This window comes from Pseudomonas reactans, assembly GCF_013385825.1.
In the GTDB taxonomy this organism is placed as follows: Bacteria; Pseudomonadota; Gammaproteobacteria; order Pseudomonadales; family Pseudomonadaceae; genus Aquipseudomonas; species Aquipseudomonas reactans.
The window spans coordinates 557769-672606 of record NZ_JACAPG010000002.1 but is presented as its reverse complement, the minus strand read 5'-3'; the positions used below and the strand labels follow the sequence as shown (position 1 = coordinate 672606).

Annotated in this window: 100 protein-coding genes, 1 tRNA gene and 1 pseudogene (1 of these 102 running past the window's edge); 70 read left to right on the top strand and 32 right to left on the bottom strand. The window is 60.4% G+C overall.

Going from position 1 to position 114838, the window contains the following annotated elements; translation table 11 throughout:
• The first annotated feature begins 289 nt into the window (after positions 1–289).
• Positions 290–2170, top strand: a complete 1881-nt coding sequence (locus HX868_RS03115) for a methyl-accepting chemotaxis protein (protein WP_177001873.1) — start codon at positions 290–292, stop codon at positions 2168–2170.
• Between the two features lie 45 nt (positions 2171–2215).
• Here the strand turns inward: HX868_RS03115 and HX868_RS03110 are convergent, their stop codons facing one another.
• The 5 genes from HX868_RS03110 to HX868_RS03090 form a co-directional block, all read right to left on the bottom strand.
• Positions 2216–2674 (bottom strand): SRPBCC family protein, encoded by a 459-nt coding sequence (locus tag HX868_RS03110; protein ID WP_177001872.1) that lies wholly within the window; start codon positions 2672–2674, stop codon positions 2216–2218.
• A gap of 18 nt (positions 2675–2692) precedes the next feature.
• On the bottom strand, positions 2693–6070 hold the full coding sequence (locus HX868_RS03105; protein WP_177001871.1) for an amino acid adenylation domain-containing protein: 3378 nt from the start codon (positions 6068–6070) through the stop codon (positions 2693–2695).
• A complete protein-coding gene (locus HX868_RS03100) occupies positions 6067–7014 on the bottom strand; it encodes a diiron oxygenase (RefSeq protein ID WP_177001870.1) in 948 nt (315 codons plus the stop codon). Before HX868_RS03100 ends, HX868_RS03105 begins: the two co-directional genes overlap by 4 nt.
• Complete coding sequence (locus tag HX868_RS03095; RefSeq protein WP_177001869.1) at positions 7011–7769, bottom strand: DUF3050 domain-containing protein; 759 nt, start codon at positions 7767–7769, stop codon at positions 7011–7013. Before HX868_RS03095 ends, HX868_RS03100 begins: the two co-directional genes overlap by 4 nt.
• Positions 7770–8094: 325 nt before the next feature.
• Positions 8095–8805 carry a GntR family transcriptional regulator gene (locus HX868_RS03090; protein ID WP_177001890.1) on the bottom strand — a complete coding sequence of 237 codons (711 nt, stop codon included), beginning with the start codon at positions 8803–8805 and terminating at the stop codon, positions 8095–8097.
• 368 nt (positions 8806–9173) lie between these two features.
• Between HX868_RS03090 and HX868_RS03085 the strand changes: the two genes are divergently transcribed.
• From HX868_RS03085 to HX868_RS03030, 12 genes are all read left to right on the top strand, one after another.
• Positions 9174–10067, top strand: a complete 894-nt coding sequence (locus HX868_RS03085) for a TauD/TfdA dioxygenase family protein (protein WP_177001868.1) — start codon at positions 9174–9176, stop codon at positions 10065–10067.
• Positions 10068–10081: 14 nt separating this feature from the next.
• The gene (locus tag HX868_RS03080; protein WP_177001867.1) at positions 10082–11107 is read left to right on the top strand and encodes an ABC transporter substrate-binding protein; all 1026 of its coding nucleotides are present in this window, start codon (positions 10082–10084) and stop codon (positions 11105–11107) included.
• A gap of 1 nt (position 11108) precedes the next feature.
• Positions 11109–11960 (top strand): ABC transporter ATP-binding protein, encoded by an 852-nt coding sequence (locus HX868_RS03075; protein ID WP_016976700.1) that lies wholly within the window; start codon positions 11109–11111, stop codon positions 11958–11960.
• 11 nt (positions 11961–11971) lie between these two features.
• Positions 11972–12820, top strand: a complete 849-nt coding sequence (locus HX868_RS03070) for an ABC transporter permease (protein ID WP_012721565.1) — start codon at positions 11972–11974, stop codon at positions 12818–12820.
• A 99-nt stretch (positions 12821–12919) separates the two neighbouring features.
• A complete protein-coding gene (locus tag HX868_RS03065) occupies positions 12920–13546 on the top strand; it encodes a TonB family protein (RefSeq protein WP_177001866.1) in 627 nt (208 codons plus the stop codon).
• A 52-nt stretch (positions 13547–13598) separates the two neighbouring features.
• On the top strand, positions 13599–14519 hold the full coding sequence (locus HX868_RS03060; protein WP_033900092.1) for a LysR family transcriptional regulator: 921 nt from the start codon (positions 13599–13601) through the stop codon (positions 14517–14519).
• A gap of 102 nt (positions 14520–14621) precedes the next feature.
• On the top strand, positions 14622–16157 hold the full coding sequence (locus tag HX868_RS03055; RefSeq protein WP_177001865.1) for an MFS transporter: 1536 nt from the start codon (positions 14622–14624) through the stop codon (positions 16155–16157).
• A 15-nt stretch (positions 16158–16172) separates the two neighbouring features.
• The gene (locus HX868_RS03050) at positions 16173–17231 is read left to right on the top strand and encodes an HlyD family secretion protein (protein WP_177001864.1); all 1059 of its coding nucleotides are present in this window, start codon (positions 16173–16175) and stop codon (positions 17229–17231) included.
• On the top strand, positions 17228–18673 hold the full coding sequence (locus tag HX868_RS03045) for an efflux transporter outer membrane subunit (protein ID WP_177001863.1): 1446 nt from the start codon (positions 17228–17230) through the stop codon (positions 18671–18673). Before HX868_RS03050 ends, HX868_RS03045 begins: the two co-directional genes overlap by 4 nt.
• Positions 18674–18747: 74 nt before the next feature.
• Positions 18748–19257, top strand: coding sequence for a sigma-70 family RNA polymerase sigma factor (locus HX868_RS03040; RefSeq protein ID WP_177001862.1), 510 nt, complete (start codon positions 18748–18750; stop codon positions 19255–19257).
• Positions 19254–20204, top strand: coding sequence for a FecR domain-containing protein (locus HX868_RS03035; RefSeq protein WP_177001861.1), 951 nt, complete (start codon positions 19254–19256; stop codon positions 20202–20204). Before HX868_RS03040 ends, HX868_RS03035 begins: the two co-directional genes overlap by 4 nt.
• A 92-nt stretch (positions 20205–20296) precedes the next feature.
• A complete protein-coding gene (locus HX868_RS03030; protein ID WP_177001860.1) occupies positions 20297–22750 on the top strand; it encodes a TonB-dependent siderophore receptor in 2454 nt (817 codons plus the stop codon).
• A 129-nt stretch (positions 22751–22879) separates the two neighbouring features.
• On the opposite strand, the gene HX868_RS03025 is transcribed toward HX868_RS03030, so the two are convergent.
• Together HX868_RS03025 and HX868_RS03020 are read right to left on the bottom strand one after the other, a co-directional pair.
• Entirely contained in the window at positions 22880–23584 is a 705-nt protein-coding gene (locus tag HX868_RS03025) for a DUF3142 domain-containing protein (protein WP_177001859.1), read from the bottom strand.
• Positions 23581–25749 carry a PA5441 family protein gene (locus tag HX868_RS03020; RefSeq protein ID WP_177001858.1) on the bottom strand — a complete coding sequence of 723 codons (2169 nt, stop codon included), beginning with the start codon at positions 25747–25749 and terminating at the stop codon, positions 23581–23583. Before HX868_RS03020 ends, HX868_RS03025 begins: the two co-directional genes overlap by 4 nt.
• 168 nt (positions 25750–25917) lie before the next feature.
• Between HX868_RS03020 and HX868_RS03015 the strand changes: the two genes are divergently transcribed.
• From HX868_RS03015 to HX868_RS02870, 30 genes are all read left to right on the top strand, one after another.
• Entirely contained in the window at positions 25918–27522 is a 1605-nt protein-coding gene (locus HX868_RS03015) for a glycosyltransferase family 39 protein (RefSeq protein WP_177001857.1), read from the top strand.
• 33 nt (positions 27523–27555) lie between these two features.
• Positions 27556–27801, top strand: coding sequence for a DUF2789 domain-containing protein (locus HX868_RS03010; protein WP_177001856.1), 246 nt, complete (start codon positions 27556–27558; stop codon positions 27799–27801).
• 101 nt (positions 27802–27902) lie between these two features.
• Positions 27903–29375, top strand: a complete 1473-nt coding sequence (locus tag HX868_RS03005; protein WP_177001855.1) for a Fic family protein — start codon at positions 27903–27905, stop codon at positions 29373–29375.
• A gap of 340 nt (positions 29376–29715) precedes the next feature.
• A complete protein-coding gene (locus HX868_RS03000) occupies positions 29716–30126 on the top strand; it encodes a MarR family winged helix-turn-helix transcriptional regulator (protein ID WP_016976686.1) in 411 nt (136 codons plus the stop codon).
• Positions 30123–32201: an FUSC family protein gene (locus HX868_RS02995; protein WP_177001854.1), complete on the top strand. Its 2079-nt coding sequence runs from the start codon at positions 30123–30125 to the stop codon at positions 32199–32201. Before HX868_RS03000 ends, HX868_RS02995 begins: the two co-directional genes overlap by 4 nt.
• Complete coding sequence (locus HX868_RS02990) at positions 32198–32407, top strand: DUF1656 domain-containing protein (protein WP_010214247.1); 210 nt, start codon at positions 32198–32200, stop codon at positions 32405–32407. The genes HX868_RS02995 and HX868_RS02990 overlap by 4 nt, the downstream gene beginning before the upstream one ends.
• Positions 32404–33294: an efflux RND transporter periplasmic adaptor subunit gene (locus HX868_RS02985; protein WP_038842430.1), complete on the top strand. Its 891-nt coding sequence runs from the start codon at positions 32404–32406 to the stop codon at positions 33292–33294. The genes HX868_RS02990 and HX868_RS02985 overlap by 4 nt, the downstream gene beginning before the upstream one ends.
• Positions 33291–34733, top strand: a complete 1443-nt coding sequence (locus tag HX868_RS02980; protein ID WP_177001853.1) for an efflux transporter outer membrane subunit — start codon at positions 33291–33293, stop codon at positions 34731–34733. Before HX868_RS02985 ends, HX868_RS02980 begins: the two co-directional genes overlap by 4 nt.
• A gap of 81 nt (positions 34734–34814) precedes the next feature.
• The gene (locus HX868_RS02975; RefSeq protein ID WP_064052477.1) at positions 34815–35447 is read left to right on the top strand and encodes a hypothetical protein; all 633 of its coding nucleotides are present in this window, start codon (positions 34815–34817) and stop codon (positions 35445–35447) included.
• A 148-nt stretch (positions 35448–35595) separates the two neighbouring features.
• Positions 35596–37092, top strand: coding sequence for a YdgA family protein (locus tag HX868_RS02970; RefSeq protein ID WP_177001852.1), 1497 nt, complete (start codon positions 35596–35598; stop codon positions 37090–37092).
• A gap of 300 nt (positions 37093–37392) precedes the next feature.
• Complete coding sequence (pgaA, locus tag HX868_RS02965) at positions 37393–39873, top strand: poly-beta-1,6 N-acetyl-D-glucosamine export porin PgaA (RefSeq protein WP_177001851.1); 2481 nt, start codon at positions 37393–37395, stop codon at positions 39871–39873.
• Positions 39874–39885: 12 nt separating this feature from the next.
• Positions 39886–41883, top strand: coding sequence for a poly-beta-1,6-N-acetyl-D-glucosamine N-deacetylase PgaB (gene pgaB, locus HX868_RS02960; protein ID WP_177001850.1), 1998 nt, complete (start codon positions 39886–39888; stop codon positions 41881–41883).
• A gap of 2 nt (positions 41884–41885) precedes the next feature.
• Complete coding sequence (gene pgaC / locus HX868_RS02955) at positions 41886–43226, top strand: poly-beta-1,6-N-acetyl-D-glucosamine synthase (RefSeq protein WP_095014190.1); 1341 nt, start codon at positions 41886–41888, stop codon at positions 43224–43226.
• 2 nt (positions 43227–43228) lie between these two features.
• Entirely contained in the window at positions 43229–43711 is a 483-nt protein-coding gene (pgaD, locus tag HX868_RS02950) for a poly-beta-1,6-N-acetyl-D-glucosamine biosynthesis protein PgaD (protein WP_095014191.1), read from the top strand.
• A 365-nt stretch (positions 43712–44076) separates the two neighbouring features.
• Entirely contained in the window at positions 44077–45801 is a 1725-nt protein-coding gene (locus HX868_RS02945; protein WP_246355469.1) for a ShlB/FhaC/HecB family hemolysin secretion/activation protein, read from the top strand.
• Between the two features lie 30 nt (positions 45802–45831).
• The gene (locus tag HX868_RS02940) at positions 45832–54162 is read left to right on the top strand and encodes a two-partner secretion domain-containing protein (protein ID WP_177001849.1); all 8331 of its coding nucleotides are present in this window, start codon (positions 45832–45834) and stop codon (positions 54160–54162) included.
• Between the two features lie 19 nt (positions 54163–54181).
• On the top strand, positions 54182–54652 hold the full coding sequence (locus HX868_RS02935; protein ID WP_177001848.1) for a DUF4265 domain-containing protein: 471 nt from the start codon (positions 54182–54184) through the stop codon (positions 54650–54652).
• Positions 54653–54944: 292 nt separating this feature from the next.
• Complete coding sequence (locus tag HX868_RS02930; protein WP_177001847.1) at positions 54945–55547, top strand: hypothetical protein; 603 nt, start codon at positions 54945–54947, stop codon at positions 55545–55547.
• Positions 55548–56064: 517 nt separating this feature from the next.
• Complete coding sequence (gene lepB / locus HX868_RS02925) at positions 56065–56850, top strand: signal peptidase I (RefSeq protein ID WP_177001846.1); 786 nt, start codon at positions 56065–56067, stop codon at positions 56848–56850.
• The gene (locus tag HX868_RS02920) at positions 56847–57257 is read left to right on the top strand and encodes a hypothetical protein (protein WP_218168473.1); all 411 of its coding nucleotides are present in this window, start codon (positions 56847–56849) and stop codon (positions 57255–57257) included. Before lepB ends, HX868_RS02920 begins: the two co-directional genes overlap by 4 nt.
• Positions 57258–57326: 69 nt before the next feature.
• Positions 57327–57635 carry a hypothetical protein gene (locus HX868_RS02915; RefSeq protein ID WP_177001845.1) on the top strand — a complete coding sequence of 103 codons (309 nt, stop codon included), beginning with the start codon at positions 57327–57329 and terminating at the stop codon, positions 57633–57635.
• 17 nt (positions 57636–57652) lie between these two features.
• Positions 57653–57805 (top strand): hypothetical protein, encoded by a 153-nt coding sequence (locus HX868_RS02910; RefSeq protein ID WP_177001844.1) that lies wholly within the window; start codon positions 57653–57655, stop codon positions 57803–57805.
• 7 nt (positions 57806–57812) lie between these two features.
• Positions 57813–58247: an RDD family protein gene (locus HX868_RS02905; RefSeq protein WP_177001843.1), complete on the top strand. Its 435-nt coding sequence runs from the start codon at positions 57813–57815 to the stop codon at positions 58245–58247.
• 260 nt (positions 58248–58507) lie between these two features.
• The gene (locus HX868_RS02900; RefSeq protein ID WP_177001842.1) at positions 58508–59089 is read left to right on the top strand and encodes a hypothetical protein; all 582 of its coding nucleotides are present in this window, start codon (positions 58508–58510) and stop codon (positions 59087–59089) included.
• 40 nt (positions 59090–59129) lie between these two features.
• Complete coding sequence (locus tag HX868_RS02895) at positions 59130–59810, top strand: CsgG/HfaB family protein (RefSeq protein ID WP_010214228.1); 681 nt, start codon at positions 59130–59132, stop codon at positions 59808–59810.
• A 29-nt stretch (positions 59811–59839) separates the two neighbouring features.
• Positions 59840–60202 carry a DUF4810 domain-containing protein gene (locus HX868_RS02890; protein WP_016976662.1) on the top strand — a complete coding sequence of 121 codons (363 nt, stop codon included), beginning with the start codon at positions 59840–59842 and terminating at the stop codon, positions 60200–60202.
• Positions 60199–60849 (top strand): DUF799 domain-containing protein, encoded by a 651-nt coding sequence (locus HX868_RS02885; RefSeq protein WP_016976661.1) that lies wholly within the window; start codon positions 60199–60201, stop codon positions 60847–60849. Before HX868_RS02890 ends, HX868_RS02885 begins: the two co-directional genes overlap by 4 nt.
• Positions 60850–60961: 112 nt before the next feature.
• A complete protein-coding gene (locus HX868_RS02880) occupies positions 60962–62620 on the top strand; it encodes a vWA domain-containing protein (RefSeq protein WP_177001841.1) in 1659 nt (552 codons plus the stop codon).
• Positions 62621–62696: 76 nt separating this feature from the next.
• On the top strand, positions 62697–63269 hold the full coding sequence (locus tag HX868_RS02875; RefSeq protein WP_177001840.1) for an RNA polymerase sigma factor: 573 nt from the start codon (positions 62697–62699) through the stop codon (positions 63267–63269).
• The gene (locus tag HX868_RS02870) at positions 63266–63856 is read left to right on the top strand and encodes a hypothetical protein (RefSeq protein ID WP_177001839.1); all 591 of its coding nucleotides are present in this window, start codon (positions 63266–63268) and stop codon (positions 63854–63856) included. The genes HX868_RS02875 and HX868_RS02870 overlap by 4 nt, the downstream gene beginning before the upstream one ends.
• 130 nt (positions 63857–63986) lie before the next feature.
• Here the strand turns inward: HX868_RS02870 and HX868_RS02865 are convergent, their stop codons facing one another.
• Together HX868_RS02865 and HX868_RS02860 are read right to left on the bottom strand one after the other, a co-directional pair.
• Positions 63987–64994 (bottom strand): Abi family protein, encoded by a 1008-nt coding sequence (locus tag HX868_RS02865; protein ID WP_177001838.1) that lies wholly within the window; start codon positions 64992–64994, stop codon positions 63987–63989.
• A gap of 225 nt (positions 64995–65219) precedes the next feature.
• Positions 65220–65296: transfer RNA gene (locus HX868_RS02860), tRNA-Arg, on the bottom strand.
• Between the two features lie 370 nt (positions 65297–65666).
• Between HX868_RS02860 and gabD the strand changes: the two genes are divergently transcribed.
• The 3 genes from gabD to HX868_RS02845 all read left to right on the top strand — a co-directional run bounded on the left by gabD (position 65667) and on the right by HX868_RS02845 (position 69916).
• Positions 65667–67109: an NADP-dependent succinate-semialdehyde dehydrogenase gene (gene gabD, locus HX868_RS02855; RefSeq protein ID WP_016976657.1), complete on the top strand. Its 1443-nt coding sequence runs from the start codon at positions 65667–65669 to the stop codon at positions 67107–67109.
• A gap of 181 nt (positions 67110–67290) precedes the next feature.
• The gene (gene gabT, locus HX868_RS02850) at positions 67291–68568 is read left to right on the top strand and encodes a 4-aminobutyrate--2-oxoglutarate transaminase (protein WP_028615250.1); all 1278 of its coding nucleotides are present in this window, start codon (positions 67291–67293) and stop codon (positions 68566–68568) included.
• A 139-nt stretch (positions 68569–68707) separates the two neighbouring features.
• The gene (locus HX868_RS02845) at positions 68708–69916 is read left to right on the top strand and encodes an HDOD domain-containing protein (protein ID WP_177001837.1); all 1209 of its coding nucleotides are present in this window, start codon (positions 68708–68710) and stop codon (positions 69914–69916) included.
• A gap of 101 nt (positions 69917–70017) precedes the next feature.
• Here the strand turns inward: HX868_RS02845 and HX868_RS02840 are convergent, their stop codons facing one another.
• On the bottom strand, positions 70018–71019 hold the full coding sequence (locus tag HX868_RS02840; protein WP_177001836.1) for a sensor domain-containing diguanylate cyclase: 1002 nt from the start codon (positions 71017–71019) through the stop codon (positions 70018–70020).
• Between the two features lie 188 nt (positions 71020–71207).
• The gene (gene desA, locus HX868_RS02835) at positions 71208–72392 is read right to left on the bottom strand and encodes a delta-9 fatty acid desaturase DesA (protein ID WP_177001835.1); all 1185 of its coding nucleotides are present in this window, start codon (positions 72390–72392) and stop codon (positions 71208–71210) included.
• Positions 72393–72558: 166 nt separating this feature from the next.
• Here desA and dibA point away from each other — a divergent pair, with 166 nt between their 5' ends.
• From dibA to HX868_RS02805, 6 genes are all read left to right on the top strand, one after another.
• Positions 72559–74469, top strand: coding sequence for a phosphodiesterase DibA (gene dibA / locus HX868_RS02830; RefSeq protein WP_177001834.1), 1911 nt, complete (start codon positions 72559–72561; stop codon positions 74467–74469).
• Positions 74470–74760: 291 nt separating this feature from the next.
• Complete coding sequence (gene oscA, locus HX868_RS02825; RefSeq protein ID WP_007941032.1) at positions 74761–74943, top strand: sulfur starvation response protein OscA; 183 nt, start codon at positions 74761–74763, stop codon at positions 74941–74943.
• A 67-nt stretch (positions 74944–75010) separates the two neighbouring features.
• On the top strand, positions 75011–76021 hold the full coding sequence (locus HX868_RS02820; protein ID WP_028615255.1) for a sulfate ABC transporter substrate-binding protein: 1011 nt from the start codon (positions 75011–75013) through the stop codon (positions 76019–76021).
• 178 nt (positions 76022–76199) lie between these two features.
• The gene (cysT, locus tag HX868_RS02815; RefSeq protein ID WP_016975029.1) at positions 76200–77018 is read left to right on the top strand and encodes a sulfate ABC transporter permease subunit CysT; all 819 of its coding nucleotides are present in this window, start codon (positions 76200–76202) and stop codon (positions 77016–77018) included.
• Positions 77019–77031: 13 nt separating this feature from the next.
• Positions 77032–77904, top strand: coding sequence for a sulfate ABC transporter permease subunit CysW (gene cysW, locus HX868_RS02810; RefSeq protein ID WP_010214166.1), 873 nt, complete (start codon positions 77032–77034; stop codon positions 77902–77904).
• Between the two features lie 3 nt (positions 77905–77907).
• On the top strand, positions 77908–78888 hold the full coding sequence (locus HX868_RS02805) for a sulfate/molybdate ABC transporter ATP-binding protein (RefSeq protein ID WP_122730257.1): 981 nt from the start codon (positions 77908–77910) through the stop codon (positions 78886–78888).
• A gap of 86 nt (positions 78889–78974) precedes the next feature.
• On the opposite strand, the gene HX868_RS02800 is transcribed toward HX868_RS02805, so the two are convergent.
• Positions 78975–79499, bottom strand: coding sequence for an Mpo1 family 2-hydroxy fatty acid dioxygenase (locus tag HX868_RS02800; RefSeq protein ID WP_177001833.1), 525 nt, complete (start codon positions 79497–79499; stop codon positions 78975–78977).
• Between the two features lie 83 nt (positions 79500–79582).
• Between HX868_RS02800 and HX868_RS02795 the strand changes: the two genes are divergently transcribed.
• Entirely contained in the window at positions 79583–80275 is a 693-nt protein-coding gene (locus tag HX868_RS02795; protein WP_177001832.1) for a Crp/Fnr family transcriptional regulator, read from the top strand.
• 1 nt (position 80276) lies between these two features.
• Here HX868_RS02795 and uraH read toward each other — a convergent pair whose 3' ends face one another.
• Both uraH and HX868_RS02785 read right to left on the bottom strand, forming a co-directional pair.
• The gene (gene uraH, locus HX868_RS02790; protein ID WP_095014240.1) at positions 80277–80687 is read right to left on the bottom strand and encodes a hydroxyisourate hydrolase; all 411 of its coding nucleotides are present in this window, start codon (positions 80685–80687) and stop codon (positions 80277–80279) included.
• Between the two features lie 23 nt (positions 80688–80710).
• Positions 80711–81184: a GlcG/HbpS family heme-binding protein gene (locus HX868_RS02785; protein WP_177001831.1), complete on the bottom strand. Its 474-nt coding sequence runs from the start codon at positions 81182–81184 to the stop codon at positions 80711–80713.
• Positions 81185–81282: 98 nt separating this feature from the next.
• Here HX868_RS02785 and HX868_RS02780 point away from each other — a divergent pair, with 98 nt between their 5' ends.
• Together HX868_RS02780 and HX868_RS02775 are read left to right on the top strand one after the other, a co-directional pair.
• Entirely contained in the window at positions 81283–81648 is a 366-nt protein-coding gene (locus HX868_RS02780) for a response regulator (RefSeq protein WP_095014241.1), read from the top strand.
• Between the two features lie 101 nt (positions 81649–81749).
• Complete coding sequence (locus HX868_RS02775) at positions 81750–82067, top strand: hypothetical protein (RefSeq protein WP_177001830.1); 318 nt, start codon at positions 81750–81752, stop codon at positions 82065–82067.
• A gap of 47 nt (positions 82068–82114) precedes the next feature.
• Here the strand turns inward: HX868_RS02775 and HX868_RS02770 are convergent, their stop codons facing one another.
• Entirely contained in the window at positions 82115–83119 is a 1005-nt protein-coding gene (locus HX868_RS02770; protein WP_177001829.1) for an AraC family transcriptional regulator, read from the bottom strand.
• A 101-nt stretch (positions 83120–83220) separates the two neighbouring features.
• Here HX868_RS02770 and HX868_RS02765 point away from each other — a divergent pair, with 101 nt between their 5' ends.
• Entirely contained in the window at positions 83221–84315 is a 1095-nt protein-coding gene (locus HX868_RS02765) for a fatty acid desaturase (protein WP_177001828.1), read from the top strand.
• Here the strand turns inward: HX868_RS02765 and HX868_RS02760 are convergent.
• From HX868_RS02760 to HX868_RS02750, 3 genes are all read right to left on the bottom strand, one after another.
• Complete coding sequence (locus tag HX868_RS02760) at positions 84206–85141, bottom strand: LysR family transcriptional regulator (RefSeq protein ID WP_177001827.1); 936 nt, start codon at positions 85139–85141, stop codon at positions 84206–84208. The two genes, HX868_RS02765 and HX868_RS02760, sit on opposite strands and share 110 nt — an antisense overlap.
• 97 nt (positions 85142–85238) lie before the next feature.
• Positions 85239–86408, bottom strand: coding sequence for a CynX/NimT family MFS transporter (locus HX868_RS02755; RefSeq protein WP_177001826.1), 1170 nt, complete (start codon positions 86406–86408; stop codon positions 85239–85241).
• The gene (locus HX868_RS02750; RefSeq protein ID WP_177001825.1) at positions 86395–86856 is read right to left on the bottom strand and encodes a nucleoside deaminase; all 462 of its coding nucleotides are present in this window, start codon (positions 86854–86856) and stop codon (positions 86395–86397) included. The genes HX868_RS02755 and HX868_RS02750 overlap by 14 nt, the downstream gene beginning before the upstream one ends.
• 108 nt (positions 86857–86964) lie before the next feature.
• Between HX868_RS02750 and HX868_RS02745 the strand changes: the two genes are divergently transcribed.
• From HX868_RS02745 to HX868_RS02695, 11 genes are all read left to right on the top strand, one after another.
• Positions 86965–87816, top strand: coding sequence for a LysR family transcriptional regulator (locus HX868_RS02745; RefSeq protein WP_177001824.1), 852 nt, complete (start codon positions 86965–86967; stop codon positions 87814–87816).
• Between the two features lie 240 nt (positions 87817–88056).
• On the top strand, positions 88057–88869 hold the full coding sequence (locus HX868_RS02740) for an energy transducer TonB (RefSeq protein ID WP_177001823.1): 813 nt from the start codon (positions 88057–88059) through the stop codon (positions 88867–88869).
• 51 nt (positions 88870–88920) lie between these two features.
• Positions 88921–89643, top strand: coding sequence for a MotA/TolQ/ExbB proton channel family protein (locus HX868_RS02735; protein ID WP_177001887.1), 723 nt, complete (start codon positions 88921–88923; stop codon positions 89641–89643).
• 1 nt (position 89644) lies between these two features.
• Entirely contained in the window at positions 89645–90046 is a 402-nt protein-coding gene (locus HX868_RS02730; protein ID WP_177001822.1) for an ExbD/TolR family protein, read from the top strand.
• Between the two features lie 173 nt (positions 90047–90219).
• Complete coding sequence (locus HX868_RS02725) at positions 90220–90801, top strand: alpha/beta hydrolase (RefSeq protein ID WP_177001821.1); 582 nt, start codon at positions 90220–90222, stop codon at positions 90799–90801.
• A gap of 157 nt (positions 90802–90958) precedes the next feature.
• Positions 90959–91885 (top strand): sigma 54-interacting transcriptional regulator, encoded by a 927-nt coding sequence (locus tag HX868_RS02720; protein ID WP_095014249.1) that lies wholly within the window; start codon positions 90959–90961, stop codon positions 91883–91885.
• 127 nt (positions 91886–92012) lie between these two features.
• A complete protein-coding gene (locus HX868_RS02715; protein ID WP_095014250.1) occupies positions 92013–92795 on the top strand; it encodes a MetQ/NlpA family ABC transporter substrate-binding protein in 783 nt (260 codons plus the stop codon).
• A 355-nt stretch (positions 92796–93150) separates the two neighbouring features.
• Positions 93151–93816, top strand: coding sequence for an amino acid ABC transporter permease (locus HX868_RS02710; protein WP_177001820.1), 666 nt, complete (start codon positions 93151–93153; stop codon positions 93814–93816).
• Positions 93797–94456, top strand: a complete 660-nt coding sequence (locus HX868_RS02705) for an amino acid ABC transporter permease (protein WP_177001819.1) — start codon at positions 93797–93799, stop codon at positions 94454–94456. Before HX868_RS02710 ends, HX868_RS02705 begins: the two co-directional genes overlap by 20 nt.
• Positions 94453–95229 carry an amino acid ABC transporter ATP-binding protein gene (locus HX868_RS02700; RefSeq protein ID WP_177001818.1) on the top strand — a complete coding sequence of 259 codons (777 nt, stop codon included), beginning with the start codon at positions 94453–94455 and terminating at the stop codon, positions 95227–95229. The genes HX868_RS02705 and HX868_RS02700 overlap by 4 nt, the downstream gene beginning before the upstream one ends.
• Positions 95226–96074, top strand: coding sequence for a transporter substrate-binding domain-containing protein (locus HX868_RS02695; protein ID WP_177001817.1), 849 nt, complete (start codon positions 95226–95228; stop codon positions 96072–96074). Before HX868_RS02700 ends, HX868_RS02695 begins: the two co-directional genes overlap by 4 nt.
• 90 nt (positions 96075–96164) lie before the next feature.
• On the opposite strand, the gene HX868_RS02690 is transcribed toward HX868_RS02695, so the two are convergent.
• Complete coding sequence (locus tag HX868_RS02690; RefSeq protein ID WP_177001816.1) at positions 96165–97325, bottom strand: AAA family ATPase; 1161 nt, start codon at positions 97323–97325, stop codon at positions 96165–96167.
• A 121-nt stretch (positions 97326–97446) separates the two neighbouring features.
• On the opposite strand from HX868_RS02690, the gene HX868_RS02685 reads away from it, so the two are divergent.
• Genes HX868_RS02685 through HX868_RS02675 form a run of 3 tightly spaced genes read left to right on the top strand, consistent with a single transcriptional unit; the run spans position 97447 to position 102646 of the window.
• Complete coding sequence (locus HX868_RS02685) at positions 97447–98529, top strand: efflux RND transporter periplasmic adaptor subunit (protein WP_016975000.1); 1083 nt, start codon at positions 97447–97449, stop codon at positions 98527–98529.
• Positions 98526–99596: an efflux RND transporter periplasmic adaptor subunit gene (locus tag HX868_RS02680; protein ID WP_177001815.1), complete on the top strand. Its 1071-nt coding sequence runs from the start codon at positions 98526–98528 to the stop codon at positions 99594–99596. The genes HX868_RS02685 and HX868_RS02680 overlap by 4 nt, the downstream gene beginning before the upstream one ends.
• Positions 99593–102646: an efflux RND transporter permease subunit gene (locus HX868_RS02675; protein ID WP_177001814.1), complete on the top strand. Its 3054-nt coding sequence runs from the start codon at positions 99593–99595 to the stop codon at positions 102644–102646. The genes HX868_RS02680 and HX868_RS02675 overlap by 4 nt, the downstream gene beginning before the upstream one ends.
• A gap of 131 nt (positions 102647–102777) precedes the next feature.
• On the opposite strand, the gene HX868_RS02670 is transcribed toward HX868_RS02675, so the two are convergent.
• The 13 genes and pseudogenes from HX868_RS02670 to tcyJ form a co-directional block, all read right to left on the bottom strand.
• Positions 102778–103404 (bottom strand): class I SAM-dependent methyltransferase, encoded by a 627-nt coding sequence (locus HX868_RS02670; RefSeq protein ID WP_177001813.1) that lies wholly within the window; start codon positions 103402–103404, stop codon positions 102778–102780.
• Between the two features lie 336 nt (positions 103405–103740).
• Positions 103741–105006, bottom strand: a complete 1266-nt coding sequence (locus tag HX868_RS02665) for a hypothetical protein (RefSeq protein WP_177001812.1) — start codon at positions 105004–105006, stop codon at positions 103741–103743.
• Positions 105007–105494: 488 nt separating this feature from the next.
• The gene (locus HX868_RS02660; RefSeq protein WP_016974994.1) at positions 105495–106139 is read right to left on the bottom strand and encodes a methionine ABC transporter permease; all 645 of its coding nucleotides are present in this window, start codon (positions 106137–106139) and stop codon (positions 105495–105497) included.
• Positions 106129–107244 carry a methionine ABC transporter ATP-binding protein gene (locus HX868_RS02655; protein WP_177001811.1) on the bottom strand — a complete coding sequence of 372 codons (1116 nt, stop codon included), beginning with the start codon at positions 107242–107244 and terminating at the stop codon, positions 106129–106131. The genes HX868_RS02660 and HX868_RS02655 overlap by 11 nt, the downstream gene beginning before the upstream one ends.
• The gene (locus HX868_RS02650) at positions 107241–108056 is read right to left on the bottom strand and encodes a MetQ/NlpA family ABC transporter substrate-binding protein (RefSeq protein WP_016974992.1); all 816 of its coding nucleotides are present in this window, start codon (positions 108054–108056) and stop codon (positions 107241–107243) included. The genes HX868_RS02655 and HX868_RS02650 overlap by 4 nt, the downstream gene beginning before the upstream one ends.
• 11 nt (positions 108057–108067) lie before the next feature.
• Positions 108068–108157 (bottom strand): annotated as a pseudogene (locus HX868_RS30630) (outer membrane lipoprotein carrier protein LolA); the annotation flags it as partial.
• Positions 108158–108174: 17 nt separating this feature from the next.
• A complete protein-coding gene (locus HX868_RS02645) occupies positions 108175–109527 on the bottom strand; it encodes an LLM class flavin-dependent oxidoreductase (RefSeq protein ID WP_177001810.1) in 1353 nt (450 codons plus the stop codon).
• Positions 109527–110720, bottom strand: a complete 1194-nt coding sequence (locus HX868_RS02640) for an SfnB family sulfur acquisition oxidoreductase (protein WP_177001809.1) — start codon at positions 110718–110720, stop codon at positions 109527–109529. Before HX868_RS02640 ends, HX868_RS02645 begins: the two co-directional genes overlap by 1 nt.
• Before the next feature lie 24 nt (positions 110721–110744).
• On the bottom strand, positions 110745–111986 hold the full coding sequence (locus HX868_RS02635) for an SfnB family sulfur acquisition oxidoreductase (RefSeq protein ID WP_095014262.1): 1242 nt from the start codon (positions 111984–111986) through the stop codon (positions 110745–110747).
• Positions 111987–112173: 187 nt separating this feature from the next.
• On the bottom strand, positions 112174–112938 hold the full coding sequence (locus HX868_RS02630) for a hypothetical protein (protein ID WP_177001808.1): 765 nt from the start codon (positions 112936–112938) through the stop codon (positions 112174–112176).
• A gap of 372 nt (positions 112939–113310) precedes the next feature.
• The gene (gene tcyN / locus HX868_RS02625) at positions 113311–114057 is read right to left on the bottom strand and encodes an L-cystine ABC transporter ATP-binding protein TcyN (RefSeq protein ID WP_016974987.1); all 747 of its coding nucleotides are present in this window, start codon (positions 114055–114057) and stop codon (positions 113311–113313) included.
• Between the two features lie 3 nt (positions 114058–114060).
• A complete protein-coding gene (tcyL, locus tag HX868_RS02620; RefSeq protein ID WP_010214112.1) occupies positions 114061–114726 on the bottom strand; it encodes a cystine ABC transporter permease in 666 nt (221 codons plus the stop codon).
• Positions 114726–114838, bottom strand: the 3' end of a protein-coding gene (gene tcyJ, locus HX868_RS02615; RefSeq protein WP_177001807.1) for a cystine ABC transporter substrate-binding protein. It continues 682 nt past the right edge of the window; only the last 113 of its 795 coding nucleotides appear in the window; the start codon falls outside the window, past its right edge — the gene reads right to left on this strand; its stop codon occupies positions 114726–114728. Before tcyJ ends, tcyL begins: the two co-directional genes overlap by 1 nt.

Genomic DNA, 114838 nt, shown 5'->3' with positions numbered 1-114838 from the left:
AGAGTAGGTCATCGTCAAGATTGAATTCCGAAACCCCTGTCTGCTAACGCAGACAGGGGTTTTGTCGTTTTAAGGGGTAAAAGGCGCAACGCAGGGCGTACCGCTGGTCGGTTTCCTACGTAAAAAGAGGAAACACCTCACAAAACCCTAAGATTTGCCAAGCCTTGGCCGAAAGCCTGACGAGCCATGCGTGCACCGAAATAGAGCGGCCCGAGAGTCCGCCTATACCGCTACATGGAATGTTCCACTCGGCACGCTCACCCCCCTTTGGCAAAAAGAAGTCGATGAAATGAATCTCAAGTTCAGTCATAAAATTCTGCTGGCCGCGTCAGGCGTCGTGGTTCTGGCCTTCGCGTTATTCACCCTCTATAACGACTATCTGCAACGCAGCACTATCAAGCAGAACCTGGAGTCGTCCATCCAGCAATCCGGTGAGCTCACCGCCAGCAGTGTGCAGAACTGGCTCAGTGGGCGAATACTGGTACTCGAAAGCCTCACACAAAACGTTGCCCACCAAGGCAGTGGCGCCGACCTCCCAGGTCTGGTCGATCAACCGGCATTCACCTCTAACTTCCAGTTCACCTATGTTGGCCAAACCAACGGTGTGTTCACCCAGCGTCCAGACGCAAAAATGCCCGATGGTTATGACCCTCGTCAGCGCCCCTGGTACAAACAGGCAGTAGCGGCAGATAAGCCCATGCTTACCCCGCCCTACATGGCCGCCGTAGGCGGTCAGATCGTGACCATCGCCATGCCGGTGAAGAAGAATGGTGAATTGCTCGGTGTAGTCGGTGGCGACCTGAGCCTGCAGACTCTGGTGAAGATCATCAACTCGGTAGACTTCGGTGGGATCGGCCATGCGTTCCTGGTCAGCGGCGATGGCCAAGTCATCGTCAGTCCTGATCAGGACCAGGTGATGAAGAACCTCAAGGACATTTACCCTGGTACTCAGTTACGCATCGAGAAGGTCAACCAGGATGTCGTCCTCAATGGTCAGGATCGCATTCTGTCGTTTACCCCCATAAGTGGATTGCCCGGCGCAGATTGGTACATCGGTCTGTCGATTGATAAAGACAAAGCCTACGCACCGTTGGGCAAGTTCCGTACTTCCGCGCTGATTGCCATGTTGATCGCTGTGGTCGCGATTGCCGTGCTCCTGAGTTTGCTGATTCAAGTCTTGTTGCGCCCCCTCACCACCATGGGCGTAGCGATGCAAGACATTGCCCAAGGGGAGGGTGACCTCACCCGCCGTCTCGCTGTGACCAGCAAGGACGAGTTCGGCGAAGTGGGTAGTGCCTTTAATCAGTTCGTAGAACGCATTCACGCTTCGATTTCGGAGGTGTCTTCCGCAACCCGGCAAGTGCACGATTTGTCCCAGCGTGTGATGGCCTCGTCCAATGCCTCGATCATCGGTTCCGACGAGCAGAGCGCGCGTACCAACAGCGTGGCAGCAGCGATCAACGAACTGGGCGCTGCCACCCAGGAAATCGCACGTAACGCCGCCGACGCTTCACAGCACGCCAGCGGCGCCAGTGAGCAAGCCGACGATGGGCGCAAAGTGGTGGAGCAAACCATCCTTGCAATGTCGGAGCTGTCGCAGAAGATCAGCCTGTCCTGCACTCAGATCGAGACCCTCAACGCCAGCACCGACAACATCGGCCACATTCTTGATGTGATCAAAGGCATCTCACAGCAAACCAATCTACTGGCACTCAACGCCGCCATCGAAGCGGCCCGTGCGGGAGAGGCTGGCCGAGGCTTTGCAGTGGTCGCCGATGAGGTGCGCAACCTGGCTCACCGCACTCAGGAGTCGGCCGAAGAGATCCACAAAATGATCACTTCGCTGCAAGTGGGCTCGCGTGAAGCGGTCACCACCATGAACGCCAGCCAAACCTCCAGCGAAGAAAGCGTTGAGGTCGCGAACCAAGCCGGTGAGCGCCTGGTCAGCGTAACGCAGCGGATTGTCGAGATCGACGGCATGAACCAGTCTGTCGCGGCGGCGACTGAAGAACAGACGGCCGTGGTGGAAACGCTCAACGTCGACATTAATCAGATCAACCTGCTGAACCAGCAGGGCGTGGCCAATCTCAACGAAACCCTGAAAGATTGCGATGCGTTGTCGCAGCAGGCTAATCGACTGAAGCAATTGGTCGACAGTTTCAAGATCTGACCCGCTGACTGATCAGGCAGGAGCTGGCCATCTCGCTCCTGCCGCTTATCCCAGTATCCCCCGGACATTCTCCAGGGCGCTATCGGCGAAACCCTGCACAAACTGTTCAAACCCTGTGTCTGCCCTGTCGATGGGCTCGGCAATTATTGTCCATGTCACCTTGGAGCGCCGCGTACCTAGGGCCTCCACACAGATCGCCGCCCATAGCCTGGCCACACCGAGGGTGTTGTAGATTGTGGTCCAGGTCATCTGCATGGCCTGCTCGTCCCGGCTATTGAGTTGCTCCACCACACAGTTGCCATCGCGGAAAAACTTTGTCCGCAAGGCACCCACGCCTGTACCCATCATTTCGATATGCGTCAGCGCAGGAATGAACACATTGAAGCCGGCAAATTGTCCCACCACGTCCCATAGCTGGGGGGCAGGGCAGTCGACCTCGGTAGCGGCCACTATCGGCAGGCCGATCGGGTTGCGAATTAACGTATCGGGTTGCAGTGTTTTCATAAGGTCGTCCTGAGGCGTTCATAGAAAGCCGATGGCCTCCAGGTAGTTGCAGCCCTTACTCAAGAGGGCCGGGTCTTTTTCGGGATAGCGGGCTCCCATCTGCTGGACACCCTGGCGCGCGTTGTCGTGGCGAATCATTGAGGTGTCGCTGATGTCTTCGTCGAGGCGGTCGAGATAAAAACCAAGTACGCCAAACAGTGCGTTGTCCTGGCTGACCGTTCGTAGCGATTGTTGCCATTGCGCCACACTTACCCGCTTGAAACAGTGTCCCGCGTGGCTAAAGGCATCCAGGTAGTGCGCCCAACTCAATGGCTGGGGGTTGTGCAGGTTGAACACATTCCTGTCGGCTTGAAAACGGTTGCAATGGAATGCGATGAAGCGTGCCAGGAAGTCCACCGGCATCAGGTCGAAGTTCAGCGACAGCTTCGGTAGCAGGCCCAATTGCAGTGATCCCTTGAGCATCAACATCAGGCGATTTTTCTGAGGCTGGCAGACGCCCGTGAGACTGTTGAAACTGATGTTGCCGGGACGATGGATGTTCACCCAGGCTCCGCGCTCCACGGCACGTCCCAATTGCCGCTCGGCGACCCATTTGGACAGGTTGTAGCCATTCCTGATGTACAGAGGCAGTGCGGTCGCGGCGGGCGCTTCGAGGACATAGCCTTGGGTGTCGATACTGCTCGAAGCCGACAGCGTCGAGATGAAGTTGAAGGTTTTCTTGCAGTGCGTCTCGCACAGGCGCAGGCATTCGAGGATGGGGACAACGTTATCCCGGCTCAGCGACGCGTAGTCCATCACGTGGTTGACCTGTGCCGCGTTGTGTACCAACACCCCAAAATCTTTGGCGAGTGCCTCATAGGTATCGTTGGCCAAACCCAATCGAGGCAGGCTGACATCAGCGGCAAGTACCTGCACTCTACTCAGGTCCAGGTGTTCCAGGTGATATTCGCGCAACGCTTGGATGAATCGCGCCATTGCCGACTCTCCAGATTTTTCGCGTACCACGCACGCTACTTTGGTTGCTCCAGTTGCAAGCAATGCTTCGACGATGTGGACACCCACAAAACTGTTGGCCCCCGTAACGATCATTTTGTAAGGATCGCCCGCGCAAGTTTCGGGCAGCGTGTTGAGCGACCCCTCTTGTTGAGCGTCGCGAATCGCCTGGCCGGCGTGTGTTTCGGGTCGTTCGCCATTCTCCACCCATGCTGCAAGCGTACGAATTGTCGGTGCCTCGATGAAGTGGCTTAATGAAAAGCTACGGCCGAATTCTTCGCGAAAACGCAGCAAGAGCGTCGACAGCAAAATCGAATGGCCGCCGAGGTCGAAGAAGCTTTCATCGATAGACAATTCATCCATGGGCAACGCCAGCAGCTCGACCCACAAGCGGGTCAGTTGAATCTGAAGTGGGGTTCGTGCAGTGCTGCGGGCTGTCGGCAAAGTGGGTTGGAGCGGGAGTGCCAGCAACGCCTCACGGTCGATTTTGCCGTTACTGGAACACGGTATGCGTGGCAGCTCATCCCAGGCGCCGGGCTGCATGTAGTCCGGCAGCCACTGCCGTGCATGCTGTTGCAGCGCCTTCATGCTGGCTCCTGGTTCAGGTTGCGCGGCAAAGCCACGGATCCTGCGGTCACGGTCGATCACCACTGCTACTTGTCGATACAGTCGACTGCTGCGCAGACACTGCTCAATCTCCAGCGGTTCTACCCGAAAACCACGGATCTTCACCTGATCATCTCGCCGTCCTCCCAGCACGATCCCGTCGGCGGTCCACTGCGCCAGATCGCCACTGCGATAGGCCCGCAGCGGCAGGCCGCCTGGCACGGCCAGCTCCACAAAAGGATTGGCAGCCTGTGACGAGGCGTTCACATACCCCAGGCTAACTCCGGGGCCGACGATATACACCTCACCCATCACCTCCTCATCCACCGGTTGCAGGTGTTCATCGAGGATCAGCACCTGGCTGTTGGCGATGGGGTGGCCGACGTTGCGATTGCTGTCACTGGGGCGCAACGTCCGATGGGTGATCAGCACTGTGGCCTCCGTAGGCCCATAGAGGTTATGGAACTGGCACTGCGCTGAAAGGCGTTCGATCACATGGGGTTCGCACACATCTCCACCCGTCAGCAGGTGCTTCAGGTGCAGCGGTCGATCGGGCGGCAGGATGCTCAGCAGCGCAGGCGGAAGAAAGGCGTGGGTGACGCGCTGCCGGTGCAGCAGGTCCAGAAGCTGTTGAGGGTCTTGTCGTTGCTCTGCACTGGGGACAATCAACGTGGCGCCCGCTATCCAGGCGGGGAAAACATCGATCAGCGATGAGTCGAAGCCCAACGACGAGAACTGCAAGACGCGGCTCTGTTCATCCAGACTCACACAGGACCTGAACCAGGCCGTGAAATGTGCCAGGTTCGCTTGGCTGAGTAACACGCCTTTGGGTTGCCCGGTGGTGCCCGATGTAAAGAGAACCAAGCAGGGCGCATCGGCATGACCGTGTAGGCTCGCCAACGACCGTGTGAGGTCGACGTCGTGTAGATCATGGCTGCTGACATCCAATGAGATGAAACGCGCTCTTAATGGATGCTGACCGGCGTCCAGCAATACCTGGGCGCCTGCGCTTTCAAGCATGGCCTGATGGCGTTGAGTAGGGTGGTCGGGATCCAACGGCAGGTACGCCGCTCCACAGCCCAGCACGGCAAGAATGCTGGCGTACGCTCCGATGGTTTTTTCCAGGCAGACACCAACGACTGCGGGTGTTTGTCCCGTCACCAACAAGGGCTGCAAGCGCTGCTGAATTGCCAGTGCGTGAGCATGTAACTGACGATAGGTCACTTCACTGGCACCGATCTTCAATGCGGGCCGGTCGGCAAAAGTATGAAGGCTCGCCTGCAACCGATTGATCAGTGGCACTCGGGCAACCTCTATCACAGTAGGATCTGCGGTGTGATTGAACCGATGGGTGAATGCCAGCGCCTCCAGCGTTTCCAGGCTTTGTTCGGGCCAGCCATTGGCGAGCGCATTCAATTCGAAATAACCAGGGTCTCGCGAGAAGCCACTGATGTGCAGCGTGGCCCATTCCACTAATTCGCGGGTGACGCGCCGGCGTAGCCTTTGACCGTTGCCACTGGGTTCATCGGCTATATCCAGTACTGCCAATAACGTTCGGTCTGGCCCATAGGCGCGCAGTTGCAGCGCGGGCAGCCCGCAGTCGGTTACCGGGCCGACGGCCACACGCAGGCTTAATCTTGGGGTCGGGCTTGTGTTGTCCTGTACCGACTGACCTCCGTCATCGATGCACAGGTCGACGCCCTTGTTGCCCGTGATATGCCCATACTGTTCCAGCGCTTGTCTGACGGCCTCCAAGGCGTCGCTGGCGCCGGTAAATCCAATGCTCAGCCGCCTCATGCCACCCTCCCCGACTCTGGCAGGTAATCGCTCAACGCCTGCGCCACGCTCGGCGTTTGCAGCAAACCGCTGTGTTGCAGGAAGCCAAGGATATTGCCCATCAATGGGTGCTGGCGGGTGATAGGAAAGGCCTGTGCCGCAACTTCAGCGCGTAACGCGTCGCGTAGGCTGACGCTGATGTCGAGGTGTCCGATCAAGTACAGGTCGAAGTTTTTTTGCAGGTCGTTCGTCAGGTACTGGGCCAGGAAAATCGGCAGTACCTTGGCGATGTTATTGCGGTCCTCATCGCTCGCGGTTTGCCAATACAGGCGTACGAGCCGTACCCAGAATTGAGCGTGGCGGCCCTCATCAAACAGGTGGTCGGCCATCAAACCGCGGATGGAGGCTTTCACGCTGGTGTCCTTGGCGAATGCCGCCACATCGTGGGTCACGGTGTTTTCAGCGATTGCCACGCCAATCAGCGCGACAGCATCGCGCAGATGAGCAGGTGCCAACGCCTGTGCCGTGGGCAGCGCGCGGCTCAACTCTATTTCTGTGGGCAGTTCCAACGGTTGTACGCCGGTCATGGCCACGGTTTGCTGCAGGAAATCCAGCGCAACCAGTGCGTGATAATCCTCGTCCACGACGACGGTCATCGCATCCACGCGGCAGGCCAGCGGGAAGGGCACCGCGAAGCGATTCTTGGCGATGCTGCGTGCAGTCTTGTCGACGATCTCGGTCTCGAATATCACCACGTCGTTGATGAATTTGTAAAAGCTCTGCACCAGTACAAAATCGCGCCACTGGGGGCAGTGCTCAAGGAAGGTCGAACAGAGCACCAGGGGCTGACGGCACAGCGGGTAGATCAGTTTGTCATCGCTCTCCAGCAAGCGTCGAGGCCGTGTGCGGATGGTTGCGCGGCGCTCCCAGTCATCGGCGATGGCTTGGTAATCGCCGGCGTTCATGGGTGCACCTCTTGCAGCGAGGCCTGAAGTTCATCCCAGAGCGCGAGACGGCTTTGCACGGCAGCGAGTGCGGCATCGTTGGCCTGTTGCGGATACGTCGGGTCTGCACTGGTCAGGCGATCGAGCAACTGCTGCGCCGCTGGCCCGTGTTCCTTGGCGTCCAACTCGATGTGGCGCTTGAGGTAAGCGCACAAGGTCGGCGCCTGACGATGAATGAAATCATCAGATTGCAGGATGCGTTCGAACATCCCTGGGATGACATGCTCGCGGCCGTGCAGGAAGGTGGCCGCCACACAATGGGTCGGCGCATTCAACGCAAGGTGCAATGTGTCGTTGACGAAGCGGCTGACGCCGGTAGGAACCTCGACCTGACGCAAGGCTGCCGTGGCCCCCAGGCCTTGACGTTGCAGCGCAACAAAGTGGTTGATGGACGAGGTGTTGGCGCCCACTTCCGCCATGGCTTCCAAGTACAGTTCGAAATGGCTGCAATAGCCTTTCACGGGATGTTCGTCTGACTCCTCACCCAGCACGATCTCATTGATCAGCCGCGCTGCTTGCGGGTCCGCAGGTGGTAGCCAGGGCAGGCGAGTGCAGGTCAGGTCCTGTTGCAGGCGTTTTGCGAGGGTCATGAAATCCCAGACGGCAAATACATGACTTTCCATAAAAAGTTGTAACTTGCGCAGGGAAGTTATTTCTGAAAATAACGAATGGTTATATAACTGCATTTTTGCTGTTTCAAGTGAAGGATGATGCATGGTTGATGCCTATAAGTTGTTGCGTCTGCTGTGGATAAACAGCGATGAGTTTGCAGCAGTCGGGCGTGCGCAGGTATAAGCCAACTACCGGCGCGCAGGGCGCAAAACGATAGACGCCGTGACGCCAAACGGAGTGGTTAAGTAATGAGAAATAATAAGCGTGTTAAAGAGAGGGGCGAACTACAAATATATTAGAAGTTTTTCTAAATAATATAGGTTGTAAGTTGGCTGCTTAGATCGCAGTGGGAAGTTTCTTCGCAGGGGGCACTAACCTCAGTGAGTGCCCCTGCAATATTGGAAGGTCCGGACAGGCGCGCTCATTACCTTATTGCGTGATTTTCTCGCTGTGGGCATCCAAGCCATTGAGATACGCCGTGATCACCTCCATGCCTCGCATCAAGTGATTGCGCAGCGTCAGGATGCTTTCCTGGGTTTTCTTTTGCGCCACGAGGCTCAGCAGTTCGCGGTGGTCTTCCTGGGACGTCTCGCCCAAACCCATGGCCTCAAGGTTGTACCTCAGGAATCGTTCCTCCTCGTTCAAGCCGTGCTCCACCAATTTGAGCAGCCGCTGGTTTGGGGCCTTGCCATAAAGCGCCATGTGGAAAAGACGATTGAGGCGTCCAATTTCGGCGTAGTCTTTTTCCTGTTCGAGCGCACAAATAAAGGCCTCCGCTTCCACGATATCGGCTTCGGTGAGCAAGGGAATCGACAGGCGCAGAGCTTCAGACTCCAGCAACATCCGCAGTTCATAGGTCTCGGCCGAATTGTCTTCGATCAACGGTGCAACGACGGCGCCCTTGTGGGTCACTACATGCAACAGTGACTGGGATTCCAGCTGGCGTAAGGCTTCGCGTACCGGCATGCGACTGACCCCGAACAGGCTCGCCAACTCTTGTTGGCGCATGGCAGTACCACAAGGTAAACGGCCATCCAGGATGGCGTTGCGCAAGGTTTCTTCAATTACTGAGCGAGCGAGATGGGCGGGAATAGGGCCGCTGATCTTTATGCTGTTCAAAGGGGTCGGCTTCTGCGTCACGGTTACGCTATCCTCCTTATTAAAATGGGTGTGCTTAATTGGATCCAATGCACACTAGAGACTGCCCGTAAGCTTGTCAAACGGGCACAGTTTCGGCTTGTAAGCGTTTCAACATCGCGCTCCCCGCGCCCACAGCCTGCATTTATGCCGCCTTACACAGTCAGGTTCATCAAGCCTGCTTAAGAGCCGTCAATGGCAACAGCAGTTCCTATCTATTGAACACTCTACCTCTGCGGTTTATTCCCCCCGGTTGCCAGCCGATCCGGGATTGGGCGGCACATTCCTGTATATCGATATTCGCTAACGGTATTTAAATTGCCGTTCTTATATCTATAAAGTCACTCTCCTGTCTGACCGGGAGTGACCTCATGTCCGCCACCTCTACTGTTCCAACAGCGACCGCTACCGCCCAAACCTTCGAGATTCGTCCATTGTCTGGCAGTGTCGGCGCCGAGATCATTGGTCTGGACTTGTCGCGACCGGTCAACGACCAGGATTTTGCGCGCATTCATCGCGCGCATCTGGACCATCATGTCGTAGTGTTCCGCGACCAGCGTATCACCCCCGAGCAGCAGATCGCCTTCAGTCGCCGCTTTGGCGTGCTGCAGATCCATGTACTCAAACAGTTCCTGCTGGCCAACCACCCGGAAATCCTGATCGTCTCCAACATCATCGAAAACGGCCAGTCCATCGGCCTGGGAGACGCGGGTAAGTTCTGGCACTCGGACCTGTCCTATAAAGAACTGCCGAGCCTGGGTTCGATGCTGCATGCCCAGGAGTTGCCCTCTGAAGGTGGCGACACCTTATTCGCCGATATGCACAAGGCCTGGGACCAACTGCCCGAGCACCTGCGCAGGGCAATTGAGGGCCGCAGCGCCGCGCACTCCTACACCGCGCGCTACAGCGAAACCAAGTTCGAAGGCAACTGGCGCCCCACATTGACCCCCGAACAGCTCGCCCAAGTCGCCGAAGTGGTGCACCCCATCGTGCGCACCCATCCAGAAAACGGCCGCAAGGCACTGTTCGTCAGCGAAGGTTTCACCACGCGCATCGTCGGCCTGCCGGAAGACGAAAGCCGCGACCTGCTGGCCCAACTCTACGCCCACAGCGTGTTGCCGCAAAACATCTACCGCCACCAATGGCAGCCCCATGACCTGGTGTTCTGGGACAACCGCTCGCTGATCCACCTGGCCGCCGGTTGCCCGAGCCATCTGCGCCGCAAGCTGTTTCGCACCACCATCCAGGGCGACGCGCCTTTCTGATTCGGAGCATGACCATGTCCAGGAACATTCCATTCGCACGACTGGCCGCGACTGTCGGCCTGGGTATCAGCCTGTTGGCCGGTAGCCTGGTTGCACCTTCGGCCGCGCAGGCCGAAGGTGAGATCCGTATCGCCGAACAGTTCGGCATTGTTTACCTGTTGCTCAACGTAGTGCGCGACCAGAACCTGATCGAAAAATACGGCAAGCAGGAAGGCATCGACATCAAGGTCGATTGGACCCAGCTCTCCGGCGGCGCCGCCGTCAATGACGCGCTGCTCTCCGGTTCCATTGACATTGCCGGTGCCGGTGTCGGCCCGCTGCTGACTATCTGGGATCGCACTCACGGCAAGCAGAACGTCAAGGCCGTCGCGTCCCTCGGTAACTTCCCTTACTACCTGGTGAGCAACAATCCCAAGGTCAAGACCATCGCCGACTTCACCGAGAAGGACCGCATTGCCGTGCCGGCGGTGGGCGTGTCGGTGCAGTCGCGCTTCCTGCAATATGCCGCTGCCAAACAGTGGGGCGATAAGGAATTCAACCGCCTCGACAAGTACACCGTCGCCGTTCCTCACCCTGACGCCACCGCAGCATTGATCGCCGGCGGCACCGAGCTGACCGGGCATTTTTCCAACCCACCGTTCCAGGACCAGGCCCTGGCCAATCCGAACGTGCATGTGGTGCTGAACACCTACGACCTGCTCGGCCCGAACTCGCCGACTGTGCTGTTCGCCACTGAGAAATTCCGCAACGACAACCCGAAAACCTACAAGGCGTTCGTGGAAGCGTTGAGCGAAGCCGCGCAGTTCGCCCAGAACGACAAAGGCGCGGCGGCCGATACCTACATCCGTGTGACCAAGGCCAAGATCGACCGCGCCGAGCTGCTGAAAATCATCGACAACCCGCAATTCGAATTCAGCGTCACGCCGAAAAACACCTACCCGCTGGCGGAATTCCTCTACCGCGTCGGCGCCATCAAGCACAAGCCTGAATCGTGGAAGGACTACTTCTTCCAGGACGCCAAGCCCCTGCAAGGAAGTTGAGATGAACGCGCCCTTGCAAGGCCACACGGCTAGCAACCTGCATACCACTGCCCCGTTGCTGGCGGTGGATCACGTCAGCCTGGAATACCGCACCCCGGAGCGCGTGGTGCGGGCCACCCACCAGGTCAGTTTCGAGATCGACCCGGCTGACCGCTACGTGCTGCTCGGCCCGTCGGGCTGCGGCAAATCCACGTTGCTCAAGTCCATCGCCGGGTTTATCAAGCCCTGCGAAGGCGAGATCCGCCTGTTGGGGCAAAAGGTCGAACAACCGGGCCCGGACCGCATCGTGGTGTTCCAGGAATTCGACCAGCTGCCACCGTGGAAAACCGTCAAACAGAACGTGATGTTTCCGCTGCTGGCCTCGAAAACCTTGAAGCGCGCCGAAGCTGAAGAGCGCGCGCTGCACTACCTCGACAAAGTCGGGCTCACCGCCTTTGCCGACGCTTACCCACACACCCTGTCCGGGGGGATGAAAGCCCGTGTCGCCATCGCCCGTGCTTTGGCCATGCAGCCGAAAATCCTGCTGATGGACGAACCCTTCGCCGCCCTCGACGCGCTGACCCGGCGCAAGATGCAGGAAGAATTGCTGCTGCTCTGGGAAGAGGTGCGCTTCACCCTGTTGTTCGTGACCCACTCCATCGAGGAGGCGCTGGTGGTGGGCAATCGCATCCTGTTGCTGTCGCCCCATCCGGGTCGCGTGCGCGCCGAAATCCACAGCCATCAATACGACCTGCACAGCCTCGGCGGCGTGGAATTCCAGGCCTCGGCGCGGCGCATTCATCGCTTGCTGTTCGATGAGGCGCCCGAGGCCGAGCGTGAGTTGGGTTTCGCTGACATCCGCATCGCGTATTAAGGGGAACATCCATGCGCCAGGAATATGAAATTACCCTAGAACCGCTGCTCAGCGTCCCTGTGGAGCGCGAACTGCCCCTACGTCAGCGCCTGTGGCAACAAGGCTGGCTGCGCAAGGGCCTGATCCTGATCGTGCTCGCGATTCTCTGGGAAGCCGTTGCACGCTACCAGAACAACGACCTGTTGTTGCCGAGCTTCCTGCAAACCTTTCACGCGCTGTACGACGGCCTGCTCAGCGGCGAATTGTTGAGCAAGGTCAGCATTTCGCTGGTGGTGCTGATCAAGGGTTACCTGATCGGCATCGTGCTGGCGTTCGCCCTGACCACCTTGGCGGTGTCGACCCAACTGGGCCGCGATCTGCTGAGCACCCTGACGTCGATGTTCAACCCGCTGCCGGCCATTGCGCTACTGCCACTGGCGCTGCTGTGGTTTGGCCTGGGGCAGAACAGCCTGATCTTTGTGCTGGTGCACTCGGTGTTGTGGGCGCTGGCGCTCAACACCTATTCCGGGTTTCTCGGCGTGTCTGAAACCCTGCGCATGGCCGGGCGCAACTATGGCCTCAAGGGCATGCGTTTTGTGCTGTTCATCCTGATCCCGGCGGCACTGCCGTCGATCCTCGCAGGCCTCAAGATCGGCTGGGCATTTGCCTGGCGCACGTTGATCGCCGCCGAGTTGGTGTTTGGGGCCACCAGCGGCAAGGGCGGCCTGGGGTGGTACATCTTCCAGAACCGCAACGAGCTGTACACCGACAAGGTGTTTGCCGGATTGGCGGTGGTGATCCTGATCGGACTGCTCGTGGAAAACCTGGTATTTGACACCTTTGAGCGCCTGACCGTGAAGCGTTGGGGGATGCAGCGCTAAACAGGAATGATTGCTCTTTGCCCGACGTGAGCCCGATAATGCCGACCGAATCTGACGCCACCCTGGCGTCAGGCGTACCCGGTAAAAGGATTTACGACGATGCGGTTTTTTGTCTTGGCAGCAGCCTTGTTATTGTCGACCTCGGTCTTCGCGGAGTTTGTGCCCGAGGTGGTCAGCATGCCCAAGCCGCTTTATCCCAGTCACCTGACCTTCAGCCAAGGGCATGCACGCATCAGCTTGAATATTCACAACGACGGTACGGTCAGCGATGTCAAAGCGCTCAGCGCCACCAAGCCGGCGTTTGGTGAGGCTGCCGTGGCTGCGGCTACACTCTGGCGCTTCAAACCTTGGACGGTCAGTGCCGATCGGCCGGCGGTGCTCGACGCGCAGAACGATATGATTTTCACGCCCGAACCACCGAAGAAAGAAACGACTCAACTGACCTTCACCCAAACCACCTACCAATCCTGCAGTGCACTGACGGAAGAAGTCAGCCAGTTCCGTCGTGAGCATCCCACCCGGCCGTTGATTGCGATGAAGAGCTTTGCCATTACCCGGGTGGCGGTGATGTTCCCGGCGTTGAGCGGCAAAAGCGATTACAACGAAGGCCTGACGCGCGCCGACGAACTGGAAAACTCCCTGCCGGACATCGTGCGCAAATGCCAGGCTCATCCCAAGGCCGCCTACGCGGATTACCTGCCGCGCAATTTGAAGCGTTACCTGTAAAGCCTGCTACGATTGCGCCCAGTTCACTCTCCATGGGTCACGAGTGCTTGGCATGCAACTACCGGACATGAACCTGCTGGTCGCCCTCGACGCGTTGCTCGACGAGGGCAGTGTGGTTGGCGCCGCGCGCCGCATGAACCTCAGCCCGGCGGCCATGAGCCGCACTCTTACGCGTATCCGCGAAGCCGTCGGCGACCCGATCCTGGTGCGCGCCGGTCGCGGACTGGTGCCGACGCCCAAAGCCTTGCAGTTGCAAGGCCAGGTGCGCAACGTGGTGGAACAGGCGGCGCTGCTGTTCCGTTCGGCGGACCAAGTGGATTTGAGTACATTGCGCCGTCGCTTCAGCGTGCGCGCCAATGACTTTTTCATCGGCGTGTACGGCGGTCGCCTGTTCGACACCATGGAGCGCATGGCGCCATTGTGCGAGCTGTGCTTCGTGCCCGAGGGCGACACCGACGACGAAGCCCTGCGTGAAGGCCGGTTGGATTTGCGCGTGAGCAACACAATGCCGGTCACCCCCGAAGTGAAGGTGCAGAACCTGTTCTCCACCACCTTCGTCGGCTTGGCGCGGGAAGATCATCCGTTGTTCGACGAAGAAATCACCGCCGCACGTTTTGCCAGCTATTCCCACATCAGCATCTCGCGGCGCGGCATTGCCCGTGGGCCGATCGACACCGCGTTGAATGCCCAGGGCCTTGAACGCCGCGTGGCGATGATCGCCCCCGGTTTTCACGGCGCGATGTTCATGCTGCCCGATTCCGACCTGCTGCTGCCGGTGCCCAAGGAAGCGCTGTTGAGCGCCAATCGCCTGAAGCTGCCCCTGCGGTCGTTCGCGTTACCGATCTCCCTGCCGACGCTGGTCTTGGCCCAGTCCTGGCACCCGCGATTCGACAAAGACCCTGCCCATAAATGGCTGCGCGAGACCATGCGCGAGAGTTGCCACGCTACGTGGCTCGAAGCGCAGCCCGTCTGATCGTTGCGTCTGATGCACTTATATCCTGCCAACAAGTAACTTTTTGTCATGTGTGTGCCTGATTAAACTGCTCGGGTATTTAACATTCCGAGTTACCTGTTCATGACCTCCCTCGCTGCCCCCACCCTTGCGGCCGCAGCCAAACCCACTGCCATGACCCCACCCGTATTCGGCCCGCGCATCATCATCGGGTTGGTCGGCGTGTTGCTGGCGGTGCTGGTCTCCGGCCTCAATGAGATGGTCACCAAGGTGGCCCTCGCGGATATCCGTGGTGCGCTGTACATTGGCTTTGACGAAGGCACTTGGCTGGTCGCGGCTTACACCGCGACTTCCGTGGCGGCCATGGCGTTTGCGCCCTGGTGTTCGGTGACCTTTTCGCTACGTCGCTTCACGCTGTGCGCCATCGGACTGTTCACTGTGCTCGGCATCCTGTGTCCGTTTGCGCCGAACTACGAAAGCCTGTTGGTGCTGCGCACCGTGCAAGGCCTGGCCGGTGGTGCGCTGCCGCCGATGCTGATGACCGTGGCCCTGCGTTTCCTGCCGGCCAACGTCAAGCTGTACGGCCTGGCCGGCTACGCGCTCACGGCCACCTTCGGCCCGAGCCTAGGCACGCCCCTGGCGGCGCTGTGGACCGAGTATGTCGGCTGGCAGTGGGCGTTCTGGCAGATCGTCGCGCCGTGCCTGCTGGCCATGGTCGCCGTGGCCTACGGGCTGCCGCAGGACCCGCTGCGCCTGGAGCGCTTCAAGCAGTTCAACTGGCGTGGCTTGCTGCTGGGCTTCCCGGCGATCTGCATGCTGGTCATCGGCATCCTGCAAGGCAACCGGCTGGACTGGTTCGAGTCGGGCCTGATCACCTTCCTGCTGTGTGGCGGCAGCCTATTGCTGGTGCTGTTCATGGTGAATGAATGGTCGCAGCCGATCCCGTTCTTCAACCTGCAGATGCTCGGCCTGCGCAACCTGTCGTTCGCGTTGATTGTGCTGGCGGGTGTGCTGATGGTGCTGACCTCGGTGATCATCATCCCGTCGAGCTTCCTCGCCCAGGTCCAGGGTTACCGGCCGCTGCAAACCGCGCCGGTGATGCTGCTGATGGCGATCCCACAGTTGATCGCGCTGCCGCTGGTGGCGGCGCTGTGCAACCTGCGGTGGGTCGATTGCCGCTGGGTGCTGGGGATCGGCCTGGGTATGCTGGTGTTGTGCTGCGTAGGCAGCGCGCACCTGACCTCAGAGTGGATTCGCGACGATTTCTATGGCTTGTACCTGCTGCAGATTTTCGGACAACCGATGGCCGTGTTGCCGCTGCTGATGCTCTCCACCGGCAGCATCCAGCCCATGGACGGCCCATTCGCCTCCGCCTGGTTCAACACCATCAAGGGCCTGGCCGCCGTGATTGCTACCGGCGTGCTCGATACCTTGACCACCCAACGCCTGCACTTCCACTCGACCATGTTGGTGGATCGCCTGGGCAACTCCCCTTTGGTCGACGGCGACGCGCCAGGCCTGGCGCACCGCCTGCACGAGCAGGCCGTGGTGCTGACTTCTTCGGATCTGTATTACGTCATGGCTGCGGTCGCGGTGGCGTTGATCCTGCTGATTTTCTGGATGCCCACGCGGATTTTTCCGCCTCGCGCACCGACCTGATAGAAAGGACTGTTCATGAAACGTAAAGACAAAATAGCCGTCTCCGTCATCGCCGTATTTGCCGTCGGCATGCTGGTGTACCTGATCGCGCCGGGCGTGCTGGGCAGCAAACGCCAGACCACCAACGACGCCTTCGTCGCCGCTGACTTCACCCTGGTAGCGCCGCGTGTGGCGGGCTTTATCAAGGAAGTGCTGGTGGAAGACAACCAGCGCGTCAAGGCCGGGCAACTGCTGGCGCTGATCGACGACCGCGATTTTCGCGCCGCCGCCCAGGCTGCCGACGCCGATACCTTGGTGGCCCAGGCCCAACTGAAAAACGCCACGGCGACCCTGGAGCGGCAAAGTTCGGTCATCGCCCAGGCCCAGGCCACCGTCGCGGCAGATCGCGCCGAAATGGCCTTCGCCGAGCACGAGTTGAACCGCTACAACCACCTCGCCGGAGTCGGCGCCGGCACCGTGCAGAACGCTCAGCAAGCCAAGACCCGTATCGACCAGGCCACCGCGCGCCTGGCGAATGCCACAGCCGTGCTGGCGGCGGAACGCAAGCAAGTGGAAATCCTCACCGCCCAGCGCGATGCCGCCGAGGGTGGGCTCAAACGTGCCCAAGCTGCGTTGGAACTGGCCAGTTTTCAACTGTCGTACACGCGCATCGTCGCGCCGGTGGACGGCATGGTCGGCGAGCGTGCGGTGCGGGTCGGCGCCTATGTGACGCCGGGCAGCAAGATCCTCGCGGTCGTGCCGTTGGAAGAGGCCTACGTGGTGGCCAACTTCCAGGAAACCCAGCTCTCCCATATGCATGCTGGCCAAGCCGTGCAGGTGCGTGTCGACAGCCTCGACGGTGAATTGCTCAACGGTCATCTGGAGAGCCTCGCGCCCGCGACGGGCGTGACGTTTGCCTCGGTCAAGCCGGACAACGCCACCGGCAACTTCACCAAGGTGGTGCAGCGCATTCCGGTGAAGATCGTCCTTGAACCCAATCAGGCGCACATCGAGCGCCTGCGGGTTGGCATGTCGGTGGAAGCCAGCGTCGACACCTCGCCGGCCGCGCAGCAGCATGAGGTGGCCCAGCAATGAAGCGAGTTGCCTGGCTCACCTTGAGTCTCATCAGCCTGAGCGCCTGCACGGTCGGCCCGGACTTTCACACGCCCCAGAGCCCGCAAGTGACCCAATGGAGCGAACCCCAGGGCCGCTTGGCCGCCAGCCGTGCGGTCAGCGACCCATTGCAGGAACGCTGGTGGGATGTGTTCCAGGACGCACAACTCTCGGCGCTTACACGCCGCGCGCTCACCGATAACCTCGACCTGAAACTGGCCAGCAGCCGCCTGCAACAAAGCCGCGCCGTGCGTCAGGTGACCACCGCCGAGCGTTATCCGAACGTCAATGCCAACGGTGATTACCTGCGCCAACGCAACAGCGGCAAAGGTTTGAGCGACCCGTCCGGCAACAATGGCCGTTCGGCGTTCAACCAGTGGGACATGGGCTTCTCGGCCTCCTGGGAGCTGGATTTCTGGGGCCGCGTTAAACGCGAAACCGAAGCCGCCGACGCCACCCTACAAGTGGCCGAAAACGATCGGCGCGCCGTGCTGTTGTCGGTACTCGCCGAGACCGCCCAGGACTATATCCAACTGCGCGGCGTGCAGAACACCCGCGCCGTTACCGAGCAGAACCTCGATGTCGCTCGCCACAGCCTCAAACTGTCGCAGTTGCGCCTGGCTGACGGTGTGGCCACGGACCTGGACGTGGCGGAAGCTGCCGCTCAAGTCGCCGCCATCGAAGCGCGCCTGCCCGATCTGCAACAGCGCCAAGACCAACTCATCAACGCCCTCAGTCTGTTGATGGGCGAGCCGCCGCAAGCCTTGCACGCGCAGTTGTCCAAAGACGCCGCCGTGCCGCAAACCCAGCGTCAAGTCGCGATTGGCCTGCCTTCGGAGCTGGCTAAGCGTCGTCCGGATATCCGCCAGGCCGAGGCGCGTTTGCACGCCGCCACTGCGAGCATCGGTGTGGCCAAGGGCGATTTCTACCCACGCATCACTTTGTCCGGCAGCCTTGGCTCCCAGGCCATGCAGCTCTCGGATTTCGGTTCCTGGGGTTCCCGCGCGTTTGCGTTCGGCCCGCAATTCAGCTTGCCGTTGTTCAACGGCGGACGGTTACAAGGCATGTTGAATCTGCGCGAAGCCCAGCAACAGGAAGCAGCGCTGGCGTACCAGCAAACCGTGCTGCGGGCCTGGCATGAAATCGATGACCAACTGACCCGCTACAACGCCAGCCAGCTGCGTCGTGACAGCCTCGCCGAAGCCGTGCGTCAGAACCAGATTGCCCTGCGCACCGCGCAGCAGCAGTACGTTGAAGGCGTGGTGGATTTCGTCAACGTGCTCACCGTGCAAAGCGCATTGCTGGCTACGCAAGAGCAGTGGGTGGAAAGCTCGACCGGCGTGTCGTTGGCGATGGTTGGCCTGTACAAAGCGTTGGGCGGAGGCTGGGAATCGGTGTACCCGCTGCAAACCGCCGGGCGCTAAGTACAAAGAGTTTTTGTCAGTCGCCAAATAAACTGTAATGATAATTGCTCTCAATAGTGTATCTGAGCTTTTTCATGGACAGCGCGACTGACGGCCAGCAACAGCTTCACCTCCTGTACCGCGACCATCACGGCTGGCTGCAAGGCTGGCTGCGCAAGCGCCTGGGCGACCGTGAGCATGCGGCTGACGTGGCGCAGGACACCTTCCTGCGCCTGCTGGTGTCCGGGCGTTTTCCCGGCGATAAGGAAAGCCGCAGCTACCTGGCGCAGATTGCCCGCAACCTGGTGATCGACCAATGGCGGCGCCTGCGTATCGAGCGCGCCTACCTGGAAAGCATCGCGCATTTGCCCGAGCCGGAATCGCCTTCCCTGGAAACCCGCGCGCTGATCCTAGAAACCCTGATGCAGATCGACGCCATGCTCGACCGCATGCCCGATAACGTACGCCAGGCGTTTTTGCTGTCGCAGTTCGAAGGCCTGAGTTATGGACAGGTCGCGGAGCGCTTGGGCGTTTCCGTCAGCTCGGTGCAGAAGTACATGACCCGCGCCATCGTCGCCTGCTACCAAGTGGCCTACGCCGAATGAGACACGACGCACCCATCGCCCCGGCGATTGTCGAACAGGCCAGCGAATGGCTGATGCTGCAATGGGGCGGCGACCTGCAAGGCGAACAACGCCAGGCGTTTACCCGCTGGCAGGCTGCCGACCCGGAGCATCGCCGTGCCTGGCAGCGTTTGCAGCAGTTGCAGCAAACCCTCGGCAGCGTGCCCGCCGACAGCGCTCGTGCGGTGTTGCGCGACACGCCGGACACACAGCGCCGCGCTGCGCTCAAGCTGCTCGGCGTGCTGTTGGTGGCCGGTGGCAGCGGCTACCTGGTGCAACGCAGCGAACCTTGGCACGCCGCCTTCGCCGAATACCGCACCCGCACCGGCGAGATTCACCACGTTACCCTCAGCGATGGCACGCGCCTGGACCTCAACAGCGACAGCGCGGTCGACCTGCATTTCAGCGCCAGCGAGCGGCGTATCCGCCTGATCCGCGGCGAGATCCTGCTGACCAGCGGCCACGACCCCGTTCGCCCTTTGATCGTCGAAACCCCAGCCGGTGACGTGCAGGCGCTGGGCACCCGTTTTGCGGTGCGTGAACTGGTCGATGGCAGCCGTGTCGACCTGTACGAAGGCCGCGTTCGCGTGACGCCGTTACACGGCGCAGCCGTGCAGATGAACGCCGGTGACAGCCTGTGGTTCAACCAACGCCAAAGCTCGGCGTTGGCAGCGGTGAGCGCCAATACCAGCAGTTGGACCGAACACCGCCTGATCGCCGAGCGCCAGCCGTTGGGCGAGTTCGTGGCGCAACTGAGTCGTTACCGTCCGGGGCTGCTGCGGTGTGATCAGGCGGTGGCGGGGCTGCTGTTGACGGGCGTGTTTCCGCTGAACGATACCGACGCCATCCTCGCCGCGCTGGAGCGCTCGTTGCCGGTACAGGTGCAAGAGGTCACGCGCTACTGGGTGACGGTTAAGGCACGGGCCTGAAAATTTTTTCACCTGCGCTTGTCGGTTTTTGCATCCCGTTCGGGATACCTCTTGAAAGCCAATCAAGAAGCGATCTCACGGGGAGTCCTGCAATGCCGCACCACCCAATCCAACCCTTGGCCCGCGCCCTGCGCCGTGGCGTGTTTGTCAGCCTGCTGGCGACGGTGCCGATGGTGCCGACGCAGGTCCATGCCGAAGAAAGTACCGAGGCGCTGCGCAGCTACAACATCCCGGCCGGCAGCCTCGACCAGGCACTGAACCGCTTTGCCAGCGCGTCGGGCATTTTGCTGTCGGTTGATGCCGCGCTGACCGAAGGCAAGCGCAGTGCGGGCCTGCAAGGGCGCTATGGCGTCGGGTCGGGTCTGGAGCGGCTGCTGGCGGGCAGCGGCCTAATGGCGATGCAATCCCAGGGCGGTTGGTCGTTGCAGGCGGTTTCCAATGGCGGGCCGCTACAACTTGGCGCTACGCAGATCAGCGGCGAGCAAGCCCAGGAAAATGCCTGGGGCCCGGTGGACGGTATTGTCGCCACGCGCAGTGCATCGGGCAGCAAGACCGATTCGGCACTGGTGGAAATTCCCCAGACCATCAACGTGATCACCGCCGCCGAGATCAAGGCACGTGGGGCCCAAAGTGTGACCCAGGCGTTGCTCTACACCCCGGGCATGAGCGCGGGTGGTTTCGCCGATCGGGTGAAGTTGTTCGATGAGCCGACCTCTCGCGGCTTCTCGCCTACGCCCCTGTACCTCGACGGTCTGCACTTGCCTTATGGCGGCGGCAGCACCGGCGGCGCGTTGCAGATCGAGCCGTATTCCCTGGAACGCATCGAAGTGCTCAAGGGCCCGGCCTCCGTGCTGTACGGGCAGAACCAGCCCGGCGGCATCGTCAACATGGTCAGCAAGCGTCCCAGCGAAACACCGATCCACCAAGTGGTGCTGGAAGCGGGCACCTACGAGCACAAAAGCGCGGCCATCGACCTGAGCGGTCCGCTGGACGAGCAAGGGCAATTTCTGTATCGCCTGACCGGCCTGGCCAATGACGGCCAGGACGAAATCAACTACGTCGAAAACAAGCGCCAGTTCATCGCGCCGAGCCTCACCTGGCGGCCGAACGATGACACCAGCGTGACGGTGTTCGCGCAGTACCAGAAAGACAAAGGCGTACCCGAAGCCCAGGGTTTGCCGGCGTCCGGCACGCTGTGGGCCAACCCCAATGGCAAGATCAAGCGCGACCTGTTCATCGGCGAGCCTGGCGTCAACCAGTACAACCGCGAGCAATACGCACTGGGCTACGAGATTTCCCACCGCCTGAATGACACCTGGACCCTCAAGCAGAACGCACGTTATGCCGAGGTCGATGACCGCTACACCGCGCCGTTGCACGGCTACCGTTTCGTCGCCAACCCGGCCACTGGCGTACAGGATCAACGCTACCTGCAACGCTTCGGTGTGGACTGGGCGCAAAACAATAAAGTGTTTGGCGTGGACAGCATCGCCCAGGCGGAATTTGATACCGGTGCGTTCGCTCACACGATGATCTTCGGCTTGGATTACTACCACTCCAACTCACAGTTCCACGGCTTGTACGACCGCAACCCGCCGATCATCGACCTGTTCAAGCCGGTCTACGGCCAGCGCCTGAATTTTGGCCAGCCATACCGCTGGGACCGCACCATCACCCAGACCGGCCTGTACGTGCAGGACCAGATCAAGTGGGATAAATGGGCGTTGGTGCTGGGCGGGCGCTACGACTGGGCCAATGTAGTGAACAAGGAACCCCTGACCGACACCCGCTTTGCCAGCAAAGATCAGGCATTCACGGGGCGTGCGGGCCTGGTGTACCTGTTCGATAACGGCGTGGCGCCGTTTGTCAGCTATACGGAGTCCTTCCTGCCGCTGGCCGGCACCGACGCCAACCAGAAGCCATTCGAGCCGTCCACTGGTAACCAATATGAAGTCGGCGTGAAGTACCAGCCGCCTGGCCAGAAGAGTTTCGTACAGGTCTCGGTCTATCAGCTGGACCAGGAAAATGTACTCACCACCAACCCTGTCGACACCACCTTCAGCACCCAAAGCGGCGCCATGCGCTCACGCGGTGTGGAATTGGAAGCCAAGGCCGTCCTCAGCGATGCTTGGGACATCGTCGCGTCGGCTTCACGCAACGACATCAAATACACCAAGGACAACGACGGTCGCGAAGGTCGGCACCCGGCCGGCATCTCGCCGCTCACCGCGTCGCTGTGGGTCAACTACAGCGTGCTCGGCGACACGCCGCTGGCCGGTCTCGGCGCCGGCCTGGGTGTGCGTTATGCGCGGCAAAGCCTGGGCGACTACTACGAAGGCGCCTTTACCGTGCCTTCCTACAGCGTTTACGACGCCAGCCTGAGCTACGACCTGAGCCGATCACCGTTGAAACTCAAGGGCGTGAAACTGGCGATGAACGTGCAGAACCTCACCAACAAGACCTACGTATCGCAGTGCACCAGTAACCTGGATTGCTATTACGGCGAAGGGCGCACGGTGGTGTCGAGCCTGACCTACGATTGGTAGTTCCCCACCCACTGTAGGAGCGAGCTTGCTCGCGAAAAACGTATTGACGACGCGCGGCTACCTGATAGCGCTGCGTTATCGTTGACGTCTTTCGCGAGCTAGCTCGCTCCTACAGGTCATGGTGAACCCTCATGGGTTTTGCAAGAACACCACGTACCCCCGAAACCACTCGTTCCCCTGCAAATACCTTGGTGCCTCCCACGTTCCACCCTGAATCAAGCCAATCTTGAACGGCAACCCCAACCGGTTCATCCGTGGCAAATACGCCGCGTAATCCGGGATGCTGTGCCGCCCCTGATACGTTTGCACCACCACTTCATCCACCACCCCTTTGAGTTGAGCGATGGCAGCCGGGTCAGCGTTGCTGCTCCAGTCCATCAAGCCGGTGATGCTCAGGCGCAGGTCGGCGGGCAGGCGCTGGCGCAGGTCGCGCAGGAAGTCGGCGTATTCATGCAGGTACTGAGTGCGGGCGTCGAAGTCGATCTGAATGCCGATGACCGGGTTGCCTGCATCGCGCCAGCGTTGCACCTGGCCGAACAGTTGGCGGTAGACCTGCTCGGGCCAGTGCAGGGTGTGGGCGCGGTAGACGATCCAGATGTCGCCTTCGGTAAGGCGCGGCACGCTGATGCCTTGGGCAATCATCTGCACGCCGCGCTGGGGCGTGCGGCGCTTGGCGTTGATCTGGCCCTGGAGGATGTACAGGGTTTTCGCCTGCTTGAGCACCGGCTGTGGTGATACGCCGCTCCACAGCCAGAAGGCGTCATAGTCGCGGGCGTCGACGGCGCCGAAGGCTGGGCTTGCCAGCAATAGCAAGCCGAGCCACAGGTGTTTCACCAGTAGTACTGCAGCGATTTGCCCCACTGGGTATCGGCGTAGCTGGTTTTCAGCTGGCGGAACCAGGCCTTGCGCACCGCAGGCTCCACATCGACGCCGCCGCAACTGTTGTAGCCCGACGGCCCGTAGCAATTGATGGCGCGGAACAGGGCGTAGGCCTTGTCATTCTTGGGGGCCTTGGCGTTGCCGATCACCTGTTTGTAGCCGTCCAGGCGCGAGAAGGTTTCACCCTTGAAGTCCGATGCGCTGCTGCCCAGGCTACCGGCGGCGCGTGCCTGTTCCAACGGCATGCCGTCCAGGCCGTTACGCAGGATGAACTCACCCAGGCAGTTCAGGCCCTGTGGGTGTTTGGCATCGCTCTGCAAGGTCGCGGCGATTTGCGTGATGCTCGGGCAGGCGTAGCCGGACTCGGCTTTGTCGCCGTTCCACTGGAACAATTTCAAGGTCTGGCTGGCGCTGTAGACGTAGCCCAGGCTGGTGCCCAGTTTGTCATCCGGAGCGGAGGCTGGCAGTTGCTTGAGGTCGTCGGCGAAGGTGGCGTACTGACCGCGCAGCAGGTCTTTGTAGAGCAGCACGAATTGTGCGGTCTGGCGTTCCAGCGGATCGCTGGCCTGGGCGATCTGCTGGCGCAGCAACTCGGGACCGGCGACGTTGCGCAGCAGGATGTAACGCACCTGCTTGGCGCTGATCGGCGAATCGGCGGCAAACACCTTGGCCAACTGGCCGCTGCGTTCGTAGTTCATCGCCAGCGCCAATTCCAGCTGGTCGCGTTGCAGCGGCAATTTTGCCAGCGGCAGCAATTGCAGCCAGAGGGATTCGGCGCCTTTCCAGTCTTGCTTGGCTTCCAGCGCCAGCGCGCGCAGGGTCTGCTGGCTGAAGGCAAAGTAATTCAGGCTCGACGGCACGTTCTGGGGCAATAGTTTCAGCGCAGCGTCCGGCTGATGCTCGGTATAGAGCGCAGACACCGCGAGCAAGTAGTCATACAGCTCCGGCGCGCTGGAAAACGCAGCTTTCTGCTTTTCCAGGTCGGTGCGGGAGAGGGCGGGCTGGTTGCCACCGCGCATCACCATCAGGTCGCTGACAAACTGGATCATCGGCGTGCTGACGGTTTCGCTATTGACCATCAACAGCTTGAGGTCGACTTCCTCCACCAGCTCATCCACCGACACATTGCGCTGTGCGTCCGTTGCCTCGGTCATTGCCCAGCCGAAGGCCTCGGCGAGCTTGGTGTTGTCACCGGCCAGCCAATAGACACGGCGCAACAGGCCACGGGCGGAGGCCAGGTAGTCGCCCTGTGGATAAGTTTTCAGGTAACCGAGAAAGCCTTCCTCGGCATGGCTCAGGGCGGACTTATCCACATGCTCAAGCTGCGGTATGCCGTACTCGTCAAAGGCTTCGGCCTGGGCCTGGTTCAAAGACGTGCGCGCAGTCATATACAGCGCGGTTTCCTTCAGCCAAGGCACTTGGCTGGCGTTGGCGGCGGCGAAACCGCGCTCAGCGTCACCAAAGCGACCGCTGTAGAAGTCGGCGGCGGCTTGCAGGTAGGTGCGGAACAGTTGGCCGTCGTTGGACTGGATCTGCTGGGCGTCCACCACCTGGCCTTCCCACGAACAGGCCTTGAGCAGTTGCAAGCGCGCCTTTACCAACAACTCACGCTCGGCTGCCGGCATGTCGGCCTTGATCACCTGGCTGATGAAGGCCGTGGCGCTGTCATCATCGTTGCTGCGGCAACGGCTGCCTTCGCCAGTCAGGAACGCTTCGCCTGCGCTCTCGTACTCGTCGCGCTGGATGCCCAGGGGCTTGAGTAGGGTCTCGAGTTCGGCAGTGCGTGAATTGTCCGGCTTGTTGTCGGGCTCATCGTTTGTCGCGGGGATAGGCGCCAGGCGATAGACCGGGAAGGGCACCAGGCCAAAGCCCTGGGACAGATCATCTTCGCTCAGGGCGTTAGGGGTAAGCGGTTCGGCCTGTTTGTCCGCCAGCAGCAGGCGCAGGTTGACGCGACTGTCATTGCCGGGGCTGAGGAAGGGCAGGTTACTGCAGGAATCGAGGCTGTCACGCGAGACGCGCCAATCGGGGTAACACGAGTCGTCAGAGCTGGCCTGGGCCTGTTGGGTGATGCCGGCAAGCAGTGCCAGTGCCAGGGGTGACAGAAAACCGATGCGCATGACGTGTCCTTGATCCTGAGTCCTTGGAGGAGGGCAATAATAGCGTGTTCCTAAGGTTGCTTCGGAGAAGCCCTGCACAAATTGCTGATTTGTCCGATTCCAGCAGCCAGCCTGGGTCTTTTGTCCTAGAGTGGCGGTGTTTGCGCTTGGGCAATCAGGGGAATCGAGGTGCGTCGGTCTGTGGTAGAGCAAAACGAAAAGGTCGGGACGTTACCCGCACTCAACCGCTTCAGTTGGGAAGGTGCCGGCTGGATCAGCCGTCTCTGGTGGGTGCCGATCCTGGCGCTGGCCATGGCCCTGCGTTTTTATAACCTGACGTCGGCGGCGATTTGGGGCGACGAGGGCTCTAGCCTGCTGCTCAGCGAATACGCCTTGGGCGACCTGTGGTTCCACGCGGCACACGATGTACACCCGCCGTTGTATTTTTTCCTGCTGCGCGGCTGGATCGAACTCTTCGGCGACAGCATCTGGTCGATTCGCGGCATGAGTGCCATTCCCGGCGTGGTCGTCGTGGGCTTGGGCATCTGGCTGACGCGGCAACTGTCCACCCGCCGTGCGGCGGTGCTGGCAGGGATACTGCTGGCGCTGTTGCCGACGGCGGTGCGCTACAGCCAGGAAGTGCGCATGTATTCGCTGCTGGGTGTGTGGCTGCTGGGCGCCACGCTGGCGCTGGTTTACTGGGTACGCCAACCTGAGCGCACGCGGTATCTGGTGGCGTATGTCGTGTTGATGACGGCCGGTTTCTACACCCATTACTTCACCGCGCTGTGTGTGCTGGTGCATTGGGCTTACCTGGGCGTGCTGAGTGGCACGGTGCCGCGCGACCAACGCCTGATCACGCGCCCGGCGTGGTGGGTGGCCAACGCCACGATTGTGCTGCTGTACCTGCCTTGGCTGCCGAACCTGCTGGACTTGGTGCAGCATGTCGAGCAGCTCAAGGTGGGCGGTGATATTGGCTGGGAAGAGCCGGTCAGCCTGTTCTCCCTGCCGTCGATGATGTGGCAGTTTGTGCTTCAAGACGAAGGTGTCGGTTTCTGGTCGCCGCTGTTCTGGCTGTTCCCGTTGCTACTGGTGGCTGTCGTGTTTGCCACCGCTTGGCGTGACCGTGAGCGCTATCGGCCGGCCAGCCTGTTGGCGCTGTTTTTCCTGTTGCCACTGCTGTTGGTCTACGGGGTGTCATTTATTTCCCCGGTGTTTATCGAACGTTACCTGACGGTGTATGCCCTGGGTTTGCCGATCCTGCTGGCGATGGCCATCGATCGTCTGCCATCACGGTTTTCATTACTGGGGGCAGCACTGTTCGTGCTGTTTGTCGGCGTGGAGCTGGTGGGCTTGAAGAACAACTTCACGGTAGATGAACACGACCAATTCAACGTGCCGGTGGAGTTCGTCAACCGCAACTATCAGGAAGACGACCGCATCGTCCTCAGCGACATGATGTGGTACCTCAGTTATGTGTATTACGACCAGACCGACGCCCAGTTGCAGCTCTTCACCCCGCCCAAACCCGACGGCACACCCACCCGGCCGAATGCCTACGGCTTCGGCACCCTGGTGGACCAGGATGGCGGGCGCATCTACCTCGACCACCTGTCGGCACTGCCCGCCGAGACCCGCCGCGTGTGGTTGATCAGCAGCAACGAAGCCCCCGACGATTTCGCCCCGCTGCCCGAAGGCTGGCGCGAACTCAGTCGTCAGGATGGCGGCGGCGCGCGGGCGCGGTTGTTCGTGCTGTGCAACGTTCTGTCGGCACAACCCGAGGGCTGCCGCTAGACTGGGTTGACACTTTTTTATCAGGAGCCCGCCATGGAATCGCCCGTGCATAGCTTGCCGTCATTGTTCAAACAGCTGGGTTTGCCGGATGACCCGGTGAGTATCGAGAAATTTGTGGCGGTGCATTCGCCGCTCAAACCGGAGTTGAAACTGGCGGATGCGTTTTTCTGGACGGACAGCCAGAAGGCGTTTTTACGCGAGGAGATTCTGGAGGATGCGGATTGGGCTGAGGTGGTGGATGAGTTGAATTTGATGTTGCGGGGTGGGCGAGAGGTGTAAAAAAAACTTTGCTGAAACACGATAATGTAAAAAAAAATGGTGAGAGGTAAAAAAAACTGGGTTTTAATCGCTCAAGTGAATTTTTTCTGGGGAAGCTCACCTTGGCGACAGTCGGATATGCTCATCTCTGCGAATCGCTGGATTTAAAGGTCATCCCGCCTCACCGCGTCGCGATGATCAAACCCGTGACCAGAATCACCTTGATCGGCAACTGCCTGGCGGTTCCGCATACCGTCGCACCTGCGCAACATGCCCTGTTTGAGCACGTGCTGTTTGCACTCAAGCATGAGGGTGTGAATCTCGCCATACTTGCCCAGGTTTTTGAACGTCTTGGTCCGGAGCCATTTTTGGCCGGTTTGGCGGAATCCCCCCATGGCGCCTTTATCCGTAAAGCCTGTTATTTGTGGGAAGGATTTACCGGGCGCGCGCTTGATTACGCACTACCTGTTCGGGGGCGTGTTGTTGCCTTGTTTGATCCCGAGCGCTATGTGACTGGCCCAAGCATCCGCAACAGTCGTTGGCGAATTGATTTTAATGGCCTGGGTTCTCTGCATTACTGCGCAACTGTGGAGAGAACGCCTGAGTTAGAGACGTTGTTGGCGCTTGATGTGTTGGGTCGCGCCAGATCTTTCATGGCAACCCTGCCTTCAGAAATGATTGACCGCGCGATCCAGTGGGCCTATCTCCACGAAACCCGCGATTCGTTCGCCATCGAAAAAGAACAACCCAGCGAAGAAAAGTCCCGTCGGTTCGTCCAACTCTTACGCCAGGCTCATGAAGGCCGACTGCTGACAGAGGACTACTTGGTCGAGCTGCAAAACAGCACCGTTTCCAATCCGTTCGACAAAGCCGTCGCATTCCGCCATGAACAAAACCACCTGCACAACGGCTTGCGTGGCGCAGCGGGTGTCAGCTATGTACCGCCTGCTCCGGCACTCTGTCGGGACCTGATGGAAGAGTTGATGGCATTCGCCAACCAGCCTGTGAGAGAGGTTGACCCATTGGTGGCGGCTGCCGTCACGGCTTTCGGCTTTGTGTTCCTGCATCCATTCATGGACGGTAACGGGCGCCTGTCCCGCTTCCTGATCCACCAGACACTCTGCCACTACGGCGCGCTGGAGAACGGGCTGTTGTTGCCTGTTTCCGTTGCGATGAAACACGAAGAGGCGGCCTATCTGGAAGCGCTCAAGGCGTTCTCCCAACCCACTTGGGAGTTCTGGAGCGTCACGTGGCTGGATGGCGATGAAATGGCCTTCGAGTTCATCGGCCACCCCTCGATTTACCGCTACTGGGACGCCACGCGTTGTGTCGAATTCACCCTGCAAATGGCTCGACGCGCCTTGGAAGTGGAACTGCGTGAAGAAACCGAATTCCTCGACCGCTACGACCGCGTGATCAAGGCCGTGAACCAGCGTTATGACGTGCGCGGCAGTGATCTGTCGAAGCTGGTGATGATGTGCCTGGATAACGAGGGCAAGGTTTCGAAGCATCGGCGCAAGCAGTTTCAGTACAGCGTGGCGGAGGAGGTGTTTGAGTTTATCGAGGAAGAGGCCCTGAGGTTAATCGGGGAGTAATAGGGCGCTTGGAAATGTTGGGCGAAATCCAACACCGCCTGGACGCCCAGGCGAACAGCAGTCCTGAAACCTAAATTGATCGAACTGTGGGAGCTGGCTGCTTGCGATTGCGAAGTGCCAGTCGGCCTCTATCTCGACTGGACGACAACCTCGCAGGCATTTTGCAGCGTCAGAAAATCCTGCACCCGCGCCCAAACCCGCTTTACTTACCCAACTGCCCACCACCCATCCGCTAAATTGTTTCAAAACTTGACGCATTTGGATCCATCCACCATATTGATAGTTAGCAAACTAACTGTATGCGAACTATCCAGTGCCTCAATCCCTCGAACAACTCCAGATGAACCTGAGCAGCAGCATGGTGGTGGGCGCCCGTAACTGGCGCAAAATCTGCCAGACCACGCTGGTGAGCTATGGCATCTCCGAAGCCTGCGCCGTGCCGTTGTTGATGATCGGCCGCTTGGGCGATGGTGTGCATCAGGTCAAAGTCGCCCAGGCGTCGGGGATGGAAAGCCCGTCGCTGGTGCGCCTGCTCGATCGCCTGTGCACCGACGGTTATGTGTGCCGCACCGAAGACATCCATGACCGTCGCGCCAAGGCCTTGAGCCTGACCGAGCGTGGCCGCGAGCTGGTGCAAGCGGTGGAAGTGCAGTTGGTGCGTCTGCGCAAGGAAGTGCTGGCCGATATTCCCCACAGCGATATGGAAGCCGCGCTGCGTGTGCTGCGCGCCTTCGAGGCGGCGTCGCTTTGAACGGATTTTTTACCGGTTTCCCGCCTGCCCGTGATTGGTTCTACGGGGTACGTACCTTCGCGGCGTCGATGATCGCGTTGTACATCGCCATGCTCATGCAAATGCCGCGTCCGTACTGGGCGATGGCCACGGTGTATATCGTCTCCAGCCCGTTTGTCGGCCCTACCAGTTCCAAAGCGCTGTACCGCGCCATCGGCACCTTCATGGGCGCTGCGGCGGCGGTGCTGTTTGTGCCGATGTTCGTGCAGTCGCCCTACATGCTGGTGGTGGTGATTGCCTTGTGGACGGGCACGTTGTTGTTTCTGTCCATGCACCTGCGCACCGCCAACAACTACGCGCTGATGCTGGCCGGCTACACCTTGCCGTTGATCGCCTTGCCGGTGGTGGATAACCCGCTGGCGGTGTGGGACGTGGCCGAGGCGCGCACCGAAGAAATCTTCCTGGGTATCGCAGTGGCAGCGGTGGTCGGCGCGATGTTCTGGCCGCGCCGCCTGATGCCGGTGTTCGATGGCTCGGTGGCCAAGTGGTTTGCCGATGCTCAGGTCTACAGCCAACGCTTTCTGACGCGCCAGGTTGAGCCTGAAGAAATCAGCACCCTGCGCGGTGGTATGGTCGCCACCTTCAACACCCTTGAATTGATGATTGGCCAGTTGCCCCACGAAGGCGCGCGGCCGCAGACGGTGCGCAACACCAAGGAACTGCGCGGGCGCATGATTCACCTGTTGCCGGTCATCGATGCACTGGATGATGCCGTGTACGCCATCGAGCATCGCGCACCGGAGTTTCTTGATCAGCTCAAGCCTTTGTTGGACGAAGCCAACGCCTGGCTGGAAGGCACAACCGAGCAAGCGCCCCTGGAACGCTGGCGCGTGCTGCGCGACAAGGTCGACGCCGCTCAACCCCAGGGCGAAGCGCTGGACGACCGGCACACGCTGCTGTTCTCCAACGCGCTCTACCGTCTCGCAGAGTGGATCGACCTGTGGCAAGACTGCCGCAGCCTGCAAGCCGCCATCCAGTGCGAAAGCCAGGACACCTGGCGCGCCGTCTACCGCCATTGGCGCCTGGGTCGGCTCACGCCGTTCCTCGACCGTGGGCTGATGTTCTACTCGGCGTTTTCAACGGTCACCGCGATCATCGTTGCCTCGGTGCTGTGGATCCTGCTCGGTTGGACCGACGGCGGCAGCGCGGTGATCCTGGCCGCCGTTGCCTGCAGCTTTTTTGCCTCGATGGACGACCCGGCGCCGCAGATCTATCGGTTCTTTTTCTGGACTGCGATGTCGGTGCTGTTCGCCAGTCTTTACCTGTTTTTGGTGCTGCCCAACCTGCATGATTTTCCGATGCTGGTGCTGGCGTTCGCCGTGCCGTTTATCTGCATCGGCACCCTCACCGTGCAGCCGCGTTTTTACCTGGGCATGCTGCTGACGTTGGTGAACACCTCGTCGTTCATCAGCATCCAGGGCGCCTATGACGCCGACTTCCTCAACTTCGCCAACGTCAACCTGGCGGGGCCGGTGGGGTTGCTGTTCGCCTTTGTGTGGACGCTGATCGCGCGGCCCTTTGGCGCCGAACTGGCGGCCAAGCGCCTGACGCGTTTCAGCTGGCGCGACATCGTCAGCCTCACCGAGCCCGCGACCCTGGCCGAACACCGGCACATGGCCGCGCAGATGCTCGACCGCCTGATGCAGCACCTGCCGCGCCTGGCCCTGATCAACCAGGACACCGGCACCGCCCTGCGCGATCTGCGCGTGGCGCTGAACCTGCTCGACCTGCTGGCCTACTCGCCGCGCATCCTCGGCGTGCCACGGGTGCTGCTCAACCAAGTGGTGGAAGGTGTGGGCGGTTACTTCAAGGCGTGCCTCAAGGCCGGTGAACGCTTGCCTGCGCCGAGCGGTCTGCTGATGACCCTGGACCGCACGCGCCGCGCCCTCAACGGCCAAGGCCTGCAAGACGAAGACGACACCCGCCTGCATCTTTTGCATGCGCTGGCAGGCTTGCGCCTGTCACTGCTGCCTGGCGTGGAATTTATTGGCGGCACCGAGATGGAAGCGCCGCTGCCTGATGGAGCGCCTTTATGATCGGTGATCTGGATATCAGCGGGGTGTTCCTGCCCACGCTGCTGGTGCTGATGGGCATTACGTACGTGTTGTTCCTGGTGGTGCACGGGTTGTTGACCCGGCTCCACTTCTATCGCCTGGTCTGGCACCGGGCATTGTTCAATGTGGGGCTCTACGCGCTGTTGCTGGGCGCGGTGGACTCACTCAGTCGATACCTGATGACATGAAAAAACCTTTTTTGACCATCGGCCGTGTAGTCCTCACGCTGTTGATCGTGACGTTTGCGGTCGTCGTGGTGTGGCGCATGGTCATGTACTACATGTTTGCCCCCTGGACCCGTGACGGCCACATTCGTGCCGACATCGTGCAGATCGCGCCGGACGTGTCCGGGCTGATCCAGCGTGTGGACGTGCGCGACAACCAGCTGGTGACCAAGGGCCAAGTGCTCTTCGCCGTCGACCAGGACCGCTTTAAGCTGGCCCTGCGCCAAGCCCAGGCCGCCGTGGCCGACCGCCAGGAAACCCTGGCCCAGGCCCAGCGCGAGTACAAGCGTAACCGTGGCCTCGGCAACCTGGTGCCCAGCGAGCAACTGGAAGAAAGCCAGTCCCGCGTGGCTCGTGCCCAGTCGGCCCTGGCCGAAGCCCAGGTAACGGTGGATTCCGCCCAGCTCAACCTCGACCGCTCGGTGATCCGCAGCCCCGTGGACGGTTACGTCAACGACCGTGCGCCGCGCACCCAGGAGTTCGTCACCGCCGGGCGCCCGGTGTTGTCGGTGGTGGACAGCAATTCGTTCCATATCGATGGTTATTTCGAAGAGACCAAGCTCGACGGCATCCACGTCGGCATGGCGGTGGACATCCGTGTGATCGGAGACAACGCCCGCCTGCGCGGCCATGTGCAGAGCATCGTCGCCGGTATCGAAGACCGCGACCGCAGCAGCGGCTCCAACCTGTTGCCCAACGTCAACCCGGCGTTCAGTTGGGTGCGCCTGGCCCAGCGGATTCCGGTGCGTATCGCCTTTGATGATGTGCCGGCGGACTTCCGCATGATCGCCGGGCGTACGGCTACCGTCTCGATCATCGGCGATAAGGTTAAAGACGGAGACCAGCCATGAAGCAGCTGTTGGCCACTGCCGCGCTGGGTTTGCTGCTGTCGGCCTGCCAGGCGGTGGGCCCGGATTACTCGCTGCCGGATAAAGCTGCGGTCAATCGCGGCGACCTGCAAGGGACGATCGCAGGTGAGGGCAGCAACGTGGTGTCGGCGCCGGTGCCGGCGGATTGGTGGCGGTTGTACAAGGACCCGCGCCTGGATGAGCTGGTGCGCCAGGCGATGGCCTCCAACACGGATCTGCGCGTGGCCGCCGCCAACCTGCAACGCTCGCGGTACCAGGTGCAGCAGGCCGAATCTGCGGGCGGCTGGAGTGCCGGTGCCAAGGCTGAGGCCCAGCGTCTGCAGGAGTCCGGTGAAGCCTTTTTGCTCGCGGACAAGGTGCCGGTCGCCAACATCGGCAGTGTGGGTATCAGCACCTCGTATCAGTTCGACCTGTTCGGCACCCTGCAACGCGGCATCGAAAGCGCCCAGGCCAGTGCTGACGCCACGCAAGCTGCGGCGGATATCGCGCGTATTACCCTGGTGGCCGACGTGGTGCGTTCCTACACCCAGGTGTGCGCTGCCAACGAAGAAAAGGCCATCGCCCAGCATTCGCTCGACCTGCAAGCCGAAGGCACGCGCCTGACACAGCGCCTGCGCGACGCCGGCCGTGGCGACGAAACCCAGGTCACCCGTTCGCAAACCCAATTCAAGTCCTTGCGCGCCGATATGCCGCGTTATGACGCCGCGCGCCAGGCTGGGCTTTTTCGCTTGTCGATGTTGCTGGCCAAACCGGTGGATCAATTGCCCGCCGGCACCAGCAGCTGCGCCGAGTTACCGCACATCGCCCAACTGCTGCCGGTGGGCGATGGCGCCGCCTTGCTCAAGCGCCGTCCCGATGTGCGCCAGGCCGAGCGCCAACTGGCTGCCGCCACGGCGCGGATCGGTGTGGCCACCGGCGCGCTGTACCCGGACATCAGCATCGGTGCCACAGTCGGCACGGTGGGTATCCTGGACAACCTTGGCGAGCCCGCCACCAACCGCTGGGGCTTTGGCCCGCTGATCAGTTGGACGGTGCCGACCAACGGCGCCCGGGCCCGTATCCATGAAGCCGAAGCCGCGACCCAAGGCGCCCTGGCGCACTTCGATGGGGTGGTGCTCAACGCCATTCGCGAGACCCAGACCGGGCTGGCGCAGTACACCGCGTTGCTGCAGCGGCGCGATGCGCTGGCCGAAGCCGAAGCCTCGTCGGAAGAAGCCGCCGACCAGACGCACCGCTTCTACCAGGCCGGTCGCGCTTCGTTCCTGGCCGATCTGCAAGCCACCGGCACCCACACCAGCATGCGCGCGCAACTGGCCGCCGCCAACACCCAGGTCGCCATGAGCCAGATCGATCTGTTCCTGGCCCTAGGCGGCGGTTGGGAAAGCGGACGAACGCAACCCGCGTCGGCCAGCAAACCCTGAGCAAATAGCTATGCTTTGACTGGCGGGCTCCCGTGATGGCCCGCCGGTCAACGTTCGCGTTTGCTCATGGGGATTCCAATAATGAAAAACCCTTATGCTCCCGCTTTCTGGTGCGTGTGTTTTGCACTGGTGTTGTTATCGGCCACCTACTTCTACGGCGTCATGCTGGCTCACCAACTCGACAAGGCGATGGTGTTCCTCGACAGCGCCTGCCTGGTGATCGGCACCCTGTCCATCGGCGTCGTGGCCTGGGCGTCCTACCAGAACCAGCGGGTGAAGAAAAAACTCCTCGAACAAGGCAAGACCCGCGTGGCGATCTGGGACACCAAGGTTGCGTTGCGCCGGGTCGAGACCGTGTTCGATCGCTACTTCTGGGGCAGCTACTGGCAACCGGGGCGTACGTTCCAGGAAGTCATGGGCGACCTGACCGGCACGCCCCTGGAAAAAAGCCTCGAAGTCCTGAAGAAGCAGTGCGTGGCGCTCGATCAACAGGTCGCGGACGGTAGGCACTGGCTGAATAACGCGCGGGAACTGTCCGATGTGGCCACGCAAATGGCCCGCGAGCGCTACCAACTGGACTTCTGCGACCCCAAGACCGACACCCCCGGCAATGCCGTGATACACCGCGAGTTTGAGGTGCTGGTGTACACCTGGACGGCCCGCCTGAAGAGTTTCGACCATCAGTTGGATGAAATCGAGCTGGAGTATTCCTGAACTAGTACGGAACTGATCCCTCTGAAAAGCTGGGCCGTTCGCGGCCGCCAGTGCTAATCTTCCCCCGTTTTCGGCGGGCTTGAGCCAATCCCCCCACGGGGTTCAAGGAAGACAGCCCACTTCTCACAGGATTTGATCAGGTCACTTCATGAATAAGCCAGCCGTTGTTCTTTTGGGTTTCGTTGTCGCCGTCGGCGTCGTCAGTGCAGGCGGTGCCTGGTACACCGGTAAGCAACTGGAGCCCGTGCTGCAAACGGCGGTGCAGGACGCCAACAAGGAACTGCAACGTTCCATGGCCGGTGTCGACGGTACCGTTAACCTGGAGCTGGTGTCCTTGGACCGTGGCCTGTTCAGCAGCACCGCGCACTACCGCCTCAAGGGCCAGGGCTCGTTCTTCGGCGAGCAAAATCCGAACCCTGAGCTGCTATTTGTCGACCATATCGAACACGGCCCGTTGCCGTTTTCGCGCCTGGTGTCGCTGAAGTGGCTGCCGGTCATGGCCACCAGTCATTTCGAACTGGAAAAGAACGCCACCACCGAAAAATGGTTCGCCGCTGCCAAAGACGTGTCGCCGCTCAAAGGCGTGGCCAATATCGGCTACAGCCGTTCGGTCACCGGCAACCTCGAATTGCTGCCGCTGGAGTTCAAGGACGTGACGTCCTCGGTGAACTTCTCTGGCTTGAACCTGGACTTTGACAGCACTGCCGAAGGCAAGAAGGTCAAGGTGGATGGCTACATGAACAGCCTCAAACTGGATGTCATTGACGCCAACGGCGCGCCGTTCAGCGCCGAATTCGCCGGCCTGACCGTGGCCAGCAACCTGGAAAAATCCACCTTCGGCTTCTACACCGGGCAGAACACCGTTGAGCTGACCGATACCAAGCTCACCTTCGGCCCGCAGAAAGCGGTGATGACTCTCAAGGGCTTCGAGCAAAAAGACACCAGCGAAATCAAAGACAACAACATGTCCGGTCGCGTCGACTACAAGATCGACGAGATTGGCTATCAGGGTAAACCGGTCGGCTCTGCCGCCATGGCCCTGAGCTTGAAGAACATCGACGTACCGTCGGGCCTGGTGCTGACCAAGCTGTATCAGGACAAGATGCAGCCGGTGCAAGCCGCCGCCGCTGCCGGTCAGCCGGTGCCCGAGCTGCAACTGACCGAAGCCGAGCAGACCCTGGCAGAAGCCAACGTCAACCAATTGCTGGCCGCCAAGCCGCACCTGGCGCTGGAAAACCTGTCGCTGAAAACCACCCACGGTGAAAGCAAGTTCAACCTGGTACTGGACCTGGCCAAGCCGACCTCTATGGAGCTGCCTCCGGTAGAGTTGGGCAAGCAAATGGTCTCGCTGCTGGATGCCAACCTGACCCTGTCCAAGCCAATGATCGCCGACGTTGCCGCCCTGCAAGCGCAGGTCGGTGGTGTGACCGACCCTAAAGCCATCGAGCAGCAATCCCAGATGGCCAGCGAGATGGTCAGCGGCATGGCCGTCGGCACGCAACTGGCAACCCTGGTCGGCAGCGACGTGGTGTCCAAGCTGCATTACGCCAACAATGAAGTGACGTTCAACGGCCAGAAGATGACCGTCGAGCAATTCATCGGCTTTGTGATGTCCAAAGTCGGTGCGGTCGGCGGCGCGCAGTAAAGATTTCGCCATCGCCCAGAAATAATTAATGGGGGAGCGGGGTTGCCCGCGATAAAGGTCAAAAGGTCGACACTTATGTCGGTTAGCCACCCTTTATCGCAGGCAAACCTGCTCCCCCATTGGTTTTTCAGATTTGGCGTTCAATTCTGAACAATTGTTATGAGTTGTCCTTTTTCCTACAGGCTTCGGAGATAGTTCATACAGGAAAGCTAGGTCGGGTCACGAGACGCCGACACCCTGATGCAAATTGCTCAGGACCACCTATCGTTACAGCTTTCCGTGTGTAAGGAAGCTCACGATATGCTGCGAAACCTCCCACTCAGTGCCTCAGGCCGGTTACGGCTGCTCATCGGGGTAACCTTGTGCAGCCAGTTGCTGATGCCCACCTTCGCCATGGCCGACCCGGCTTATGACGCCCTGATCATCCAGGCGCGCAACGGCAACTTCACACCCGCCCTGACTCAACTGCGCCAACTGCCGGCCGAGCGCCAGACGCCAGGCCAGATCAGCGATCACCTGGTGATCGCCGGTTGGGCCGGCCAGGACGCCGAAGTGCTCAAGGTGTACGAGGCACAGGGACAGAATCGCAACTTGACCGCCCAGGCGCTGGCTACAGTCGCGCGGACTTATCGCAATCAGAAGCAGTGGGCGCAGGCCGAGGCGGTCTATCGCAAGGCGCTGCTGCGTGAGCCGAACAATGTCGACCTGCAACTGGGCCTGGCCCTTACCCAGGCCGACGGCGGCAAAGCCAGCGAAGCGGTGCAACGCGCTCGCGCGCTGGTGACCGCCAAACCGGATGATCCCAACCGACGCATGGCACTGGGTTATGCGCTGACCCGCGCGGGCTTGCAGTACGACGCACTGTTTGAATTCGACCAGGCGTTTATCCGTGCAGGTGACAAGCCGGAAGTGGCTCGCGAATACGTTGTTGCCTTGCAAAAAGCACGTCTGCCCGAGCCTGCGTTGCGCCTGTCGGCTCAGCGCCCTGGTCTTGTCGACCCGGTGACCCAGCGTCGCCTCGAAGGTGACCTGGCCGCCGAACGCGTGCGCATGGCCGAGTTCGCCACGCGTACCGAGAAAGAGCGTTATGTCATCGCTGATCGCGCCTTGCAGGGCTACGACCAGCTCCTTGCCCGTTGGACCCCGGACCCTACGGCCAAAGACGACGTGGTGCGTTGGCGCATCGACCGCCTGGGTGCGCTCAAGGCGCGGGCGCGTACTGCCGAGGTGATCCGCGAGTACGAAACCCTCCAGGCCGAAGGTGTGCAGTTGCCCACCTATGCGGTGCGTTGGGTGGCCGCGTCCTACCTCGACCAGCGCCTGCCGGAAAAGGCGGCGCCGTTGTATCGCCAAGCGCTGAGCGCACCCGATGCGGACGTGGGCGACCGCGTTGAAGACAGCACCGCCTTGTTCTACGCCTTGCTCGAAAACGACCAGGTGGACGAAGCGCGGGCGGTCGCCAAGAACTTGGCCGACAGCCAGAAACCGCGGGTTGAACTCAAGGGATTGCCCATCGGCAACCCCAACGACGAGTGGATGGACGCCCAGCAATTGGCCGCTCAGGCCGGCACCTATGGTTCCGACCTGCCGTCCAGCGAAAAGGCCCTGGAAGAACTGGTCGGCAATGCGCCGGGTAGCATCGGCCTGCGCCTGGCGCAAGCCGAGATGTACCGCGCCCGCGACTGGCCACGCCGCGCCGAGCAATCGCTCAAGGAAACCGAAGCGCAAAGCCCGCGTGACATCGGCCTGGAGATGTCCCAAGGCTTCACGGCCCTGGACCTGCAGGAATGGCGTCAACTCGACATTCTCACCGACGACGTGGTCGCCCGTAACCCGGACAACCGCCAGGTACAGCGCCTCAAACGCCTGCGTGATGTGCACGACATGGCCGAGCTGCGGGTCGAAGCCTATACCGGCAAAAGCTTCGGCGGCGGCAACAACGGTGATGCCGGTGCCGTCTCGGGTAGCCGCGACTGGGGCATTGAAAGCCGGATCTACACGCCGCCCATCGACGAAGACTGGCGCGTGTTCGCCGGTGCCGGTTATGCCACTGCCGACTTTGAAGAGGGCACTGGCCATCACCGTTGGCAAGTGGTCGGCGTAGAGCGTCGGACCCGCGACATGACCATTGAAGCCGAGGTCTCCAACCACTCCTACGGCGATGGCTCCAAACAAGGCGCCGCCGTGTCGATTGCCCGTGACATCAACGATAACTGGCAGTACGGCGGTAGCGTCGGCTACCTGCTGTCCACCACCCCATTGCGGGCATTGAATGACGGGATCACGGCCAACGGCGGCAGCGGTTTCATCCGCTGGCGCGCCAACGAAAGCCGCGAGTGGAAACTGACCCTCAGCCCGTCCCATTTCAGCGACGGCAACGACCGCTTCGAAGCCTTGCTCAGCGGCCGCGAAGGCCTCTACAGCTCGCCGAAAGTGCAAGTGGACCTGGGCCTGGAAGTCGGCGCCAGCCGCAACAGCAAGGAAGACACGGTCTACTTCAACCCGAAGTCGGATTTCACCGTGTTGCCCGTCCTCAACATCAATCATGTGCTCTATCACCGCTACGAGACCCAGTGGAGTCAGCAGTTCCAGGTCGGTGCGGGTACGTATAGCCAGCAGGATTATTCCACGGGTGGCATCGGTCTGGTGGGCTACGGCCAACGCTATCGCTGGAACGATGTCCTGGAAGCCGGCGCCAACCTGAGCCTGATCAGCCGACCTTACGACGGCGATCGCGAACGCGATCTGCGTCTGCTCGTCGACCTCACTTACCGTTTCTAGAAGAGCCTGACCATGACCGTCCTCAGCCGTTGCTTGTTGATTCTGGGCGTAATGCTGGCCAGTGCCTGTGCCCAGCAACCCGCGCCTTTCACTCCACCCGCCGAGCGGCCGACACCGGCCAACGAAGCGCCGTGGCCGAAAAACCATTTCCTGGGCATTGCCTACCACGACGTCGAGGATCGCGACCCCGATCAGGCGGTGGTGGCGGTGCGCACCGAGCGTTTGATCGAACAGTTGGCCTGGCTGCGCGAGAACGGCTACAAGGCGGTCAGCGTCGACCAGATCCTGGCGGCGCGCAACGGTGGGCCTGAGTTGCCGCCCAAAGCGATCATGCTCAGTTTCGACGATGGCTATTCGAGCTTCTACACCCGCGTGATGCCGATCCTGCGTGCCTATCGCTGGCCGGCCTTGCTGGCGCCGGTGGGCTATTGGATCGACACGCCGATGAACCAGCCGGTGGACTTCGCCGGCCAGCCACGGCCGCGTGGCGAGTTCCTGACCTGGCAGCAGATCCGCGAAGTATCTCAATCGGGCCTGGTGGAAATCGCTGCGCACACCGACAACAACCACAAAGGCATCCTGGCCAACCCCCAGGGCAACCTGGAGCCGGCGGCGACCTCGCTGCGTTTTGATCCGGCCACCGGGCGCTATGAAAGCCAGGCGCAATTCGATGCGCGGATGCGTGCCGATGTGGTGGCGATCTCCAACAAGATCCAAAGCGTCACCGGCAAGAAACCACGGGTGTGGGTATGGCCTTACGGTGCCGCCAAAGGCACCTCGCTGGCGATCATTGGCGAGCAGGGCTACCAGATGGCCCTGACCCTGGAAGATGGCCTCGACAGCTCCAGCGACTTGATGAACAGCCCGCGCTTCCTGGTCGCCTCCGACCCGGATGGCGAGCATTTCGCCAACAGCATGGTCGCGGTACAAACCAAGGCGCCGATGCGCGTGTTGCATGTGGACCTGGATAACGTCTACGACCCGGACCCGGCTCAACAGGCACGCAATCTCGACCAGTTGGTACAGCGCGTGGTGGATATGGGCGCCGGGACGGTGTTCCTGCAAGCCTTCGCCGATCCCAAGGGTGATGGCCTGGTGCATTCGGTGTACTTCCCCAACCGCCACTTGCCGGTACGCGCCGACCTGTTCAACCGCGTCTCCTGGCAGTTGCACACCCGTGCCCATGCTGCGGTGTACGCCTGGATGCCGGTGCTCAGTTTTGCCCTCGACCCCAAGCTGCCACGCGTAACGCGCTGGGACCCGGAAACCGGCAAGGTCGGCCTCGACCCGGACCAATATAAACGCCTGTCGCCGTTCGACCCGCAGGTGCGCAAGATCATCGGTGAGATCTACGAGGACCTGGCGCGCAACAACGCCATCGACGGTGTGCTGTACCACGACGATGCGGTGTTCAACGATTTCGAAGATGCCAGCCCCGCCGCGCTCAAGGCCTATGCCGCCGCCGGCCTGCCGAACACCATTGAGGCACTGCGTGCCGACCCGGCCGTGATGCAGCGCTGGACCCGCTTCAAGAGCCGCTACCTGATCGACTTCACCAAGGAGCTGACTGCCAAGGTCCGCGCCATCGGTGGGCCGCAAATACTGACCGCGCGCAATATCTTCGCCGAGCCGATGCTCAACCCCGGCAGCGAAGCCTGGTTTGCGCAGAACCTGGATGATTTCCTGCAGACCTACGACTGGACCGCGCCCATGGCCATGCCGCTGATGGAAGGCCAGGAGTACAGCAACTCCAACGCCTGGCTGGAGAAGCTGGTCGCCACGGTCAAGGCGCGTCCCGGCGCCATGGAACGCACGGTGTTCGAACTGCAAGCCAAAGACTGGCGCACCCAGGCCGCGCCGGATATCGACAGCGCGCAGATGGCTGAATGGATGGGTGTACTCAAGCGCCAGGGTGTCACGAGTTTTGGCTACTACCCGGACAACTTCCTGGAAAACTCCCCGGACCTGAAGACAGTGCGTCCGGCCCTTTCCAACCAATGGAACCCTTGACCATGTTCGATAGAATCCTGGCTTTATTCGTGCTGGCATTGGTATTGGGTGTGCCCCTGGGCCTGATCTTCCTGGTCACCGGGCAGTTCCTGATGGACTTTGTGTTTTTCTATCCGCTGTTCATGTCGGCGCTGTGGATCGCGGGCGGGCTGTATTTCTGGCTGCACTGGGAGCGCCATTGGCCCTGGAAAGAGGATACGCCGGCCCCCGAGCTGGCCGGTAACCCGCTGATCTCGATCATCATCCCTTGCTACAACGAAGGGGATAATGCCGCCGACACCATCCATGCGGCACTGGGTCAGCTCTACCCGAACATCGAAGTGATCGCGGTAAACGACGGCTCCAAGGACAACACCGCCGAGGTACTCGACGCCCTGGCGCTGGAGAACCCGCGTCTGCGCGTGCTGCACTTGGCGCAGAACCAAGGCAAGGCAGTGGCCTTGCGGATGGGCGCCGTGGCGGCGCGCAGTGAATTCCTGGTGTGCATCGACGGCGACGCGTTGCTGGATAAAAACGCGGCGGCCTACATGGTGGCGCCGATGCTGGATAACCCGCGCCTGGGAGCGGTGACCGGCAACCCGCGCATCCGTACGCGCTCGACCTTGATCGGCCGCGTGCAGGTCGGTGAGTTCTCTTCGATCATCGGCTTGATCAAGCGCACGCAGCGAGTGTTTGGCCGGATCTTCACGGTATCGGGTGTGGTGGTCGCGTTCCGTAAAAAGGCGCTGGACCGCATCGACTACTGGAGCACCGACATGATCACCGAGGACATCGATGTCAGTTGGAAGCTGCAGCTCGATCACTGGAGCATCTTCTACGAGCCCCGTGCCCTGTGCTGGATCCTGATGCCTGAAACCGTCGGCGGCCTGTGGAAACAGCGCCTGCGCTGGGCCCAGGGTGGGGCGGAAGTGCTGTTCAAGAATATCCGTGGTATCTGGCAATGGCGTCATCGCTACCTGTGGCCGCTGTTGTTCGAATACTGCCTGTCCACCGGCTGGGCGTTTACTTTCCTGCTGTCGGTGATCTTCTACGTGCTCGGCAAGTTCATGGTGTTGCCTCCGGCGATCACGGTGGACTCCCTGGTTCCGCCAGCGTTTACCGGCCTGGTGCTGGCCATGGTGTGCCTGGTGCAGTTCGCCGTGAGCATCATGATCGACCGCCGCTACGAGAAAGATCTGTGGAAGACCCTGTTCTGGACGGTGTGGTATCCGATGGTGTTCTGGCTAGTCAGCCTGTTCACCACCCTGGTCAGTTTTCCCAAGGTGCTGTTCAACCAGCACCAGAAGCGCGCGCGCTGGGTCAGCCCGGATCGCGGCATCAAACCTACTGAAGAGGAGGCGTGACCATGAAACTGGTCAGAACCCGCCAACGGATGGTGATGTGGATCATCGATGTGCTGCTGACCCTGATGGCCTGGGCCGGGTTGATCTGGCTGCTGGCACGGGGGATCAATTCGATGCTGGAGACCCACGGTGGACCGCGTATCGAAGCGCCGATCTTTGCCGCGCTCAATACCTTGCAGGTGTACCTGTGGATTGCATTGTTCAACGCTGTGATCCTGGTCACCTGGGCGCGCTACCAGCAACGCAAAGGGCGCAAGTTTGCCCAGCGTCGCGCCGAGGCCAAGGCGCTCACCGACAAGAATCTGAGCGAGAGCTTCAGCCTGGGCGAAGGTGACCTGGAGCAACTGCGTCGGCCTGGGGTACTGGTGATCCACAACGATGAGGAAGGCGGTGTGGCGCAGGTCAAATCCCATGTTTCCCGCGATGTGGAAAAACCCGGGCTGACCTTGGTGCCTGGCAAAGACCAGAACAAAGACGCCAGCTGAAACAGTGTTGGAAGATCGTTCCCATGCAATGTGGGAGCGATCCGGTTTAATCCCGACAAATGGGATCCAATTCACAAAACTTCCGCGAACTTTTCTGCTTTTCCCTGTACTAACCTATCTCGGCAATAACTTGATGGCCAACTAATGGCTATTTAAACGTTGTCCGACGAATCGCGATCAAGAGTGCTGCCGCTGGTCGGAATAATATTTCCGGTGACAGGCGTGATATCTCTTTGATTATTTTTAGTTGTTATTAATCAATTGCTTGCATGAGTAACTAGTACGAATGTCCAACTAACTCTTATTTTTGAGTTGTCGGAAGTTCGGTGTTAGTTTGCCGGCCCTTGATTTTCGATGGATCGAACATGTCTTTGTTATTGCCACGGACTCGGTATCTGCTGTGCACTTTCCTGCTCGCTTATTTGAGTCTGAACAGCGCCACGGCCGCCCCTACGCCTGGAGACCAGGACCTGATCCGCGACCGCCAGAACCGCCTCCTCGAAGAGCAGCGCCGGCGCCTGGAAGAACTCCAGGACCTGCCCGGCAAAGACACCCAGCCCCAAGCGCCGGCGCTGCCGGCCGATACCCGTTGCTTTCCCATCCAGGACATCGAACTCAAGGGCGCCGACAGCCTGTCCGCAGCCGATCGCGCACGCCTGCTCAAACCCTACATCGGCCAGTGCCTGGGCGTGGCGCAGCTCAATGAATTGCTCAAGGTCATCACCGACTATTACATCGCCAAGGGCCGTGTCACCAGCCGCGCGTACCTGCCGCAACAGGATCTTTCCAGCGGTCATCTGCAAGTACTCGTGGTCGAAGGCAAGCTCGAAGCCTTGAAGGGCGCCGAGGGCAGCAGCGTGACCGACCGCGAACTGGCCATGGCGTTTCCCGGCAAAGTGGGGGAAGCACTCAACCTGCGCGAAGTCGAACAATTGGTGGACCAACTCAGCCGCTTGCCCTCCAAACAGGCACAGATGGAATTGACCCCTGGCAGCCAGATCGGCGGCAGTGAGGTCGTGGTCAAGAACGTGCCGCAAAAGCCCTGGCGCGCCAGCCTGTCGCGTAACAACGATGGTCAGAAAAGTACCGGCGAACAGCAATGGGGCGCGGGCCTGGAATGGGACAGCCCACTGGGACTGGCCGATCAACTGATTCTGCGCGGTGGACACGACGCCATCAGCGACCACCAGAAAACCTCAAAAAGCAGCATGTTCTATTACAACCTGCCGTGGGGCTGGTGGAACTTCAGCTACAGCTACAGCGAGAGTGAATACCGCACCTTCGGCAGGGTCGATGACTTCAAATTCAAGCAAAACGGCGACAGCCAGAACCACCAACTGCGCGCCGAACGCGTGATCCATCGCGACGATGTGAGCAAGACCTCGGTCAACGTCGGCCTGACGCACCTGCGCACCAACAACTACGTGCTCGACGCACGCCTGCCGACCAGCAGCAACCGCCTCAGCGAGTTCCAGGTCGGCCTCACCCACGGGCGGCGAATCGGCAGCGCCTTCGTCAACCTGGATGTGGGCATGCAAAACGGTATCGGCGCGTTTGACGCGCAAAGCAATCGGCAAGAGCGAGACGCCCAGGGCAACCTCACGGCGACGCCGCGCTATCGCAAATACACCGCCACGATGAGCTACCTGCAACCCTTTACGTTGTGGGGTGAGTCGTTGAGTTTTTCCAGCCTTGCCACTGGGCAACGCAGTGAAGACGTCCTGTATTCACCGCAACGCATGAGCCTGGGTGGTTCCTACTCGGTACGCGGTTTCAAGGACCAGCAACTGAACGGCGACAGCGGTGGCTACTGGCGCAACGAAGTGCGCTGGGCGCGACCGGTCACCCTGGACTGGATGCGCCCGGCCTTCGCCGAATACGGCGCCAGTGTCGGTTATGACCAGGGCGTGATTCGCAACGATCGCTACAACGATGACGAGCACGGGCGGGTATCGAGCAATTCCGTCGAGCTGTTCGCCCGCGGCAAATACGTCAGCACCAGCGTGACCTTTGCCCATTCCCTGGAGCGACCAGGCGTGGTGACCGAGCGCGAAGCGCCGATCTATTTCCGCCTGGATTTCTTCCTGTAATTCAACGCCGCTGCCTTGAGATTTAAGAATATGGATGTTCGCCCTGCTGCCGCCCTGAAAAGCCTGACTCAACGTGGACTTGCGCTGGTCCTGGCCAACGCGCTGTTCTGGCAGCCGTTGCTGGCCAATGCCGACGGCATCGTGGCCAGCGGCCCAGCCACCACGCTCGGCCAGGCCGGCAACGGCGTTCCGGTGGTGAACATCGCCACGCCCAATGGCAGCGGCTTGTCGCATAACCAGTTCAAGGACTACAACGTCGGACCCAATGGCGTGATCCTCAACAACGCCAGCGGGCCGCTGCAAAACACACAACTGGGCGGCATCATCGTCGGCAACCCGAACCTCAAGGGCGGCGCGGCGAACGTCATCCTCAACGAAGTCAACGGCGGCAGCCCCAGCCAGTTGCGTGGCTATACCGAAGTGGCGGGGCAGTCGGCCAAGGTCATCGTGGCCAATCCTTATGGCATCAGTTGCAACGGCTGCGGGTTTATCAACACCCCCAACGTCACGCTGACCACCGGCAAACCTGTGATCGATAACGTCGGTCGCCTTGATCATTACCAGGTGGATGGCGGCGCGGTGACCATCGACGGCAAGGGCCTGAACGCCAGCAACGTCGACCGTTTCGAGATCATCACCCGTTCGGCCAAGATCAACGCGCAGATCAATGCGCGCGAACTCACCGTGATCGCCGGGCGCAATGATGTCGATGCGCAAAGCCTGAAAACCACCGTACGCGCCGATGACGGCAGCGCCAAACCGGAACTGGCAATCGACTCGTCGGCGCTCGGCGGCATGTACGCGGGCGCCATCAAGCTGGTGGGCACCGAAGCCGGCGTGGGCGTGAAGCTCGACGGTACGCTGGCAGCCAGTGGCGGCGACATCCAACTGGACGCCAACGGCCACTTGAGCATGGCTCAGGCCGCATCCAGCGGCGCAGTGGATATCAAGGCGGCGAGCCTGGAGACCAAGGGCCCGGTCTACGCCGGCACCACGCTCAAGGCGCAGACCAAGGGTGAGCTGAAAAACCGCAAGACCCTGGCCGCCCGTGACAGCATCACCCTGGCCAGCAACGGCCAGTTGACCAACAGCGGCATCATCGAAGCCGGCGTCAACGCCGATAACACGCGCAATGCCGGTGGCGACGTCACGCTCGACAGCCAGAACATCACCAACACCGGTCGGGTGATCGCCAATCGCACCCTCACCGCCACCGCCGCACAAGCACTGGATAACCAGGGCGCCACGATGAGTGCCAAGCAGGCGCTGAACGTTACCGCCGCCAGCGTTGATAACCGCAACAAAGGCCAACTGCTCAGCGACGGCGCACAAACCCTCAACGTCAGCGGCCTGCTGGACAACAGCCAGGGCGGCATCATCGACAGCACCGGCGCCTTTGCGCTTTACGGCAATCGCCTGGACAACAGCGCCGGCAACCTCACGGGCGCAAGCTCCATCACCGTGGATTTGCTTGGCGACCTGATCAACCGCAACGGCAAGCTGGCGAGCGTCGGCCCGTTGCTGGTTCAACGCGCCGTCCATGTGGATAACCAGGGCGGCAAGCTCGCCAGCCAGGGCCTGTTGACCCTGTTCGCCAACAGTGTCGATAACCAGAGCAGCGGGACGCTGGCCGCCAACGATGGCCTGGCGCTTACCACCACCGGCTTGCTGCAAAACGGCGGCAACGGGCTGATCCACAGTGAAAAGGCCGGTGTGACGATCACCGCCGGCACCCTCATAAACAACGGCGGGCGCATCGCTGCCAAAGCCGGCGATGCGCTGATCGACGCCACCGACTTCAACAACGGCAGCGGCACGCTGTTGGCCCGTGATCGCATTCGCCTCAGCGGCCTGAATGTGGATAACGGCGGTGAGATCGCGGCCAATCAGATTGATCTGAAGCTGCAAGGCGCCCTGACCAACCGTGGCTTGATCGAAAGCGCCACGACCCTGGAGGTCGACACCGCCAGCCTGACCAACAGTGGCCAGATGCGTGCATTGGGCCAGGCGGGTAAAACCCGCTACGCCATCGGCGGTTTGCTGAACAACAGCGGCAGCCTGGAAACCGCCAACGACCAGTTGAGCCTCGCCGCCGGCACCTTCCAGAACACGGGCGGCAAGGTACTGCACGTGGGCACTGGGGTGCTCGATCTCAGCGGCATCAGCCTTGACGACGTTGGCGGCAGCCTGGTGACCCACGGCGACCTGACCCTCGACAAAACCCGCTGGACCAACAGCACCGCGATCCAGGCCGGACGCCTGACCGTCAATGTCGACAACCTGAACCAGACCGCCACCGGCAAGCTGCTCGGCACCCGTGCACTGGTCGGCAATGGCCTGGACTGGACGATTGGCGGCACCGTCGCCAGCCAAGGCAGCCTCGACCTGTCCGTGGGCAACCTGCTCAATGATCATGGCCTGATCTTCAGCGGCGGCGACATGAACCTGCGGGTCGACCGCCTGAAAAACCTCGCTGCCAACATCTACGCCATGGGCAACCTACGCGTTGATCGCGACGGTCAGGGCGGGCTGGCTTCCAGCATCATCAACAGCTCGGGCACTATCGAAAGTGAACGCAACCTGGCCCTGGCGGCCAGCACGATCGATAACATCCGCACCGTGCTCACCACCGAGTCGGGCATCTACAGCGCTTCCATTACACCCGTCGCCTGTATCGATGGCGTGACCGGCGGCGACTGTGAAGGTGGCAAGCAGAACCGGCCGTTCCAGATCACCCAGCGTGACCACTTCATCGTCACCAACGCCACGGCCGGCGCCAGCATCACCTCCGGCGCCAACATGCAGCTTACCGGCGGCACGTTGCTCAACAGCAGCAGTAGCATCGCCACCGGCGACGACATGACCGTGCGTGTCGACCAACTGACCAACGTCGGTCTGGTGACCCACGACACTCAATACGATCGTGTCTTTAGCTCTGAGCGCGAGCGCAAGCCGGCGGGCTGGTACCGCGAGGCGGCGGCGTTCACTGCGCGTTATTCAGCGGGCAAGAACATGGACGGGGTTGAAGCCGCCATGGCCGCGTTCATCGGCAAAATGGAGAGCGAAAAAACCGCCCTGCGCAAAACGACCCAACTGATGGTGCCGGACCAAAGCTACGCCGCAGTCATCCAGGCCGGTGGCGCAGTGGCCGTAAGCGCCCAGGAAGGCATCGATAACCGCGTCGTGAAGCGCGGCTACACCTACGTCGGCAGCGGCGCCAACACCAACGCGCCGGGCTTCTCGACCGAGGTCAGCCTCAACCCCCAACTGCCGCCGGACGTTGCCCAGCAACAGGTCAACCCACTGGGCCTGCCCGGCTTCAACTTGCCGACCGGTGAGAACGGGTTGTTTCACCTCAACGACGGCAAGGGCGTGAACGGCCTGCCGACCAGCCAGTTCGCAGCCAACCCGCACAAGTACCTGATTGAAACCAACCCGCTGCTCACCGACATGCGTCAGTTCCTGAGCTCGGACTACATGCTCACCAAACTCGGCTACGACCCTGACACGGCGCAGCGTCGTCTGGGCGACGGTTTCTACGAGCAGCGCCTGATCCAGCAAGCTGTACTCGCCCGCACCGGTCAGCGTTTCATCGACGGCCAGACCAGCGATGCCGACCTGTTCAAGCACCTGATGGACAACGCCATCGGCAGCAAAAGCGGGCTGAACCTGTCGGTGGGTGTGAGTCTCACCGCCGAGCAGGTCGCGGCCCTGACCCACGATATTGTGTGGCTGGAAAATGCCACCGTGGCCGGGCAACAGGTGCTGGTGCCAGTGCTGTACCTCGCTCAGGCCGGCAACCGCCTGGCGCCCAATGGCGCGTTGATTTCCGGCAGCGACGTCAACCTGATCACCGGCAAAAACCTCAATAACGCGGGTACCCTGCGCGCGACCGGCAGCCTCCTGGCAAACGTCGGCGGCAACCTCACCAACAGTGGGTTGATGGAAGCCGGTGGGCGCCTCGACCTGCTCAGCGGCAACAACTTGAGCAACCGCGCGGGCGGTGTGATCAGCGCGGGCAACGTCAACCTCGCCGCTGGCGCCGACCTGCTCAACGAACGCAGCGTCACCACCCACGAAAGCGCCAGCAGCTACCGCACCGAACGCAGTGACTTCGTCGACAGCGCCGCGCGTATCGAATCGGCCAAGGATTTGACTTTACAAGCCGGGGGCAATTTCAACAGCGTCGGCGGCGTGCTCAAGAGCGGTGTCGACACCACGGTCAAGGCCGTGGGCGACGTCAACATCACCGCCTCGAAAACCCTCGACAGCGGCGCCATCGGCAACCGCTCGAGCTTCACCACCATTGCCCAGCAAGGCTCCGTGGTCGACGCCGGCCGCGACCTGCATGTGATTGGCGGACGTGATATCAGCGCCGTGGCCAGCCAGGTCGAGGCCAAGCGCGACGTCAACTTGATTGCCATCCGCGACCTCAGCGCCTTTGCGGCGGCTAACGAGCAGCACTCCACGGGCAACACAAAAAAGGTCAAGAGCATCGAAGACCACGTGCAGCAAGTGTCCAGCGTGATCAAGGCCGGCGGTGACGCCACCCTGAGCGCCGGGCAGAACCTGCAACTGGTCGCCAGCCAGGTGAATGCCGGCAACGAGGCGTACCTGGTGTCCGGCAAAAACCTCGACCTCAAGGCCGCTGCCAACCAGGACTACAGCTTCTACAGCAAGACCAAGAAAACGGCCCAGGGCAAAAAATTCCGCCTCGACGAAACCGACGCCGTGAACAACGTCGGCAGCCTCGTCAGCGCCGGCAAAAACAGCACCGTCGTGGCCGGTGAAAACCTGCTGCTGGCCGGCAGTGCCGTCACTGCCGAAAAAGGTGCCACCCAACTGGTGGCCGGCCAGGACGTGAACATCCTCGCCGTCAGTAACGCCGACAGCGCCCGCCACGAACGCAAGGAAAGCAAAAGCAGCTGGGGTGGGCTCAAGTCGAGCAAGGTCCAGGACAAAGTCGACGAAAAACGCACCACCGCCCTGGGCAGCATGGTCTCCGGCGAAACCGTCACCGTCGCCGCCAAGCGCGACGCCACCGTCACCGGTTCCAACCTGGTCAGCACCGGCGACCTCGCCGTCCAGGCCGGCCGCGACCTGACCATCGACGCGGCGCAGAACACCTTCGCCCGCACCGACATGCACAAGGAAAAAAATCGCGACCTCACCGGTGTGTTGACCGGCAACAAGCTCGGTCTGGACGACATGACCGGCAACCAGAAGCTGTACATCAACAGCTCCAAGCACAACGGCACCGCCAATGAAATGACCTTGACCAGCAGCACCATTGGTTCGAGTGCGGGCAATGTATCGTTGACCGCTGGGCGTGAGTTGAAGGTGGTGGCCAGTGATCTGGTGAGCACCAAGAACATGGAGTTGAGTGGTGCCAATGTCACCGTCACCTCGGGTGTGGAGACGGCCAGTCAGACCAGTAAGGACAGTTCCAAGAGCCTCGCGGTAGGCCGAGTGATCGCGGGCACCGTGGTCGACACCGCCAACAGCATCCGCGACGCAGCCGAGGCGGCGCGCAGCTCCGACGACCCGCGGCTCAAGGCCGTGAAGATCGCCCAGGCGGCGTTGTCGATGTACAACCTCAATAACCAGGCGGGCGATCTCGCTAAACAAAGTACCGGTTTCAAAGACAAAACCGGTGGCTCCGCCGGCAACGGTTCGTTCATCAAGATCGGCACCGAACTGGCTAACACCCGCACCAAAAACAGCAGCGAATACACCGCGCAGACCGCTCACCAGAGCAACCTCAACGCCGGGGGCAAACTGTCGATCATCGCTGCGGGCGATGCGCCGGGCACTGTGGGTGACTTGACGATTACCGGCAGCACGTTGAAAGCCGACAGCACGTTGCTGTCCGCGAAAAACAACATCCTGATGCAAAGCGCACAGAACACCACCGACCGCAAAAACGACGGTTCGCGCAACCGGACCGCTATCGGTGCCAGCTTCAACATCGGTGAGCAAAACGGTTTCACCATCGACCTCGGTGCACAAACCGCCAAAAACCTTGGCTCTGGAGGCTCGGTTACCCAGGTCAACACCACGTTGGACACCGGCTCGCTGGTACTGCGCAGCGGCCAGGACACCAGCCTGATCGGCGCGCAGGTACGTGCTGACCGTATCGATGCCAACATCGGCGGCAACCTCAACATCCTGTCGCGCCAAGACACCGAAACGTCCAAGAGCAAGCAGAACAGTGCGGGCTTCGGTGCGAGCATCTGCATTCCGCCGATCTGTTATGGCTCCCCGGTAACCGCGTCCGCGAACCTGGCGGCGTCGAAGATGAACAGCGACTACCAGGCGGTTACCGACCAGAGCGGCTTCTTTGCTGGCAAGGGTGGCTACACCATCGATGTGGCCAAAAACACCACCCTGAAAGGTGCGGTGATTGCCAGCGAGGCTGCGGCCGACAGTAACCTGCTGCTCACCGATCGGTTGCTGGTCAGTGACATCAAGAACAAGAGCGAGATCAAGAGCCAATCGGCCGGCGTCAGCGTCTCCGGTTCCTACAGTAGCGGCGCGAGTACCCTCACGCCGGGTGCCTTGTATGGCATGTCGCTGAACGATTCGGACCACAGCTATACGCGCAGTGCTGTCAGCGAAGGCACGATCGTGGTGCGTAACCCTGAGGGCGCGGGTGACCTGGTCGGCCTTAACCGTGACACGGCCAACGCCAACCAGCGCCTCGACAAGCCTGATGAAAAGGCCATGCAGGAACGCATGGACCTGATCAAGAGTTCGATGGAGCTGACCAAGGGCATTGGCGATGCGATTGCTGCGGCGCGGATCAAGGCCGCCAACGACCCAAACAGCGACGTCAGTAAAGCTACGCGGCAGAAGCTGATTGAAGACGGTATCTCCAACCCGACACCGGAACAAGTCAGCCAGCGTGCCCAACAGGATTACGGCGTTGGCAGCAGCTTCCAGAAGGCCAGTCAGGCGGTGACTGCCGTGGTGCAAGCGGCGATGGGGGGCAGCGTAGGTGGTGCTCTGGCGGGGGCGGCAGCGCCGTATCTGGCACAGGAGATCAAACTGAAAACTGAAGGCGACCCTTATGCCAACCTGATGGCTCATGCGGTGCTGGGTGCGGTGCTGGCGCGGGCCGGTGGTAACTCCGCGCTGGCAGGGGCAGCCGGGGCTGTGGCTGCGGAGAAGACCGCACAGCTGATTAAAGAAAGTTTGTATGGCGGAGTCAGTAACGAAAACCTGTCCGAAGCGCAAAAGCAGACAATTTCCAGTCTCTCGACCTTGGCGGCTGGGCTCTCCGGATCGTTGGTTGGCAAGGACGCGCTAAATGCGGTGGCAGCCGCGCAGGTTGGGAAGAATGCGGTTGAAAATAACTTGTTGGCGAACAAGTACGGGGTAAAAAAGCTGGATAAAGCCAGCCTTGAACTCTATGAGAAGCTCAAGGAAGCGGACATAGGCAGCATTGATGATCTGCAAAAACGCTACAAGGGTTGTGCGGGTGATGGTGCTTGCGAGCGCGACATTCGTAATGAATACCGCAATCAAGAAAATGAAGCAGGGAAAAAACTCCTGGGCCTTTACCAGATAGGGAAGCTGACACGGGATGAGTACAACGTTTTTGTAGCCGACTATTCCATCGCCATGCTGGAAGGCGTGAAAGAAGGGCAGCGCAATGGAGAGGGCGCAGGCTTTCTTGATATATATTCGCTTTCAGGCGCGGATTGGGCGCCGGCGGGAGTGATCGGCAATCCTTACGTCGATGCGATTAGGGCTAGTGAGAAGATCGCCGAGTGGAAGCGTCAAGGACTCAGCGACGAGAAGATTGTTACGCGTGCTCAGCTGGATGGATTAATTGGTTCAAACTTGGCTCCCGTAGATGTACCGGGGGTGATCAATCTTGTCGATAATGGCGCCAGCAGGGAGGAAGTTCTAAAATTCGCCGCAGCCATTGCTTTGGGCAAAGCGCTAGGTGGGACAAAAGGGACGGGCACAGGAAAGACGCCATATACCTCGACTGTCTCGCCGGATGCTGAGGCCGGCATGCCGTATGCCCACCCGGTAAAGGAGTCTGGGGCGAAAGATGCAGTGCCTCAAATCAAAGCTGGTGCTGCCGGTGGTGAAACAGCAGGTAAGGCCTTCCCACAAGCTGTAAAGGATGCTGCCAAAGCAGAGAATCCACGTTCAACATGCGTGTATTGTCGTATTGATGGAACTGGAACCCAAGTTGATCATGCGATTCCAAAGGCTAGAGGGGGAGATGCTACACTCGAAAATGCTCAAATGGCGTGCCCGCACTGTAACGCTTCAAAGGGCGCACGAGATTTTCCTGTCAATCCTCCGCCAGGGTATCGTGGTGAATGGCCTCCTTCACACTGGTAAAAATGAGTAGAGAATATATATGAAGTATCAGCCCGGAGAATATGAAGCTGTTCATCAAGCGCCTGTTTGGCGTGATCGTGCCAATTTCATATTTGTCGCTCACCTTGGGACCAAGGATGGAAATAACGAGTGGGAGCAATTATGGGGTCAAAAAACAGCCGCCCACAGATTCATCCTTTGCTGTATTCCATTTTTTGCTCAAGACATCGGTTTAGGCGACGAAGTGGAAACAGATGTTGACTTTGTAGTCCAGCGAGTTATTCAGCATGCTGGGCAAACCACTTTCAGGGTGTGGTTTGGTGCCCACGATAAGACTACACGCGAAGCATTGATGCTAGAGATTGAGACAATGGACCCATTAATGGAATGGTCTTCAGAAAACCTACTTGCACTTAGCCTTTCTGATGGAGTCGAAGCGCAGCGTATGGCTAATTATTTACAAGCGCGTGAGGAGCAAGGCTTGCTTAAATACGAAACTGGGCGGCGTTGAAATTAAAAAATAGTAAAAAATAGGGGTCAGACCACGGTTTTGCGCTTTTTAGAGTTCAGCAGGATTGCTCTTTTATAATATGATTTATTTTTTGTAATTATTCGATTTTGTTGGCCTGGTGATGGGCGGCTAAGCTGTATGCTCTTATTCATTTGGGGTTTTATATGGCTCGCCGTCCTAGAGTTATACTGCCGGATATCCCGTTGCACATTATTCAGCGGAAACAACCGGTCTGCGTGTTTTTATTCAGACGAAGACTATATTTTTTACATTGATAAATTAGACCTGCTTGATGAGTTTGAAAAACGCCTTGAATGATGTGCTTCATCATATTTTTGAAGGGCAAAAAGAGTTGGCCGTATTTGTTGTAAGTGGAAAATATTATTATGTTGTTGATGATAAAGAAAATTATTGCATCGATGTGGGGATGGAGTACAAGGCCTATATAGATTCGGGTGACATGGATGCGGATCTTTATGATGAGGCAGTCGCTAATTTCAGAAGTGGCATCCCTGTGCTGGATGTCAATACCTTTTCTCAGTATCTAGATGCTGGAAGTGTGATTGACTTTTCTGTTGAGGACATGCGGGGCTTTTTTCGTTTTGGCTATTCCCCGGAATATCTTTTTGAGATTTATCGGCATGTCGAAGCTATTGTGTCTAATGACGCGGAGGGGCGGCTGGATGAACTTGACAAGTTGAGAATGATGCTTCCGAAATTCTTTATTGATCTTGATAATAAGGTGCTGCGCCATACTGATTGGGATAGAGTTCATGAGGATTATGCTCCTTTAGGTTGGGATGCAAAGGCATCCAGTGATTTTGATAAGTTAATCCCAGCTGAGAATAAATACTGGGTGGTCAATGATATGAATTTCTGGATTCTCTACTCATAAAGTTTTGATGAAGTAAGGGGCGGCGAAACAAGGGGCGGATTTATTTAGAGTGTAAAGGGGCGGGTTTATTAATTTTAAATAAATCTATCCCTTATTCTGCGTATTCAGGAAGGAAAGAGACGGTAATGAGAAGAAATGAACCTTGGTGGCCCGCTGTATATCTTCCTTGCGCCGGTGCGTTCGGCCTATCGTTCATGTGTGTGTGTTTTCAGGTTGCCGGGTATTGGTTGAGTGGTGGCGAGGACGTTGCGTTGCTTATAAAAGAGAATGTGCCGCTTTATCTAAAAATGGCTGGGGCTGGCTTTATTCTGGGGTTTGTTCTGTGGTTTTTTAATATGCGTTGATTTTCTTTAATCAGCGGGGCTGAGTTTTTAATAGTCAGCGGTGCTAAATCACCGCGCCTCGTCCTGGGGCGACATTGGTAAAGACACCTAAGGGGCGTCTCAGGCAAACTCCGCGACAAAATTCCTTCAGGCCAGTGCTCTGCCACTGGCTGTTACCCATTCAAGGATGATCAATGAAATCCGCAAAATTCTCGCTCCTGGCGTTCCTCATGTCCTGCCTGGTGGCCGGCTGGGGCCTGGTGTATGTCGGCCGTATCAAGTGGGGTATCGGGGTCGCCGTATTGCTGTACGGCGGTTTCGCGTTGCTGGGGGCGCTGGGTCTGGTCGCTACCCCCATTGGGCTGTATGGGCTATTCGCCTTCTTGATCACCGTCAAGCTGGGCTCAGCCATCCTGTCCGCCGTGCTGGCGCGTCGCTACAACGGACCGCCCAATGTGCCACGCAAGCGTTTCCACGTTCTTTACGTCGGGGTGATGGTGATTGCGGTACTGATGCTCGATGTATTGCGGGTGCCCGTGCTGGGGTTCAAGAATTACTACATCCCATCCGGATCGATGGTGCCGACGCTGTCCATTGGCGACTACATCCTGACGGACCTGCGGGCCGGTCCGCCCAGGGTGGGGGATATCGTGGTGTACCGCTGGAATGGCACTGAAGCGGTCAAGCGCGTGGCCGGTGTTGCCGGGGATACGTTAGCCCTGGTGAACGGTGAACTGATCCACAACGGCGAAAACCTCGGGTTGTTTCACGCACCGGCCGACCGCGTAAAAGGGCCTGAATCCCTTGAAATGGCACCGGTCACGGTCGAGCCAGGGCACCTCTTTTTGCTGGGCGACAACCGCTGGAGCAGCAACGACAGCCGCTTCATGGGCCAGGTCGCTGTTAAGGACGTGGTGGGCAAGGTGACGGGCATCTGGTTCTCAAATGAGCGGGCGCGTATCGGGACGACGTTCCCATGAGCCTTTCGAGTGGGGCGTGTCGGGTTGTGCAGTGGCTGTGCCTGCTGGTGATGTGCTGCAGCGCCAGCGCATTCATGGTGGCCTGGCTCTATCTCGATCGCAGTTCGTCGATGCTGGGCGTGGCGGCCGGCGCCTTTGTGTGGTGCGGCATTGGCCTGTTGTTCGCGTTTGTGTTTGAGCGGTCTCGCACTGCCGCAGCCACGCTCCGGTTTATGTTGACTCGGACAGTGGCGCTGCTGATGCTTGCGGCGGGTGCGGCCTATCTGGTTGGCCTGCTGTGGGTCGAGCCGGAACGCGATTTTATGGAGTCTCAGTTAAAAGGGGCATCGTGCGGCAAGTACACGGGTGTGATTGAAAAAGGGTGGGAGCAAATTTGCGCTGATTCAAAGCAGCCGCAAACGCCTTGAAGCTGGCTGGGCTTGGATAGGCAGTCGGTTTGGCCCTTTTGATTTTTCAATGTTCATTGAGCGTTTTTGATGATAAATCGATATGCAGGAAAGCCCTTTCTCCGTCTTCTTGAATGCTACGTCCTGTCGGCCATTGGTGCGCTGTCCGACCAGCAACGCGCCGATTTGACGGCACTCGAACCCAAGTTGCACGAGCTGTATGGGACGCAGGGCAGTTGGTCTGATGTCGTCGCCTCTCAGATGGATTTTCCGCCCTCGTTGGAGGAAAAAATCAGAGATGTGTGGCGCACAAATTCGGAAAAATTCGCCCAGGCCGGTGTGCCAATAATCGCCGAAGACTTTGCCAGAAACTTTGTAGATACCAATTTTCCCTCTTGAAGCTGGAGCAACACCGCATGGACGTAAGCAACACCGCTAAACGCCCGACCATTCTGGCCAGCATCGGCCACCGCCTGGCCGACATGTTCGCCAAGACCATCGTGATCCAGACCGGCAACCTGACGAGCGTGCGCGGCCTGGCGGATATTTATGACAACGGCAGGGGGTAAGCACGTCATGAACGATTCAGTATCGGCTGCACAAACCTGGGACCTCGCCAGCCCGTTCAGACGGTTGCTCGGTTATTTCATTGATATGGCCGTTGTGTTTTTCCTGCTGTTTTTGCTGCGCAATCTGGACTACGCGTATCTCTATTTGCACTCGGTGGCAGGTCCGAAGTTGTTTGAAGGCTTGCGCTATGTGCTGTTGTTTTCAGCCTTCGGGTACTTTTTGTTTTGCGATGCGTTACCCAACGGCCAGAGCCTGGGTAAACGGGTGTGCCGCACTGCAGTGGTGGGTTACCCGTATCCTACGAACTGCACGCTGTTCCAGTCGTTTCTGCGCAATGTGCCGAAGCTGTTGTTCAGTGTTCTGGACGGGCTTTTTGCACTGTTCGGTTTGCGCCGTCGCTTGGGCGATATGTTGGCCAAGACGATTGTGATCAACACGTGAGCAGGGCGGGGAGGGTGCAGCCGTGGCCGGTTAGTAGAATGAGGCTGATTGGCGAACCTTTTTATTTATTATGTAAAGGCCAATAGCCACTATTGTTTTTGTTTCCCTGACAAAGCCTTAGGAGATTTCGCCAGAGGCTTGCACGCAAGCGCCAGTAAAACGGCGCTGCCAGGGCGTCAAAACAACTTGAGAACGGCTTTCAACTCCGTAAAATGCCGCGATTGTTTAAAGCACGATACTTTTCAGGGACGAATTCATACATGCGTGTGTTTGCCATATTTCTCGCGGCCTGCCTCATGGCGGGCTGTGCCTCCAAGCCGGATTACTACATCTCCCCGGCGCCGGTGACCATTCCCAAGACTGCGACCTACTGGCTCGACACCTTCGACGTAGAGGTGGTGGGCAAGAACGAACGCTTCCTGCCGGATGACAAAGTGCGCCAGCAACTCGGTGTCGATCTGGTCGACCGCCTGCTCAAGTCCAAGCGCTACGCCAGCAGCAAGGACAAGGCCGATTACCTGCTGGATGTGAACGTTATCTATACCCGGCGCATACAAGACACCCAAGGCGGTTTCATGACGGCCATCGTCGATGACAAGACCATCCTCGCCAGTGTCGACTTCAACTATCAAGTCAAGATCAAGAAAGCCGGCGCCGAGGTGCTGCATTTCTCTCAGGCTCGCCAAGGGCTGATGCCTGGCGGGTACAAGGGCGACTGGCAGAACATGAAAACGATGGCCGGGGTGCTGACCAACTCTGGCAACTCCAGCGTCGAGACCTTTTACACCGGTTTGTTGAGCCGATTCATCGTTGACGACCTGCGCGGCATTCCGTCCCGCTAGCGTTAGCTGCAGCACCCGATTTCCCACTTAGGAGCACCCTGTGAAAACACTGTCCAAAATCCTGCTGTCCGGCCTCACCGCCGCAGCGCTGTTGACCGTGGCCGGTTGCGCTACGGAGAGCAACCGCGCCATGCCGGTGGAACAAGTCGCCAGCGCCAACGTCGCCTATTCCGGCGTACGGGTACCGATTGCCGTGGGCAAGTTCGACAACCGTTCCAGCTACATGCGCGGAATCTTCTCCGACGGCGTTGACCGTCTTGGCGGCCAGGCCAAGACCATCCTGATCACCCACCTGCAGCAGACCAACCGCTTCAGCGTGCTGGACCGCGACAACATGGGCGAGATCTCCCAGGAAGCCGCGATCAAAGGCACCGTGCAGAAGCTCAAGGGCGCTGACTATGTGGTGACGGGCGACGTGACCGAGTTCGGCCGCAAAGAAACCGGCGACCGCCAGCTGTTCGGCATCCTCGGCCGTGGCAAGACCCAAGTGGCCTACGCCAAAGTCGCGTTGAATATCGTCAACATCAGCACCTCCGAAGTGGTGTATTCCACCCAGGGCGCCGGTGAGTACGCGCTGTCCAACCGTGAAGTGATCGGCTTCGGCGGCACCGCCAGCTACGACTCCACCCTCAACGGCAAGGTCCTCGACCTGGCCATGCGTGAAGCCATCAACCGCCTTGTCGACGGCATCAACGCCGGCGCCTGGAACCCACGCAACTGATCAGCAGCACCTCAAGGAGCAGTACAAGGATGAGCAAGGCAGTCAAGTTGGCGCTGGTGCTGACAGCAGTGGCGACGGTCGCGGGGTGCCAGACGGCGCCCCAACCCCTGTATCAGTGGGAAAGCTACCAGCCGCAGGTTTACGAGTACTTCAAGGGCGAGCCCAAGGAGGCGCAGGTCGAGGCGCTGGAGCGGGATCTGCAAAAGATCAACGCCAGTGGCCGCAAGGCCCCGCCGGGTTACCACGCCCACCTGGGCATGCTGTACCTGAGCATGGGCAAGGATGACCAGATGGTGCAGGAATTCCGCACCGAGAAGGCGCTGTTCCCTGAGTCCGCCTCGTACATGGACTTTTTGCTGAAAAACGCCAAGACCGGAGTCGCAACCAAATGAGCCTGTTGAAACTCACTGGCGCCTTGCTGGCCCTGGCCTTGCTCGGCGGTTGCGCAGCCCCCAAGACCATCGATTACACGGCCTATAAACAGGCACGACCGAAGTCGATCCTGGTCCTGCCGCCGATCAATGAATCGCCCGAAGTGCAAGCGTCCTACAGCATGGTCTCGCAAGTGACCTACCCGTTGGCCGAAGCCGGTTACTACGTGTTGCCGATTGCCCTGGTGGACGAAACCTTCCGCCAGAACGGGCTGACCACCGCCAATGATATCCAGGCGGTGCCACCGGCCAAGCTGCATGACATCTTTGGTGCGGATTCGGCGCTGTACATCACCGTGACCAATTACGGCACCAAGTACATGCTGATCTCCAGCGACACCTCCGTGACGGCCTCGGCCAAACTGGTCGACCTGCGCACCGGCACCACCCTGTGGACCGGCTCGGCGCATGCGTCCAGCGAGGAAGGCAACAACAACGGCGGCGGTATCGTCGGCATGCTGATTACGGCGGCGGTCAAGCAAGTGATCAACAGCTCCACCGACGCGGCGCACCCGATTGCCGGTATCACCAGTGCGCGCCTGCTGTCGCCGGGTCAGCGTGCGGGGATCCTGTACGGTCCGCGTAACCCGAAATACGGCACTGACTGATTGAGCGGTTCGGCGGGGCAGGTGTTTGTGTCCCGCCGAACGGTTTAACCCGAACAGCCGGCACCTTGCGTCTGACCTTGTGAACGGATCATTCATTCACGAGGTTCAGCCCATGTCCCGTCCTCTGCTCTTCCTGCGTCCTGCTGCCCAGGGCTTTGCCGTTACCTTGCTGGTGACGCTGGCCGGTTGTGGGCTGTCCTCTTCCCACGATGTGGCCAAGCCTGACGAAGCGGCGCCGGTCTCCGAGCTGCACAGCGCTCCAGTGCAAGGCGCGTTAGCTAAACGCATGCCCATGCCCGCACCCATGAGCGCCAGAATGGTGATGCAGGAGTCCGCGGCGATGGACTACCGCAGCGAACCCCGCGAACAGTACGAAAACCTGCCGGACAACCCGGTGCATCGCGTGGCTGAAACACCGGTTTCAACCTTCAGTGTGGACGTCGACACCGGCAGCTACGCCAACGTAAGACGCTTCCTCAATCAAGGTAGCCTGCCGCCCGAAGGCGCTGTGCGTCTGGAGGAAATGGTCAACTATTTCCCCTACCACTACGCACTGCCCACCGACGGTTCGCCCTTTGGCGTAACCACCGAAGTGGCCGCCACACCGTGGAACGCGCGCACCCAGTTGCTGCGCATCGGCATCAAGGCCTCCGACCGCGCTGTGGCGCAACTGGCGCCGGCCAACCTGGTGTTCCTGGTGGACGTGTCCGGCTCCATGGACCGTCGCGAAGGCTTGCCCCTGGTGAAAAGTACGCTGAAATTGCTGGTGGACCAGTTACGCGATCAAGACCGTGTTTCTTTGGTGGTCTACGCCGGGGAATCCCGTGTAGTGCTCAAGCCTACTTCGGGTCGTGACAAAGAGAAGATCCGCAACGCCATTGATCAACTCACTGCCGGCGGTTCAACGGCGGGTGCGTCCGGCATCGAACTGGCCTACCAGATGGCCCGCGAAGGCTTTATCGACAAAGGCATCAACCGCATCCTGCTAGCGACCGACGGTGACTTCAACGTGGGCATCAGCGACTTCGACAGCCTCAAGCAAATGGCGGTAGAGCAGCGCAAAAGTGGCGTTTCCCTGACCACCCTCGGCTTTGGTGTGGATAACTACAACGAACACCTGATGGAACAACTGGCCGACGCCGGTGACGGCAACTACGCCTACATCGACAACTTGCGCGAAGCGCGCAAAGTACTGGTCGACCAACTCAGTTCGACCCTGGCGATCGTAGCCCGGGATGTGAAATTGCAGGTGGAATTCAACCCGGCACGCGTCAGCGAATATCGCCTGCTGGGCTATGAAAACCGCGCCTTGAAGCGTGAGGATTTCAACAACGATAAGGTCGACGCGGGTGAGATCGGTGCAGGGCATACGGTAACCGCGCTGTACGAAATTGTGCCGAAGGGCGAGAAGGGTTGGTTGGAACCTTTGCGTTACGCGGGTGTGCGGGCCGCCGAGGATAAATCCGCAGAGCTGGCGATGCTGCGTGTGCGCTACAAGCCGGCGGCGGGTGGCGACAGCCAGTTGATCGAGCGGCCCATCAGCACAGTGTCGAGCAAGGCCAGCGATGACCTGCGCTTCGCGGCAGCCGTGGCGGCCTTCGCCCAACAGCTCAAGGGCGATGGCCGCTACACTGGCAGCATGCGCCTGCAGGACACTGCCGCATTGGCCCGCTCGGCCCGCGGCGACGACCCGTTCGGGTTGCGCAATGAGTTTGTGCAACTGGTGGAATTGGCGCAGAGCCTCAAACCTGCGACCGAATCCCCCCTGTAGGAGCGAGCTTGCTCGCGAAAAACTTAACAGCAACGCGGTAAACCAGGCCTGACCCAATAAGGAGTTCGCCACCTACATGCCCGTTCCAGATGACCTACCCAGCGACGAATCACTGCTGGCCCGCTACCGAACCGGCGACAGCGCCGCGTTCGAAGCCCTGTACGCCCGGCACCGCCAGGGCCTGTACCGATTCCTCGTGTCCTTGAGCAACAAGGCCGAACTGGCCGAGGAAATCTACCAGGAGACCTGGCTCAGCCTGATCCGCAGCGCCACCCAGCCACAAGGGCGGGCGAGTTTTCGCACATGGCTGTTCCAGATCGCCCGCAATCGCCTGATCGATTACTGGCGCAAGCACGGCATTCACAACCCGCTGCACGACAGCTACGACGAGCAGCTGCACGCCCAGGTCGATGACAGCGCCGGCCCCGAGCAGCAGCTGAGCCTGAGTCGTGACCAGGCGCGGCTCGACGCTGCGCTGCAAGACCTGCCCGAGGACCAGCGCGAAGTCTTCCTGCTGCGCTTGCACGGTGACCTCGAAGTCCCGCAAATCGCCGCCCTCACCGGCACCCCGCTGGAAACCGTCAAAAGCCGCCTGCGTTACGCCCAGCAGAAACTGCGCCGCCTGCTGGCCGAGGAGATACCCGCATGACCGACTCCCGACACACCCCGGACCCCGACGACATGCTGCTCCAGCACATGCGTCAACACAGCACCGGCGAGCCGCCCGCGTCCCTCGACGCCTTCATCCTCAACGCCGCCCGCCGCGAAGCCCCGGCACCACAGCCGAACCTGTGGCAACGCTGGCTGCACGCCTGCCAACGGCCACGATGGCAGATGGCATTCGCCACGGTTGCAGGCTTGGCGCTGATGATCGGCGTGGTGATGCGCTCGCCTGTGCCGCAGCCCGAAATCTCCACGGCGACCTTCTCTGCGCTGCATGAGCAAGCCGCCCCTGCCGCTGCGCCACCGATGTCCGCGCCGGCGCCCGTGGCCCGACTGGCCATCGCGCCTAAGGCCGAAAGTGCGCAAGTCATGGGCTCGATGGCGGATGAGTCGAGCGCCAAGCTGAGCAAGCGCGCGCCGGTGGCGTTGCTTTCCTTGGAGGAGGGGTTGCAGGAGATTGTGAGGCTGCGTGAGGCTGGGGAAACCAAGGCGGCGGATGAAAAGCTGTTGGCGTTGCACAAGCGCTTCCCCGGTGAAGATTTGCCGGCGCGACTGGAGTCCATGCAAAAGTAGCCTGGAGGTGTACTGCTGCAGGTTGACGAGAGATCGGCAGCCTTTATAATCCCTCGCAACACGGCCCCTGTCGGTTAATGCGCTTCGGCGTTGAGACTGCTCAGGGGTTTTTTATTGCCGGCTTTTGCAATTACCAGTCGCGTAACTGCCAATTGCGGTCGACGCCCATGCCTTCCAGATTCAACTCAAGATGGTGCAGGTCTGGAAAGTCATGTTCCAACAATGTTCTCAGTCGACTTCCCCAGCTCGAAGATGGATTGATAACTCGCATCAGGTGTTGGGTGATGCACAGCAACATAAATGGTCGAGCGCGTCGGTGCACATCATCGTGAAACGCTGATAACGAAGGCGCTTGCTCAGCGGGCGGCAGTTTTGGCTGGTCAACGATGTTGCGGTTCCACAAGCGACTGTGATGAGCGCATACATTCCGCAAATAGTTCAGGCTGCGTAACCAACTGGCGAAGACTCGTCCATTGCTGATGCCGTATGCCATGGAAATAGTGTCCTGATCCCGTTCGGCCATGCCTGAGTAGAGGGTCGACAATGTGCCAAAGTCCCATACCTCACATGCCACCCAGACCGCCAACGGTAAACCGTATTTTTCTTTGTTGTGACGGATGAAGTCTTCGTTCGAGCGGTTGATCAATGCTGCGTGTTTGCTGACCCACCCATGATGTTTGGTTAAGCCAGTCTTTCCATCCAGCTGGATAGAGAAGCTGTCATGGAATAGTTGGGGTTTCAGGTAGGCAAATTTATCGTGCCCGCCCAAGGTGTGAGAAATATCTACTCGGAGTGCTATTTCTATACGTTCCAGCGCATCCAGAGTTAACAGACGGAGCTTCTTATCGAAGACATACAGATCAATCGCATTCTGAAAGGTGGTACCGGGCTTGAATGTATCGAGGGGGAGTCGTGTAGGCTTCGTCTTAGAGGGTTTTTGATTCTTGTGTTGTAGAAACGGACAACAGAGCTCTGTGCGTTCTCGAAAGGCAAACCAGTAGCCGCTGAGACGGTAGTAACCAATACGCTCCAGATATTCCAGGGCTTTAGGTGGGTCAGTAACGACCATGCCACGCGCGATGACCCTATCAAGCTGTTCCTGATAGCTCTGCCAAGGCTTTGGATAACCCTGCATCATTGATAGATCATCCTGGCTGCTGCGTGGCAGTCTTTTGTTGTATTCCAGTTGAAGCTCAGCGTGCGAACCGCGTCATTCTGCGGTTCTTTGTGCTTCTGGCGGCGAGCAATGTACCGTGATGGAGTCGCCCACGCTTATGCCGGAAGCATTCAGAGACAAAGACATCCAGATCCCAAGATGCAAAAAAGCCCCAGGCCTTTCGACCTGGGGCTTTCTCATCATATCTGGTGCACCCGGCGGGATTCGAACCCACGACCCCTGCCTTCGGAGGGCAGTACTCTATCCAGCTGAGCTACGGATGCTTGTGCGGGCGACATCATACCCATGTCGACCTTGGGCGTCCATGCTGGTCTTTGGGCGTTTATACGTAGGAATTGGCCCCGCAGAGGCCCTGCGCCGGGTGCCGGTGATCGATGCGCTGGAACCGGGCTGAAACACGCTGATCAGAAAGTTTCGGCAAATGCGCCGTTTTCGTTCTTTTTTTCGAACAGACTATTGCCCTATACCCCCATTGATCCTAGGATTCGTTTGAGATTTCAAACGCTCTGTCTCCCGCGCGCGCTTCCACTTCTCTGCGTGCTGGGGCTGATTTCCCTGACGGCAGCCCACAAGGCGCCTTTCAACAACTCTAATTCGCTCCGCGTGCGCGCGGTGCTGTTAAGGAAAGCCGACATGCAGCTTAAAGATGCCCAGTTGTTCCGCCAGCAAGCCTTTATCGATGGCGCTTGGGTCGATGCGGACAACGGTCAAACGATCAAGGTCAATAACCCTGCCACGGGCGAAATTCTCGGCACCGTGCCAAAGATGGGCGCCGCCGAAACCCGCCGCGCCATCGAAGCCGCCGACAAGGCGCTGCCAGCCTGGCGTGCACTGACCGCCAAAGAGCGCGCCAACAAGCTTCGCCGCTGGTTCGAACTGTTGATCGAAAACCAGGACGACCTCGGCCGCCTGATGACCCTCGAGCAAGGCAAACCACTGGCCGAAGCCAAGGGCGAAATTGTCTATGCCGCCTCCTTTATCGAGTGGTTTGCCGAAGAAGCCAAGCGCATCTACGGCGACGTGATTCCTGGGCACCAGCCTGACAAGCGCCTGATCGTGATCAAGCAGCCGATCGGCGTGACCGCTGCGATCACCCCGTGGAACTTCCCGGCCGCGATGATCACCCGTAAAGCCGGCCCGGCCCTGGCCGCCGGTTGCACCATGGTGATCAAGCCGGCTTCGCAAACCCCGTTTTCGGCCCTGGCCCTGGTTGAGCTGGCGCACCGCGCCGGTATTCCAAAAGGCGTGCTGAGTGTGGTCACCGGCAGCGCCGGCGACATCGGCGGCGAGCTGACCAGCAACCCGATCGTGCGTAAATTGTCCTTCACCGGCTCGACCGAAATCGGTCGCCAACTGATGGCCGAGTGCGCCAAGGACATCAAGAAAGTTTCCCTGGAGCTGGGCGGCAACGCGCCGTTCATCGTGTTCGACGACGCGGACCTGGATAAGGCCGTCGAAGGCGCGATCATCTCCAAGTACCGCAACAACGGCCAGACCTGCGTCTGCGCCAACCGCCTGTACATCCAGGACTCGGTCTACGACGCGTTCGCGGAAAAACTCAAAGTGGCCGTGACCAAATTGAAGATCGGCAACGGTCTGGAAGACGGCACCACCACTGGCCCGCTGATCGACGAAAAAGCCGTGGCCAAGGTCCAGGAACACATTGCTGATGCTCTGAGCAAAGGCGCCAAGCTGTTGGCCGGTGGCAAGGTGATGGAAGGCAACTTCTTCGAGCCGACTATCCTGGTCGACGTGCCGAAGGACGCTGCCGTGGCGAAGGAAGAAACCTTCGGCCCGCTGGCACCGCTGTTCCGTTTCAAGGACGAAGCCGAAGTGATCGCGATGTCCAACGACACCGAGTTCGGCCTGGCTTCCTACTTCTACGCTCGCGACCTGGGCCGTGTGTTCCGTGTGGCCGAAGCCCTGGAGTACGGCATGGTAGGCGTCAACACCGGGTTGATCTCCAACGAAGTGGCGCCGTTTGGCGGCATCAAGGCCTCGGGCCTGGGCCGTGAAGGCTCCAAGTACGGGATCGAGGATTACCTGGAAATCAAATACCTCTGCCTGGGCATCTAAGCCGGGAAGGGATCGCAGCAAACGCAGAGGGCACGAGAGCGCTGACCCTTTGCGTGTTTCACCCCGTAATTCGTAGTGGCCGGGAAAGCTGCGGCAGTCGATCATCGCATGCTGCCGTAGTTGCCTCCCCGCCACGTATTCCTTGGACCACGCCACCCGATGAGTGGCGAATGAGGACTTTATGAGCAAGACCAACGCATCCCTGATGAAACGCCGCGAAGCCGCTGTCCCCCGCGGTGTTGGCCAGATTCACCCGATCTTCGCCGAATCCGCGAAGAACGCCACCGTGACCGACGTTGAAGGTCGCGAGTTCATCGACTTCGCCGGCGGTATCGCCGTGCTGAACACCGGCCACGTGCACCCGAAAATCATCGCGGCCGTGACCGAGCAACTGAACAAGCTGACGCACACCTGCTTCCAGGTACTGGCCTACGAGCCTTACGTGGAACTGTGCGAAAAAATCAACGCCAAGGTCCCAGGTGATTTCGCCAAGAAAACCCTGCTGGTCACTACCGGTTCCGAAGCCGTCGAAAACGCCGTGAAAATCGCCCGCGCCGCCACGGGCCGTGCCGGTGTGATCGCCTTCACCGGCGCCTACCACGGTCGCACCATGATGACCCTGGGTCTCACGGGTAAAGTCGTGCCTTACTCGGCCGGCATGGGCCTGATGCCAGGCGGCGTGTTCCGCGCGCTGTTCCCGAACGAACTGCACGGTGTGAGCGACGACGACGCCATCGCCAGCATCGAACGCATCTTCAAGAACGATGCCGAGCCGCGTGATATCGCTGCCATCATCATCGAGCCGGTGCAGGGCGAAGGCGGTTTCTACGTCGCGCCAAAGTCCTTCATGAAGCGCCTGCGTGAACTGTGCGACAAGCACGGCATCCTGTTGATTGCCGACGAAGTACAGACTGGTGCCGGCCGTACGGGCACCTTCTTCGCGATGGAACAGATGGGCGTTGCTGCCGACCTGACTACCTTCGCCAAGTCCATCGCCGGCGGCTTCCCGCTGGCCGGCGTGTGCGGCAAGGCCGAGTACATGGACGCCATCGCGCCCGGCGGCCTGGGCGGCACCTACGCCGGTAGCCCGATCGCCTGCGCCGCGGCCCTGGCCGTGATGGAAGTGTTCGAAGAAGAGCACCTGCTGGACCGCTGCAAGGCTGTCGGCGAGCGTCTGGTGACCGGTCTGAAAGCCATTCAGGCCAAGTACCCGGTGATCGGCGAAGTGCGTGCTCTGGGCGCAATGATCGCGGTCGAGCTGTTCGAAGGTGGCGACAGCCACAAGCCAAACGCCGCAGCGGTTGCCGCCGTGGTGGCCAAGGCGCGTGACAAGGGCCTGATCCTGCTGAGCTGCGGCACCTACGGCAACGTGTTGCGCGTACTGGTCCCGCTGACTTCGCCGGACGAGCAGTTGGACAAAGGCCTGGCGATCATCGAAGAGTGCTTCTCCGAGCTGTAAGCGGATGCTGACCTGATCGACAGAAAAAACCCGCTTCGGCGGGTTTTTTTATGCCCATTGCCGCACATTCAGGCCGTGTTCATTGTACGTAGGCGTCTGCATTGTCTAAGGTGCAAGCATTGCCGATGGAGCGTGCTGGATGACTGCTGTTGATTTACCCGCTGTACCCCGTGTGCTGATTGCCGAGGCGGATCCCTGGTCGCGGGACCTGCTCAAGCAAGTGTTGTTGAATGTGCGCTGCGACGCACGGCTGGATGTGTGTGCGGACGGGCAGCAAGCAGCGACGTTGCTGCGAGAAAAAGCCTACGACCTGATCCTGGCCGATTGGGAGCTTCCGGGCGTCGATGGTCTGAGCCTGCTGCGCAGCGTGCGCCAGAAGCGCCGCTCGCCCGCGTTGCCGTTCATTCTGCTGAGCAGTCGCAACGACAGCGCCAGCGTGCGTGAAGCCTTGCCCCTGGCGCCGACGGCGTACCTGACCAAACCCTTGAATATGGAAGGCCTGACCCAGCGCCTGCAAGACCTGCTGCTCAACGAAGGTGAAACGGTGTACTGCGAGATTCCACCGCTGTCACCGGGCATGACCTTGCCGGTGTTCCTTGAGCGCCGCCGCGAAGCGTCCGATGGCGCGCCGTTGCGAGTCGATGTGAAAGCCGCCGTGCAACACAGTCTCGGCCCCGATGGCTTGGACCTCAAGCGCCTGGAAGACCAGGTACGCACGGACCCGCAAATCACCGCTGTGCTTATTGCGGCCGCGAACAGCGCCGGCCATCACGGCACTCCCGTTCAATCCTTGCCAGCGGCGTTGCAAAAGCTGGTGCCGGGGCAAAGCATGAACCTGATCCTCGGCCTGGCGCTCAAGCACAACGTGGTGCTGGACGACCCGGCCCTGTTGGCCTATGCCGAGCGCCACTGGCAATTGTCCCAGGACACCGCCGACTACGCTCGGCGGTTGGCACGCATGTTGGAGCTGGACCACGAACGCTGTTACAGCGCCGGTATCCTCCACCGGCTTGGTGACCTGGCGCTGTTGCGCTGCCTGGAAGACTGGCGCCAGGGCGGCGGTGCGCTGGATGACGAAGCGATTGGTGAGTCTCTCTACACCTTCGGCGCCGCCTATGGTTCGGCACTGCGCGCGCGTTGGCGTTTGCCGCTGGAACTGCGCCAACTGATTGCGGCGACCTACTCCCTGGAAGGCGGGGTGTATGGCCGGGATGCGTTGGTGGTAAACCTGGCCGCGCAGATGGCGCGCTTGACTGAGCATGAAGGGTTGGAAGAGCTGGCCCGGGGCAAGACTGCGCGATTGCTTAAGGTCGGCTTGTCGGAACTGATGCGGGTACGCAAGGCCTGAAGTCCACACCGATCACCCCGTAGGAGCTGGCTTGCCAGCGATGGCGGTGTATCAGCCTCCACCGCTATCGCTGGCAAGCCAGCTCCTACAGGGGTTCGGTGTTATCCCGCGATGACGCGGTTTTTCCCCTGGCGCTTGGCCTCGTACATAGCGGCATCGGCGCGGGCGAACAGGCTGTCCAGTGTCGAGTCTTGCTCCGTGAGGCTGGCCAGTCCCTGACTGATAGTCACGCTGAAAACCTGGCCTTCATAGCTGAAACTCAGTTCCTGAATTTCCCTGCCCAGCCGCTCCGCCACTTGCAAGGCCATCTCCGGCGCGCAGCCAGGCAGGACGGCGGCGAACTCTTCGCCGCCAATGCGTCCGAACAGATCGCCACGGCGTAATACCCCGCGGCCGCTCTCGGCGATACGTCGCAACACCTGATCACCTTCCAGGTGGCCATAGCTGTCGTTGACGTCCTTGAAGTCATCGATGTCCAGCAGCAGGAAGGCCAGCGACGCACCTTGGGCACAGGCCGTATCGAAGGCCTGGTTGGCGCATTCGAAGAAGTGCCGGCGATTGCTGCTCTGGGTCAGCACGTCGGTGGTAGCCAGGCGGTGCAGCTCCAGCTCCATTTGTTTCTTTTCAGTGATGTCTTCGGCCATGCCCACCACGATCAACGGTTCGCCGGGTTCGACCTGCTGGTTGATGTAGCACTTGTCACTCAGCCAGCGGATCTGCCCGTCGGCGGTGATGATGCGGTATTCGCGGTCTTCCACGGCGCCTTGTTCCAGCACGCGGGCCAGGCTGTGTTCGGCGTAGTCGAGGTCTTCGGGGTGAATACTGTTGCGCCATTCCCGATGGTCGGCCAGCAGCAGTCCGGCGGAACGGCCGAAAACGCGTTCATAGGCCGGGCTCACGTACAGCACACGGCGAGTTTCCCAATCGATGGCCCACAGCACCGCGTTCACGCTCACCAGCATCGAACTCAGCAGTTGCTCGCGCTCGCTCAACCGCTCGACTTCACCCTGGGCATGCACCAGCGCCAACAGGGTCGCGGCGGCAGCCGGACGCGGATGTTCAGCGGTGGGAGGATCGGGCAAGTATGGATTTTCGTGAACCATCGGCACAACTCTCTCTGGGCGCGCCGCAGGTTGGAGCAGCGGTCGCTACAAGGGGCCACCATGATGGCGAAGTGTTCATTGAGAGAGGGTAATTACGGTGAAGTTCCGTCAACAGGACCGATTGCCGGTGCCCGGTAAATGACGCCAAAAAGCTGATAGGTGGGAGAGCAAGCCCTCCCACCGCACCATCAGGCTGCCGCAGGACGCAGTGAATAAGTCTTCAATTGGTGAGCGAAATCCCGCAGGGACTGGATACCGCTGGCCTCGGCTTCATGCACCCATTCCTTGATGGCCGCCAGCATATCGTGGCCATTGGAGCTGGTCTTGAGCCAGATCTGCTGCAGCGCCAAACGCTTCTCGTAAATCACTTTCAGCGCCTGGCTGTGTTCCAGCATGCTCTGGATACGCAGATGGTGGCGGTCATCCAGCAAGCTGGTTTCCCGCGACAGCAGACGCTTGGCGCGGTGGAACTGGTGCCGCACCGAGTGATCGACTTTTTCCAGCTCCTGCTTGACCAGCGGACCGATTACCAACTTGCGGTACTGGGCCATGATCTGGAACCGGTTATTGAGGATCGCCATGGCGGTGTCCATGTCCAGATGGCCCTTGCCTTCCACGCGGTGGGCGATGGGCGCGACGCGTTGCACCTTGGCCAGGCGCAGGAAGCTGAAGACTTTGATCCATGCCCAGCCCATGTCGAATTCCCACTTCTTCACCGACAGCTTGGCGGAGTTGGGGTAGGTGTGATGGTTGTTATGCAGCTCTTCGCCACCGACGATGATGCCCCACGGCACCAGGTTGGTCGCCGCGTCACGGCATTCGAAGTTGCGATAACCCACGGCATGCCCCAGGCCGTTGATCACGCCGGCAGCCCAGAACGGGATCCACATCATCTGGATCGCCCAGATGGTGATGCCGATGGTGCCGAACAGCAGCAGGTCGATCACGCCCATGATCGCTACGCCCAGCAGCGGGTAGGGGGTGTAGATGTTGCGTTCGACCCAGTCTTCCGGGCAGTTCTTGCCGTAGATGCGCAGGGTCTCGGGGTTTTCGGCCTCGGCACGGTACAACTCGGCGCCTTTGCGCATCACGGTGGACAGGCCCTTGATGACCGGGCTGTGCGGGTCGTCGACGGTTTCGCACTTGGCGTGGTGCTTGCGGTGGATGGCGGTCCACTCGCGGGTGTTCTGCGCCGTGGTCAACCACAGCCAGAAGCGGAAAAAGTGTTTCAGACCGGCATTGAGCTCCAGGGAGCGATGGGCCGAATAGCGATGCAGATAGACTGTGACCGCAACGATGGTCACGTGGGTCATCAACAGAGTGACCGCCACCAGTTGCCAGGCTGACAGGTCAAGAAAACCGTTGTACCACATAGGCTGTATGGCCCTCAGATAAAGAAAAGAACAGCTCACGCATTATCACTAAGCCTACAGAGAAAACCAGCCGCCCTTTCAGATAGGAGTGACTGGATGTTTCTTATTCTATAATCCGCAGCCTTTGTAGGGCGATTCTGTTTTTTTGGTAAGGATTACTGACCATATGCTGTTTTCATACCGAGGTGCCCTGCGTGCGGGGCTGGTATACCTGCTGGTTTCCGTTCTGTGGATCGGCGTCACTCAGCGCGTATTGATCGAGTTTCTCGATAACCCGAGTGAGCTGAACCACTGGCTGCAGGTGTGCGGCTATGTGTGGGTGGCGCTTAGCGCCCTGTTGATTTATCTGATCTGCGCCCGATTTGCCCGTACCCATCAACGGCAACAGCCGCTGAAAGAAAACCGTGAACGCCTGCGCCAAGCCGCTGCCGTGTTCGATTGCACCCGCGAAGGGGTGTTGGTGACTGACGCACAGGGGCTGATCGTGCACGTCAACCGGGCTTTCATGGAGATCACCGGCTACAGCCGCGAAGACGTCATGGGCCGCCCGCCCAGCCTGTTCAAGTCCGGGCGCCATTCGTCGAATTTCTATCAACAGATGTTCCAGAGCCTGGAGCGCACCGGCGAGTGGAGTGGTGAAATCTGGAACCGCCGCAAAAGCGGTGAAATTTATCCACAGTGGCAAACCATTCGCGTGATTCACGATGACCAAGGCCAGGTCAGCCATTACGTCGCGGTGTTTTCCGACATCAGCGCCATCAAGGACTCCGAGCACGAACTGGCCCACCTCGCGCACCACGACCCGTTGACCGACCTGCCCAACCGCCTCCTGTTCACCGACCGCGCCGAGCAGGCGCTGGCCTCGGCACAAATCCACAAGCGTGGTTGTGCCTTGCTGCTGCTGGACCTGGACCACTTCAAGATCATCAACGACAGCCTGGGCCATAACGTCGGTGACCAGTTGCTCAAGTTGGTGGGCGAACGGCTCAAGGCGCTGTTTGGCCCTGGCGTGACCCTGGCCCGACTGGGGGGAGATGAGTTCGCGGTGCTGGCGGAAAGTTGTCCACAGGTGGCCCAGGCGGCGGGCCTGGCGCAGCGCATGCTGGACGCGATGAAACAGCCCTTTATCTTCGACGGCCACCAGCTGTTTATCAGCGCCAGTATCGGGATCAGCCTATTCCCCAACGATGCCCTGAGCGCCGAGCAGTTGCTGCGTAACGCCGACTCCGCACTGTTCAAGGCCAAGAGCGCCGGCCGTGAAGGCTACGCCTTGTATACCGAGGAGCTGACCGCACATGCGCAGAATCGCGTGGAAGTTGCCAGCGAACTGCGCCGCGCCCTCGAACAGCAGGAACTCTGCGTCTATTACCAACCCGTGCACGACCTGCACAACAGCCGTCTGATCGGCGTCGAAGCGCTGGTGCGCTGGCAGCACCCGGAACGCGGCCTGGTGCCGCCAGGGGAATTTATTCCGATCGCCGAGCGCACCGGGTTGATTGCTGAAATCGATGCCTGGGTGATGGACCAGGCGTGTCGGCAGATGTGCCAATGGCTGGCTGATGGCGCCCCGCTGAGTTTTATCGCCATCAATGTGTCCAGCCGCCTGTTTGCAAGGCGTGAGCTGTATGAACAGGTCGCCCAGGTGCTGCATGACACGGGCCTGGATCCGGCCTTCCTGGAGCTGGAGGTCACCGAGAGCGCGGTGATGGAAGACCCGGAGGTCGCGTTGGAGCAGATGCACCGTCTCCGTGAGTTGGGGCTGCGCCTGGCCATCGATGATTTTGGTACGGGTTATTCGTCGCTGTTGCGCCTCAAGCGGCTGCCGGTGCAGAAGCTCAAGATCGACCAGGGCTTCGTCGCTGGTTTGCCCTGTGATGAAGATGACGCGGCCATCGTGCGCGTGGTGATCGCCCTTGCTAAAAGCATGGGCATGCAAGTGCATGCCGAGGGCATCGAGCAGATTGAACAGGCGCGGTTTTTGTTGGATCACGATTGCGATATGGGGCAGGGGTATTGGTTTGGCAGGCCGGTGCCGGCGCAGGAAATTGATTGGTCACGAGCCCCCGTTATCCGCTAACCGCAGTGCAAAACCTGTAGGAGCCGGCTTGCCGGCGATGAGGCCCGAACGACCTGCGCACGCTTCAAGTTCTATCGCCGGCAAGCCGGCTCCTACGGGACTGTGTGGTTATTTTGAAAGGGGTTTGACGCGAAACCCGCACGCAACCCCACGTTCCACCAGAAAATTCTTTCTGGTTATATAAACATTCTTAAATAGTATTTTTAAGAATATCTGCGCTTATCTACTATCGCTCTCACGCCGCAAGCAGTGCCGCCACTGCGAGGCACTATTCATTTCAGGAGCGAGACCATGAGCGCATCTCTACGTAGCGTCGACGGCCAGGACGAAGCAACCATTTTGCGTGAGATCCAGAGCGCCTTGCGCGATCTGCGGTTTGGCGCGGTGGAAATCACTGTGCACAACGCGCAAGTGGTACAGATCGAACGCAAAGAAAAATTCCGTTTGCAAAACCCGGGTAACAAACCGAGCTAAGCAGTAACGGCGATAGACCCGCACTTAATAAGAAAAAGCCAACACCCCAGAATTTTCAGGAGCTTCTATGTCGTCGATTCGCCGTTATGCCCTGGCCGCCCTGGCCAGCGCCGTGTTTGCAGGTTCCGCCGTTGCCAAGGACTACGAGTTGCTCAACGTCTCGTACGACCCGACCCGTGAGCTGTACCAGGACTACAACGCTGAGTTCACCAACTTCTGGAAACAGTCCCACCCCGGCGACAACGTCAAGATCCAGCAATCCCACGGGGGTTCGGGTAAACAAGGCCGTGCGGTGATCGACGGCCTGCGCGCCGACGTGGTCACCCTGGCCCTGGCCGGTGACATCGACGAAATCGCCAAGCTGGGCAAGACCCTGCCGGAAAACTGGCAGACCCGCCTGCCGGACGCCAGCACTCCGTACACCTCGACCATCGTGTTCCTGGTGCGCAAGGGCAACCCTAAAGGCATCAAGGATTGGGGCGACCTGATCAAGAAAGACGTGTCCGTGATCACCCCGAACCCGAAAACCTCCGGCGGCGCCCGCTGGAACTTCCTCGCCGCCTGGGCCTACGGCCTGAAAACCGGTGGCAGCGAAGCCAAGGCCCAGGAATACGTGAAAGAACTGTTCAAGCACGTGCCTGTGCTGGACACCGGCGCTCGCGGTTCGACCATCACCTTCGTCAACAACGGTCAGGGTGACGTGTTGTTGGCCTGGGAAAACGAAGCGTTCCTGGCGTTGAAGGAAGACGGCGGCGCTGACAAGTTCGATATCGTCGTGCCTTCCCTGTCGATCCTCGCGGAGCCGCCAGTGGCCGTGGTCGACAAGAACGCCGAGAAAAAGGGCAACACCGAAATCGCCACTGAATACCTGAAACACCTGTACAGCCCGGCTGGCCAGGAGATTGCGGCGAAGAACTTCTACCGCCCACGCGATGCAAAAGTCGCCGCCAAATACGCCCAGCAGTTCCCGAAACTGGACCTGGTGACTATCGACAAAGACTTCGGCGGCTGGAAAACTGCCCAACCGAAATTCTTTAACGACGGTGGCGTGTTCGACCAGATTTACACCGCGCAGTAACGCCAACCCCACTGTAGGAGCGAGCTTGCTCGCGAAAAACTTCAAGACACCGCGTGCATCCAGACAGCTCGCGTTATCGTTGACGATCTTCGCGGGCAAGCCCGCTCCTACAGAGGGTCAGGAAAGCCCGCATTCGTTTGCGGGTTTTGCATGTCTGTTCCGCTAACCAAGGACTCTTATGTCGCGTCGTATCTCCCCCGTCATACCCGGCTTCGGGCTGACGCTGGGCTACACCGTGGTGTACCTCAGCCTGATCGTACTCATCCCCCTCGCGGCGATGTTTGTACACGCCGCTCAACTCACCTGGGATCAGTTCTGGAACATCATCTCCGCACCACGCGTGCTGGCGGCGTTGCAACTGAGCTTCAGCACCGCGCTGTACGCCGCGTTGATCAACGGCGTGATCGGTACGCTGCTGGCCTGGGTGCTGGTGCGCTACACCTTCCCCGGCCGCAAGGTCATCGATGCGATGATCGACCTGCCATTCGCCTTGCCCACCGCTGTCGCCGGTATCGCGCTGACCGCGCTGTACACGCCTAACGGCCTGGTTGGCCAGTTCGCCGCCGACCTGGGCTTCAAGATCGCCTACACCCCGTTGGGTATCACCCTGGCGCTGACCTTTGTCACGCTGCCGTTCGTGGTGCGCACGGTGCAGCCGGTATTGGCCGATATCCCCCGGGAAGTCGAAGAAGCTGCCGCCTGCCTGGGCGCCAAGCCGTTGCAGGTGTTCCGTCACATCCTGGTGCCCGCGTTGCTGCCCGCCTGGTTGACCGGTTTCGCCCTGGCGTTTGCCCGTGGTGTCGGTGAGTACGGCTCGGTGATCTTCATCGCCGGCAACATGCCGATGAAAACCGAGATCCTGCCGCTGCTGATCATGGTCAAGCTCGACCAATACGACTACCGCGGCGCCACGTCCATCGGCGTATTGATGCTGGTGGTTTCCTTTGTCCTGCTGCTGCTGATCAACTTGCTGCAGCGGCGCATCGAACGTCCATAAGGAGGCGCGGAACATGTCCCAATCGTCTATTTCCGCCGCGTCCTCGGCCAACGCTGCCCGTCGTGGCAGCGCGGCATCGCGACGTATCCTGATCGGCCTTGGCTGGCTGGTGTTTGCGCTGTTTCTGTTGTTGCCGCTGTTTATCGTGGTGACCCAGGGCTTGAAGAACGGCCTCGGCGCGTTCTTCACCGCGATTCTCGAGCCCGACGCCCTGTCGGCGTTGAAACTCACGGTAATCGCCGTGGTGATTTCGGTGCCGCTCAACCTGGTGTTCGGCGTCAGCGCCGCGTGGTGCGTGAGCAAGTACTCGTTCCGTGGCAAAAGCATCCTGGTCACGCTGATCGACTTGCCGTTCTCGGTGTCGCCGGTCATCGCCGGCCTGGTCTATGTGCTGATGTTCGGCGCCCAGGGCTTCTTCGGCCCGTGGCTGCAGGACCATGACATCCAGATCGTGTTCGCCTTGCCCGGCATCGTGCTGGCGACCATCTTCGTCACCGTGCCCTTCGTGGCCCGTGAGCTGATCCCGCTGATGCAGGAGCAGGGCACTCAGGAAGAAGAGGCTGCGCGTCTGCTCGGTGCCAACGGCTGGCAGATGTTCTGGCACGTGACCGTGCCGAACATCAAATGGGGTCTGATCTACGGCGTGGTGCTGTGTACCGCACGGGCCATGGGTGAGTTCGGCGCGGTGTCGGTGGTGTCCGGCCACATTCGCGGCGTAACCAACACCTTGCCGCTGCACGTCGAGATCCTCTACAACGAATACAACCATGTCGCCGCGTTTGCCGTCGCGAGCCTGCTGCTGATCCTGGCGCTCTTCATCCTGCTGCTCAAGCAGTGGAGCGAGAACCGTATTAACCGCCTGCGCGCCGGTGCGGCTGAGGAATAAGTCATGTCGATCGAAGTCCGTAATGTCAGCAAGAACTTCAACGCCTTCAAGGCCCTGAACAGCATCAACCTGGACATCCAGAGTGGCGAGCTGGTGGCGTTGCTTGGCCCGTCCGGCTGCGGCAAGACCACCTTGCTGCGCATCATCGCCGGCCTGGAAACCCCGGATGACGGCAGCATCGTGTTTCACGGTGAAGACGTCTCCGGCCACGACGTGCGTGATCGCAATGTCGGCTTTGTATTCCAGCACTACGCGCTGTTCCGCCACATGACCGTGTTCGACAACGTGGCGTTCGGCCTGCGCATGAAACCGAAGAACCAGCGCCCGAACGAAAGCCAGATCGCGGTCAAGGTGCATGAGCTGTTGAACATGGTGCAGCTGGATTGGTTGTCGGATCGCTACCCGGAGCAGTTGTCCGGTGGTCAGCGCCAGCGTATCGCCCTGGCCCGCGCCCTGGCGGTCGAACCCAAAGTGCTGCTGCTGGACGAACCCTTCGGCGCCCTCGACGCCAAGGTGCGTAAAGAGCTGCGTCGCTGGCTGGCGCGCCTGCACGAAGACATCAACCTGACGTCGGTGTTCGTGACCCACGACCAGGAAGAGGCGATGGAAGTCGCCGACCGCATCGTGGTGATGAACAAGGGCGTGATCGAGCAGATCGGTTCACCGGGTGAGGTCTACGAAAACCCGGCGAGCGACTTCGTCTATCACTTCCTCGGTGATTCGAACCGCCTGCACCTGGGCGAAGACAAACACGTGCTGTTCCGCCCGCACGAAGTGTCGCTGTCGCGACATGAGCTGGAAGACCATCACGCGGCTGAAGTGCGTGATATTCGCCCGCTGGGCGCGACCACGCGTGTGACCTTGAAGGTCGAAGGCCAGAGCGAATTGATCGAAGCCGAAGTGGTGAAAGACCATGACAGCCTGACCAACTTGGCACGCGGCGAGACGCTGTTCTTCAAACCCAAGGTCTGGCAAAAAGCCTAAGAACGCTGATCCCTCTGTAGGAGCCGGCTTGCCGGCGATGGCGGTCTTGAGGGCCCCATCGCCGGCAAGCCGGCTCCTACAAGGTTTCAGGCTGGGGAATTGTGGCGGTGGGTACGTACCGGCCCCGAACGCTCCTCGATCTGTTGCTTGAGGTCATGGCGCAGCCCCAGCAGAAACGCCAACTCCGCCACCACAAACAACGGCCCCACGATCAGCCCCGACACGTCATCCACAAACGCCGGCTTCTTGCCTTCGTAGTAATGCCCGACAAACTGAATCACCCAACCCACCACAAACATCCCGATGCCGCTGCTGAGCCACACCAACGTGCTCTGCGCCGCCAGCACATGCCCGGCCCATACCGACAGGCCCATCAATACCGTCATCAGCACGCCCAGTGCCAACTCCAGGCGCAGGTAAAACCACGCCGAAAACAGCGCTAGAAGAACGGCCGGTGAGATCCACAGCCCACCGACAGCCCACTCAGGGCGGGACAGAAGCACGGCTACCGCGACGACAATCAGCGGGATGCCGACAAAGTGGCTGGCGATGTTGCGCGGGTCGCGGTGGTAGGCAGCGTATTGACTGAGGTGGTCGACGAGGCTTTTCATTGTTGTTCCTCCTGTAGGATGCTTGATCATGCCTTGTCAGCCGGTGGCGAACTGTCAGTTGGGCGACAATCTTAGGAGTTCACATGGACGCGGAACAATGGCGCTCGCGGTTGGCCACCGGTCATTGGTTCAGCCACCTGCCCGCGCCTTTTCAGCATAGCTTGCTGGCTAATTCCCGCGTGAGACAGCTCGCGGCGGGAGAGTATCTGTTCAAGCGCGGCGATCCGCCGTGCGGCTTGTATGCCGTGCTGGAAGGCGCCGTGCGGATCAGCGCGGTCAATGCCCAAGGCAAGGAAGCGGTACTGAGCCTGGTCGAGTCGCCTTACTGGTTCGGTGAGATATGCCTGTTTGACAGCTTGCCGCGCACGCACGATGCGCTGGCGATGGGCCCGTGCACACTGTTGCAGATCCCGCAGGGACCTATGCTCGAAATCCTCGACGATTACCCGGCGTACTGGCGGGATGTGGCGCTGCTGATGAGCCACAAGTTGCGCCTGTCGTTGATCAATATCGAACAGATAAGCCTGATGCCCACGTCGGTGCGTCTGGCCCATCGGTTGCTGATGATCGCCGAAGGCTACGGTGAAATAGCCCAGACGCGCCGCGTCCTGCAGTTGCCGCAGGAAGATTTGGCGGCGATGTTGGGCCTGTCGCGTCAGACCATCAACAGTCTGCTCAAGGCGCTGGAGCAGCAGGGCATCCTCGGCTTGAGTTACGGTGCGATTGAGGTGCTCGACCTGCAACGCCTGCGGCATGCCGCAGGCGTTGACGGTTGAACTAGGAGCCGCGATACGTGGAGAAACCGTAAGGGCTAAGCAGCAACGGGATGTGGTAGTGCTGGTCGGCCTGCTTGACCTGGAAAATGACCGGCACTTCGGGGAAAAATGTCTCGCGACCGGCTTTTTTGTAGTAATCGCCGGTCTTGAACACCACGCGGTACTCGCCGGGCTTCATGGCTTGGTTGGCCGGGAACAGTTCGGCGATGCGCCCCTGCTGGTTGGTGACACCTTCGGACAGCGACTGCCAGTGATCGCCTACGTGTTGCTCCAGGGTGACGCTGACACCGGCAGACGGCAGGCCGTTTTCCAGGTTGAGCACGTGCACGCTCAGGGGGTTGCCGTCCGCGAATGCCAGATTGCACAGGCTGCTCAGGCTGAGGGCGGCGAGGGTCATGCTTAGGGTTTTCATCGAGAGGTCCTTTCGAGGTGGAGTCAGGGGGTGACGCGCAAACCCAGTTGCTCGGCAGCCTTGATGGCACAGGCTTCGTCCTGCGCAGCGCCGCCGGCACCGGCGATGCCGAGTGCACCGACCAGTTCAGCGTCGGCGAACAACGGCACGCCGCCGCCGAGCAACAGCAATTCGGGCAAGCTGTTAAGGTTGGCCGCTTCGGGGTTGTTGCGGGCGCGCTCGGCAAACAAGCGAGTCGGGGTTTTTGTCGATAGCGCGGTGTATGCCTTGCGTTGGCTGGCGAGACTGTTGTGCGGGCCAACGCCATCGGCTCGCAGGCTCAGCAATGGATTACCGCCCCGGTCGAGTACGGTAAGTGCCGCCGTGCACTGCGCCAGGCTGGCGTCTGCCAGTTGGCGTGCGGTGTGCAAATCCAGGTCAGCGTGGCGCGGCAGCGGTGGTGCTGCCAGGACGCTGGCGCTGATGGCGAAGCTCAAGAACAAGGCATTGCGGTACATGGGAACGGCTCCAGAAAGCAGGCCGCTACCTTAGCCAGCGGTCTCGGTCAAAAGCCGAACAATTCGATTACAGGTTTGTAATGAACCAAGAGGTAGGCATGCAGGTGTTGTTAGTGGAAGACCAGCCGAAATTGGCGCAACTCATGGCCCAGGGCTTGAGTGAGGCCGGCTTCGCAGTGGAAGTCGCAGCCAATGGCATGGCAGCTCAGCGGTTTGTGGAAAGCACTGACTATGACTTGGTGATCCTGGATGTCATGTTGCCGGGTTTGAATGCCTGGAAGTTGCAGCAGGCGATTCGCAAGAAGGGCGAGACGCCGGTGTTGTTCTTGACGACCCCGGAAGGGATCGAGGACCGCCTGCGCGGGTTGGAACTGCATGAGGATGATTACTTGCTCAAGCCGTTTGAAGCCAAGGCCTTGGTGGCGCGGGTGAAGAAGGTGTTGCGGCGTGATCGTGGGCGCTAGCCTGTAAGTAGGCTCGTACCTGTCAAGGTTGACAGTAGATTGGGTGTTTAAGGGAGTGCAGACTTTGATCGTCAATTGTGACATTCAAGGAGTGAGCACTCATGTCATCTAAACCCGCAACAAAGGACGTTCCAGAAAATACTGCAATAGATCCTCCAGTGGTAAGTACCCCGCAGGGCGGTGGAACTTACTCGAACCCTGTCAAGTTTTCAGGCACTGGCCTTCCTGGTTGGTGGGTTTATTTTTTCACTGTCCCGACTAATGGCGATGATATTGGCAGTGCCATAGTGGATGAGCAGGGGAACTGGACGTTCGACGCTTATCTGGGGCCTGGTACTTTTAAAGTGTTCGGCTGGCAAACAGATAACCGGCAGCGCTCGCCTTGGACACCTTTTATTGAATTTACAGTGACATCTTGAAGCCGTACTCCCTTTTTTCGCTGACAAGTTTCGGGAGGTCGGTACTGCTAGCGCAAACCCTCCCGAAACTGCCCCGGCGTCATCCCCGTCCAGCGCTTGAACGCGCGGTTGAAACTGCTGGTGTCGGCGAACCCAAGTAAATGGCTGATCTCGGCCAATGAGCACTGCGGATCCCGCAAATGCAGCAACGCCAAATTCTCCCGGCACTCATTGAGCAACGCATCAAACCGGCAGCCTTCATCCGCCAGATGCCGTTGCAGGCTGCGCAGGCTCAGGTGCAGCGCCTGGGCGACGCGCTCAGCGCTGGGCTCGCCGTCGGGCAATTGCGCTTCGATCACCCGGCGTACCTTGCGCTCCCAGGTCAGCGGTTGCAGTTGGGCGAGGGTGCGCTTGAGCACGGTTTCGTTGTGTTCGGCCAGTTCGGGGTTGGCATCGTCCAGGAGGCTGTCGAAATCCTGGGCGGCGAACTCCAGGCGGTCTTCCTCAGCGCCGAAAAACACCGGCGCGCGAAATACTGTGTGCCATGGCTTGGGATCGGCCGGTTCCGGCCTTCGCAGGTACACCGCCAGCGGAGCGTATTCGCGCCCCAGGCGATTGCGACAGGTACGCACATAGATCGCCGCAAACGCATCGATGGCCTCGAAGGCTGGCGCTGGGTTTCCCGGTAGTTGCAGCAAGCGGAACCGATAGCGTTCGCCGTCGCCGCTCAGCTCCAGGCTCAAGGCATCGCTGACCACCTGGTGATACCGCACGATGCGCTCGAACACCTCGCGCAAGCTCCCACTGGCCACCAGCGCATATCCCAGCGCATGAAACGTGGTGGGGCTGACGAACCGCGACACCCGCAGCCCAATCGCTGGATCGCCGCTGGCCTGCACCGCCAGTTCCCACAAGCGCGTGGTGGCCGACAGCGGGTAGCGTGCGTTGGGATCGTCCATCTGCTGCGGGTCGAGCCCGGCTTGTTGGCACAACGCGGCGCTGTCGAGGCCCAGGGCGTCGAGCTGCTTGCGCAGTGCGCGGGTCCAACTGGCGAGGGAGGTGGGTTCGGTCATGGCGATTGGCGCGTGCGGTCAACAGGTTGGCGTCCGGGGCTAGCATCCTGATTGATCGCTTGGGGCAGGATGTGAGCATCAATAAACAAGAGGATGGAAGCATGGACGGTACTTCTGCAAGTCCCCAGCAGATGAACGCTCAACAGCGCTCCGCGCATATCCGTGAAGTGGTGCTGGCCGAAGGCGTGCGACTGCGCCAGCAACACCCTTGGCTGCTGCATCAGGACGCGCTGGGCGCGGGCATCCTGGCGTTTGCACTGCTCGGCATGCTGGGCTCGGCGGCGCTCTACATCACGGGTCATATGGCCTGGTGGGTGTGCCTGCTGCTCAATGCGTTCCTGGCTTCACTGACCCACGAGCTGGAACACGACCTGATCCACAGCATGTACTTTCGCAAGCAGCGCCTGCCCCACAACCTGATGATGGGCCTGGTGTGGCTGGCGCGGCCGAGCACGATCAACCCGTGGGTGCGCCGGCACCTGCATCTCAACCATCACAAGGTCTCCGGCACCGAGACCGATATGGAAGAGCGCGCCATCACCAACGGCGAGCCCTGGGGCTTTGCGCGGTTGCTGATGGTCGGCGATAACGTCATGTCGGCGTTTATCCGCATCCTGCGGGCCAAGACCTGGAAGCACAAACTGATGATCCTCAAACGCTCACTGCTGGTGTATGCACCCCTGGCGCTGCTGCATTGGGGCGCGTGGTACGTGTTCCTCGGTTTTCATGCCGCCAACGGCGTCGCCGGTCTGTTCGGCGCGCCCATCGAGTGGTCCGCCGGTACCCTGCAGATGATGCAGGTGGTTGATATCGCCGCCGTGGTGATCATCGGCCCCAACGTGCTACGCACCTTTTGCCTGCACTTTGTCAGCTCCAACATGCACTACTACGGCGATGTGGAACTGGGCAATGTGATCCAGCAGACCCAAGTGCTGAACCCCTGGTGGATGTGGCCGTTGCAGGCGTTCTGCTTCAACTTTGGCAGCACCCATGGCATCCACCATTTTGTGGTGAAGGAACCGTTTTACATCCGCCAGATGACGGCTAAGGTGGCCCATAAGGTGATGGCTGAGATGGGCGTGCGTTTCAATGACTTTGGGACATTCGCGCGGGCCAATCGGCTTGGTTTTCCACCGCCAGCAGGGTTTCGATCAACGCCTTCGCCGCAGGCGACAAACGCACCCCAGCGCGGCTGATCACCCCGCAACGATTGCCGAGGCTGTCCAACGCGTGTGGCAGATTGCGCCAGTGCAGCACCTGTAATTGACCACTGGCGAATGCGTCGACGAAAGCCTCTTCGGCGCCCAGGCCGATGGCGTCGGATTGCCGCACGATGGTGGCCAGCGCCGCGAACTGTTCAAGCTCGATGGTGGGTGCAAAGTCGATGCGCCCACTGAGGTTGGCCAGCAGCTTGCGAATGCCGGGCGCAATCAGTGGCGTGGCCAGCGGGTGGCTGAACAGGTCGTTGGTGGACAGGCTTTCCTTGGCCAGTAGCGGGTGCCCGGCGCGGCAGAAAAACACGCTGCGCCGAGGCGTCAGGGCCTGGGTCTGAAAGTTCGGGTCAGCCTCGAAGTGACGCACGTCGGCGATAAAGAATTCGATCTCTTCACGGTTCAGGCTGCGTCCGAGTTTTTCCCAGTTATCCACCTGCAACGCAGTGCGCACCTTGGGGTAGGTGGAGACAAAGCGCGCGATCGTCTGGGGCACCAAGTTCACGGCGGCCACAGCGTCGCTGCCGAAGCGCACTTCACCGGCGTCGAGTTTGGTCATGCGCGTGACTTCATGGCTCAGCAACGCCGCGCCTTGCACCAGGCTCAATGCGTGTTGCAGCACCACCTGGCCTTCGGGGGTGGGGCGCAGGTCTTTGTTCGCGCGGTCCACCAGCACACAGCCGAATTCCTGTTCCAGGCCCTGGATGCTGCGGCTGAACGCTGGTTGCGTGATGCCCATGGCCTCCGCCGCGCGCACGAAACTGCGGTGCTCGTTGAGCGCGATGAAGTAGCGCAGTTGACGAAGGTCCATGGTGTGCCCGGCATCCTATAGGGGAACTGGGATTTTAAGGGGGCCGCTTATTCCGTCAATGAAGCATTTTTGTTTTATCTAGATCTTAAATGCATATCTATAGAGCGGGTGCCGTGCGGTAAGTGGCGGGGCTGAACACGCGGGTCACCACCAGCATCGCCACCGCTGTCACCGTCAGCACCACCCAGGCACTGACAAAGCTGCCGGTGAGTTCACGCAGCCAGCCGGTCAGCCACGGCGAAATCGCGTTGATCAAAAAGCCCACGCCCTGCACGAACGCCGCCAGTTGCCCGGCCTGGCGCGGGTCGCGGTGGTGGTCGAGGGTCAGCAACAGGCTCAGGGCAAAGCAGGCACCCAGGCCGAATCCGCACAGCCCCACCCACAGATGAGGAAACTGCAACGGCGCCATCAGCAGGCCGAGGTAACCGATGGTCTGGGCCAATAGGCTGACCCACAGCAGCGGCCGACGGTCGACCCCGCGTTGTGCCAATACTGGCATCACCAGCGCGGCGATCACCTGAAAGATCGTCATGAAGGCCAGCAACGAACCACTGGGCAGTACGCTCCAACCCAGTTGCTGATAGTAGGCCGGCAGCCACGCCACCATGCTCATGTAGCCGCAATTCACCAAGCCAAAATACAGTGCCAGCAGCCACGCACGGCGATTACGCAGGCCTTTGAAGGCCGGGATGACTGTCGCGCTTTTTGCCGCGCCCAGGGGCAACCAGGCCCATAACAACAGTGCGGCCAACGCGGGCAGCAACCACACACCGAGCCCGGCTTCCCATTGCTGGAAATGCGTGGCTACCACTGGACTGAGCAGCGCCGCCAGCCCGCCACCAGCCATCAACGAGGCCGAATACACCCCCATTGCCACCGGTACGCGGTGATGAAACTCGCGCTTGATCATCGCCGGCACCAACGCCTGGATCAGTGCGACGCCAGCACCGCCGAGCAGCGCGGTCACTAGCAGCGTCGAGCCCTGGCCCATCAGCCAGCGGGCCAGGCACGCCAGCAGGATCATCATCAGGCCAAGGGCGATGCCACGGCGTTCACCGAGCTGCGCTTCAACCCGCACGCCCACCAGCGCCACCAGGCCCATGCACACCACGGGCAGGCTGGTGAGCAGGGCGCTGCTCTGGAAACTCAAGCCGGTGGCCAGGCGAATTTCGCCGAGCAACGGGCTGATGGAGCTGAGGATCGGCCTTAAGTTGAGGCCCAGGACGACCAGCAGGCCCCAGCCGGCGAGGGATTTATTCAGGGGCATGCAGGGTTTTCCATTGGTGGTACAGCGCGGTTATGGTTGCATCGGGCAGGTGCTGGATCGGCAGGCGTTGCTCGTTGAAGGGCAGGCCTATCTGCTGGCCGATCAGCGCCGTCGACAGGCCGAAAGGCTCGGCCATTTCATTGCTGGCCGCAAACACCACGCGTTCCACGCCGCACAGGTACATGGCACTCAGGCACATCGGGCAGGGTTGGCCGCTGGCGTAGATGACGCAACCGTCCAGGCGCGCGCCGAGTTGCCGGCTGGCCGCGCGGATCGCTAACAATTCAGCGTGGGCGGTAGGGTCCTGGGTCAGGTGGATTTCATTCACCGCTTCAACCAGCACATCGCCGTCGCGCGTCAACACCGCGCCAAACGGTCGGCCACCCTGGGCGACGTTGGTCTGGGCAAGTTGGATCGCGCGTTGCAGGTGCTGGTGATCGTCGGTCATGGAAATCCCTCCGGGCATGATTGGAGGGTGAAGTATGGGCAGCCGTCGGGGTATTCTGAAATTAAATATAACCATGCCAACCAGTGGCAAATGGAATGGTAAGCGGCCATGTTCGATCCCGTGTTGTTGCGCAGTTTTGTCGCCGTAGTGGATTGCGGCAATTTCACCCGCGCCGCCGAGCGCCTGCACTTGACTCAGTCCACGGTCAGCCAGCAGATCCGCCGCCTGGAAGAGGCGGTGGCGTGTCAGTTGCTGGACCGGGATCAGCGCCAGGTGGTCGCTACTGCGGAAGGCGAGCGCTTGCTGGCCTATGCACGGCGCATCCTGGCGCTGCATGAAGAAGCCGCCGATGTGTTGATCAGCCAGCAAAGCGACGGAGTGCTGCGCCTGGGTGTGCCGGAGGACTTTGCATCCGAACGGCTGATGCCGCTGCTGTCGGCGTTTGTGCTGGCTTTCCCTAGGGTGCGCCTGGAGGTCACCAGCGGCCTCGGTCCCGAGTTGCAGCGCCAGTACCGCAGCGGAGAGTTCGACGTGTTGCTGGTCAAGCAGATGGGCGACAGCGACGATTGCCTGGCCTCATGGCCGGAGCCCTTGTGCTGGGTGGATAGCCGCAGCACGCCATCCCTGGGGCGCGACCCGTTGCCGTTGGTGGCGTTTCCAGTGGGCGGCCTGTACCGCAATGAAATGCTGCAGCACTTGGAAGTCGGCGGCTGGCGCTGGCGCATCGGGTATTCCAGTGCGAGCCTGGCGAGCGTGTGTGCGGCGGTGGCGGCGGGGTTGGGCATCAGTTTGCTGCCCCGTCGAGTCGTACAGCCAGGGCACAGCGTATTGGGTCCGGACAGCGGCTTGCCCAGGGTGGAAGGTGTGCGGTTGGCGCTGTATGGCCGCAGTGGCTTGGGAGCGGCAGGGCAGAGTCTGCAACGCCAATTGCTCGATTTGTGTGCGAACAGCCCTGTCTGAGCGATGCTTTTTCTGAATATTTTTTATGCCTGAAAGGCATTCAAAAGCAACGCCTTTGCGCCAGCCCGCGCAGGACGGGGCTTTGCCGTTTTTGCATGTTTCATTTATTCAATTTAGATCTATCTATAACTTTAAAGATTACTTTAAGAGATAAGCGTCTGGCCCCGATGATTCAGCCCTCGACGGCCTCCCATGCAGGCCTGTCGGTTTTTTGTGTCAAAAACCGTAGGGAGTGAATCAATGGGCAATGTCCAGACCGCCGCCAGTGCACACGAGGCGCAATGGCGCCAGGCACCGGGTGGTGAGTTGGTCGACCTTGGCCGGCCGCACCGCGCGCCGTTGGGGCAGCTGCGCACGCAGAAAACGCCGAAGCGTTTCTCCAGCCGTCGCGAAGGGATCCTGCTGGGTTTGCTGGTGCTGGCCCTGCACGGTGCGGTGATCTACTGGGTGAGCCAGAAGCCGACCCCGGTGCTGCCGATCGTACCGCCGGAAATTCCGCCGATGACCATCGAGTTTTCCCAGCCGGCTCCCCCAGTGGTGGAGCCGCCACCGCCCGTGCCGCCACCGCCGCCGCCACCCGTGGTCGAGCCACCGCCGCCGGTGGTGGATGAGCTGGCTGCCAAACCGGCACCGCCAAAACCGATTCCAAAACCCAAGCCCAAGCCGGTTCCAAAGCCTGAGCCCAAGCCCGCACCGAAGCCGGTCGAGCAGCCGCCCGCGCCACCGACACCGGCACCACCTGCGCCTCCAGCACCACCGGCGCCGGCCCCAGTAACACCCGCTTCGGCCAACGCTGCGTACCTGAAGAACCCGGCGCCGGAGTACCCGTCACTGGCCCAGCGCCGCGGCTGGGAAGGCACGGTGTTGCTCAGGGTGCATGTATTGGCTAGCGGCAAGCCGGGTGAGATCCAGATCCAGAAAAGCAGCGGTCGCCAGCAACTCGACGACGCTGCGCTGGCCGCGGTGAAACGCTGGAGTTTCGTGCCGGCCAAGCAGGGCGATGTGGCCCAGGACGGCTGGGTCAGCGTACCGATCGATTTCAAGATTCACTAACTATTCGGCTGCGGTGTGTTGCACACGCCGCGACCTGCACAGAGGGAACACATCATGGCATTAGCATCTCCACTTGAATCCATCGAAAGCGCGGTGATCTGGCTGCTGGTGGTCTTTTCGGTCGCCACCTGGGGCCTGGCCCTGCTCAAGGGCGTGCAGTTCGGTCGCCTGAAGGCGCAGGATCGCAAGTTTCACAAACAGTTCTGGGCGGCGTCGAGTCTCGACTCGGCCGCCGAGTTGGCTGACACCCAGCCCGGCGCCGCTGCCCGTGTGGCCCAGGCCGGTTATGCCGCGATCCAGGTGGGCGACACCCCGCACGCTGCCGACTTGAGCCAGGCGATCAATCACCAGGACCGTCTCGAACGTGCATTGCGCCAACAGATCGTGCGTGAACGCCGCTCCCTGGAAACGGGCCTGGCCGTGGTCGCCAGTATCGGCAGCACCTCGCCGTTTATCGGCCTGTTTGGCACTGTGTGGGGCATCATGGAAGCGCTCAAGGGCATTAGCGCCGCCGGTTCCGCCAGCCTCGAAACCGTGGCCGGCCCGATTGGCGCGGCATTGGTCGCCACCGGTGTGGGTATCGCCGTCGCGGTGCCTGCGGTGCTGGTCTACAACTATTTCCTGCGTCGCCTCAAGCTGACGGCTGCCGACCTCGATGACTTCGCCCACGACTTCTACAGCTTGGCGCAGAAAAACTCCTTCCGCGTATTGCTGCACCCAGCGCTGAGCAAAGCCAGCGCCGGTAACCTGCAAAAAGTGAAGGAGGCGTCTTGAGATGGCCTTCTCCACGCAAGACAGCGATGAGGTACTGAGCGAGATCAACGTCACGCCGCTGGTGGACGTGATGCTGGTGCTGCTGGTGGTGTTTATCGTCACCGCGCCGCTGCTGACCAACGCAATCCCGATCAACCTGCCCAAGACCGAGGCTGTGGCCCCGGTGGAGCAGAAAGACCCGCTCGTGGTGAGTATCGATAGCGCCGGCAAATTGTTTATCAACAAGGACGAAATCCAGCCGGACCTACTGGAATTCAATCTGCAGGCGGCCAAGGCCAAGGACCCCGATGTGCGGGTGCAACTGCAGGCTGACGATGGCGTGAACTACGGCGAAGTGGCGCGAGCCATGGCGTCTATCGAGCGCGCGGGCATTACCAAGTTGTCGGTGATTACCGCACGTTAATTGCAAAAGCCTCGACAATTTTTTGGCCGTCTCCTTGGCAGGGTGCGGCCTTTTTTTTGCGTAAAATTCGTTTGTGTTTTTGGTTATTAATAAATAGCTTCTTATTCCTTAACGAATATAACACCCGTCCCTATACTGTTCAGCAACGTTAAACGCTGCAGGAGGGCACACCCATGCACAGCGAGTCGATTCGTTACCTGATCGTGCCGGGCTGGCAAGGATCGCCAGAAGATCATTGGCAAAGTCACTGGCAGAACAGCCTGCCCAACAGCGCCCGTGTGGAGCAGGCTGACTGGCTGACCCCACGCCGCGAAGACTGGGTCGCCGCGCTGGCCGAGGCCATTGCGGCCGACAGCACGCCAGTGATCCTCATCGCCCACAGCCTGGGCTGCATCACCGTGGCGCATTGGGCAGCCACTGCGCCGGTGCAGTTCCTGCGGCAGGTGCGCGGCGCTTTGCTGGTGGCCCCGGCGGATGTCGAACGATCTGCTTGCTCGCCTGCATTGCGTAATTTCGCGCCCATTCCCACCGACCTGCTGCCATTCCCGAGCCAGGTGGTCAGTTCCGACAACGACAGTGCCGTCAGCGCGCCTCGGGCGTTGGAGCTGGCACGCAATTGGGGCGCCGAAGCCGGGATTCTGTCCGGTGCCGGGCATATCAATGTGAAGTCCGGCCACCAACGCTGGGAGCAGGGATTTGCTTACCTGTACCGCCTGCAAAGTCGCCTTGAGCATCACGCCCGGCGCACTGCCTAAAGCCAATCATGTAGGAGCGAGCTTGCTCGCGAAGAATGCAAAGGCGACGTGGATTCACAGGTAGCGCTGCATCATCGTTGACGTTTTTCGCGAGCAAGCTCGCTCCTACACATTTTCAACGCCCCGTCCCTTAAGTGGATTGGGGCGGGAGCCTGCCATGAGTCTGCATGAAACCTACGGTCAGCCGTTGCTGACCTTCCCCGACGCCGAAAAAAGCCCGCTGAGCATCCGCGCCAAAGCGCTGGTGTTTGTCGACCCCCGTTCGCGCCAACTGCGCGAAGACCTCGAAAGCCTCGCGCCGCGCGCCTTGCCCGTATTGATTCGCGGCGAGACCGGCAGTGGTAAAGAGCTGTTGGCGCGGCATATCCACCGTGGCAGCGACCGCACTGGTTTGTTTGTCTCGGTCAATTGCGGGGCGATCAGCCCGACTTATGCCGATGCTGAATTGTTCGGTTATGCCGCCGGTAGCCACAGTGGCGCCGCCAGCAGCCGGGCCGGTTGGTTCGGTTCGGCGAATGGCGGCACGTTGTACCTGGATGAGATCGGCGATTTGCCGTTGCCGATTCAGGTAAAACTGTTGGCCGCGCTGGAAAACCACGAAGTCACTCGCGTCGGCGCCCATCAGCCCAGCCCGGTGGATGTGCGCCTGGTCGCCGCCACCAGCATCGACCTGGCCCAGGCCGTGGCAGCCGGCAAGTTCCATGAGCGCTTGTTTCACTACTTGAGCGAAGGGCGTCTGGACTTGCCAGCACTGCGCGAACGCGTGGGTGACATCCTGTCCCTGGCCGAGTACTTCCTAGGTATTTACAGCCAGCGTCTGGACCTGCCGGTGCCGCTGATCAGCGATGCCGCCCAGCGCGTGCTGGAACTCCACAGCTGGCCGGGCAATACCCGTGAGCTGGAAAACGTCATTCACTTCGCGTTGCTGGTGAGCAGCGGCGACGAGATCCTGCCCGAGCATCTGAACCTGCCGGTCGCAGGTTCGCCGTTGGAACAGGTGCAGCGCATTTTCCAGAGTGCCAGCCCCGCCGAGCAGGAAACGCTGCGTAAATTCCTACATGAACAAAATGGAATATCAACGTGAATAAAAGATATTGTTCGGGAATAAAAAATCTAGGTATTGTCCCTACCACGCCGCGATGGCACTTCGCTGGCACATCACATAAAAAACGGTCGTCAGAGACGCCCCGCAATTCCGATAAGGACACTGCATGAAAAAGGTTCTGTTGTTTACCGCACTGGCGGCTGCCCTGACTGCCGGCCTGGCCCAGGCCAACGAGAAACTGGTCGTTGCCGCGACCCCGATCCCCCACGCCGAGATCCTTGAGCTGATCAAGCCGACCCTGGCCAAAGAAGGCGTGGACCTGCAGATCAAAGTCTTCACCGACTACGTTCAACCCAACACGCAGGTGGCCGAAAAGCGCCTCGATGCGAACTACTTCCAGACCCTGCCGTACCTGGAAAACTTCAACAAGGGCAAGGGTACCAACCTGGTGACCGTGGTCGGCGTGCACGTTGAACCCATCGGCGGCTACTCGAAAAAGATCAAGAACATCTCTGAGCTCAAGGATGGCGCCACTGTGGCCATCCCGAACGAAGGCTCCAACAGCGGCCGTGCCCTGTTGCTGCTGCAAAAGAACGGTCTGATTACGCTGAAAGACCCGACCAATGCTCTGTCCACGCCGAAAGACATTGCCAGCAACCCGAAAAACCTGAAGTTCAAGGAACTGGAGTCGGCGCTGCTGCCACGCGTGCTGGACCAGGTTGACCTTGATGTCATCAACACCAACTACGCCCTGGAAGCCGGCCTGAACCCGGCCAAAGATGCGCTGATCATCGAAGACGCCAAGTCGCCGTACGTGAACTTCCTGGTGGCTCGCCCGGACAACAAGGACAGCGACGCTATCCAGAAACTGTCCAAGGCCCTGACCAGCCCGGAAGTCAAAGCGTTCATCGAGAAGAAGTACAACGGCGCGGTCGTGCCTGCGTTCTGATGTAACTCAAAACCCCCTTCAAGGTTTGAACGCCGACGGCTGTTACAGCGTCGGCGTTTTTTTATGACGTGCTATTAATCGCCCTGCGCAGCGCCATCAACCACTTCACCAACTCCTGCGGATCCATCGGTTTCACTTCCTGCATGGTTCAATCCCTCGAATCTCAGACCCCCCAACCATAGCTGCCACTCGCCAAACCCGCGAACCCGGGGGTTATCTTTTTGGGTGATATCAATATGCTATTTGGGTATTTAAATTTTCTTTTTTATACCTTTAAAGTTCGCGCTACCCGGCGTTACCCACGCCAGATTGGATTGCGCTCGCTGCATTACCCTTGCGGCGTCATGGACTGGAAATGACCTTCGATTTCGATTTTATCCTCAGCACCCTGCCGGCGTTTCTGAAAGCCGTGGGCGTGACGCTGCAAGTGGGCCTGATCGCCATCGCCACCTCGTTGCTGGTAGCGCTGATCAATGCGGCGCTGCTGGTGTTTCGCACGCCGTACCTCTCGCGTCTGGTGGCGCTCTATGTGGAGCTGGCGCGTAACACGCCGTTGCTGATCCAACTGTTCTTCGTGTACTTCGCGCTGCCGGCCCTGGGCTTCAATATTTCCGGGTTCTGGGCGGCGATCATCACCATGACCTTCCTCGGCGGTGCCTACCTCACCGAAGTGCTGCGTGCGGGCGTGGAAGCGGTGCCGCTGGCCCAGATCGAGTCGGGCAAGTCCATCGGCCTGTCCGACTGGCAACTGCTGCGCCATGTGATCCTGCCTCAGGCCGGCATCCTCAGCCTGCCGGCGTTGTTCGCCAATTTCATCTTCCTGCTCAAAGAGACCACCGTAGTTTCCGCCGTGGCGGTGCCGGAGATTCTCTACACCACCAAGAGCTACATCGCCCTTTACTACAAGACCTACGAAATGCTCGCCGTGCTGACGTTGATCTGCGTGTTGCTGTTCTTGCCGCTGTCGCTGTTGCTCAGCCGCCTGGAAAGGAGGCTCCAGCATGGCCAGTTCGGGTCTTGAGTTGTTGTGGGTGTCGTTGCCGCAATTGGGCAAGGGCGCTGCGCAAACCCTGTCGATCTCGTTCTTGAGCATCGCGTTCAGCACCATCGGCGGCGTGTTGTATGGCGTGCTGCGCACCTTGAACAACCGACTGATCAACGTGGTGCTGCGGGTGTATTTGGAGCTGTTCCGCGCGATCCCGGTGCTGGTGTGGTTGTACCTGCTGTTTTTCGGGCTGCCGATTTTCTTCGGTTTGAGCATCCCGAGCTTCTGGTGCGCCGTGCTGGTGCTGTCGCTGTGGGGCGCCAGCGAGGTGGGCGAAGTGGTGCGCGGTGCCTTGCATTCGCTGCCACGCGGGCAACGTGAAGCGGGGTTGTCGATTGGTCTCTCGGACCCGCAGCTCTACGGCTACGTGCTGCTGCCCCAAGCCCTGAAACGCATGACGCCGCCGACCATCAATGTCTACACGCGCATCATCAAGACCAGCTCCCTGGCGGTGCTGATCGGCGTGGTGGACGTGATCAAGGTCGGCCAGCAAATCATCGAACGCACCTATGAGTCGGTATTGATCTACGGCGTGCTGTTCCTGTTTTTCTTCTTTATCTGCTACCCGTTGTCGGCCGCCTCCAAGGTGCTGGAACGGCGCTGGGCCCAAGCATGAGTGCATTGATCGAGTTCCAGGGTTTCAACAAATTCTTCGGCGAGGCGCAGGTGCTCAAGGGCATCGACTTGCGCGTGCAAAGCGGCGAAGTGGTGGTGATCCTCGGCCCCAGCGGTTGCGGCAAAAGCACCTTGCTGCGTTGCCTCAACGGCCTGGAAGTGGCCCACAGCGGCAGCCTACGTTTTGCAGGCAAAGAGCTTTTGGACAAAAGCACCGACTGGCGCCAAGTACGCCAGGACGTGGGCATGGTGTTTCAGAGCTACCACTTGTTCCCGCACATGAGCGTGCTCGACAACATCCTGCTCGGCCCCTTGAAAGTACAAAAACGCGACCCGCGCGAGGCCCGCGCCCAAGCAGAAAAACTGCTGGAGCGTGTGGGCCTGGCCGACAAGCGCGACGCCTTCCCGCGCCAGCTCTCCGGCGGTCAGCAGCAACGCATCGCCATCGTTCGTTCGCTGTGCATGAACCCTCAGGTCATGCTCTTTGACGAAGTCACCGCCGCCCTCGACCCGGAAATGGTCAAGGAAGTGCTGGAAGTGATCCAGGGGCTGGCCCGCGATGGCATGACCCTGCTGATCGTTACCCACGAAATGGCCTTCGCCCGCGCCGTCGCTGATCGCGTGGTCTTCATGGAGGCCGGTCGCATCCTCGAACACAACACCCCCGAGGCATTCTTTACGAACCCGCAAACCGCACGCGCGCAGCAGTTCCTGGAGAAGTTCTCCTTTGTTTCAACACTGCCCAAGAAAACCAAGGAACTGGAGCTGATATGAAAAAGTTACTGCTGCCACTGTTTGCCGTCGCACTGCTGGCCGGCTGCGATAAAAAGGCCGAAGAGCCTGTAAAACCTGCCGCTGTCAGTTACATCGATAAGATCAAGGCTCGCGACAAGCTGATCGTCGGTGTCTTCACCGACAAACCGCCGTTTGGTTTTGTGAACGAAGCCGGCCGCTACGTTGGTTTCGATACCGACATCGGCCGCCAATTCGCCAAGGACCTGCTGGGCGATGAAAACAAAGTCGAGTTCGTCGCCGTCGAGCCGGCGAGCCGTATTCCGTTCCTGCAAAGCGACAAGGTCGACCTGATCCTCGCCAACATGACCGTGACCCCGGAGCGCAAGGAAGCCGTGGACTTCACCAACCCCAACCTGAAAGTCGCAGTACAGGCCCTGGTGCCGAACGACAGCGCCGTCAAAAGCCTGGATGACCTGGCCACCCGCACCACCATCGTTACCACCGGCACCACCGCCGATATCTGGCTGACCAAAAACCACCCGGACTGGAAACTGCTCAAGTTCGAGAAAAACTCCGAGTCGTTGCAGGCGTTGTCCGCTGGCCGTGGTGATGCGTATGCCCAGGACAACCTGGTGCTGTTCAGCTGGGCCAAGCAGAACCCGGGCTACCGTGTGCTGGAAGAAAAGCTGGGTGATGAAGCGCCGATTGCACCCGCGGTGAAGAAGGGCAACGTCGAACTGCGCGACTGGGTGAATGCCGAGCTGGCCAAGTTGGGCGAGGAGAAATTCCTGCTCAAGCTGTACGACCAATATGTGCGTAAAGAGCTGAGCGATGACACCAAGCCGGAAAGTGTGATTGTTGAAGGCGGGAAGTGGCAGGGCTGATTCAGCTATCGCCGGCAAGCCGGCTCCTACAGGTCACCGTAGTCCTTGTAGGAGCCGGCTTGCCGGCGATGAGGCCCTCCCAGTCACCGGCTATTGCGGCCAATGCCACGCCGGCGCGTCCAGAATCCCCTGGCCCACAATCTGGGTTTCCCCCAACACCTTCTCCAACACAATCGAATTGCACCCCTCATCCTGCTGCAACGCCGCAATCAAGCGGCTGGCATGGGACACCACCCACACCTGGCATTGACGCGACGCCTGGATAATCAAGCGCGCCAACGCCGGCAACAGGTCCGGATGCAAACTGGTTTCCGGCTCGTTCAGCACCATCATGGTCGGCGGTCGAGGTGTGAGCAGCGCCGCGATCAGCAGCAGGTAACGCAAGGTGCCGTCGGACAGCTCCGCCGCCGATAACGGTCGCAGCAACCCTTCCTGATAAAACTCAATCGCAAAGCGCCCGCCCGGCAATGGCTGGATATTCAGACGCGCGCCGGGAAACGCATCGCTGACTGCGCGCTGCAATGCCTCGGGATCGCCAATTTCTCGAATCGTCTGCAATGCCGCTGCCAGATCGCGCCCGTCGTGATGGAGCACTGGCGTGCGTGTGCCTAGTTGTGGCTGACGCACTGGCGCGTCCACATCGCTGCGAAAGTGATCGTAAAAGCGCCAGCCACGGATGCTTTCGCGCAGCAGCAACACCTCCGGTGAGCCGCGCAGGCTGCCAACCTGATCGAACAGGCTGTGGTAGTTCGGCGTGTGCTGGGCCAGCACATCCCAGGCGCGGCCCTCACGTGCCCGCACCATCGGCCCGGAACGCTGCACCAGCAGGCTGGCCGGGCGGTAGATGGGGCCGGCCCAGATGCATTCCTTCTTGACCTCGGGGTCGAGGGAGAAAAACGACTCGCTCGGTTCAGGCAACCCCAAGGAAATGGCGTAGCTGAAATCCTCCCCGGCAAACCCCAGGCGCAGGCGTTTCACACCTTGGCGCACGGTGGACTCAATCGGCACTTCGCCGTTGTGCATGCGTCGGCTGATGGTCTCGGGCCCGGCCCAGAAGGTCGAGTCCAGCCCACCCTCACGGGCCAGCGCATTGATCACCCCACCCTGGGCGGTTTCCGCCAGCAGGCGCAGGGCGCGGTACAAGTTGGATTTGCCGCTGCCATTGGGCCCTGTCACCAGGTTCAGCCGGTCCAGGGGCACTAACAATTTGTTGATCGAGCGGTAATTGGCTACCGCGAGTGTCTTGAGCATGGGCATTCAGTCGGCGTGGGAACCATTGGAGTATGGGAGCCTCCATGCAGATAAGGAACCCTGAACTAAGCTCACAGTCGCATACACACTGGCACGTCGGCATCACGCACAAGGAGCCTGCATGGGCGGTCGCATTTTCACCTGTATTTTCGGACTTGGCCTACTGGCGCTGTTAAGCGGCTGTGGCGAGGAAAAGGCCGAACCCAAGCAGCACTCACGTGTGTTCGTGCAGACCGTGCAGCCAGCGGATTTTGCTGCTGCGGTCACGCTGACCGGCGATATCCAGGCCCGTGTGCAAACCGATCTGTCCTTTCGCGTGGGCGGCAAGATCATCCAGCGCATGGTGGACGTCGGTGACCGTGTGAGCGCCAAGCAAGTGCTGGCCAAGCTCGATCCCAAGGACTTGCAGACCAACGTCGACTCCGCCCAGGCCCAAGTCGTGGCCGAACAGGCGCGGGTCAAGCAGACCGCCGCTGCCTTCGTGCGCCAGGAAAAACTCCTGCCCAAGGGCTACACCAGCCGCAGCGAATACGACTCCGCCCAGGCCGCGCTGCGCAGCAGCCAGAGTGCTCTCGCCGCCGCCCAGGCCCAACTGGCCAACGCCCGCGAACAGCTCGGCTATACCGCGCTGATCGCTGAAGCGCCGGGAGTGATTACCGCGCGCCAGGCCGAAGTCGGCCAGGTGGTGCAGGCCACCGTGCCGATTTTCAGCCTGGCGCGGGATGGCGAGCGCGATGCGGTGTTCAACGTCTATGAGTCGCTGCTGGTGGAGCCGCCACCGGAGGCGCCGATTACCGTCAGCCTCTTGGATAACCCGAGCATCAAGGCCGTGGGCAAGGTGCGTGAAGTCACGCCCGCCGTGGCCGCCAATACCGGCACCGTGCAGGTGAAGATCGCCCTGCAAGCGTTGCCCAAAGGCATGGAACTCGGCTCGGTGGTCAGCGCCACCGCCAATGGCCCGGCCAAGGCCAGTATTGAATTGCCTTGGGCCGCACTCACCAAGGACCTCAGCGAACCCGCCGTATGGCTGATCGACAGCGACGGCAAGGCGCAATTGCACAAGGTCACGGTGGCGCGTTACCTCACCGGCAAAGTCATCATTGGCGACGGCCTCAAGGGAGGCGAGAAAGTTGTGGTGGCCGGCGGGCAATTGCTGCACCCCGGCATGATCGTCGAGATCGCCCAGCAAGGAGCCCAGCCATGAAGCGCCTGACGGTGTTGCTCGCCGCCAGCCTGTTGCTGGTGGCTTGTTCGAAGGAAGAGCCGCCACCCGAACCGGTGCGCCCCGTGCTGTCCATGGAAGTGAAAGCCGAGGACCAGGAAAACCTCGGCCGTTTCGCCGGCACCATCCAGGCCCGCTATGAAAGCAACCTGGGTTTCCGTGTGCCCGGCCGCATTGCCCGCCGCGCCGTGGACGTGGGCGCCGAGGTTGAGAAGGGCGCCTTGCTTGCCGTCCTCGACCCCACCGACCAACAGAACCAATTGCGCGCAGCCCAGGGCGACCTGGCGCGCGTGCAGGCGCAATTTATCAACGCCCAGGCCAACGCCCGGCGCCAGCAGGAGCTGTTCAACCGCGGCGTCGGCGCCCAGGCCCAGCTGGACATTGCCCAGACCGACCTGAAAACTACCCAGGCTTCACTCGACCAGGCGCAAGCCTCGGTCAACCAAGCCAAGGACCAACTCAACTACGCCGAATTGCGCACCGATCACGCCGGCATCGTCACCGCGTGGAATGCCGAGGCCGGCCAGGTGGTCAGCGCCGGCCAGCAAGTAGTGACCCTGGCCCGCCCGGACATCAAGGAAGCGGTGATCGACCTGCCCGCCGGCCTGGCCGAGCGCCTGCCCCATGACGTGGTGTTCCTCGTCGCCGGGCAACTCGACCCCAGCGTCAACACCACCGCCATCGTGCGCGAGATCGAACCCCAGGCCCAGAGCGCCACACGCACCCGTCGTGCGCGCCTGACCCTGGCCGAAACACCGCCCGCGTTCCGCCTTGGCACGGCGATCAGCGTGACCTTGAGCACCGCCATCGCGCCGCGCATCGAAGTGCCCCTGAGTGCCTTGCAGGAGGTCGACGGCAAGACCCGCATCTGGCTGCTCGACACCCAAAGCCAGACCGTGCAACCGCGCGACATCACGGTGATCAGCCGTGACGCCAACAGCGCCTTGCTCAATGGCGGCGTCAAACCCGGCGAGCGTATCGTCACCGCCGGCGTGAACAGCCTGAAACCCGGGCAAAAAGTCAAAATCGACGAGGACAGCCCGCGATGAAAGGGAGCTTCAACTTATCCGACTGGGCCCTCAAGCATCAGTCCTTCGTCTGGTACCTGATGTTCGTCGCGCTGCTGATGGGCGTGTTCTCGTACATGAACCTGGGTCGCGAGGAAGACCCTTCGTTCACCATCAAGACCATGGTGATCCAGACCCGCTGGCCGGGTGCGACCCAGGAAGAAACCCTCAAGCAGGTCACCGACCGCATCGAGAAAAAACTCGAAGAGCTCGACTCCCTCGACTACGTGAAAAGCTACACCCGGCCAGGCGAGTCCACGGTGTTCGTGTTCCTCAAGGACACCACCAGCGCCAAGGCCATTCCGGAGATCTGGTACCAGGTCCGCAAGAAGATTGACGACATTCGCGGCACCTTCCCCCAGGGTTTGCAGGGGCCGTCGTTCAACGATGAGTTCGGTGACGTGTTCGGCTCGGTGTACGCCTTTACCGGCGACGGCCTGTCGATGCGTCAACTGCGCGACTATGTGGAGCAGGTGCGCGCCGAGATCCGTTCGGTGCCGGGGCTGGGCAAGGTCGAGATGATCGGCCAGCAGGACGAAGTGATTTACCTCAATTTTTCCACGCGCAAACTGGCCGCCCTGGGGATTGACCAGCGCCAAGTGGTGCAAAGCCTGCAATCGCAGAACGCGGTGACACCGGCCGGGGTGATCGAGGCCGGGCCGGAGCGGATCTCGGTGCGCACGTCGGGGCAGTTCGCTTCGGAAAAGGACCTGGCCAACGTCAACCTGCGGCTTAACGACCGCTTCTATCGGCTGGCGGACATCGCTGATATCAGCCGAGGCTATGTGGACCCGGCGCGGCCGATGTTCCGTTTCAATGGCAAGCCGGCGATTGGCCTGGCGATTGCCATGCAGAAGGGCGGCAATATCCAGTCGTTCGGCAAGGCCCTGCATGGGCGCATGGACGAGCTCACCGCCGACCTGCCAGTGGGCGTCGGTGTGCACAAGGTGTCAGACCAGGCTGAGGTGGTGGAAGAGGCCGTTGGCGGATTTACCAGCGCACTGTTCGAAGCGGTGATCATCGTGTTGGTGGTGAGCTTCATCAGCCTTGGCATGCGCGCCGGATTGGTGGTTGCGTGCTCGATTCCGTTGGTGCTGGCGCTGGTATTCGTGTTCATGGAATACAGCGGCATTACCATGCAGCGGGTGTCGTTGGGCGCGTTGATCATTGCCCTCGGCCTGTTGGTGGATGACGCGATGATCACCGTCGAGATGATGATCACGCGCCTGGAGAAAGGCGAAACCAAGGAGCAGGCGGCGACCTACGCCTATACCTCCACGGCATTCCCGATGCTGACCGGTACCCTGGTCACAGTCGCCGGCTTTGTGCCGATTGGCCTCAACGCCAGTTCGGCGGGCGAGTACACCTTTACTCTGTTCGCGGTGATTGCTGTAGCGATGCTGGTGTCGTGGGTGGTGGCGGTGCTATTTGCGCCGGTAATTGGCGTGCATATCCTCAGCGCCAAGGTGAAACCCCACGACGCCGAGCCGGGGCGGATTGGCCGGGCGTTCAATGGCGGCATGCTGTGGGCCATGCGTAACCGCTGGTGGGCGATTGGCATCACCGTGGCACTGTTTGTGGCGTCGGTGTTCTCCATGCAGTTCGTGCAGAACCAATTCTTCCCGTCATCGGACCGCCCGGAAATCCTGGTTGACCTGAACCTGCCGCAAAACGCCTCGATCAACGAGACACGCAAGGCCGTTGACCGCCTGGAAGCGATCATCAAGGACGACCCGGACATCGCGCGTTGGAGCACTTATATCGGTCAGGGCGCGATCCGGTTCTACCTGCCTCTCGACCAGCAACTGGAAAACCCCTACTACGCGCAGTTGGTCATCGTGAGCAAGGGCCTGGAAGAGCGCGGTGAGTTGATCGCGCGGCTGCAAAAGCGCCTGCGTGATGATTTCGTCGGCATCGGCAGCTTTGTGCAGCCGCTGGAAATGGGCCCGCCGGTGGGTAGGCCGATTCAGTATCGCGTGTCGGGCAAAGACACTGATCAAGTGCGCAAACACGCCATCGAATTGGCGACCTTGCTGGATAAGAACACCCACCTGGGCGAGATCATCTACGACTGGAACGAGCCGGGCAAAGTGCTGCGTATCGACATCGCCCAGGACAAGGCGCGGCAATTGGGGCTGTCGTCGGAAGACGTGGCGCAGTTGATGAACAGCGTGGTCAGCGGCGCCTCGGTGACCCAGGTGCATGACGATATCTACCTGATCAACGTGGTCGGCCGCGCCGAAGATGCCGAACGCGGTACGCCGGAAACCTTGCAGAACCTGCAGATCGTCACACCCAACGGCACCTCGATTCCGCTGCTGGCGTTCGCCACGGTGCGCTATGAGCTGGAGCAGCCGCTGGTGTGGCGCCGCGACCGTAAACCGACGATCACCATCAAGGCGTCGGTGCGTGATGAGATGCAGCCGACGGACCTGGTGAAACAGCTCAAGCCGGAGATCGACAAATTCAGCGCCGGCCTGCCGGTGGGCTACAAGGTTGCCACTGGCGGCACCGTGGAAGAAAGCGGCAAGGCCCAGGGCCCGATTGCCAGCGTGGTGCCACTGATGCTGTTCCTGATGGCGACCTTCCTGATGATCCAGCTGCACAGCGTGCAGAAAATGTTCCTGGTGGCGAGTGTCGCGCCGCTCGGTTTGATTGGCGTGGTGCTTGCGCTGATCCCCACGGGCACGCCCATGGGTTTCGTGGCGATTTTGGGGATCCTGGCGCTGATCGGCATCATCATCCGAAACTCGGTGATTTTGGTGACGCAGATTCATGAGTATGAGGTGGCAGGCTATACGCCGTGGGATGCGGTGGTAGAAGCCACCGAGCATCGACGCCGACCGATCCTGCTGACGGCGGCGGCGGCGAGCCTGGGCATGATCCCCATCGGCCGTGAGGTGTTCTGGGGGCCGATGGCCTACGCGATGATTGGCGGGATCATCATCGCGACTTTGCTGACGCTGTTGTTCCTGCCGGCGCTGTATGTGGCCTGGTACAAGATCCGCGAGCCGAAAAAAGAACAGGCTTGATGGGGCTGTGGTGATTGTGAAATCGCTATCGCCGCGGTGCGACGCATCGACAAGCCGGCTCCTACAGTTGCAATGCGGTCACCTGTAGGAGCCGGCTTGCCGGCGATGAGTCCGGTCCATACGCTGAATATCTAGCGTTTACGCCAGACGCTGGCCAACCAAGGCTGTTGATCCCTCGGCAATCCTGCCGGCCGGTAGTAATGTTCCAACTCCACAAAACCCGCTTCGGCCAACAACGCCTGCCACGCCTCCAGATCGTGATAAGACCCATACCGCGGCCCATTCCAACCTTCCTGATTCTCACCTCGAGGATTGGAGCTGAACAACACGCCCCCAGGCTTCAACGTCCCCTGCAACTGCTTGAGCACGCGCGGCAATTCCTGCTTGGGAACATGAAACAGCACCGCATTGGCAAACACCCCGTCGAAGCGCTCGACAGGCAGGTCCAGCTTCAGGAAGTCCTGCTGCAACACCTCGCAGCCACTGTCTTCCCGCGCCATCTGCGCAAACCGCTCCGAGCCATCCAGCCCCACGGCGATATGCCCCATACGCGTAAAGGTTTGCAGATCCCGCCCTGGGCCGCAGCCGAAATCCAGCACGGTAAACGGTGGCGCCCCCTGGATATGCCGCAACAAAGCGTCGATGTTCTGGCTCACATCGTGATCGCGGGTGCCTTCACGGAAGTTCTCGGCCACTTTGTTGTAGTGGCCGAGGGTGGTGGAGGTGATCTGGTCGAGGTCGTCGGGGGCGAGTTTCATAGGGAGACGTTTGGGCGGTTAAACGGTGACTATATCCCATGTTTTGCTGACGGGCCCGTGAGGGCGAGTCCATTTTGGTAAAGGACACCCCTCTCAGCGGACAACTGAAGGTACTGGAGAATGGGTAGGCGAAAAGAGTTAACGCTAGACAGTGAGATCCTGCCTTGGATGGGAAGCGGAGTCGCCGCTGAATCACCGATGTTGACGACAGCCAATACAAACGCTGCACACCAGCTGGATGTCTTGATGTTGAACATTTCATTCGCTTCCTATAGTTGGTTTTTTGTGGCCTGTGGGCCTTGTAGCCATGCGCGCAGACAACGTAGGCGTCGCTTTTCAGGGCAGTGGCGTTGCTACCGCATCCAGGTCTTGTACGCCGTTAACATTCACTCCTCCCGCGTACCCCCCGTTTTGGGAGAGCGCGGTCAGCTGATTTTCTTTGCCGCCCCCGATTGAGGCGAGGCAATTATTGATCGCGGGGTTACCGCTTGTAGCGGGTGTCCAGATACACCCAGTGCTGTATTGATTACTGTCAGTGCTATTGATCGCCACGGTGCCGTTGTCAGCGATGCTGAACGCTTGCGCCCAAACCGCCCCGGTGGGGGGGACAATCAGTTGAATGCCGAACACCCCGACACTGGGGAACCAAGTCAAATAGCTGGTTCTGCCCGTGGCGTCCTGACGGGCTGCGAGCACAACTCCCATGTTGTTGATTGCCATTCCTGCATTCTTGGAGTTCACGGCGAGGGTCAGTGTCAGCGGTGCGGAAGCGGGTGTATTCCAGACCGTCGTCCGTGTCAGGTTGATGTCGGCCTGGGGGTACTCGCAGTCACCCACGGATTGCGTCGCGTTGTTGATGCCGCGGACAGTACAGCGGTTGGCCCCGCTCGCAATAGGTAAAGACGTGACGGCAAAACCGGAGGCGTTGGCCTGGGCAATTTGAGGAGTGGTAATGCCATTGGCGCCTGGGCAGTTCAGCGCAATGCTGGGGTAGCCGTTGGCAAGGGTGTTGTTCACATCGGCAGGGAAGCACTTGTCGTTGTAGCCAAGCAGCCCAAGCAGCGATGAAAAAACCCGCACAGGCGTTCCGGTGCCCGCGGGCCACACGACAGTGGAGCGTTCTTCGTTGCTGCTGATACTCCACCCAATCATGTCTCCACGTTGATTGAACGCAGTGATGAGGGTTCGCACATCGGCGGCACGCAGTAATGTGCCTTGAAGCGCTGCGAGAGCAGTTGGTGCACTGCCGGGCGTCGCTGCCTTCCAGATCACCGCTGTGTCGACATTGTTGGCGTCGCTGCAGGTTCCGCCAATCCAACCACCATTGGAGACGGCGCTGACGAAACAGGGTTGGTGAGCAACCAGCGGCGCGAGTGGCACCTGCGAGTTCGGTGCGTTCACGTTAGCAACAAAAGGTACGTTGTTGGCGCTGGTACTGGCAGGAGAGCAATTGCCGACGGCGATACCGTTGTCGTTGACGCTAACGGTTTCGCACTGCTCGCCTGCCGTATGGCCTAGGTTGACGTACGTGGCGGCGTTGGCGTTCAACCCAAACACGCCCGTCAGCAGGAAGCCTATGAAGCTCTTCAGGAGCTTGTTCATCTTCAGCCCATCCTTGGAGAGAGTTGGGCTGATTAGAGGCGAAAATAAAACAGGCAACAACTGTCAAAGTTGACAGGTGCAGACAGGTGGTGAGCGTTCATCGTTTCTTTTGAGCCCGAATCAGCCTACTGGGCTAATCAGCGATACGCTGAGGTGTCGAAATGCTAAAGCTCTCTTGAAAACACTGTTTGTTTTAGAGTCGTATTCCAATTATCGAGGTCATTATAGCTCTGATGGTTACTACGCACATAAAGCATGGCATTTAAGAGTGAGCTACCGCCCATTGATACACCTCGCTTTTCGAAGTGAAGTGGAGTCGCTATGACGGCGGCAGTATTGGATGCGGCTATTACGAAAATCAGCGTTGTACACCTGCCGAGGTTCATGAGGTTGAACATTTCATTTGCTCCATGATCAGTTGTTTGGCTAATTAGACGTGCCTAAAAAACCACAAACAACTGTCAGAGTTAACAGGTACAAACCAGTACTCACCGTTTGTTCAGCACCCGAGCCAACCGATCACCCCCCAACTGAATCACCGCCACCAGAATCACCAGCAACACGATCACCGTGAGCATGATCTGCGTATCAAAGCGCTGATACCCATAGCGGTACGCAATGTCGCCCAACCCACCCGCGCCAATCGCCCCGGCCATGGCCGACGAGTTGATCATGGTGACTAGCGTGATGGTGAATCCGCCGACAATTCCCGGCAGCGCTTCCGGCAGCAACACATGCCAGATGATGTGCCAGCGGCGGCAGCCCATGGCCTGCGCAGCTTCGATGAGACCGTGGTCGACCTCACGCAAACTCACCTCGGCAATCCGCGCAAAGAACGGCGTGGCGGCAATGGTCAGCGGCACGACGGCGGCCCATACGCCATAGGTAGTGCCAACGATCAGTCGAGTGAACGGGATCAGCGCCACCATCAGGATCAGGAATGGAATCGAGCGGAACAGATTGACGAATGCCCCCAGCACGCGGTTAAGCGCCGGGGCTTGGTAGATGCCGCCTTTGTCGCTGGTGACCAGGAACACCGCCAGCGGGATCCCCACCAGCAGCGCGATCAGCGACGACACGCCGACCATCAACAAGGTGTCGATGGCGCCCTGTACTAAACGATCAAACCACATAACCCAGCACCTCCGCCTGTTGTGCCCAATTGCCGGCACGGTTGCGCAACTCGTCGGCATTGTGCGGCGAGCCACTCACCGCCAACAGCAGTTGCCCGAGGGCATGTCCCTGGATGCGTTCCACGCCGCCTTGCAGCAAGCGCACGCGCCCGCCGAGTGCACTGAATAGCGCGGCCAGGTCCGGTTCGTCGGTGTCGCTGCCGGTGAACTGCAAGCGCAGCACCACGGCGGCGTCGGCGGATGCCGGTGTGTCTTGCAAACGGCTCTGTAACTCGTCCGGCAACCCGTGTTGCAGTGGCGCCAACAGGGTTTTGCTCACGTCATGCTGTGGGTTGCCGAACACTTGCCACACCGGGCCTTGCTCAACGATGCGCCCGTGTTCCAGCACCACCACGCGGTCGCAGATTTCGCGGATTACTGCCATCTCATGGGTGATCAATACGATGGTCAAGCCCAGGCGCTTGTTGATCTCGCGCAGCAGGCCGAGGATCGACTGGGTGGTTTCCGGATCCAGGGCCGACGTGGCCTCGTCACACAGCAGAATCTGCGGGTCGTGCACCAGCGAACGGGCGATACCCACGCGTTGTTTTTGCCCGCCGGACAGTTGCGCCGGGTAAGACTTGTGTTTGTCCTGCAAGCCCACCAGCTCCAACAACTCGCGTACCTTTTGCTCGCGTTGCAGCTTCGGCACGCCCGCCACTTTCAACGGCAACTCGACGTTCTGCCACACCGTCTTGGCCGACATCAGGTTGAAATGCTGGAAGATCATGCCGATGCGCCGACGCAGTTCCACCAGACGGTCTTCATCGAAGTCGCCGATGTCGACCTGATCGATCAGCACGCGCCCGCTGCTGGGTTGCTCCAGGCGGTTGATGGTGCGGATCAGCGACGACTTGCCGGCACCGCTACGGCCGATGATGCCGAACACTTCACCGCGCTGGATCGCCAGGTCGATGCCTTGCAAGGCATGCACAGTGCCGTCGTAGGTCTTGCCCAGGTTGATAAAGCGCACATGGGCGCGGTTCAGGTCAGGGTGCAGTTCGGTCTGCTCGGCGTCCCTGGGCGGCAAGCCCAGGTCGCGCAGTTGGGCGTTGGCGGCGGTCATTTTTTATCTTCCCAGCCGACCTGGTAGAGCTTGCCCAGGGATTTGTCCAACGCGGCGCGCACGACCGGCGAATGTTGGTAGATGTCGACGAACTTGATCACTCGAGGGTCGGTTTTGCTTTTCGGCTGGATCACGAACTGAATCACGTATTCCGGGTGGTCGAGGCCATCGAACAGCAGCGCCGACTCGGCATCGAAGGTCTTGGACAGGCGGATGTATGCCGGGTAGCCCTGCACCAGGTCGGCGTCGTCGTAGGCGCGTACGAGTTGTACCGCTTCGACCTGCAGGATCTTGATCTTCTTCGGATTGGAAACGATGTCCTCCTCGGTGGCCTTGTAGCCCACGCCCGGCTTGAGGGTGATCAGCCCAGCCTTGGCCAGCAGTTGCAGGCCGCGACCGCTGTTGATCGGGTCGTTGGCAATCGCCACGCTGGCGCCTTGGGGCAGGTCGTTGATGCTCTTGTACTTCTTCGAATACAGGCCGACGTTGTTGATGATTCCCGGCGCGTACGGCACCAGGTCAAAACCGGCGGCGGCCTTGGCGTTTTCCAGGAACGGGATGTGCTGGAAGTAGTTCACGTCGATATCGCCGGCCGCGAGGCTGACGTTCGGCGCGATCCAGTCGGTGAATTCCACCAGCTCGACCTTCAAGCCTTGCTTGCCGGCTTCGGCCACGGCGGCTTCAAGAGGAATCGCAAAGGCCGCAGTGGTGCCGATTTTCAACGGCGCATCGGCGGCGAACACCGCCGAACTGAACAATCCGAAAGCCAGGGCCAGTGCTTTGACTGGGTGAGCGAGTAATGTCTTTTTCATAATGGGCTTCCAATTGTAGGAGCGAGCTTGCTCGCGAAAAACCTGAGGGCGCCTCGGGAAATCAGGCGCCCCGCGTTATCGTTAACGATCTTCGCGAGCAAGCTCGCTCCTACAGGGGTTAGTGGCGGTAGGTGGATCCGGTGTGTTGTTCGGGAAGGCGGGCGCTGCCTTGAAAGACTTTTTCCCGCAACGTTCCCTGTTCATATTCAGTCTTGTACGACCCGCGCTTTTGCAGCTCCGGCACCACCAGGTCGATGAAGTCCACATAGCTTTCCGGCGTGACGATGCGCGTCAGGTTGAAGCCGTCCAGGCCGGTTTCGCTGATCCAGGATTCCAGCTCGTCGGCGACCTGCTCAGGCGAGCCGACCAGGGTGATGTAGCGCCCGCCCAGGGCGTGCTGTTCCAGCAATTTGCGGCGGGTCCAATCGTTGTTCTGCAGGTTCTTGGTGGCCGACTGGATCGCGTTGCTCTTCACGTACTGGATCGGTTCGTCCAGCTCGTATTGGGCGAAATCAATCGCAGTAGACGCCGAGAAATGCGCCACGCCCGCCTCCGGACTGGCGTAGCTCAGGTACTCGGCGTGCTTCTCCCAGGCCAGCGCTTCGGTGGCGCCCACGATCACGTTGAGGCCCATGAACACCTTGATGTCATCCGGATTGCGCCCGGCTGCCACGGCGCTGGCGCGTACCTTGCTCACCTGCACCTTGGTCGCCGCCTTGTTCTGCCCGCTGATGAATACGCATTCGGCGTGCCGGCCGGCGAACAGCAATCCCCGATCCGAACTGCCGGCCTGGAACAGCACTGGTGTACGTTGCGGCGAGGGCTCGCACAGGTGATAACCCTCCACCTGGTAGAACTCGCCGTGGTGCTCGACCTTGTGCACCTTGCCCGGCTGCGCATATACCCGCGCCTGCGGATCGTTGAGCACCGCGCCGTCTTCCCAGCTGCCTTCCCAGAGCTTGTACAGCACCTCCAGGTACTCGTCGGCCTGGTCGTAGCGACGGTCGTGCTCGACCTGCTCGGTCAGGCCCATGGCCTTGGCGGCGCTGTCGAGGTAGCCGGTGACGATGTTCCAGCCGACCCGGCCACGGCTCAGGTGATCCAGCGTGGACATGCGCCGGGCGAACAGATACGGCGGCTCGTAGGTGAGGTTGGCGGTGAGGCCGAAGCCGAGGTTTTGGGTGACGGCCGCCATGGCCGAGACCAACAGCAACGGGTCATTCACCGGCAACTGGATCGACTCTTTGAGCGGTACGTCTATCGAGTTCTGATAAACGTCATACACACCGACGATATCGGCGATGAATAAACCATCGAACAGCCCGCGTTCCAGCGTCTTGGCCAGCTCGGTCCAGTACTCGATGGTCTTGTATTGGGTGGACGTATCCCGAGGGTGCGTCCACAGACCGTGGTTGATATGCCCGATGCAGTTCATGTTGAAGGCATTGAGCAGAATCTTTTTCTTGGCCATCAGATGGTCCCCCGCAGTGGCGGGTTTGCATCGTTGAGGTAGTAATTGCCGACCGCGTGGTACTTCCAGCGCACCGGGTCGTGCAGGGTGTGCACGCGGGCGTTGCGCCAGTGACGGTCCAGGCCATGCTCGGCCAGGGTCGCCTGGCTGCCGGCAAGTTCGAACAAGGTGCTGCCGGCGGCCAGGGATATTTCGGTACTCAAGGCGCGTACTTCAGCGACGGCGATCGAGGCGGCCGCAACCGTCTCGGCATTGCTGTCGGCCTGGGCGCGGTCGAGGAATTCAGCCGAGCGTTCCAGCAGCGCCTCGGCGGCGTGCAGGCGGATGCTCAGGTGCCCGAAGCTTTTCAGGGTCAGAGGGTCTTCGGTGGCTTTGTCGTTGCCGGAGTCGATCCATGGGCGGGTCTTGGTGCGCACAAAGTGCAACGCATCTTCAAAGGCCGCGCGGGCGATGCCGGTGTCGATGGCCGCGTGAAGGATCTGCGCCAGTGGGCCGACGGTTGTGGGGCGTTCAAAGGCGCTCTGGAACGGGATCACGTCTTGCGCCGCCACCCACACGTTGTCGAACACCACCGAACCGCTGCCGGTGGTGCGCTGGCCGAAGCCGCTCCAGTCGTCGATCACTGTCAGACCCTCGCTGTCACGCGGGACAAACGCCAGTTGCTGTACGCCGTGCTCATCCACCACGGAGGTGGGGATGCGTTGTGCGTAGATCGCGCCGGTGGAGTAGAACTTGCGGCCGCTGATACGGAAACCGTCACCGTCGCGGGTGATGGAGGTCACGCGGTCGTGGGCGGTTTTGGTGCCCAGTTCCGCCAGCGCGTTGCCGAAGCGTTGGCCGGCCAATACCTCGGCGTACAGGCGTTTTTGCTGCGCCGGGCTGCCGTTTACGCGCAGCACTTCCAGTGCGTAGAAATGGTTCTGCGGGATCTGGCCCAGGGAAGCATCGGCCTGGGCGATCAGCGCGATCACCTTGGCCAGGGTGACGTTGGACACGCCCGCGCCACCGTGCTCCTTGGGCACGCTGATACCCCACAGGCCGGAGCGCGAGAACACATCCAGCTCAGGCAGCGGCAGGCGGCGCTCGCGGTCGCGCTGGGCGCTGTCGCGGCGGAAGTCTTCGGCCAGGTCGCTGGCGACAATAAGGGCTTGTTCGTCGCTGGTGATAACCGCGACGTGAGTAGAGACAGTCATTGTGTTCTCCAGAGGTCTGGTCGGTTAAATCCAGGAGTGACGAGCCGGCAACGTGCCGTTCAGTCGATAGGCGCCGATGGCGTGATATTTCCAGCGCACCGGATCGTGCAGGGTGTGCACGCGGGCATTGCGCCAGTGGCGGTCGAGGTTGAATTCGGCGAGGGTCGCGCGGCTACCGGCCAGCTCGAAGAGTTTTTCGCTGACCAGCAGCGATACCTCGGTCGTCAGCACCTTGGCCTCGGCCACGGCAATCGACGCACGGGCCGCAGACTGCGCGGTGATCGGCGCGGCGCTGACCTGGTCCAGCACCTGGCCGGCCTTGCGCAGCAGGGCTTCGGCGGCGTGCAGTTCAATCTTCAGCTTGCCGATATCGGCGATCACATACAGGTCATCGCTGGCGCGTTCGACCTTGGCATCGATCCATGGGCGTGAGCGTTCACGTACGAAGGCGATGGTGTCATCCAGCGCGCCGCGTGCGATGCCGGCGTCGATGGCCGCCTGGATCAATTGGGAGACGGCGCCCTGGATATTCGGCGTCTCGCCGATGCGCCAGTTTTCCACGACCAACTCGGCATCGACCGGCACCTGGTCCAGCAACACGGTGCCGCTGGCGGTGGTGCGTTGGCCAAAGCCCGACCAGTCATCGACGATGCGCAGGCCGTCGGCACCCCGACGCACGAAGGCCATGACCTGCTTGCCGTCATCGTTGAGTGCCTTGACGGCAACCCAGTGGGCGAAGAGCGCGCCGGTGGAATAAAACTTTTGGCCGCTGATCACATAGCCGTCACCCTCAGCGGTGATACGCGCTTTGAGTTCCAGGGTGTTTTTGGTGCCGCGTTCCGGGCCGCCATTGCCGATGCGCCAGCCGTCGAGGACGCTCTGGAACAGCTGTTTTTTCTGGCGCTCGGTGGCGGCGCCCTGCAACAGGTGCAGGATGCCGAAATGGTTCTGCGGGATCTGCCCGAGGGCCGGGTCTGCCGCACTGATGATCGCGAACACGTCGGCCAGGGTCACGAAAGACACCTGTGGGCCGCCGTATTCACGGGGAATGGAAATACTGCCCAACCCACTGCGCGTGAACTGTTCGATCTGCGCCCATGGCAGCTTGCGCTGCTGGTCGCGCTTGGCGGCTTGCAGGCGCGCAGCCTGGGCGAGTTCATGGGCAGCCTTCAGCGCCTCTGCATCGTTGCGCAGCACGGCGGCTGGCAACAGCAGGGGGGCAATGTCCAGATCGCTCTGGGGGGGTGTTTGAGCCAAGTTAGACATCAGCGCCGCTCCTTGGCTGCACGTAATGCCCTGGCGTTGTGCACCGGGGTAATCCTGACCATACCGACCTCGCATTCAATGAAATAAAAACAGAAAAATCAGCGATGTCCGGTGGTCCGGTGCATATACCCTAAGCGTGTTAAATATTTAAATAAACTAACTTTTGGGAATATGCATAGAAGGTCTATTACCCAGGCTCGCAGGGCGATCCCAGTGGGCGCGGTTGATAAATCAGCGCCGGCCCGGCCTGGCGGGGCGGCGCCTCGGCGGCAATGCGTAATGTACGGGCGGGCGCCCAGCGTGAGTTGTTGCCGACGCGATCCAGAATGCAGTACGTCACCTCCAACCGACAGTCGTCGCCAGCTTCGGTGATGATCGAGGAGGGCACCCATACCTGCACCGCCAGGCCGACCTCAAGGGCCTGGATCTTCGGCAGGTCCAGGCGCACATCGCCCCAGCGCAGGGTGATCGCATCGCCAGTGTCCATATTCAGGTATGGCGTGATGGTCAGCGGGATACCGCGCCGCACCTGGCTGGCGTTGACACCGAAGCGGCGGATGGTGTCGGGCAAACCCACGGGGGCGAGGTTCTGGTTTTCGTCGCGGTACAGGGGTGAGGGCTGGCCGCCCGGGCAACAGGTCTTCACACGTACCCGGCTGACGGCAGAGCGGGCCGCGCAGTGGCCGACTTGCATCACCTGGTAATGCACCCGGGCCGGGCCATCCAGCACGAAACTTTCCGGCACCCGTAGGTGAGTGAACGCGCCGACCTTGCAGGCGGTTATCCGGCGCGAAGCGGCAAAACAGTTATTCCAGAACAGCTCGATCAAGTCGCCTTCATCCATGCCGGGATACGGTGCAATGTCGACCTGCAGATGGGTGGCGGCCAGGGCATTGATGCCATTGCCGATGGCCTGGGGCAGTGTCGGGGCGGTGAGCAGGGGGTGCGTCATAAATAGTCTCCTTGATGCAGCCAGCAGCAATCGCTCCGGACCCTTGGCGCAGGCAAGCGCGGTGGGCCGAACAGAACGATTCAGTGAATAGCCGGGATAGGATCCAATCCTCTGGACGCTAGATAAGAGGGTTGGGCACGGAGCGTCAATGGCGGCAAAGGGCTAAACGGCGGGTTTGGAGATATTCAGAAGGGTCTGACTGGCGCGGGGATATTCGGGCGGATGCGGCGGGTGTGTTTTACCTGTTGGAACAGCGATTCCCGTGTAGGAGCTGGCTTGCCAGCGAAGAACGTCAATGATAACGCGGTCATCAGATTTACCGTGTTGTCTGGTCGTTTTTCGCTGGCAAGCCAGCTCCTACAGCGGGGGGTGTCAGTGGGCGAGAAACTTGCTCAGGAACTGTTTGGTACGCTCTTCCTTGGGGTTGGCGAACAGTGCCTTGGCTTCGCCTTGCTCCACGATCACGCCCTTGTCGAAGAAGATCACCCGATTGGCTACGTCGCGGGCAAAGCTCATCTCGTGGGTGACGATCACCATGGTGCGGTTTTCTTCGGCGAGGCTGCGGATGGTTGCCAGCACTTCACCCACCAGTTCCGGGTCGAGGGCCGAGGTGGGTTCGTCGAACAGAATCACCTCCGGCTCCATGGCCAACGCACGGGCAATCGCCACGCGCTGTTGCTGGCCGCCCGACAGACGCCGTGGGTACGCGTCTTCCTTACCCGCCAGGCCTACCCTGGCCAGCAGCTTGCGACCCAGGGCGTCAGCGGCTTCCCGTGGCATCTTCTTGACCACGGTGGGCCCTTCGATGACATTTTCCAGCGCAGTGCGGTGGGGGAACAGGTTGAAGCTCTGGAACACAAAGCCCACGTGCTGGCGCAGGCGCCGCACCAGGCTGGCCTGCTGGTTGATCGGCTTGCTGCTGTCGATCTCGATGTCGCCCACCTTGATGCGACCGCTGGTGGGTTGTTCGAGGAAATTCAGGCAGCGCAGGAAGGTGGTCTTGCCGGAACCGCTGGGGCCGATGATGGCGATGACTTCGCCTTCCTTAACCTCCAGGTCGATGCCGTTGAGCACCACCTGACCCTTGAATTGTTTGGTCAGTTTTTCAACCACGATCATGCTTCAGGACTCCAGGTCATGCCGGTTGACCCGGTCTTCCAGGCGATTCTGCAAATGCGCCAGGATGCTCGCCAAAATCCAGTAGATCAGGGCAGCGGAGAGATACATGGTGAAGATTTCGAAGGTCCGCGCCGACACCAGTTGCGCCTGGCGAAACAGCTCGGGCACCTGAATAGTGGCGGCCAGCGCCGTGTCCTTGACCAGTGAAATGAAGCTGTTGCCCAGCGGCGGCAAGGCCGTGCGCATAGCCTGCGGCAGGATGGCCCGGCGCAGGGTCTGCGCACGGGTCATGCCGATACTGGCCGCAGCTTCCCATTGGCCACGCTCGATGGAACCGATGGCGGCTCGCAGGATTTCACAGGCATAGGCGGCCATGTTCAGCGAAAAGCCGATCATGGCCGCTGGGATCGGATCCAGCTCGATGCCCACTTGCGGCAAGCCGTAGTAGATCAAAAACAGCTGTACCAGCAAGGGCGTGCCGCGAAAGAACGACACGTAGACTCGGGCAAGCCAGCTCACCAGCTTGAAGCGCGACAGGCGCATCAAGGCCAGGCCGAAGCCCAGCAGCAAGCCGAAAAACATCCCGCCGAGGCTGAGGATCACCGTGTAATACGCGCCCTTGAGCAGAAAGGGCGCGGAGTCCAGCGCGAGTTGGAAACCTGCTTCCATTATTGAGTGACGTCAGCGTTGAAGTACTTCTCGGACAGCTTCTTCAAGGTGCCGTCGGCGCGCAGTTTGTCGAGGGCCTTGTTCACCGCGTCGAGCAGTTCTGGCTCGCCTT

What these genes read in the sequence shown, in the direction of transcription:
- HX868_RS02985 (WP_038842430.1), top strand. Translation starts at nt 32,404, where the DNA reads ATGAAAAAACCTTTTTTGACCATCGGCCGTGTAGTCCTCACGCTGTTG.
- HX868_RS02710 (WP_177001820.1), top strand. Translation starts at nt 93,151, where the DNA reads ATGACCTTCGATTTCGATTTTATCCTCAGCACCCTGCCGGCGTTTCTG.
- HX868_RS02695 (WP_177001817.1), top strand. Translation starts at nt 95,226, where the DNA reads ATGAAAAAGTTACTGCTGCCACTGTTTGCCGTCGCACTGCTGGCCGGC.
- HX868_RS02745 (WP_177001824.1), top strand. Translation starts at nt 86,965, where the DNA reads ATGTTCGATCCCGTGTTGTTGCGCAGTTTTGTCGCCGTAGTGGATTGC.
- HX868_RS03065 (WP_177001866.1), top strand. Translation starts at nt 12,920, where the DNA reads ATGCGGTTTTTTGTCTTGGCAGCAGCCTTGTTATTGTCGACCTCGGTC.
- HX868_RS02630 (WP_177001808.1), bottom strand. Translation starts at nt 112,938, where the DNA reads ATGACGCACCCCCTGCTCACCGCCCCGACACTGCCCCAGGCCATCGGC.
- HX868_RS03055 (WP_177001865.1), top strand. Translation starts at nt 14,622, where the DNA reads ATGACCTCCCTCGCTGCCCCCACCCTTGCGGCCGCAGCCAAACCCACT.
- cysW (WP_010214166.1), top strand. Translation starts at nt 77,032, where the DNA reads ATGTCCCAATCGTCTATTTCCGCCGCGTCCTCGGCCAACGCTGCCCGT.
- HX868_RS03105 (WP_177001871.1), bottom strand. Translation starts at nt 6,070, where the DNA reads ATGAGGCGGCTGAGCATTGGATTTACCGGCGCCAGCGACGCCTTGGAG.
- HX868_RS02635 (WP_095014262.1), bottom strand. Translation starts at nt 111,986, where the DNA reads ATGTCTAACTTGGCTCAAACACCCCCCCAGAGCGATCTGGACATTGCC.
- oscA (WP_007941032.1), top strand. Translation starts at nt 74,761, where the DNA reads ATGAGCGCATCTCTACGTAGCGTCGACGGCCAGGACGAAGCAACCATT.
- HX868_RS02915 (WP_177001845.1), top strand. Translation starts at nt 57,327, where the DNA reads ATGATAAATCGATATGCAGGAAAGCCCTTTCTCCGTCTTCTTGAATGC.
- tcyN (WP_016974987.1), bottom strand. Translation starts at nt 114,057, where the DNA reads ATGATCGTGGTTGAAAAACTGACCAAACAATTCAAGGGTCAGGTGGTG.
- HX868_RS02770 (WP_177001829.1), bottom strand. Translation starts at nt 83,119, where the DNA reads ATGACCGAACCCACCTCCCTCGCCAGTTGGACCCGCGCACTGCGCAAG.
- uraH (WP_095014240.1), bottom strand. Translation starts at nt 80,687, where the DNA reads ATGAAAACCCTAAGCATGACCCTCGCCGCCCTCAGCCTGAGCAGCCTG.
- HX868_RS02700 (WP_177001818.1), top strand. Translation starts at nt 94,453, where the DNA reads ATGAGTGCATTGATCGAGTTCCAGGGTTTCAACAAATTCTTCGGCGAG.
- HX868_RS02885 (WP_016976661.1), top strand. Translation starts at nt 60,199, where the DNA reads ATGAGCCTGTTGAAACTCACTGGCGCCTTGCTGGCCCTGGCCTTGCTC.
- HX868_RS02865 (WP_177001838.1), bottom strand. Translation starts at nt 64,994, where the DNA reads ATGATGCAGGGTTATCCAAAGCCTTGGCAGAGCTATCAGGAACAGCTT.
- HX868_RS02905 (WP_177001843.1), top strand. Translation starts at nt 57,813, where the DNA reads ATGAACGATTCAGTATCGGCTGCACAAACCTGGGACCTCGCCAGCCCG.
- HX868_RS03045 (WP_177001863.1), top strand. Translation starts at nt 17,228, where the DNA reads ATGAAGCGAGTTGCCTGGCTCACCTTGAGTCTCATCAGCCTGAGCGCC.
- HX868_RS02930 (WP_177001847.1), top strand. Translation starts at nt 54,945, where the DNA reads ATGAGTTTGAAAAACGCCTTGAATGATGTGCTTCATCATATTTTTGAA.
- HX868_RS03115 (WP_177001873.1), top strand. Translation starts at nt 290, where the DNA reads ATGAATCTCAAGTTCAGTCATAAAATTCTGCTGGCCGCGTCAGGCGTC.
- HX868_RS02775 (WP_177001830.1), top strand. Translation starts at nt 81,750, where the DNA reads ATGTCATCTAAACCCGCAACAAAGGACGTTCCAGAAAATACTGCAATA.
- HX868_RS03050 (WP_177001864.1), top strand. Translation starts at nt 16,173, where the DNA reads ATGAAACGTAAAGACAAAATAGCCGTCTCCGTCATCGCCGTATTTGCC.
- HX868_RS02690 (WP_177001816.1), bottom strand. Translation starts at nt 97,325, where the DNA reads ATGCTCAAGACACTCGCGGTAGCCAATTACCGCTCGATCAACAAATTG.
- HX868_RS02845 (WP_177001837.1), top strand. Translation starts at nt 68,708, where the DNA reads ATGACTGCTGTTGATTTACCCGCTGTACCCCGTGTGCTGATTGCCGAG.
- HX868_RS02715 (WP_095014250.1), top strand. Translation starts at nt 92,013, where the DNA reads ATGAAAAAGGTTCTGTTGTTTACCGCACTGGCGGCTGCCCTGACTGCC.
- HX868_RS02655 (WP_177001811.1), bottom strand. Translation starts at nt 107,244, where the DNA reads ATGACCGCCGCCAACGCCCAACTGCGCGACCTGGGCTTGCCGCCCAGG.
- HX868_RS02935 (WP_177001848.1), top strand. Translation starts at nt 54,182, where the DNA reads ATGAAGTATCAGCCCGGAGAATATGAAGCTGTTCATCAAGCGCCTGTT.
- HX868_RS02750 (WP_177001825.1), bottom strand. Translation starts at nt 86,856, where the DNA reads ATGACCGACGATCACCAGCACCTGCAACGCGCGATCCAACTTGCCCAG.
- HX868_RS02945 (WP_246355469.1), top strand. Translation starts at nt 44,077, where the DNA reads ATGTCTTTGTTATTGCCACGGACTCGGTATCTGCTGTGCACTTTCCTG.
- HX868_RS03060 (WP_033900092.1), top strand. Translation starts at nt 13,599, where the DNA reads ATGCAACTACCGGACATGAACCTGCTGGTCGCCCTCGACGCGTTGCTC.
- HX868_RS02840 (WP_177001836.1), bottom strand. Translation starts at nt 71,019, where the DNA reads ATGGTTCACGAAAATCCATACTTGCCCGATCCTCCCACCGCTGAACAT.
- HX868_RS02680 (WP_177001815.1), top strand. Translation starts at nt 98,526, where the DNA reads ATGAAGCGCCTGACGGTGTTGCTCGCCGCCAGCCTGTTGCTGGTGGCT.
- HX868_RS02760 (WP_177001827.1), bottom strand. Translation starts at nt 85,141, where the DNA reads ATGGACCTTCGTCAACTGCGCTACTTCATCGCGCTCAACGAGCACCGC.
- HX868_RS02980 (WP_177001853.1), top strand. Translation starts at nt 33,291, where the DNA reads ATGAAGCAGCTGTTGGCCACTGCCGCGCTGGGTTTGCTGCTGTCGGCC.
- HX868_RS02650 (WP_016974992.1), bottom strand. Translation starts at nt 108,056, where the DNA reads ATGAAAAAGACATTACTCGCTCACCCAGTCAAAGCACTGGCCCTGGCT.
- HX868_RS03035 (WP_177001861.1), top strand. Translation starts at nt 19,254, where the DNA reads ATGAGACACGACGCACCCATCGCCCCGGCGATTGTCGAACAGGCCAGC.
- HX868_RS02740 (WP_177001823.1), top strand. Translation starts at nt 88,057, where the DNA reads ATGGGCAATGTCCAGACCGCCGCCAGTGCACACGAGGCGCAATGGCGC.
- tcyL (WP_010214112.1), bottom strand. Translation starts at nt 114,726, where the DNA reads ATGGAAGCAGGTTTCCAACTCGCGCTGGACTCCGCGCCCTTTCTGCTC.
- HX868_RS02675 (WP_177001814.1), top strand. Translation starts at nt 99,593, where the DNA reads ATGAAAGGGAGCTTCAACTTATCCGACTGGGCCCTCAAGCATCAGTCC.
- HX868_RS03110 (WP_177001872.1), bottom strand. Translation starts at nt 2,674, where the DNA reads ATGAAAACACTGCAACCCGATACGTTAATTCGCAACCCGATCGGCCTG.
- HX868_RS02670 (WP_177001813.1), bottom strand. Translation starts at nt 103,404, where the DNA reads ATGAAACTCGCCCCCGACGACCTCGACCAGATCACCTCCACCACCCTC.
- desA (WP_177001835.1), bottom strand. Translation starts at nt 72,392, where the DNA reads ATGTGGTACAACGGTTTTCTTGACCTGTCAGCCTGGCAACTGGTGGCG.
- HX868_RS02875 (WP_177001840.1), top strand. Translation starts at nt 62,697, where the DNA reads ATGCCCGTTCCAGATGACCTACCCAGCGACGAATCACTGCTGGCCCGC.
- HX868_RS02645 (WP_177001810.1), bottom strand. Translation starts at nt 109,527, where the DNA reads ATGGCCAAGAAAAAGATTCTGCTCAATGCCTTCAACATGAACTGCATC.
- HX868_RS02685 (WP_016975000.1), top strand. Translation starts at nt 97,447, where the DNA reads ATGGGCGGTCGCATTTTCACCTGTATTTTCGGACTTGGCCTACTGGCG.
- HX868_RS03040 (WP_177001862.1), top strand. Translation starts at nt 18,748, where the DNA reads ATGGACAGCGCGACTGACGGCCAGCAACAGCTTCACCTCCTGTACCGC.
- HX868_RS02640 (WP_177001809.1), bottom strand. Translation starts at nt 110,720, where the DNA reads ATGACTGTCTCTACTCACGTCGCGGTTATCACCAGCGACGAACAAGCC.
- HX868_RS02785 (WP_177001831.1), bottom strand. Translation starts at nt 81,184, where the DNA reads ATGTACCGCAATGCCTTGTTCTTGAGCTTCGCCATCAGCGCCAGCGTC.
- HX868_RS03010 (WP_177001856.1), top strand. Translation starts at nt 27,556, where the DNA reads ATGGAATCGCCCGTGCATAGCTTGCCGTCATTGTTCAAACAGCTGGGT.
- HX868_RS02920 (WP_218168473.1), top strand. Translation starts at nt 56,847, where the DNA reads ATGAGCCTTTCGAGTGGGGCGTGTCGGGTTGTGCAGTGGCTGTGCCTG.
- HX868_RS03030 (WP_177001860.1), top strand. Translation starts at nt 20,297, where the DNA reads ATGCCGCACCACCCAATCCAACCCTTGGCCCGCGCCCTGCGCCGTGGC.
- cysT (WP_016975029.1), top strand. Translation starts at nt 76,200, where the DNA reads ATGTCGCGTCGTATCTCCCCCGTCATACCCGGCTTCGGGCTGACGCTG.
- HX868_RS02765 (WP_177001828.1), top strand. Translation starts at nt 83,221, where the DNA reads ATGGACGGTACTTCTGCAAGTCCCCAGCAGATGAACGCTCAACAGCGC.
- HX868_RS02890 (WP_016976662.1), top strand. Translation starts at nt 59,840, where the DNA reads ATGAGCAAGGCAGTCAAGTTGGCGCTGGTGCTGACAGCAGTGGCGACG.
- HX868_RS03085 (WP_177001868.1), top strand. Translation starts at nt 9,174, where the DNA reads ATGTCCGCCACCTCTACTGTTCCAACAGCGACCGCTACCGCCCAAACC.
- HX868_RS02730 (WP_177001822.1), top strand. Translation starts at nt 89,645, where the DNA reads ATGGCCTTCTCCACGCAAGACAGCGATGAGGTACTGAGCGAGATCAAC.
- HX868_RS03075 (WP_016976700.1), top strand. Translation starts at nt 11,109, where the DNA reads ATGAACGCGCCCTTGCAAGGCCACACGGCTAGCAACCTGCATACCACT.
- HX868_RS03070 (WP_012721565.1), top strand. Translation starts at nt 11,972, where the DNA reads ATGCGCCAGGAATATGAAATTACCCTAGAACCGCTGCTCAGCGTCCCT.
- HX868_RS02755 (WP_177001826.1), bottom strand. Translation starts at nt 86,408, where the DNA reads ATGCCCCTGAATAAATCCCTCGCCGGCTGGGGCCTGCTGGTCGTCCTG.
- HX868_RS03020 (WP_177001858.1), bottom strand. Translation starts at nt 25,749, where the DNA reads ATGCGCATCGGTTTTCTGTCACCCCTGGCACTGGCACTGCTTGCCGGC.
- HX868_RS02660 (WP_016974994.1), bottom strand. Translation starts at nt 106,139, where the DNA reads ATGTGGTTTGATCGTTTAGTACAGGGCGCCATCGACACCTTGTTGATG.
- gabT (WP_028615250.1), top strand. Translation starts at nt 67,291, where the DNA reads ATGAGCAAGACCAACGCATCCCTGATGAAACGCCGCGAAGCCGCTGTC.
- HX868_RS02805 (WP_122730257.1), top strand. Translation starts at nt 77,908, where the DNA reads ATGTCGATCGAAGTCCGTAATGTCAGCAAGAACTTCAACGCCTTCAAG.
- HX868_RS02800 (WP_177001833.1), bottom strand. Translation starts at nt 79,499, where the DNA reads ATGAAAAGCCTCGTCGACCACCTCAGTCAATACGCTGCCTACCACCGC.
- HX868_RS03095 (WP_177001869.1), bottom strand. Translation starts at nt 7,769, where the DNA reads ATGCATCATCCTTCACTTGAAACAGCAAAAATGCAGTTATATAACCAT.
- HX868_RS03000 (WP_016976686.1), top strand. Translation starts at nt 29,716, where the DNA reads ATGAACCTGAGCAGCAGCATGGTGGTGGGCGCCCGTAACTGGCGCAAA.
- pgaD (WP_095014191.1), top strand. Translation starts at nt 43,229, where the DNA reads ATGAAACTGGTCAGAACCCGCCAACGGATGGTGATGTGGATCATCGAT.
- HX868_RS02795 (WP_177001832.1), top strand. Translation starts at nt 79,583, where the DNA reads ATGGACGCGGAACAATGGCGCTCGCGGTTGGCCACCGGTCATTGGTTC.
- HX868_RS02705 (WP_177001819.1), top strand. Translation starts at nt 93,797, where the DNA reads ATGGCCAGTTCGGGTCTTGAGTTGTTGTGGGTGTCGTTGCCGCAATTG.
- HX868_RS02870 (WP_177001839.1), top strand. Translation starts at nt 63,266, where the DNA reads ATGACCGACTCCCGACACACCCCGGACCCCGACGACATGCTGCTCCAG.
- HX868_RS02665 (WP_177001812.1), bottom strand. Translation starts at nt 105,006, where the DNA reads ATGAACAAGCTCCTGAAGAGCTTCATAGGCTTCCTGCTGACGGGCGTG.
- pgaB (WP_177001850.1), top strand. Translation starts at nt 39,886, where the DNA reads ATGACCGTCCTCAGCCGTTGCTTGTTGATTCTGGGCGTAATGCTGGCC.
- HX868_RS02990 (WP_010214247.1), top strand. Translation starts at nt 32,198, where the DNA reads ATGATCGGTGATCTGGATATCAGCGGGGTGTTCCTGCCCACGCTGCTG.
- pgaA (WP_177001851.1), top strand. Translation starts at nt 37,393, where the DNA reads ATGCTGCGAAACCTCCCACTCAGTGCCTCAGGCCGGTTACGGCTGCTC.
- HX868_RS02725 (WP_177001821.1), top strand. Translation starts at nt 90,220, where the DNA reads ATGCACAGCGAGTCGATTCGTTACCTGATCGTGCCGGGCTGGCAAGGA.
- lepB (WP_177001846.1), top strand. Translation starts at nt 56,065, where the DNA reads ATGAAATCCGCAAAATTCTCGCTCCTGGCGTTCCTCATGTCCTGCCTG.
- HX868_RS02820 (WP_028615255.1), top strand. Translation starts at nt 75,011, where the DNA reads ATGTCGTCGATTCGCCGTTATGCCCTGGCCGCCCTGGCCAGCGCCGTG.
- HX868_RS03100 (WP_177001870.1), bottom strand. Translation starts at nt 7,014, where the DNA reads ATGAACGCCGGCGATTACCAAGCCATCGCCGATGACTGGGAGCGCCGC.
- HX868_RS02975 (WP_064052477.1), top strand. Translation starts at nt 34,815, where the DNA reads ATGAAAAACCCTTATGCTCCCGCTTTCTGGTGCGTGTGTTTTGCACTG.
- HX868_RS02720 (WP_095014249.1), top strand. Translation starts at nt 90,959, where the DNA reads ATGAGTCTGCATGAAACCTACGGTCAGCCGTTGCTGACCTTCCCCGAC.
- HX868_RS02880 (WP_177001841.1), top strand. Translation starts at nt 60,962, where the DNA reads ATGTCCCGTCCTCTGCTCTTCCTGCGTCCTGCTGCCCAGGGCTTTGCC.
- HX868_RS02970 (WP_177001852.1), top strand. Translation starts at nt 35,596, where the DNA reads ATGAATAAGCCAGCCGTTGTTCTTTTGGGTTTCGTTGTCGCCGTCGGC.
- pgaC (WP_095014190.1), top strand. Translation starts at nt 41,886, where the DNA reads ATGTTCGATAGAATCCTGGCTTTATTCGTGCTGGCATTGGTATTGGGT.
- HX868_RS02780 (WP_095014241.1), top strand. Translation starts at nt 81,283, where the DNA reads ATGCAGGTGTTGTTAGTGGAAGACCAGCCGAAATTGGCGCAACTCATG.
- HX868_RS02940 (WP_177001849.1), top strand. Translation starts at nt 45,832, where the DNA reads ATGGATGTTCGCCCTGCTGCCGCCCTGAAAAGCCTGACTCAACGTGGA.
- HX868_RS03080 (WP_177001867.1), top strand. Translation starts at nt 10,082, where the DNA reads ATGTCCAGGAACATTCCATTCGCACGACTGGCCGCGACTGTCGGCCTG.
- gabD (WP_016976657.1), top strand. Translation starts at nt 65,667, where the DNA reads ATGCAGCTTAAAGATGCCCAGTTGTTCCGCCAGCAAGCCTTTATCGAT.
- HX868_RS02910 (WP_177001844.1), top strand. Translation starts at nt 57,653, where the DNA reads ATGGACGTAAGCAACACCGCTAAACGCCCGACCATTCTGGCCAGCATC.
- HX868_RS02900 (WP_177001842.1), top strand. Translation starts at nt 58,508, where the DNA reads ATGCGTGTGTTTGCCATATTTCTCGCGGCCTGCCTCATGGCGGGCTGT.
- dibA (WP_177001834.1), top strand. Translation starts at nt 72,559, where the DNA reads ATGCTGTTTTCATACCGAGGTGCCCTGCGTGCGGGGCTGGTATACCTG.